Annotated in this window: 94 protein-coding genes, 4 pseudogenes and 1 riboswitch (1 of these 99 running past the window's edge); of the genes and pseudogenes, 36 read left to right on the top strand and 62 right to left on the bottom strand. The window is 68.7% G+C overall.

Going from position 1 to position 114,923, the window contains the following annotated elements:
• From RZ1_RS14660 to RZ1_RS30045, 6 genes are all read right to left on the bottom strand, one after another.
• On the bottom strand, positions 1-1,894 hold the 5' portion of the coding sequence (locus RZ1_RS14660) for a caspase family protein (protein ID WP_072812918.1). 182 nt of this gene lie to the left of the window's left edge; the window shows 1,894 of its 2,076 coding nt (coding positions 1-1,894); its start codon is at positions 1,892-1,894; its stop codon lies off the left edge, out of view.
• Positions 1,891-3,831, bottom strand: coding sequence for a CHAT domain-containing protein (locus RZ1_RS14655; RefSeq protein ID WP_072812916.1), 1,941 nt, complete (start codon positions 3,829-3,831; stop codon positions 1,891-1,893). Before RZ1_RS14655 ends, RZ1_RS14660 begins: the two co-directional genes overlap by 4 nt.
• 197 nt (positions 3,832-4,028) lie before the next feature.
• Complete coding sequence (locus RZ1_RS14650) at positions 4,029-5,738, bottom strand: CHAT domain-containing protein (RefSeq protein WP_072812914.1); 1,710 nt, start codon at positions 5,736-5,738, stop codon at positions 4,029-4,031.
• Positions 5,739-5,766: 28 nt separating this feature from the next.
• The gene (locus RZ1_RS14645) at positions 5,767-6,456 is read right to left on the bottom strand and encodes a matrixin family metalloprotease (RefSeq protein ID WP_072812913.1); all 690 of its coding nucleotides are present in this window, start codon (positions 6,454-6,456) and stop codon (positions 5,767-5,769) included.
• Between the two features lie 75 nt (positions 6,457-6,531).
• A complete protein-coding gene (locus RZ1_RS14640; RefSeq protein ID WP_072812911.1) occupies positions 6,532-6,876 on the bottom strand; it encodes a DUF1036 domain-containing protein in 345 nt (114 codons plus the stop codon).
• A gap of 6 nt (positions 6,877-6,882) precedes the next feature.
• Entirely contained in the window at positions 6,883-7,110 is a 228-nt protein-coding gene (locus tag RZ1_RS30045) for a hypothetical protein (RefSeq protein WP_139281845.1), read from the bottom strand.
• A 232-nt stretch (positions 7,111-7,342) separates the two neighbouring features.
• Between RZ1_RS30045 and RZ1_RS31360 the strand changes: the two are divergent.
• Positions 7,343-7,717 (top strand): annotated as a pseudogene (locus tag RZ1_RS31360) (FAD-dependent oxidoreductase); the annotation flags it as partial.
• 86 nt (positions 7,718-7,803) lie between these two features.
• Here the strand turns inward: RZ1_RS31360 and RZ1_RS14635 are convergent.
• The gene (locus RZ1_RS14635) at positions 7,804-9,132 is read right to left on the bottom strand and encodes an NtaA/DmoA family FMN-dependent monooxygenase (protein WP_238071663.1); all 1,329 of its coding nucleotides are present in this window, start codon (positions 9,130-9,132) and stop codon (positions 7,804-7,806) included.
• Positions 9,133-9,408: 276 nt separating this feature from the next.
• On the opposite strand from RZ1_RS14635, the gene RZ1_RS14630 reads away from it, so the two are divergent.
• The 6 genes from RZ1_RS14630 to RZ1_RS14605 all read left to right on the top strand — a co-directional run bounded on the left by RZ1_RS14630 (position 9,409) and on the right by RZ1_RS14605 (position 16,858).
• On the top strand, positions 9,409-10,386 hold the full coding sequence (locus RZ1_RS14630; protein ID WP_072812907.1) for an LLM class flavin-dependent oxidoreductase: 978 nt from the start codon (positions 9,409-9,411) through the stop codon (positions 10,384-10,386).
• Positions 10,387-10,411: 25 nt separating this feature from the next.
• Positions 10,412-11,644 carry an acyl-CoA dehydrogenase family protein gene (locus RZ1_RS14625; RefSeq protein ID WP_072812906.1) on the top strand — a complete coding sequence of 411 codons (1,233 nt, stop codon included), beginning with the start codon at positions 10,412-10,414 and terminating at the stop codon, positions 11,642-11,644.
• A gap of 26 nt (positions 11,645-11,670) precedes the next feature.
• On the top strand, positions 11,671-12,960 hold the full coding sequence (locus RZ1_RS14620; protein WP_072812905.1) for an LLM class flavin-dependent oxidoreductase: 1,290 nt from the start codon (positions 11,671-11,673) through the stop codon (positions 12,958-12,960).
• A 91-nt stretch (positions 12,961-13,051) separates the two neighbouring features.
• Entirely contained in the window at positions 13,052-14,434 is a 1,383-nt protein-coding gene (locus RZ1_RS14615; RefSeq protein WP_072812903.1) for an NAD(P)-binding domain-containing protein, read from the top strand.
• Positions 14,435-14,439: 5 nt separating this feature from the next.
• Positions 14,440-15,183, top strand: coding sequence for a YcnI family copper-binding membrane protein (locus RZ1_RS14610; RefSeq protein WP_072813003.1), 744 nt, complete (start codon positions 14,440-14,442; stop codon positions 15,181-15,183).
• 79 nt (positions 15,184-15,262) lie between these two features.
• Positions 15,263-16,858, top strand: coding sequence for a copper resistance CopC/CopD family protein (locus RZ1_RS14605; protein ID WP_072812901.1), 1,596 nt, complete (start codon positions 15,263-15,265; stop codon positions 16,856-16,858).
• Positions 16,859-16,877: 19 nt separating this feature from the next.
• On the opposite strand, the gene RZ1_RS14600 is transcribed toward RZ1_RS14605, so the two are convergent.
• The 4 genes from RZ1_RS14600 to RZ1_RS14585 all read right to left on the bottom strand — a co-directional run bounded on the left by RZ1_RS14600 (position 16,878) and on the right by RZ1_RS14585 (position 21,305).
• The gene (locus RZ1_RS14600) at positions 16,878-17,825 is read right to left on the bottom strand and encodes a MetQ/NlpA family ABC transporter substrate-binding protein (RefSeq protein ID WP_083583703.1); all 948 of its coding nucleotides are present in this window, start codon (positions 17,823-17,825) and stop codon (positions 16,878-16,880) included.
• A gap of 141 nt (positions 17,826-17,966) precedes the next feature.
• Positions 17,967-18,818 (bottom strand): ABC transporter permease, encoded by an 852-nt coding sequence (locus tag RZ1_RS14595; RefSeq protein WP_238071664.1) that lies wholly within the window; start codon positions 18,816-18,818, stop codon positions 17,967-17,969.
• A complete protein-coding gene (locus RZ1_RS14590; RefSeq protein WP_083583702.1) occupies positions 18,802-19,662 on the bottom strand; it encodes an ABC transporter ATP-binding protein in 861 nt (286 codons plus the stop codon). The genes RZ1_RS14595 and RZ1_RS14590 overlap by 17 nt, the downstream gene beginning before the upstream one ends.
• Before the next feature lie 110 nt (positions 19,663-19,772).
• Entirely contained in the window at positions 19,773-21,305 is a 1,533-nt protein-coding gene (locus RZ1_RS14585; RefSeq protein ID WP_238071665.1) for an ABC transporter substrate-binding protein, read from the bottom strand.
• 159 nt (positions 21,306-21,464) lie between these two features.
• Here RZ1_RS14585 and RZ1_RS14580 point away from each other — a divergent pair, with 159 nt between their 5' ends.
• Both RZ1_RS14580 and RZ1_RS14575 read left to right on the top strand, forming a co-directional pair.
• Complete coding sequence (locus tag RZ1_RS14580; RefSeq protein WP_072812899.1) at positions 21,465-22,625, top strand: acid phosphatase; 1,161 nt, start codon at positions 21,465-21,467, stop codon at positions 22,623-22,625.
• Between the two features lie 162 nt (positions 22,626-22,787).
• Positions 22,788-23,705 carry a TauD/TfdA dioxygenase family protein gene (locus tag RZ1_RS14575; protein ID WP_072812898.1) on the top strand — a complete coding sequence of 306 codons (918 nt, stop codon included), beginning with the start codon at positions 22,788-22,790 and terminating at the stop codon, positions 23,703-23,705.
• A gap of 5 nt (positions 23,706-23,710) precedes the next feature.
• On the opposite strand, the gene RZ1_RS14570 is transcribed toward RZ1_RS14575, so the two are convergent.
• Complete coding sequence (locus RZ1_RS14570) at positions 23,711-24,871, bottom strand: serine hydrolase domain-containing protein (RefSeq protein ID WP_072812896.1); 1,161 nt, start codon at positions 24,869-24,871, stop codon at positions 23,711-23,713.
• A gap of 139 nt (positions 24,872-25,010) precedes the next feature.
• Here RZ1_RS14570 and RZ1_RS31355 point away from each other — a divergent pair, with 139 nt between their 5' ends.
• On the top strand, positions 25,011-25,928 hold the full coding sequence (locus RZ1_RS31355) for a pseudouridine-5'-phosphate glycosidase (protein ID WP_072812995.1): 918 nt from the start codon (positions 25,011-25,013) through the stop codon (positions 25,926-25,928).
• Entirely contained in the window at positions 25,925-26,992 is a 1,068-nt protein-coding gene (locus RZ1_RS14560) for a DNA polymerase IV (protein WP_238071666.1), read from the top strand. Before RZ1_RS31355 ends, RZ1_RS14560 begins: the two co-directional genes overlap by 4 nt.
• Here the strand turns inward: RZ1_RS14560 and RZ1_RS14555 are convergent.
• Both RZ1_RS14555 and RZ1_RS14550 read right to left on the bottom strand, forming a co-directional pair.
• Positions 26,982-27,407 (bottom strand): PPOX class F420-dependent oxidoreductase, encoded by a 426-nt coding sequence (locus RZ1_RS14555; protein ID WP_072812895.1) that lies wholly within the window; start codon positions 27,405-27,407, stop codon positions 26,982-26,984. The two genes, RZ1_RS14560 and RZ1_RS14555, sit on opposite strands and share 11 nt — an antisense overlap.
• 50 nt (positions 27,408-27,457) lie before the next feature.
• On the bottom strand, positions 27,458-28,159 hold the full coding sequence (locus RZ1_RS14550) for an alpha/beta fold hydrolase (protein ID WP_072812893.1): 702 nt from the start codon (positions 28,157-28,159) through the stop codon (positions 27,458-27,460).
• A 219-nt stretch (positions 28,160-28,378) separates the two neighbouring features.
• Between RZ1_RS14550 and RZ1_RS14545 the strand changes: the two genes are divergently transcribed.
• Both RZ1_RS14545 and RZ1_RS14540 read left to right on the top strand, forming a co-directional pair.
• A complete protein-coding gene (locus RZ1_RS14545) occupies positions 28,379-29,047 on the top strand; it encodes an ArsR/SmtB family transcription factor (protein WP_072812892.1) in 669 nt (222 codons plus the stop codon).
• Complete coding sequence (locus tag RZ1_RS14540; protein ID WP_238071667.1) at positions 29,037-30,320, top strand: MFS transporter; 1,284 nt, start codon at positions 29,037-29,039, stop codon at positions 30,318-30,320. The genes RZ1_RS14545 and RZ1_RS14540 overlap by 11 nt, the downstream gene beginning before the upstream one ends.
• A 9-nt stretch (positions 30,321-30,329) precedes the next feature.
• Here RZ1_RS14540 and RZ1_RS14535 read toward each other — a convergent pair whose 3' ends face one another.
• From RZ1_RS14535 to RZ1_RS14525, 3 genes are all read right to left on the bottom strand, one after another.
• Positions 30,330-32,393 (bottom strand): elongation factor G-like protein EF-G2, encoded by a 2,064-nt coding sequence (locus tag RZ1_RS14535; RefSeq protein ID WP_072812890.1) that lies wholly within the window; start codon positions 32,391-32,393, stop codon positions 30,330-30,332.
• Between the two features lie 231 nt (positions 32,394-32,624).
• Positions 32,625-34,367 (bottom strand): sulfite reductase subunit alpha, encoded by a 1,743-nt coding sequence (locus tag RZ1_RS14530; protein ID WP_072812889.1) that lies wholly within the window; start codon positions 34,365-34,367, stop codon positions 32,625-32,627.
• Positions 34,364-39,874: a glutamate synthase-related protein gene (locus RZ1_RS14525; protein ID WP_072812887.1), complete on the bottom strand. Its 5,511-nt coding sequence runs from the start codon at positions 39,872-39,874 to the stop codon at positions 34,364-34,366. The genes RZ1_RS14530 and RZ1_RS14525 overlap by 4 nt, the downstream gene beginning before the upstream one ends.
• 275 nt (positions 39,875-40,149) lie before the next feature.
• Between RZ1_RS14525 and RZ1_RS14520 the strand changes: the two genes are divergently transcribed.
• Positions 40,150-41,574, top strand: coding sequence for an aldehyde dehydrogenase family protein (locus tag RZ1_RS14520; RefSeq protein WP_072812886.1), 1,425 nt, complete (start codon positions 40,150-40,152; stop codon positions 41,572-41,574).
• A 111-nt stretch (positions 41,575-41,685) separates the two neighbouring features.
• Positions 41,686-42,264 carry a hypothetical protein gene (locus RZ1_RS14515; RefSeq protein WP_238072083.1) on the top strand — a complete coding sequence of 193 codons (579 nt, stop codon included), beginning with the start codon at positions 41,686-41,688 and terminating at the stop codon, positions 42,262-42,264.
• Here the strand turns inward: RZ1_RS14515 and RZ1_RS14510 are convergent.
• Entirely contained in the window at positions 42,245-42,811 is a 567-nt protein-coding gene (locus tag RZ1_RS14510) for an NADPH-dependent FMN reductase (protein WP_072812884.1), read from the bottom strand. The two genes, RZ1_RS14515 and RZ1_RS14510, sit on opposite strands and share 20 nt — an antisense overlap.
• Before the next feature lie 187 nt (positions 42,812-42,998).
• Between RZ1_RS14510 and RZ1_RS14505 the strand changes: the two genes are divergently transcribed.
• Entirely contained in the window at positions 42,999-43,796 is a 798-nt protein-coding gene (locus RZ1_RS14505) for an SDR family NAD(P)-dependent oxidoreductase (protein WP_072812882.1), read from the top strand.
• A gap of 84 nt (positions 43,797-43,880) precedes the next feature.
• On the opposite strand, the gene RZ1_RS14500 is transcribed toward RZ1_RS14505, so the two are convergent.
• Positions 43,881-44,201 (bottom strand): chorismate mutase, encoded by a 321-nt coding sequence (locus RZ1_RS14500; protein ID WP_072812880.1) that lies wholly within the window; start codon positions 44,199-44,201, stop codon positions 43,881-43,883.
• Between the two features lie 365 nt (positions 44,202-44,566).
• On the opposite strand from RZ1_RS14500, the gene RZ1_RS14495 reads away from it, so the two are divergent.
• Both RZ1_RS14495 and RZ1_RS14490 read left to right on the top strand, forming a co-directional pair.
• A complete protein-coding gene (locus RZ1_RS14495; RefSeq protein ID WP_244899333.1) occupies positions 44,567-45,436 on the top strand; it encodes a hypothetical protein in 870 nt (289 codons plus the stop codon).
• 133 nt (positions 45,437-45,569) lie between these two features.
• The gene (locus RZ1_RS14490) at positions 45,570-46,754 is read left to right on the top strand and encodes a thiolase family protein (RefSeq protein WP_072812878.1); all 1,185 of its coding nucleotides are present in this window, start codon (positions 45,570-45,572) and stop codon (positions 46,752-46,754) included.
• A gap of 43 nt (positions 46,755-46,797) precedes the next feature.
• Here RZ1_RS14490 and RZ1_RS14485 read toward each other — a convergent pair whose 3' ends face one another.
• The 6 genes from RZ1_RS14485 to RZ1_RS14460 all read right to left on the bottom strand — a co-directional run bounded on the left by RZ1_RS14485 (position 46,798) and on the right by RZ1_RS14460 (position 57,541).
• Positions 46,798-48,351: a long-chain-fatty-acid--CoA ligase gene (locus tag RZ1_RS14485; protein ID WP_072812876.1), complete on the bottom strand. Its 1,554-nt coding sequence runs from the start codon at positions 48,349-48,351 to the stop codon at positions 46,798-46,800.
• A 132-nt stretch (positions 48,352-48,483) separates the two neighbouring features.
• Positions 48,484-52,626: a TIGR02680 family protein gene (locus RZ1_RS14480; protein ID WP_072812874.1), complete on the bottom strand. Its 4,143-nt coding sequence runs from the start codon at positions 52,624-52,626 to the stop codon at positions 48,484-48,486.
• The gene (locus RZ1_RS14475) at positions 52,623-53,768 is read right to left on the bottom strand and encodes a TIGR02678 family protein (RefSeq protein ID WP_072812873.1); all 1,146 of its coding nucleotides are present in this window, start codon (positions 53,766-53,768) and stop codon (positions 52,623-52,625) included. Before RZ1_RS14475 ends, RZ1_RS14480 begins: the two co-directional genes overlap by 4 nt.
• Positions 53,765-55,207, bottom strand: coding sequence for a DUF2397 domain-containing protein (locus tag RZ1_RS14470; protein ID WP_072812871.1), 1,443 nt, complete (start codon positions 55,205-55,207; stop codon positions 53,765-53,767). The genes RZ1_RS14475 and RZ1_RS14470 overlap by 4 nt, the downstream gene beginning before the upstream one ends.
• Positions 55,208-55,808: 601 nt before the next feature.
• Positions 55,809-56,612, bottom strand: a complete 804-nt coding sequence (locus RZ1_RS14465) for an ABC transporter permease (RefSeq protein WP_072812869.1) — start codon at positions 56,610-56,612, stop codon at positions 55,809-55,811.
• Positions 56,609-57,541 carry an ATP-binding cassette domain-containing protein gene (locus RZ1_RS14460; protein ID WP_072812867.1) on the bottom strand — a complete coding sequence of 311 codons (933 nt, stop codon included), beginning with the start codon at positions 57,539-57,541 and terminating at the stop codon, positions 56,609-56,611. Before RZ1_RS14460 ends, RZ1_RS14465 begins: the two co-directional genes overlap by 4 nt.
• A gap of 326 nt (positions 57,542-57,867) precedes the next feature.
• Between RZ1_RS14460 and RZ1_RS14455 the strand changes: the two genes are divergently transcribed.
• From RZ1_RS14455 to RZ1_RS14445, 3 genes are read left to right on the top strand one after another with little or no spacing between them, the layout of a single operon-like run.
• Complete coding sequence (locus RZ1_RS14455; RefSeq protein WP_072812985.1) at positions 57,868-58,320, top strand: MaoC/PaaZ C-terminal domain-containing protein; 453 nt, start codon at positions 57,868-57,870, stop codon at positions 58,318-58,320.
• Between the two features lie 42 nt (positions 58,321-58,362).
• A complete protein-coding gene (locus tag RZ1_RS14450) occupies positions 58,363-58,878 on the top strand; it encodes a MarR family winged helix-turn-helix transcriptional regulator (protein ID WP_238072152.1) in 516 nt (171 codons plus the stop codon).
• Positions 58,871-60,664 (top strand): AMP-dependent synthetase/ligase, encoded by a 1,794-nt coding sequence (locus RZ1_RS14445; protein ID WP_072812983.1) that lies wholly within the window; start codon positions 58,871-58,873, stop codon positions 60,662-60,664. Before RZ1_RS14450 ends, RZ1_RS14445 begins: the two co-directional genes overlap by 8 nt.
• Positions 60,665-60,767: 103 nt before the next feature.
• Here RZ1_RS14445 and malQ read toward each other — a convergent pair whose 3' ends face one another.
• Positions 60,768-62,897, bottom strand: coding sequence for a 4-alpha-glucanotransferase (gene malQ / locus RZ1_RS14440; RefSeq protein ID WP_072812866.1), 2,130 nt, complete (start codon positions 62,895-62,897; stop codon positions 60,768-60,770).
• Between the two features lie 54 nt (positions 62,898-62,951).
• Between malQ and RZ1_RS14435 the strand changes: the two genes are divergently transcribed.
• Positions 62,952-63,473, top strand: coding sequence for an O-acetyl-ADP-ribose deacetylase (locus RZ1_RS14435; protein ID WP_072812980.1), 522 nt, complete (start codon positions 62,952-62,954; stop codon positions 63,471-63,473).
• On the opposite strand, the gene RZ1_RS14430 is transcribed toward RZ1_RS14435, so the two are convergent.
• On the bottom strand, positions 63,470-64,870 hold the full coding sequence (locus RZ1_RS14430) for a T3SS (YopN, CesT) and YbjN peptide-binding chaperone 1 (RefSeq protein WP_072812864.1): 1,401 nt from the start codon (positions 64,868-64,870) through the stop codon (positions 63,470-63,472). The two genes, RZ1_RS14435 and RZ1_RS14430, sit on opposite strands and share 4 nt — an antisense overlap.
• A gap of 149 nt (positions 64,871-65,019) precedes the next feature.
• Here RZ1_RS14430 and RZ1_RS31675 point away from each other — a divergent pair, with 149 nt between their 5' ends.
• The gene (locus tag RZ1_RS31675; RefSeq protein ID WP_280522827.1) at positions 65,020-65,142 is read left to right on the top strand and encodes a hypothetical protein; all 123 of its coding nucleotides are present in this window, start codon (positions 65,020-65,022) and stop codon (positions 65,140-65,142) included.
• Positions 65,143-65,391: 249 nt separating this feature from the next.
• Here RZ1_RS31675 and RZ1_RS14425 read toward each other — a convergent pair whose 3' ends face one another.
• Entirely contained in the window at positions 65,392-65,952 is a 561-nt protein-coding gene (locus RZ1_RS14425; RefSeq protein WP_072812863.1) for a LysM peptidoglycan-binding domain-containing protein, read from the bottom strand.
• Between the two features lie 130 nt (positions 65,953-66,082).
• The gene (locus RZ1_RS14420) at positions 66,083-67,177 is read right to left on the bottom strand and encodes an alpha/beta hydrolase (protein ID WP_072812861.1); all 1,095 of its coding nucleotides are present in this window, start codon (positions 67,175-67,177) and stop codon (positions 66,083-66,085) included.
• 154 nt (positions 67,178-67,331) lie between these two features.
• Between RZ1_RS14420 and RZ1_RS14415 the strand changes: the two genes are divergently transcribed.
• Entirely contained in the window at positions 67,332-68,684 is a 1,353-nt protein-coding gene (locus RZ1_RS14415; protein ID WP_072812979.1) for a WS/DGAT/MGAT family O-acyltransferase, read from the top strand.
• A 61-nt stretch (positions 68,685-68,745) separates the two neighbouring features.
• On the opposite strand, the gene RZ1_RS14410 is transcribed toward RZ1_RS14415, so the two are convergent.
• Together RZ1_RS14410 and RZ1_RS30035 are read right to left on the bottom strand one after the other, a co-directional pair.
• Positions 68,746-69,063 (bottom strand): hypothetical protein, encoded by a 318-nt coding sequence (locus RZ1_RS14410; RefSeq protein WP_083583708.1) that lies wholly within the window; start codon positions 69,061-69,063, stop codon positions 68,746-68,748.
• Between the two features lie 11 nt (positions 69,064-69,074).
• Complete coding sequence (locus RZ1_RS30035; RefSeq protein ID WP_139281844.1) at positions 69,075-69,302, bottom strand: hypothetical protein; 228 nt, start codon at positions 69,300-69,302, stop codon at positions 69,075-69,077.
• A gap of 196 nt (positions 69,303-69,498) precedes the next feature.
• Between RZ1_RS30035 and RZ1_RS29655 the strand changes: the two are divergent.
• Positions 69,499-69,924, top strand: a pseudogene (locus tag RZ1_RS29655) (helix-turn-helix domain-containing protein); the annotation flags it as partial.
• Between the two features lie 1,392 nt (positions 69,925-71,316).
• Here the strand turns inward: RZ1_RS29655 and RZ1_RS29650 are convergent.
• The 4 genes from RZ1_RS29650 to RZ1_RS14385 form a co-directional block, all read right to left on the bottom strand.
• Entirely contained in the window at positions 71,317-71,583 is a 267-nt protein-coding gene (locus tag RZ1_RS29650) for a hypothetical protein (RefSeq protein WP_139281843.1), read from the bottom strand.
• A gap of 352 nt (positions 71,584-71,935) precedes the next feature.
• A complete protein-coding gene (locus RZ1_RS14395) occupies positions 71,936-72,799 on the bottom strand; it encodes a DUF1206 domain-containing protein (RefSeq protein ID WP_072812856.1) in 864 nt (287 codons plus the stop codon).
• Complete coding sequence (locus RZ1_RS14390) at positions 72,792-74,048, bottom strand: fatty acid desaturase family protein (RefSeq protein ID WP_072812855.1); 1,257 nt, start codon at positions 74,046-74,048, stop codon at positions 72,792-72,794. The genes RZ1_RS14395 and RZ1_RS14390 overlap by 8 nt, the downstream gene beginning before the upstream one ends.
• 83 nt (positions 74,049-74,131) lie before the next feature.
• Entirely contained in the window at positions 74,132-74,596 is a 465-nt protein-coding gene (locus RZ1_RS14385; RefSeq protein WP_072812853.1) for a hypothetical protein, read from the bottom strand.
• A 133-nt stretch (positions 74,597-74,729) separates the two neighbouring features.
• Here RZ1_RS14385 and RZ1_RS14380 point away from each other — a divergent pair, with 133 nt between their 5' ends.
• From RZ1_RS14380 to RZ1_RS14370, 3 genes and pseudogenes are all read left to right on the top strand, one after another.
• Positions 74,730-75,461, top strand: a complete 732-nt coding sequence (locus RZ1_RS14380) for a TetR/AcrR family transcriptional regulator C-terminal domain-containing protein (RefSeq protein WP_072812852.1) — start codon at positions 74,730-74,732, stop codon at positions 75,459-75,461.
• Between the two features lie 355 nt (positions 75,462-75,816).
• Positions 75,817-76,306 (top strand): annotated as a pseudogene (locus RZ1_RS30030) (hypothetical protein); the annotation flags it as partial.
• A gap of 112 nt (positions 76,307-76,418) precedes the next feature.
• Complete coding sequence (locus RZ1_RS14370; protein ID WP_072812850.1) at positions 76,419-76,718, top strand: hypothetical protein; 300 nt, start codon at positions 76,419-76,421, stop codon at positions 76,716-76,718.
• A gap of 165 nt (positions 76,719-76,883) precedes the next feature.
• Here RZ1_RS14370 and RZ1_RS31775 read toward each other — a convergent pair.
• From RZ1_RS31775 to RZ1_RS14350, 5 genes and pseudogenes are all read right to left on the bottom strand, one after another.
• Positions 76,884-77,031: pseudogene (locus RZ1_RS31775) on the bottom strand (phosphatidylinositol mannoside acyltransferase); the annotation flags it as partial.
• A gap of 378 nt (positions 77,032-77,409) precedes the next feature.
• The gene (locus RZ1_RS14365) at positions 77,410-78,150 is read right to left on the bottom strand and encodes an ABC transporter ATP-binding protein (RefSeq protein ID WP_072812849.1); all 741 of its coding nucleotides are present in this window, start codon (positions 78,148-78,150) and stop codon (positions 77,410-77,412) included.
• Positions 78,147-78,941 carry an ABC transporter permease gene (locus tag RZ1_RS14360; protein WP_072812847.1) on the bottom strand — a complete coding sequence of 265 codons (795 nt, stop codon included), beginning with the start codon at positions 78,939-78,941 and terminating at the stop codon, positions 78,147-78,149. The genes RZ1_RS14365 and RZ1_RS14360 overlap by 4 nt, the downstream gene beginning before the upstream one ends.
• Positions 78,922-79,941 carry an ABC transporter substrate-binding protein gene (locus RZ1_RS14355; protein ID WP_072812845.1) on the bottom strand — a complete coding sequence of 340 codons (1,020 nt, stop codon included), beginning with the start codon at positions 79,939-79,941 and terminating at the stop codon, positions 78,922-78,924. The genes RZ1_RS14360 and RZ1_RS14355 overlap by 20 nt, the downstream gene beginning before the upstream one ends.
• Positions 79,926-80,645, bottom strand: a complete 720-nt coding sequence (locus RZ1_RS14350; RefSeq protein ID WP_072812844.1) for a TenA family protein — start codon at positions 80,643-80,645, stop codon at positions 79,926-79,928. The genes RZ1_RS14355 and RZ1_RS14350 overlap by 16 nt, the downstream gene beginning before the upstream one ends.
• A riboswitch (TPP riboswitch) is annotated at positions 80,638-80,734 on the bottom strand. Its footprint overlaps the gene before it by 8 nt.
• Positions 80,735-81,017: 283 nt before the next feature.
• Here RZ1_RS14350 and RZ1_RS14345 point away from each other — a divergent pair.
• Positions 81,018-90,821, top strand: coding sequence for a non-ribosomal peptide synthetase (locus tag RZ1_RS14345; RefSeq protein ID WP_072812843.1), 9,804 nt, complete (start codon positions 81,018-81,020; stop codon positions 90,819-90,821).
• A gap of 81 nt (positions 90,822-90,902) precedes the next feature.
• Positions 90,903-92,444, top strand: coding sequence for a carboxylesterase/lipase family protein (locus RZ1_RS14340; RefSeq protein ID WP_072812841.1), 1,542 nt, complete (start codon positions 90,903-90,905; stop codon positions 92,442-92,444).
• A gap of 33 nt (positions 92,445-92,477) precedes the next feature.
• Here the strand turns inward: RZ1_RS14340 and RZ1_RS14335 are convergent, their stop codons facing one another.
• The 4 genes from RZ1_RS14335 to RZ1_RS14320 form a co-directional block, all read right to left on the bottom strand.
• On the bottom strand, positions 92,478-92,666 hold the full coding sequence (locus RZ1_RS14335) for a rubredoxin (RefSeq protein ID WP_072812840.1): 189 nt from the start codon (positions 92,664-92,666) through the stop codon (positions 92,478-92,480).
• Between the two features lies 1 nt (position 92,667).
• Positions 92,668-92,835 carry a rubredoxin gene (locus RZ1_RS14330; protein ID WP_072812838.1) on the bottom strand — a complete coding sequence of 56 codons (168 nt, stop codon included), beginning with the start codon at positions 92,833-92,835 and terminating at the stop codon, positions 92,668-92,670.
• Positions 92,835-94,061, bottom strand: coding sequence for an alkane 1-monooxygenase (locus RZ1_RS14325; RefSeq protein WP_072812836.1), 1,227 nt, complete (start codon positions 94,059-94,061; stop codon positions 92,835-92,837). The genes RZ1_RS14330 and RZ1_RS14325 overlap by 1 nt, the downstream gene beginning before the upstream one ends.
• A 174-nt stretch (positions 94,062-94,235) precedes the next feature.
• Positions 94,236-94,649, bottom strand: a complete 414-nt coding sequence (locus tag RZ1_RS14320) for a RidA family protein (RefSeq protein WP_072812835.1) — start codon at positions 94,647-94,649, stop codon at positions 94,236-94,238.
• 74 nt (positions 94,650-94,723) lie between these two features.
• Between RZ1_RS14320 and RZ1_RS14315 the strand changes: the two genes are divergently transcribed.
• The gene (locus RZ1_RS14315) at positions 94,724-95,344 is read left to right on the top strand and encodes a TetR/AcrR family transcriptional regulator (RefSeq protein ID WP_072812834.1); all 621 of its coding nucleotides are present in this window, start codon (positions 94,724-94,726) and stop codon (positions 95,342-95,344) included.
• Positions 95,345-95,413: 69 nt separating this feature from the next.
• Here RZ1_RS14315 and RZ1_RS14310 read toward each other — a convergent pair whose 3' ends face one another.
• The 10 genes from RZ1_RS14310 to RZ1_RS14270 form a co-directional block, all read right to left on the bottom strand.
• Entirely contained in the window at positions 95,414-95,698 is a 285-nt protein-coding gene (locus RZ1_RS14310; RefSeq protein WP_072812832.1) for a GNAT family N-acetyltransferase, read from the bottom strand.
• The gene (locus RZ1_RS14305) at positions 95,695-96,342 is read right to left on the bottom strand and encodes a CG0192-related protein (RefSeq protein ID WP_072812831.1); all 648 of its coding nucleotides are present in this window, start codon (positions 96,340-96,342) and stop codon (positions 95,695-95,697) included. Before RZ1_RS14305 ends, RZ1_RS14310 begins: the two co-directional genes overlap by 4 nt.
• Before the next feature lie 20 nt (positions 96,343-96,362).
• Entirely contained in the window at positions 96,363-97,613 is a 1,251-nt protein-coding gene (locus RZ1_RS14300; RefSeq protein ID WP_083583697.1) for a glycoside hydrolase family 183 protein, read from the bottom strand.
• Positions 97,614-97,720: 107 nt separating this feature from the next.
• Entirely contained in the window at positions 97,721-98,236 is a 516-nt protein-coding gene (locus RZ1_RS14295; RefSeq protein ID WP_072812829.1) for a hypothetical protein, read from the bottom strand.
• A 9-nt stretch (positions 98,237-98,245) separates the two neighbouring features.
• Complete coding sequence (locus tag RZ1_RS14290) at positions 98,246-98,893, bottom strand: Type 1 glutamine amidotransferase-like domain-containing protein (RefSeq protein ID WP_072812828.1); 648 nt, start codon at positions 98,891-98,893, stop codon at positions 98,246-98,248.
• A 10-nt stretch (positions 98,894-98,903) separates the two neighbouring features.
• Positions 98,904-99,737 carry a maleylpyruvate isomerase family mycothiol-dependent enzyme gene (locus tag RZ1_RS30025; RefSeq protein ID WP_072812826.1) on the bottom strand — a complete coding sequence of 278 codons (834 nt, stop codon included), beginning with the start codon at positions 99,735-99,737 and terminating at the stop codon, positions 98,904-98,906.
• Entirely contained in the window at positions 99,734-100,174 is a 441-nt protein-coding gene (locus RZ1_RS30870; protein WP_072812974.1) for an HIT family protein, read from the bottom strand. Before RZ1_RS30870 ends, RZ1_RS30025 begins: the two co-directional genes overlap by 4 nt.
• 5 nt (positions 100,175-100,179) lie before the next feature.
• Complete coding sequence (locus RZ1_RS30865) at positions 100,180-100,923, bottom strand: SIR2 family NAD-dependent protein deacylase (RefSeq protein WP_072812825.1); 744 nt, start codon at positions 100,921-100,923, stop codon at positions 100,180-100,182.
• Entirely contained in the window at positions 100,920-101,081 is a 162-nt protein-coding gene (locus RZ1_RS30545; protein WP_169917963.1) for a hypothetical protein, read from the bottom strand. The genes RZ1_RS30865 and RZ1_RS30545 overlap by 4 nt, the downstream gene beginning before the upstream one ends.
• A complete protein-coding gene (locus RZ1_RS14270) occupies positions 101,078-101,443 on the bottom strand; it encodes a DUF488 domain-containing protein (RefSeq protein WP_072812823.1) in 366 nt (121 codons plus the stop codon). Before RZ1_RS14270 ends, RZ1_RS30545 begins: the two co-directional genes overlap by 4 nt.
• Before the next feature lie 243 nt (positions 101,444-101,686).
• Between RZ1_RS14270 and RZ1_RS14265 the strand changes: the two genes are divergently transcribed.
• The 3 genes from RZ1_RS14265 to RZ1_RS14255 are packed head-to-tail and all read left to right on the top strand — an operon-like array spanning position 101,687 to position 104,580.
• On the top strand, positions 101,687-102,814 hold the full coding sequence (locus tag RZ1_RS14265) for a Re/Si-specific NAD(P)(+) transhydrogenase subunit alpha (protein ID WP_072812822.1): 1,128 nt from the start codon (positions 101,687-101,689) through the stop codon (positions 102,812-102,814).
• Positions 102,815-103,150 carry an NAD(P) transhydrogenase subunit alpha part 2 gene (locus tag RZ1_RS14260; RefSeq protein ID WP_072812820.1) on the top strand — a complete coding sequence of 112 codons (336 nt, stop codon included), beginning with the start codon at positions 102,815-102,817 and terminating at the stop codon, positions 103,148-103,150.
• Complete coding sequence (locus tag RZ1_RS14255; protein ID WP_072812817.1) at positions 103,150-104,580, top strand: NAD(P)(+) transhydrogenase (Re/Si-specific) subunit beta; 1,431 nt, start codon at positions 103,150-103,152, stop codon at positions 104,578-104,580. Before RZ1_RS14260 ends, RZ1_RS14255 begins: the two co-directional genes overlap by 1 nt.
• A 13-nt stretch (positions 104,581-104,593) precedes the next feature.
• Here RZ1_RS14255 and RZ1_RS14250 read toward each other — a convergent pair whose 3' ends face one another.
• The 4 genes from RZ1_RS14250 to pdhA are packed head-to-tail and all read right to left on the bottom strand — an operon-like array spanning position 104,594 to position 109,181.
• On the bottom strand, positions 104,594-105,766 hold the full coding sequence (locus RZ1_RS14250) for an MFS transporter (RefSeq protein WP_169917959.1): 1,173 nt from the start codon (positions 105,764-105,766) through the stop codon (positions 104,594-104,596).
• A gap of 47 nt (positions 105,767-105,813) precedes the next feature.
• On the bottom strand, positions 105,814-107,085 hold the full coding sequence (locus RZ1_RS14245) for a dihydrolipoamide acetyltransferase family protein (protein WP_072812816.1): 1,272 nt from the start codon (positions 107,083-107,085) through the stop codon (positions 105,814-105,816).
• Between the two features lie 12 nt (positions 107,086-107,097).
• Complete coding sequence (locus tag RZ1_RS14240; protein ID WP_072812814.1) at positions 107,098-108,081, bottom strand: alpha-ketoacid dehydrogenase subunit beta; 984 nt, start codon at positions 108,079-108,081, stop codon at positions 107,098-107,100.
• Positions 108,078-109,181, bottom strand: a complete 1,104-nt coding sequence (gene pdhA / locus RZ1_RS14235) for a pyruvate dehydrogenase (acetyl-transferring) E1 component subunit alpha (RefSeq protein ID WP_072812970.1) — start codon at positions 109,179-109,181, stop codon at positions 108,078-108,080. The genes RZ1_RS14240 and pdhA overlap by 4 nt, the downstream gene beginning before the upstream one ends.
• 168 nt (positions 109,182-109,349) lie before the next feature.
• Here pdhA and RZ1_RS14230 point away from each other — a divergent pair, with 168 nt between their 5' ends.
• On the top strand, positions 109,350-109,841 hold the full coding sequence (locus tag RZ1_RS14230; RefSeq protein ID WP_072812812.1) for an Lrp/AsnC family transcriptional regulator: 492 nt from the start codon (positions 109,350-109,352) through the stop codon (positions 109,839-109,841).
• 71 nt (positions 109,842-109,912) lie between these two features.
• On the opposite strand, the gene RZ1_RS14225 is transcribed toward RZ1_RS14230, so the two are convergent.
• Together RZ1_RS14225 and RZ1_RS14220 are read right to left on the bottom strand one after the other, a co-directional pair.
• Positions 109,913-111,085, bottom strand: a complete 1,173-nt coding sequence (locus RZ1_RS14225) for a thiolase family protein (RefSeq protein WP_072812810.1) — start codon at positions 111,083-111,085, stop codon at positions 109,913-109,915.
• Positions 111,086-111,187: 102 nt separating this feature from the next.
• Complete coding sequence (locus RZ1_RS14220; RefSeq protein ID WP_072812808.1) at positions 111,188-111,673, bottom strand: acyl-CoA thioesterase; 486 nt, start codon at positions 111,671-111,673, stop codon at positions 111,188-111,190.
• 403 nt (positions 111,674-112,076) lie between these two features.
• On the opposite strand from RZ1_RS14220, the gene RZ1_RS14215 reads away from it, so the two are divergent.
• A complete protein-coding gene (locus tag RZ1_RS14215) occupies positions 112,077-112,916 on the top strand; it encodes a DUF5995 family protein (protein WP_072812806.1) in 840 nt (279 codons plus the stop codon).
• Between the two features lie 120 nt (positions 112,917-113,036).
• Here RZ1_RS14215 and RZ1_RS14210 read toward each other — a convergent pair whose 3' ends face one another.
• Together RZ1_RS14210 and lppU are read right to left on the bottom strand one after the other, a co-directional pair.
• Positions 113,037-113,855, bottom strand: coding sequence for a shikimate 5-dehydrogenase (locus RZ1_RS14210; protein ID WP_072812968.1), 819 nt, complete (start codon positions 113,853-113,855; stop codon positions 113,037-113,039).
• 195 nt (positions 113,856-114,050) lie between these two features.
• Positions 114,051-114,659, bottom strand: coding sequence for an LppU family putative lipoprotein (lppU, locus tag RZ1_RS14205; protein ID WP_072812804.1), 609 nt, complete (start codon positions 114,657-114,659; stop codon positions 114,051-114,053).
• Between the last annotated feature and the right edge of the window lie 264 nt (positions 114,660-114,923).

Below are 114,923 nucleotides of genomic sequence, written 5' to 3'. Positions count from 1 at the left end.
GATGTTGACGCGGATTGAACCCGTCCCGCACCCGGGCGAGGAACTCGGCATTGGTCACGAACCCCGCCGCGGTAGCGACCAGCGGCGCAGCCTTGCGGGTGAAATCGCCGTGGCCTGCCGTCTCGTACGCGACCTCGACGGCGCTGCACGCGCTGAACAAGAGTTCGCGGTCCGTGCGGGTCTCCGCCGGAACCGAGGAACCGCGAATCTCCCGGTATTTCCGCACGGTCTCGTCGTCGAGCACCCGATACCGCGGCAGCGAATCGGTGTCCTTGCGGATCTGTTCCAGTTCCGCGGAATTGAGGCCGCGGTTGGCGGAGCCGGAGTGACACGAATCGAAGACCAGTGTGAGTCCGACCCCGACCGGAAGCAGATCCCAGACCTGCCCCAGGTCATCGTCGATGAGCAATTCGCCCCCGCGGAAATCCACCGGGCACAGGGCCTCGTCCTGCTTGTCGGCCGAGTCGCCGGCCCCGCTCTCGTCGCCGTTCAGATCGGGCACATGGGTGCCGTGCCCGGAATACTGGACGACCAGTACATCGCCGGGTGACGCGCCGGACACGAGTTCGACCATCACACGCAGGATCGACGTGCGGTCGGCCCGATCGTCGTGCAGGCTTTCGACGTCGAAACCGACGCGGTGCAGCGCATCGGCCCACTCGCAGGCGTCGGCGACGCATCCGCCGAGCCGGTCCGGAACGTCCGGATACCGGTCGATCCCGATGCACAGGGCCTTGCGGGGCGATGTGCTCGGCCATCGCGGCACTGCGACCGGTGCGGTGCGGAGCACCTCGGGTGCGGACGCGCGGGCGCGGACCTCGGGAAACTCGACGATGTTGTCGCGAGCGAGGATGCGGCGGGCGACGCTGTTCATCGTGGGCGCGTCCTCGTCGAACCCGCCGTGAGTGAGGGAGGTACTCGAGTCGTGTGGGCCTGCCGTCACCGGGGACCAGACGGCGTCGGTGGACGCGGTGCCGTCGAGGAACAACCGGGCGAGCCGGTCGTTGTCCCGAACCGATTCCTGAAGCCCGAGGATCGGAGCGCCGATCTCCGGCTCGAACGATCTGCTCACCAGGTACAGCAGCGACTTGCCGTAGACACCCCCGCACGTATCGTCCAGTTCCGCCTGCTGGGTCATCGAGTACATCGTGAGGTGGCCCACCTTCCCCGAATCGAGCTGTGGCAGCACCTTCTGTTCGAACAGGTCGGTGCGTGCGGCCGGGGCGAGCAACGAGATCGTGTCCACACGCTCGACGCCGGCGTGGAGGAGGTTGGGCAGCAGATGCGCGTGGAAGATCGATCCGGCGCTGTGGCCGACCGCGTGCACGGTGATCGCGCCGGGATGATCGGTGACGTAGGTGCCGAGAAGTTCCGCCACCCGCCGTGCGCCGCCACCGGAAGCGCTGGCCGTCACCGCATCATCCTTCATCGCGTCCCACAGCCGTTTGCCCTGTGCGAGCCGCGCGAACGTTTCGAGCACGCGATCGCGGAAGTCGCCGAGCAGTCCGCGGGCGCTCGGGGCGAGGACGCCCGCCAGCGCATCGGTTACGGCGTCGACCAGCCCTGTCTCCCAGACGAAATGCAGGGGATAAGCGCCGTTGTCGAGCCACCAACGGATCTGCCGGTGCGCGATCCGCAGGCCGTTGGCCTCCGCCGTCACGCCGCCGTGGGCGTAGAGCACGAGCGGGACCGGGCCGTCGCGGTGCTCGGAGACGTACTGCGGCAGATGCGTTTCGAAGATCGCTTCGACATCGGCGTCGGTGGTGAAGAACTCACCCTCGCCGCCGGCTTCCGTCGCGAGCTTGCCGTCGCGCAGATCCACGACGTGGGGGCGCAGTGCGGTGACCTGGTCCGGGGTGAGTCCGGACGAGGCCCGGGTGATGCGTTGTGTCATGGTATTTCCTCCGGTGGGACGGTGAGGTCGATGGTGGCGAACGGATGTGCGTAGAGGGTGTACGCGAGCCATGCCGGGGTGCCCATCGCGCGCGCCGCGGTGCGCGCGATGGTCAACGCCTCCGACACGGTCTCCTTGTTGCGTAGTGCCTCGTAGAACATGTGGACGAACTCGGCGGCGGACTCGTCGTCGACGTTCCACAGGCAGCACAGCACCGCGCCCGCGCCGCCGGAAAGGAACGCGGGAGCGAACGCGTCGGTGCCGGTACGCGCGCGGCCGGCACGGCAGGCATTGAGGACCACGAGCGGTCCCGGTGACGACCTGTCCTGGGGATGTGGATAGTCGCGGGCGAGACGATCGGCCGGGTAGACGCTGCCCGCATCGGGTGGGAGCTGACCGGTGAAGCCGCTCAGCAACAGTTTCGGCAGCCCATTGTCGGAGTCGATGTCGCCGTGCCCTCCGAAATGCAGCAGATCGACCTTGCGCTCGAACAGCAGGTTGCCGAGTACGTCCGCGGAGCCCGGCACGATGTCGCGCGCACCGAGCTTGGTGCGCAGGTAGTTCCGCTCGGACGTCAGGTGCGGAAGCTGAAGTCCGATCGGGTAGTCGTCCGGGCACAGGACCCAGCGACGGTCGCGCAGCGGCGACAACGCCCCGGGGTGCACGCCGCCGCAGAACCAGCGGATCAGGCCCTTCTCGCCGAGGAACAGGCGCTTGGGGCCAGGGCCGCTGTCCACTTCGACGGTCAGGAGCTCCCACGAGATGTCGGTTTCGGTGGTGACGACAGCCAGCCCGTCGAGCAGTGTCCACCGCGCGGCCAGATCGTCACGAAGTGCCTCGGGCAGAAGATCGTCGGCGAGTTCGCTGCCGTAGTGCTCGAGCGCCGTGTCGAAGGCGCGTCGTCGCCCGTCGTGGGTCGGTGCGTCCTTGTGGAGGTCCCACAGCTCCTCGAGGCGGTCGTACAGACGCGCCAGGTAGCCGCGCTTGTCGACGAGCGACAGACCCGAGTACGTGCGATGGAACCCGTCCGGTAGCGACAGGTCGAACGTGAGGGTCGCGGTGCCGGCGACGAGATCTTCGCCGACGGCGAGGACCGGGAGATCGCCCAGTCGTGGATCCAGCTGTTCGACCGGGGCAGTGCCGATGCTCGGGGGAAGGCCGGCCGGTACCGGGCCCGAGGTGACCGTGACGGTCAGGACCAGTGCGGAGTGTGGAAAGGCGTTGTTGCCTTGTCGCACCGTGATCGTCGCAACGGCCTCCCCGGGCACTTCGCCCACCACGTGGAACTCACCGGTCGTGACGTCTCCCGGCGCAGGACACGCGAGTTCGAGGACGTCTCGGGTGCCGGGAGCGACGCGCAGGTTGTCTCGCCACAACTTGACCATCAGGGGTAGGTCCGGCCGGATCCGCAGCGGCATCTGGGCATCGCGACGGTCCGGGAGGTCGTCGAGCTCCTCGCGGGCGAGACGGACCGTCAGCACCGTCGAGACCCCGGCCTGCAGCACCGGCGGGAGATCGGCCGCGAGGAACGCGTCGATCTGTGGCGTGTCGCCGGGACCGGCGGATTCGAGGATGCCGCCGTCCATCGCAGCGGTTTCGGGACGGCGGACCCAGACGACGATCAGGCGCGTCAGGACCGTCACGTCGACGTCGATGCTCCCGTCGGTGGCGTCGTGGCCGTCGACCGTGACGATCACCTGCGCGTCCTCGTCGAAGACCAGGGCAATTCCGCCACGGGGGAAGCCGATCGCGAGGGTGACCGGTATCGGAGCCTGATCGGTGCGCGACGGGAGGGTCACCGCGACGGCGTACTCGGCGTCGAGCGGAAGGTCCGGCAGCAGCAGCCGCAGTGCCGTCGGTTCGAGCGCATCGACACGGGGCTGTGCACCCCGGGGTGCGATCACCGAGATGCGCGCGTTCTGGTTCGAGTTCGACATCGATCGCTCCGCAGTGGGGGAGTGGACGACTTCGAGGTTCCATCGTCGCACGAGCGAGTGAGCGTAGTCCCTCGATTCACGAGGATCCGTGGAATCGGGTAGTCCACCAGTCGGGGGGCCGCAGACGCGTGCCGCCGTGTCACCTGCGAATCCTTTTTGGGAACAATGGAATCGAGGATCACGTGCGCGCCACCCACTCAGGGAACGATTCCGGCGGGCGCGGTCGACTCCGCGCCGCACCGATCACCGGCGGACTTCCAGTTCACCGTCAAGAGTGGATGACCGAAGTAGACATAGGCGAGGGAGGTTGCAGCTGGACTGGATTCCACTGACCGGCAGCGGATCTCGCGCAGAATCGATGCGGGGGAGCGGATGCCGGTGAACAGCGTCGGGTAGAACCCCCCGACGAGCTCACGCGCCGCCCCGTCGTCCACCTTCCAGAGTGGCGCGACCACCGCCTCTGCGCCGATATTCAACAGCGCGAACGCAATACCCGCGTACACGCCGAACACTTCGCGGCCCTGCGCGAGCTGGCAGGCGTTGAGGAACGCCAACCGGACCGGACTTGCCTCGACTCCTTCGACCGACACCGGGCTCAGATAGTTCCCGTCGACGAGGTAGATACCGTCGCGCAAACCGGTCGGGTCGAAGTTGCCGTGCACCGCGAGATGCAGCACATCCGCGCGGGGGGTGCCGTCGAGGCAGCGCAGGATGTCGCTCATCCGGGCATCGACGGGCTGCGCCGCATAACGCGCGCACAGCTGGGCGGCTTCCTGCGCTGCCTCCTCGAGGTTCTCCTTGTCCGAGTACTTCCCGAAGACGACGGCCATCGAGTCCAGTTCGAGGTCGGGAGCGGGAGCCGGACTCCGGCCGTGTGCCAGGTACGGCCAGCGTCCGATCACGGTCTGCGCGCCGAGCAGGGGCGGGTCGCCGTCGCACCACGGTTGCGGGACGCGGGCGAGCTCCCACGGAATGTACGGGTCGGCGGTCGCGAGCAGCACACTCGGCGGGCCCTCCACCGCGTCCGCTGCGGCTTTCAGCGCGCGCCACACCTGATCGGGAATCGCGTCGGCGATGCGCCGACCGACGCCGCGCAGATAGTACGGCAGATCCACTCCGGACGAGCGGTCCTCGACACCGGTCATCAGTTGCCGGACGGTCGTCGCGACCGTCACCGGGAGGTCCGCGGCGACGAATCTGCCGTCGCCGACCGTCGCATGCGGGGACCGGAAGTACCAGAACAGACGCCGCGGTCCGTCGGCGTCGTTGCCGGGCGCGACCACCAGTTCCAGATCGGGCCGCGTTCCCGGGTCCGTCGGCAGTACCCAGTCCGCGTCCGGGCGGACCGGCTCGGCGGGGGCGGGACCGTCGCCGACCAGCACGGACCGGGTGGCGATCCCGATCGTGCGGCCTTCGATTGCAAATACCGCGAGGATGCTGCGGGCCGGTGCCAGAGCTGCGTCGTCGACCGCGCGGAGCCGGATCACATCGTAGGCGCAGGGATCGTCGGGGCCCACGGCGATCGTGCGGATCGGTGAGCCGCCGAGCACCTCGAAGCCATCCGCGGATACCGTCACCGTCAGCGTGAATTCGGTGTCCGGCACCGACAGGGGATTCGGGCTCGTGACGCCGTGGCCGGAGGATTCCGCAAGACCCACGCGCAGTTCGAACACGCCGCCGGGAGGAACCCGGTCGGGTGCGTCCAGGCGTGCATAGGCCGTGCGGGTTCCGGCCGTCGGCTCGGGTACCGCGGATTCCAGAACACGTCCGTCCCTGCGAGCCTCGGCCGACGACGGTTCCGGAACACGTCGGCGCCTCACGGTCACCGAGCCGAGGCGGACCATGTCGAGAACGCGGGCCAGAATGTTCACGACCGTCCGCACGACTCGGGCCAGGAGGCCGGTCACGGAACGACCGGCCTCCTTCGCTCGATGCTCACCACGGGTAGGCATCACGGATGAACTCCTTGTCCGGGTCGGACAGTTCCGAATTGAGATCGGCCGAGAAACCGTCGGTGGTCCACCGGGCGGGAATCGGATACATCATGATCGAGTCCGCATCGGTGGGAGTTGCCGAAACAGACCGCGGGTCATACCGTTTGAAGATGTTGTGCTCGATCGTCGCGGGATCCCATCTGTTGGGCGGACCCGAAAGATCGGCGATGACGGCGCGCCGATTCCAGGCGATCGGACGGTTCGGATTCTGATGCTCGTGGATGAGGCCGAGCGCATGCCCGAACTCGTGGAGCACGACGCGGCGCAACTCGTCGTCGGACGACGAGGGCGTGAGCCAGCCGTAGTTCATCGTGCGTTCCGCCGGTGGGATCTGCCGACACTGTGTGCCCAGGTACGACCAGGAGCCGTCGCCCTGTTCGAAGCCGATCCGGATGTCCGCCGGTCCGGAATCGACAAAGTGGAAGGCGAGATTCGCCATCTTCTCTCCGGTCCATTCCTCCGCGACGCTGCGCACCCGCCGTCGCAGGTCCGGATCGCCCTCGAGGAACCGGACGGTCACCCGGTCCCCGACGCCCCATTTCGATTCCTTCAGCAGCGCGGCCCGGGTCTTCTCGGTGTCCTGCGGCGGCAGCACCAGCGAACAGTAATGTCGGGCATTGTTTTCGGTCATGGTTCTTCCTCGTGAGGTTCTCCGGCGGGACGGACGGCCCCGGCGGTTCGGGTCGGGATTCAGGGGTTCAGGGGTTCAGGGGTTCAGGTTGACGATCGTGTTCTTCCCTCCGGTATCGACCTGCCGTGTTCCCACGCGCCCGATCGCGGCGGTCGACCCGAGATTGAGGCACGAATCGAAACTGTTCCGGTAGACGTACATCGGACCGAAGTTTCCGACCCACCGGGCGCCGTCGCCGGCCTCGGCGTAGTAGCACATGAACCGGTTTTCCGTGTTGAGTACGTGTGCCATCTGACCAGGCGCGATGTTCCACCAGCCGCGTGTTCCCCAATTGCCATGCTGGCCACAAGTTCCGGGGCTGTAGAACATCACCGCCACCGATACCGTGGCGGGATAGTTGTTGCGAAAGCGGATTTCCATCGTCGATCACCCTTCCGGTGAGTGCTGGCGGATCAGGTCGGCGACGGATGCCGTGGGGATGTCACCTTCGCTGCGAGGCGCGAGTGTGTGCGCGCCCTCCTCGGACGGGTCTCCTGCGGCACCGGTCGAGTCGTCGAAACCGACACTCTGGTCGACTTCCGTGCCGGCGAACACGGGGGCGCCGAAAGCGGCGGTGGGTTCCGGTTCGCGAGAAGAACTTCGGGAATCCGTCATGGTTCCTCCTCGTAGGGGCTGTGCGGAATCCCAGTCTGTGTCGCCCGGTGTCGGGGGTCACGAGTAGCGCGCTACCTGTCTGTGCGGGACTCGGCCCGTCGGTGCCCACGGCGGTGCCCTGGGGCATGCGTAGTCGGTCGGGGCGAGTTCACATCACCCTGATTCTGGTGATGGCGTCCCCGGAGCAAATGCGGAATCCTCGCGGAAGACCCCGCGCGACAGGAACCTGCCCGTGACCGAACCACTGGACCCGAGTACCGACGTTCTCGTCATCGGCGGTGGACCCGCCGGGACGGGGGCAGCGCTGCGTGCGCGCCGGGCTGGGGGCCGATGTGGAGCTCGTCGACAAGGGGTACTGCGGAGCCAGCGGTACGACCGCGCCGTCCGGCACGGGTGTCCGGTACGTCGCGCCCGGACGGTCCGCGCGGGAGCAGGCCAAGGCGAGCCGCGAAGCGCTCGGCGGCTATCTGGCCGATCATCGCTGGATGGATCGGGTACTCGATCAGACGTACGGATCCTCGACCACTCGCCGGCGCTGGAGCTCGTCGATGGCGACGGGGAGGTGCGCGTCGCCGCGGGATACCAGCGCCGGATCGACCGCGACCATTGCCGCCGCGTCTGCCCGCAGAGGTGCTCGGCGGGCAGACGTGATCGATCTGCATCGCGAACTCGGTGTGGCACAGGCGAGCGTCCTCAGCGCACGGCGAGATGACGATTCCGATCGAGTCCCGGCGTAGTTCCGAGGCGTTGACGGAGTGTCGCTGCCCGATCGGGTTCGGCGGCCGGGTCGCGGAAGATCCCGCGCCGGCGCAGCAGCGGAACGAGATCGCGTCGTATCCGCTCGAAGCTCGACCCGCCCAGCAGGATGAACCCGTCCGCGGCGCGCTCGTCGATCCATTCCTCGATCGTCGCGGCCGCGGACTCCGCAGTGCCCACGATCTGGAAGTGGCCGAACGATGTCGCGTATCGGAGCATGAGATCACGGAGGTTCACGTACTCACCGGACTCGACCCATGTCCGATAGATGAGCGCCCGGCTCACCCGGCGGCCGCGACGCTCGATGTCGTCCAGCGTCGGGAAGCGTTCGAGGGGAACAGGATCGTCGAACCCGAGGTCGGAGAGGTCGAGTTCCGGGATCTCGTAGCGGATCGCCTCCCGCGCCCGCGCAAGATCGAGATCGGTCAGCTCGGCGCGATACGCGGCCTGTGCATCTTCGACGGTGTCCCCCAGATGGATCCGGATTCCGGGAAGTACCGCCAGATCGTCCGGCTGCCGCCCGCTCGCCACCATCGCGGACTTCAGCTTCTCGTAGTACCGCTGTCCCGAAGGCAGGTCGGGACTCGCGACGAAAACGACCTCGGCCGATTCGGCGGCGAACTCGATTCCCAACTCTGACGCACCCGCCTGTGCAATCACCGGGAACCTCTGCGGTGACGGTGGTAGGTCGAGCGCCTGCCGAACACGGAAGTTCTCACCCTTCCACTCGCTGTCACGGACCCTGTCGGTGTCGACGTACACTTCGGTGTCCCGGTCCGACACGATCGCATCGGGATCCCACGACGTCCACAGCGCCATGGTCACATCGAGAAACTCTCGTGCCCGCCGGTAGCGGTCCGCGGGAGTGGGTAGGGCACTGTATCCGTAGTTGGACTCGCCGTTGAACGACGTCACGACGTTCCAGCCGGCGCGGCCGGCCGACAGTCGATCAAGCGAATTGAGTTCTCTGGCCACGGTGTACGGTTCGCTGAACTGGGTGGACAGCGTGATGACGAGACCGATCCTGTCGGTATGCGCGGCGAGGAACGCGGCCAGGGTCAGTGGCTCGAACGAGCGTGGACCGTTGTGCCTGATCTGATTCCGGTTCAAACCCGCGAAGTCGGCCGCGAAGACTGCATCGAATCCGAGTTCCTCCAGTTCGCGCGCGAACTCGGCTTTCGACCGATGGTTGCCGTCCGGTCCGGCATACCCGGAATCGGCATTCCATCGTGGGAACCGATCCGTGAAGTGGAACTCGGAGGACACGAAGAATATCGACGGTTTCGGGTGGGGCACACATACCTCGCTCGGCCGGGAGTCTCGCCGCGTAGTGGGAGAGTCGTTTGCGGGGTCATCATCCGCTGCTCATGCACCGCTTGAAAGTGTTTCCCTCCCGCCGGAGGTAATCCAGACAGGTCGGTCATCCGGGGTATGCCGGGGGAATTGCTGTTGAAATCAATTCGAGCGGAAGGGTTCTGGAACCTGTTTGGAGAGCCATAGCCTGAATCCGCTTTGGCGCCGCGAATCTGGACGGAGAACACAATGAGCGCAGCTGCACGGCGAATCGAACCGGATCGGGCAGGACGCACACCGATCGTCGGATTGGCAGTCGACTCGGTGTTTGCCACGGATCTGCTCGATCACCGAACCCGCGGCACTGCAGCGGAGTTCGGGCGGGCGGTCGAGGAGGCCGGAGTCGACTTCCTCGTGTTCGGCCGAGACCGGCTGTCTGCCTCCCATCCGGACACGCCCACTCTCGACCCGACCGTCGCCGCCGTCGTACTGGCTCGACACACCACGGATGTCGGGATCGTGGTGGCCGCCGCCGTGGGGCGTGAACATCCGTACAACGTCGCCCGGCGGCTCGCTTCCGTGGATCACGGTTCGCGGGGTCGGGTGGGCTGGCTGGTGGGGACCGTCGACCGAACCGAACCGCATGCCGATGCGGTCTGGGTCGACGCCGACCCGCTCGACGCCACAGCAGACGCCGTCACCGTCGTTCGCTCGTTGTGGGGCAGCTGGCCGGCCACCAGCATTGTGCGAGACCGAAGCCGGGGTGTGTTCGTGGACTCCGGCCGTATTGTCCATATCGACCACGACGGGGTCTATCGAGTGGCGGGACCGCTCAACGTCCCCGAGCCCCCGCAGGTCCGGCCTCCGGTGTTCTGGTCACCTCGCGACGAAGGGGAAGAACAGGTGGCCGGCCGCGTCGCCGACGTGGTTGTAGTCGCCGATGCGGAGGCGGCCGCCCGCTATCGTGCGTCGTTGGGCTCCGTGGTGCGGAGCCAAGTTCTGCTCGCCGACGTGACCTGGGCAGAGGGTCGCGAGCCCGTCGACGCCTCGCTCACGGACGGGGTACTCGTGCACGGGGGCACATCCGACACATGGTCACGTGTTATTGATGCCGTCGCACGTCCGCCGCAGCCAGACAGACGTCGGGTCACGCTGCGAGAGCGGCTGGGGCTCGCCGTCCCCGAACCGGAGACGGTCGGTGTCCGCCTCGCCTTCCCGGTCGCTTGACAACCCACTACGACAGGAGAAAGTCATGACAGCCGTTGTTTCCGTGAGCCTTCCGGCCGAGACGGTTCGCCCTCCGGCGCCCGGATCGCCCGAGCTGGCCTCTGTGATCGAGGAAATCCGTGCGGATGCCGTGGCGCGGCGTGCCGCAGGAGGGACAGAAGGTCCGCACCGTGCAGCCGCATTGCTCCGGAAGCATCGGCTCGGCGCCGTCCGCGTGCCCCGTGAACAGGGCGGCGGCGGCTACAGCCTGCAGCAGCTGTTCGATCTCGTCGTCGATCTTGCCGAGGCAGATCCGGACGTTCCGCACATCGTGCGCGTCCACTACGGATTCGTGGAGGAGGTCCTCCGGCAGCCGCGGACGGATCGCAAGTCGGCATGGTTGCCCGAGATCCTCGACGGAAAGCTGTTCGGTGGCGCGTCGTCCGAACTGGGCAGCCGTCCTGTCGGCACCTACAAGTACGACTCCACCCTCGTGCCCGATGGGGACGGGTACCGGCTCGACGGCGTCAAGTTCTACAGCACCGGATCCCTCTACTCCGACTACATCCGGGTTTCGGCGAAGCTGCCCGGCGGCAAGTTGCTCAGTGCGATCGTCCCGGTCGATCGCACTGGGATCGAGCACAAGGACGACTGGGACGGGATCGGCCAGCGGCATACCGGCAGCGGAACGACCGTCTTCGAGAACGTGTGGGTCGCTGTGAACGAGACCCTGCCGTTCCGGGGCGAGGACCTTCCGGTCCGTCCCCGTCAGGCCTTGCCGCAGCTGTTCCTCCACGCGATCACCGCGGGCATACTGCGGGCAGTGACCTCCGACGCGTCGGAACTCGTGCGGTCCCGCAAACGCAGCTTCGTCTTCGCCACCACCGAGGAACCTCGCCACGACCCGCAGTTGCTGGAGGTCATCGGTACCCTGTCGGCCACCGCGTATGCCGCGGAGGCGCTGGTCCGCGCGGCGGCAGGGGCCCAGGACGTTGCCGCCGACGCGGCCCGCACGGCCGGTGTCGACGCCGATCTCGAGCGCGCCGCCGCAGTGGCGGCGGCGAAGGTGAAGGTTGCGATCGAGGAAGTGGCGCTGCGCGCCGCGGGCCGACTGTTCGAGGTGGGTGGGGCGTCGGCCACCCGGCAATCCGCGCACCTCGACCGGCACTGGCGCAATCTGCGAACCCTCTTCTCGCACAACCCGACAACGTACAAGGCGCGCGTTCTCGGTGACCTCGTCGTCAACGACACACCGCTGCCCGACACCGGATTCTTCTGATCCGCGGAACCGAAACGGAGATTGGCATGAGCAGCTCGCAACGACGCGTGATCCTGAACGTGAATGTGCTCGACGTGGGCATTGCCCCCGGAGCCTGGATGCTCGACGACGTGCATGCGCGATCGTTCGTCGATCTCGATCACTACGTGAAGGTTGCCCGTATCGCCGAGCGCGGAACACTGGACGCGTTCTTCCTCGCGGACAGTCCGGGCTTCTGGGAGAGCCCCAGCATCAAGCCGTCTCGGGCGCTCGAGCCGACGGTGGTCCTCGCGGCGGTCGCGGCGGAAACGGAGCACATCGGGCTGATCGGCACCGCTTCCACTACCTTCAACGACCCGTACGATCTTGCCGAGCGGTTTCTCTCTCTCGATCATGTCAGCGGCGGGCGTGTGGCCTGGAACGTAGTCACGACGTACTCCCCGAGTGTGGCAGCGAACTTCGGGCTCGACCGGATCCCGGGCCGCGATGACCGTTACCGCCGAGCGGAGGAGTTCGTGTCGCTGATGGACGCGTTGTGGGACAGTGCAGGCACCGGTCGTCCGGTCTCGCACCACGGCGAGTTCTTCGACGTCGAGGCGCAGTTGCGAGTACTCCCGTCGGCCCAGGGCCACCCGCCTCTGATCCAGGCAGGCGGATCTCCTGCGGGGCGGGATCTGGCTGGACGCACCGCACACGGAGTGTTCTCGGCGGAACTGACACTGGATGCGGCTCGCCGGCACTATCGGCACGTCAAGGACGTCGCCCGTGCATCCGGCCGAAATCCCGATGATGTGAAGATCCTGCCTGGGCTGATCACCGTCATCGGATCGACCGAGCAGGAGGCCATCGACCGTCACGAGGCGTTGCGTGCGCACGTGCCTGCACGCTTCGGGTGGGAACGCCTGGGACTGACCCTCGGGGTGTGTCTCGACGAACTCGACCTCGACCGGCCGCTACCCTCGTCTCTGCTGGACGGGCCACCGGACCCGAACAACTACGCCGGCTCCCTGGGCTTCCGCGAATCGGTTGTCGGCTTGGCTCGGGAGCGCGATCTGACGGTGGCACAGCTGCTTCGGGAGTTGAACGGCGGTGGCGGTCATCGTGCGGTGATCGGCACGCCGGAACAGGTCGCCGACACTATCGAGCATTGGTTCGAGACCGCGGCAGCCGACGGTTTCAACCTCATGCCCGATGCCCTTCCGTCAGGATTGGAAGACTTCGTCGACCAGGTCGTGCCGATCCTGCGCCGACGCGGCTTGTTCCGTGACGAGTACACGGAATCCACGCTCCGGGACAGGTTCCGTGCATCCGCGCCGGCACTCGAATCGGTGCCCTAGTGGGCGAACGGATTTCGGGTCGCCCCCACACCGCCGGTGGGCCAGCCCCATCACACCGCTGATCCTAGGACGAACAAACGATGAGGTCGCAATGACTGACAGCAATCACCATCCCGCGCACGACGCCGCGGTGCAGGAATCGTTCCGCTTGCTCGACTACAGCGGGGTCAATCTGATCACCCCGGTCGAAGACGTCGACCACGATGTCGCCATTGTCGGGGGCGGCCAGAGCGGTGTGGCAATCGCTCATGCGCTGCGCCGATCCGGCATCACGAACATCACCGTGGTCGACGAGGCTGTCGACGAGTCGGCGCTCGCGTGGCGGTCTCGGGCCCGAATGCGCACCCTGCGCACGCCGAAGACCATCTCCGGGCCGGAGCTCGGCAACGCCACGCTCACCTTCCGCGCCTGGTACGAAGGCGTTCACGGTGCCGGTACGTTCGAGTCGATCGACAAGATCGCGACACCGGACTGGGCGGACTATCTCACCTGGTACCGGCAGCAGGTCGGGGTCGAGGTCCGCCGAGGAATCCGCGTGACGGACATCGAACCCCTCGGAACCGGCCGGTTGCGTCTGCATCTCGCCGCGGCGGGCAGGACCTGGACCGAAGATGCCCGCAAGATCGTTCTCGCGACCGGTGTTTCGGGCACCGGCACTCCGAACATCCCGGCGGTTCTGTCGGCGCTGCCGAGACACTTGTACGCCCACACCGCGGATCCGATCGATTTCGCTTCGCTGCAGGGTAGATCCGTTGCGGTCCTGGGCGCTGCCTCGTCCGCGTTCGATGCGGCCGCGACGGCACTGGAAGCGAACGCTGCGGAGGTCCACGTCTACACACGGCGCCCGGAACCGGTCGTCGCGCCGGAAGCCGGAGCGCGCCCGAACCCGTTGGTACAGGACATGTTCCCACTGCTCGATGACGGTGAGCGCTGGCGCCAGCGGTGGCACTCGTCGGCGCGAGGGGCCAACGTCCCCTCGGAGTCCGTCGCACGCGCGGCGGCATTCGCGAACTACCATCTCCATGTTGCTGCCGATTGGAAATCGGTCGTGGAGCGGAACGGGCAGGTCGTCGTCGACAGCGCGGACGGAATCCGTGCCTTCGACTTCGTAATCGCCGGGACCGGATATCAGCAGGATCCCGACACCCGAGCGGAATTGGCGTCGATTGCGGAGCACATTGCGCTCTGGTCCGATGTGTATACCCCGCCCGAGGACCTCACGTCGGACCTGCTCGGATCCGCACCGTACCTCGGCCAGGGATACGAATTCACCGAGAAAGTTCCGGGAGCTGCGCCGTGGCTCGCGAACATCCACGTGTTCAGCATCGGCGCCAGCACCAGTTTCGGACTTCCTGTGGGTGATGTGCCGAGCCTGCGTACCGGCGTTCCCCGTCTGGTGGGAGCGATCGCACGGGACTTGGTCCTGGCTGATCTGGACCGGGCGCGCTCGGTGCCGGCCGGGGCCGGACGGTGAGCGGCATGGTGCATCGGTCGATGTGGAGTCTTGTGGCCGGGACGGTGCTTGCAGGCGCGGCGTCGACGGTCCTGGCGGTACCTGCCACGGCGCATGTTCGGGTCGACAGCGGTGGGGAGTTGTCGAAGGGCGGTTACGGACTGGTGCGGCTCGTCGTTCCCACCGAGTCCGACACGGCGTCCACAGTCGGAGTGACCGTGACGATCCCCGAAGGAGTCGATCTGACCTCCGCCCGGACCCTCCCGATTCCGGGATGGACGGCAACGGTCGAACGTGAACAGTCCGGCGACGGGCAGCGGGTGTCACGAATCATCTGGCAGGCGGCGGATCCCGCCCAGGGTGTGAAGACCGGGGAGTTCGGTGTGTTCACCCTGTCTGCGGGACCGTGGCCAGAGGACGTCGATTCCGTGCCCTTGCCCAGCGATCAGACCTACAGCGACGGATCGGCGGTGTCCTGGAACGAAGTGGTCGTCAACGATGGGATCGATCCCGAGTATCCGGCTCCCGTCGTGACGCTGGTCGACGGAAGTGGGCACGGTGACGGACACGGGGCGACGACAACGGGTTCGCCATCGGCAGTTGCTGCATCCGATTCGGGCAGTGACGACCATGCGGCCGCAACCGCGTCCGGGAGTGCATCCGCCGAGTGGTTGTGGCAGACCGCCGCGGCGCTCGCACTGGTGCTTTCGATCGCCTCGACTGCCGCGGTGATCGTTCTCCTGCGGCGAGGTCATGTCGCAGAGTCGTAGCGGCTTGTCGACGGATCAGCCCTGGGGTGACACCCGAATCCATGGACCCCGGGGTGTTGTCACCAGGATCGTTGTGGTCATGGGGATCCTGGCGGTCGTCGCGTCGGCGGCCGTGTGGGGAGCTCCTGCTGCCTCGGCCCATGCCACCATCGTTTCGACAACGCCCGCGGACGGATCTCACGCCGATGTCGCACCGAGGGTTGTGTCGTTCGATCTGAGCGAGCCGGTCACACTGGTCGACGGCTCGGTTCAGCTGATCGACAGCGAGGGAACGCGGCACGCGTGGGCGGGCAACCGAGTCGAGGGCGGCGGCCATCGGATCGTCGTCGTCATCGATGGAGAACTCCCCGGCGGCGCGTATCTCGCGACCGCGCAGGTGATTTCGGCGGATACCCATGTGGTGTCACTGTCGAGCAGATTCACGGTCGGCTCCGTCACCCGGATCGGCGACGGGCTCGAAGCCGGTGCATCGACGCCCGGAGCCGAGCGGTACCTGCGGTACCCGAGCAAGGCCGCGGTGTACCTCGGTGTGATCCTGTCTGCGGGACTGCTGATCGCCGGCCGGTGGGTCTGGCCCGAAGCACTGAGCGGTCGCCGCTTCCGCATCGTCTACCGTGCTGGGGCGGCGCTGGTGATTGTCGGACTGCTGGGCCGGTTCATCGTGCAGGTAGCGCAGCAGGCGGGCGGCCTCGCCGGTGTATCGGGGTCGGCCGTCGGGGCGGTGCTGGGCAGCCGACTGGGCATTGCGGTCGTTGTTGCAGTGGCGCTGAGCACCGTCGCGTTCGCGTTTCCGCCAGGTACGCGCCCGGCAGCGGGGATCGTCGGGTATCTGCAGGCCGTTTCGGCGATCGTCGCGGTCACGCTCGGCGGTCACGGGGGATCGACGGAGACATGGCCGCTTTCGTTCGCCGGGACCGCGATCCACCTGTACGCCGCGGCGGTGTGGCTCGGCGGGGTGTCCTTCCTGATTGTGGTTCTGCCGAAGATCACCCGGCTCGATCGTTGGCATCGGGTCGCAGGGGCTCATGTGCTCCTCGTCATTGCCGCCGGGGCGATCCTCGCGATGATCCAGGTTCGCCCGATCCAAGCGCTGGTCACCACGGTCTACGGCGTGGTGCTGCTCGGCAAGATCGCGCTGGTCGTCTCGGTTGTGGCGGCCGGGTACCTGACCTACCGCAGGTATCCCGACCGCAGAATCTCCGGGCACGACGAGGGCGGAGACGCCACGGTGTGCAGACCCGGCGTACTGATTGTGGAGGCGGGTCTTGCGGTCGCGGTCCTGGCGGCCACGTCGGTGTTGTCGTCGGTCACGCCGGCCGAGGACAGCTACACGACCGATGTGCGGACCGAACTCGCCTTCGGCGCGTCCGAGATCCTGGAGGTGGAGATCGACTCGATTCGTCGTGGTCCGCAGTCACTCACCGTTCGATTCGCGATCCCGGCAGGCTACGACCCGAGTGCGGAGCTTCCGGGTGTCGAGGTCAACTTGTCGTCGGTCGAGGCGAATGTGACACGGATGGTCGTCGACCTCACGCGGACAGGTGCCGATGATGACCAGATCACTTGGGAAAGTGATGGATTGATCGTTCCGGCAGTGGGGGAGTGGACGGTCACGGTTCGCTTCGAGAGCCGCGGTGGTCCCAAGCTGGCGTCGTTCGACTACACGGTGCTGTAGCCGCAGGCGAGCCTTCGCGTCACCTGCTCTCCGCAGATGCCACAGGAATGTTCGTTCCGCGAAATTCGGATTCCAGGAACTGCGCTGTCCGGGGGCTCTCCAGCGCGTGCGCCAATTCGAGCACACGATGGTCACCGGCCAAACGGGAAGGGGCGACGAGCACGTGCGCGTACGGATTGTCCGGCCCCGGCTCGATCGCGAGTGCATCCTTTGCCGGCTCAAGTCCGATCGTCTCCGCATCCCTCGGGTTGAGGACCACCGCGTCGTAGTTCTCGTAGATCGACCGGAGATAGTTGTCGTAGCTGAGGCCCACCAGCGACAGATGACGCTGCGAATCGAGAACGTTCGCCTGCGAGATTGTCAGATCGGCCCTAGAGGTACCGCCGAACGGGCGATCGAGCGTCACAAGATCCGCGCTCTGCAGCAGATAGAGGCCCCGTGCGAAACCCGTTGGAGACGAGGGTAGTACGACTTGCGATCCGTGTGGCAGGTCCGATCCGGTGACGCTGTCCTCCACCAGCCCGGAGTTCACCTGATCCTCGGTATCCGCGATGCCCGTCCACCTCGACGAGTAGAGGGCATACGGTACGACATTGGCCTTGGAGACAACGTTCAGATTGTCGTAGGAGTGCTCCGCGACGTCGGCGTCGAACGCGGGAATATGCTGGAAATAGGCGAGATCGCCCTCCCCGGAGGCGATCTTCGCGTTGGAATTGTCGGTGGCCTCGACGAGTTCGACGTCGATCGAGTCCGGCAGCAGGTTCTCGACGACGTACTCCAGGATCTTCCGGTCGTCCCCGACGCCGACGTGGACGACGAGCGTGTCGTCGCCCGACGACTCGGACTCGTAGTTCACCTCGGTGCCCGAACTGCAACCGGCAAGCGCGATCGCGGTTGCGAGAACGAACGCGAGGGGCGCGCGGACGCTCCTACCTCTGGTCGTGTTGTTGCCGTCGGTCCACTTCATCTGACTGCTGCTCCACTCTTGTGCAATAGAGAACCGGATGGCACGAACCGGCACCCGGTCACTCTCCGTCGAGTTCCCGGGTGCCGGCTCACTGTGAACTGTGCCGTTCCCGAGCGGTATCGGCACGGATCCGAGGTTCCGTCACTTGTTCGTCAACCCGCGTTGCCACGCGGTCACGCGCCATTCGACAGCGGTCATCACTGCGTTGGTGAGGATTCCGATCAGGCCCAGTGTCAATATGCCGGCATACATCTGAGGGGTCTGGTACCGCAGTGCGGCGTTGTTGATGTAGATGCCGAGTCCCTGAGCGCCGCCCACGAGTTCCGCCGCAACGAGTGCGGTGAACGTGTTCGACGCCGCGAGTCGGATACCCGGGAAGATGGACGGGATCGCTGCCGGAAGGACGACACGAGTGAAGATGTATACCCGTCCTGCCCCGAGGGTGCGTGCCGCATTCAGCAGGATCCGCTCCACACCGCCGACCGCGCCGACCGTTGTGATGAAGATCGGCCAGAAGCAGGCCCACACCACGATGGCGACCTTCGATTCCTCACCGATTCCCAAGAACACCACGAACACTGGCAGCAATGCGAGCAGTGAGAGGTTGCGGAAGAAGAGCAGAACCGGTTCCGCGAGCTTCTGGAAGAGCGGGACGGAACCGACAACGACACCGAGTGCAATACCCACGACGAGCGCGATGGCGAAGCCGATCAGCCCGCGTTGAACACTCGGCCAGATCTCCGACCGGAGCGTGCCGTCCACGAGGCCCTCGACGAACGCCTTGGCGGTGTCCTGCGGCGTGGCGAGGTACAGGTCGCTGACGAATCCGGACGCGACCACGTACCACCAGACGACCAGGAACGCGGCCAGGCCGATGGCGCCGTAGGCGAGCCGGTCGTATTTGTCGAACCACCGGGGCGATTTCAGGGGCTCGAGGTCGTCCTCGTCCGGCCGGCCCTGCCCGCGTGTCGGTTCTTCAGTGAGCGTTGCCAAGGTTCACCTCCTCCTCGAGGATCCGTGCCACCCGCGACCGAATGTGCACGAAGTCTTCCGAGCTCCGTACAGTGCTGTCGCGGGGCCGCGGCAGATCGACGTCGAAGATCGTCTTCACTTTGCCGGGGGCTTTGGTCATGACTGCGATCCGATCGGAGAGGAAGATGGCTTCGTCGATCGAGTGGGTGACGAACAGGATCGTCTTCTTCGTCTGTCCGGCTTCCCAGATGCGGAGAAGCTCGGCCTGGAGGAACTCGCGGGTCTGTGCGTCCAGTGCCGCGAACGGTTCGTCGAAGACGAGGATCTCCGGCTCGTAGGCGAGCACACGGGCGATGGCGACGCGCTGACGCATACCGCCCGAGAGCTGATGAGGCAGCCGATTTGCGGAGTGCTCGAGACCCACCGTCTTCAGTACCTCGGCTGCGCGCTCGCGACGTTCGGCTTTGGGGATGCCGCGAACCTCGAGGCCGACCTCGACGTTCTTCTGCGCAGTGAGCCAGGGGAACAGAGCGTATCCCTGGAATACGACTCCGACGTTCTTGTTGACCCCGGAGACACGCTTGCCGTCGACGAGTACAGCACCGCCGTTGTATGTCTCGAGGCCGGCGAGGATGTTCAGGAATGTGGACTTGCCGCAACCGCTGGGACCGAGAAGCGAGAGGAACTCACCCTTCTCGATCCGGAGGTCGAAGCCGTCGAGGACCGCGGTGGGCTCCTTTCTCGATCCGGGCTTCGGATAGAGCTTGGTGACTCGTTTCGCCTCGATCTGCCATTCCGGGGCGGTGGCCTCTGCAGCGATCGGCTGCGTGTGCTGTTCGGGCTGCTCGATTAGCAGTTGACTCATGTCGATCGACTTTCGTGTGAGGAATGCGGGGGGTTGCCAGGTCTTCTGCTGTTATCGGGTGGGGCGGATAGTCCAGGTCACACGACGCGTTCGGTGGGCGTCGTTCCGGATCACTCTTCGATATCCACGAGATGCGTCTCGAAGACGCCGTTGTTCTGCTCATCGGTGATGATGGTCGTGTTCTGCTCCTGGCTTTCCAGAAGGTCCGCGGACGTCGCGTACGGGTTGAAGGCGTTGGTCGCGATGTCCTCGGGCTTCAGGTTCTCCGAGCCGGGAAGTGGGTCGCCCACCTCCGCCACGAGATCCCACCACAGCTGCAGGCTCGCCTTGTCGAGGAGTGCGTTGGGCGCGTAGTGCCAGTTGGTGGTCTGTTCTACGGGGTATCCGGTTGTCTTGCCTGCGATTTCGGCGGACTCCTGGGGGTGGGCGTTCGCCCAGTTCGCCGTTTTCGCAATGATTCCGACGAATTCGCGTGCTGCGTCCGGGTATTTCTGGAGCCACGCGTTGCTCGCGACGTACGGTGCCTGACCCCCGAGGGGACCCCAATCGTCGAACGAGGTGAATGCCTGCGTGAATCTGTCCGGCTGGCTCAGCAGCACACCCACGAGAGGCGGGTGGAAGACGCCGAGGTCTACCTCGCCGCGCTCGATCGCAGGGGCGATCAGCTCGGCCTTGAGTTCGAGGAAGTTCACCTTGTCGAGATCCACACCGTTGTTCTTCAGGTAGCGCTTGATGACCAGGTCGGTGCAGCTGTTGAATCCGGACAGACCGACGGTCTTGCCCTCGATGGCCTTCAGGTTGTCCTTCGTGATGTCCGAACCTGCTCCGGTGAAGTAGGCCATGTGCGGCTCTTCGGGTAGGTCGAGCATGCTGGACGCGATAGCGGTGAACTCGAATCCCTTCACCTTGCCGTCGATGTCGTTGTTGAACATCCCCGTCGCGATGTCGATCGCGCCCTGGTCGAGCAGCTGGACCGCCGGCACAGCCGTCGCCGGGCCGACGTATTCGGGCCGGACGCCGGCGTCGTCCCAGTAACCCAGCTCGTCGGCGATCCGGACCAGAGACAGAGCAGTGGGTGAGTTCGCGAAGCGGAAGACCACCACGTCTTCGTCATCAGCGTTGCTGCATCCGGTCAGGATCACCGGCGCTGCAACCAGTAACGCCGACCATGCGGAGAACTTCTTGATCATGCTCTTGCTGCCGAACATGCTCATGTTTGCGCCTCCATGCGTGTTGTGCCGCCGCTCACAGAATGCCCTTTCGTACAGTGATTTTCGTTGCGGATTTCCAGTCGCCTGGTCGTCCTCGGGAAAGATCTCGATTGAAAGATAGGCGCGACTGCCGACTTCACATACGAAAAAACTCACCCTGAGGAGTTTCTGCGATGTTGCTCCGTGCGCGAGCGGTTCGAGGGCGTGTGAAGGCATGGGCAGGGCCCGAAACGATCCGACGACCGGGCAAGACGAACCGTTGTCGACGCGTATCACCCGGTCGCGATGCAGGATTTCGAACCCAGGTTTCCGACGAAATCCGTTCTGGCGCGTAAGGGTGCAGTTGCCGCGGTCGTGACGGTGTAACGAGCGTTGATCGAGTACGGCAGGGCGGGCCGGCCGGACGATGGTGTCGTGCGGTCCCGCGTACACGAGCGTGGCGTGGTCGGAGTGTTTCGCAAGAGCCGAGCAGGTGTCAGCTTCTCCTTCCAGTGCACGGCGAGGAGATTCGAATTCACCAGACTGTTGCCGGTTGGGTGGTTTGCAGGTTTAACTTCACGGAGGTCCCGTCCCGATGAAGAAGGAACGCCTATGGAATACCGCAGGATTGCCGGTGTAGCGGCGACGATCGTTGCGGTGACGGTGACAGTCTCGGTGCCGTTTGCCTCCGCAGATCCCGCCGTGCCGGCCGTGCCGGTGATCGAGGCCTTTACTCTTCCCGAACTGCTCGGGCCGTATCCGTCGGACATCCCTGCACGGGGCACCTACATCGGCGTGCTGGACGGATTCACCGAGATCCGCGACACGCGCCCCGACCTGATGCAGCGCAACCTCGACCGGGGAGTTGAGATCAACAACGCGGCGGTCCCGGTCGAGCAGCAGCGCGCTCTGTTCGACCACAACCACGACCGCCTGTTGTCGCTGTCCGACGGACTCGGGGGCGGACTCGGCGAAGTCTTCCGGACCGCGCTCGCCGAGCATCGGCTGCCGAAGGTCGAGGCGTTGCTCGCCGGGGACCTCGCCCGCGCCGGCGGCATCCTGAACTCGACGCTCCTGGAGAAGGGGCACTGGAGCAATCCGCGGCCCTTCGAAGTCGTGCCCGAACGCATCGTCGCCTACCGCGGTGACGGCGTCAGCGGCGCCGCGGACCCGTTCACCGAGGTGTACGGCACCGATTCGTACCCGTCCGGACATGCGGCGCAGGCGTACTGGAAGGGCATCCTGCTCGCCGGGATGCTGCCCGAACTGGCACCGCAGATCCTGACCCGCGCCTCCGAGATCGGCCACGGGCGCATCGTGCTCGGCGTGCACTATCCACTCGATGTCATGGGCGGCCGCATCATGGGGCAGGCGGCCGCGGCGGACCGGCTCGGCGATCCGGCATTCGTGCGGCTCATCGACGAGGCCGGTGCGGAACTGCGGACCGTGCTCGAGGCCGCGGCCGGGATGCCGCTGGGCGCCTACATCGCCGCGGACACGCCGTACCGCACCGCGGAGGCCGCCGGCGCCGAGTTCCGCGCGCGGCTCACCTACGGATTCGAGCGGATCCGCCCGGACATCACGAACGACATTCCCGCCGAGGCCGCGGCGTTGCTGCGCGCGGTCGCGCCGAACCTGACAGACGAACAGCGTCTGGACGTGCTGCGGCAGACGGCGATCCCGGCCGGTTATCCGCTGGATCGGACCGGTCCCGAGGGCGGTTGGCTGCGTATCGATCTCGTCGCCGCTTACGAGTCTCTCGGCGTGCACTGATTCCGGTTCGACACCGGACACCGGTGGCCGATCGGTACTCACCGATCGGCCACCGTCCGTTCCGGTCACAGGGATTTCAACGCTTCAGCGGGACCGATCCGTGGATCTAGCGTCGTGGGCACGACATTCACAGCTCGTCCACGCGGCCCGAGGAGGCGTGACATGACCACGACCGAACAGCGACTCGTTGTCGAACCACTGTCCGGCTGGACCGGCGCATCGATCCACGGAGTGGATCTGTCGCGGCCGCTGTCCGACGAAGAGATCGCTGCGATTCGTGACGCGCTTCTGCGTTGGAAGGTCGTGTTCTTCCGCGACCAGGATCTCGACCACGACCAGCACCTGCGATTTGCACGCTATTTCGGGGCACCGACCCCCGCGCACCCACTTTTCGATTCGATCCCGGACCCGGACTATCCGACGATCTACCCGATCTTCCGTGACCGCTTCAAGGCTCGGGTCGCGAGCACGTCCGGCTACGACCGGCCCGGCTGGCACGCCGACGTCACCGCCGCGGTGAATCCTCCGGCAGCGTCGATCCTGCGTGCGGAAGTGCTGCCGCCGTACGGCGGCGACACCCAGTGGTCGAATGCCGTCGCCGCGTACGAGGGATTGTCGGCGCCGGTCAGGGCCCTCGCCGACGGCCTGCGCGCCGTGCACCGGTTCAGCCCCGGCGCGGGCACCACCCCCACCGACGACTACCTGCGGCGCGTCGAGAAGCGTCCGCTGCTCACCGAACATCCGGTCGTGCGGGTGCACCCGGAGACGGGGGAGAAGGCGCTGTACGTGAACCCGGGCTTCACGACGCATCTCGTCGGGGTGTCGCCGCACGAGAGCCGCAGGTTGCTGGAACTGTTCTACGACGAGCTGACGCGCCCCGAGTACACGGTGCGGTTCCGGTGGGAACCCGGTTCGATTGCGTTCTGGGACAACCGTTCCACGGTGCACCTCGCGCCGCGCGACCTCACCACCGACGACGATCGCCGCCTGTACCGCGTCACCCTCGTCGGCGACATTCCGGTCGGGCCGGACGGACGGGAATCGGTAGCGCTGGAAGGGGAGCCGTTCGAGGCGATCTGAGCCGGCTACCCGAGGTCCTGCTTCAGGGCGTCGACGACGACGGTGACGGGGCCGGTGCCGTCGGGGCTGGGGATGTCGCTGTTGACCGTAGCCACCAGGATCGTGCCGGATGCCGGCAGATAACCGGCGTAGGTGTTGTATCCGGGCAGTTCGCCGGTGTGCTCGAGCCATCCCCGGTCGACGCCCCAGCCGAAGCCGTAGGCCCGTTCGGGGGTGGCCGGGGGCAGGTCGTAGTTGAACGACTCGAGCCGGTACTGCTGGGTCGCGGGGGAGAGGATGACCTCGCCGGTGCCGAGTGCCTTCGCCCACAGCTGCAGATCGTCGATGGTGGAGACGACGGCGCCGGCCGCCCATCCCCACGACGGGTTCCAGTTCGTGGCGTCGGCGGTCTCCCCGTCCGGCTGCCCCTGCTCGGTGATGCCGGACAGGTGCGGCTCGGGGAACGCCGCGTCGGCCGGAAGGAAGGTGTCGCTCATGCCGAGCGGATCGAACAGGAACTCCTGGAAGTAGTCCGCGAGGCTCTGCCCGCCGACCTGTTCGACGACGAGCCCGAGCGCGACATAGTTCGAGTTGGAGTATTCGAACTTCTCGCCGGGCGCGAAGTTCGGCGGGTCGCCGCGCACCACGTCGAGGAGTTGTTCCGGCGTCCACGGGGTGTCGGGGTCCGCGAACAGCTTCTGCTGGAATCCCTGGTCGAACGTGTAGCTGGGAATTCCGCTGGACATCGTGGCGAGTTGCTCCAGCGTCGCGATGTCACCGTTCGGGAGGCCCGGCACGTATTTACCGATCGGGTCGGTGAGCTCGAGCCGGCCGTCCTCCCACAGTTGCAGGATCGCGGTGGCGGTCATCGTCTTGGTCAGACTGCCGATGCGGGTACGGTCCTTCGGTGTCGGGGGCCGCTGGTCGTCGACACCGGCGACCCCCGCGGTCCCGGTCCATTCCCCCTCGGGACCGATCACCCGCGCAACGATGCCGGGAAACCCGATCTCGCCGTGCAGGCTGTCGATGGATTCCTGCAGCCGGTCCGCCATCGCGGAATCGGCGCTCTCCCGGGCTTCCGTGCCGGTCGCGCTCGTCGTCGACGACGAGCCCGTTTCGTTGTCGCTGGTGCAGGCGGGGACCAAGGCGACTGCGGCGGCGGTCAGGAGGATCGGGAGTCTGCGCATGGGGGCTCCGAGGGTGGGCTGGGTGGACGTTTCGTCCGGATCAGTATGCGGCCGTTCGGTCGGACTTACCGGTCGATCACCGAATCCGCCCGCGCCGCCGCGGCTCCGTCCTACCGTGGGGCGACGGATCGGAGAATCGATGAAGCCGCTCATCCAGGTGTCGCAGCAGGTGCATGACGCTGTCGCCGGCGGGCGACCGGTCGTCGCGCTCGAATCCACGATCTTCACGCACGGGCTCACCCCGCCGCGCAATCTCGAGGTCGCGTTCGAGGTCGAACGGAACCTGCGCGACGCCGGGGTCGTGCCGGCAACCGTCGGAGTCGTCGGCGGCATCCCGACGGTCGGATTGTCGGACGGTCAGATCGCCGCGCTCGGAACGGAGCCGGGCGTCGAGAAACTCGGTGTCCGCGACCTTCCGGTCGCCGCGGCGAAAGGCATTTCGGGTGGAACGACCGTGGCCTCGACCGCGGTTCTCGCCCACCACGCCGGGGTGCGGGTCTTCGCGACCGGCGGCCTGGGTGGGGTGCATCGCGGTGCGGCGTCGACGTTCGACGAATCCGCCGACCTGACCACGTTGGCGTCGGTGCCTGTCCTCGTCGTCAGTGCAGGGGTGAAATCGATCCTCGACATTCCGGCGTCTCTCGAACGTCTCGAAACCCTGGGCGTGCCCGTCGTCGGATACCGGACACGGCGGTTCCCGGGCTTCTATGTGCGCGACAGCGGTTGCACGATCGACTATTCCGTGGAGTCGCCCGCCGAAGCCGCGGCGATTGTCGATGCCCGCGACCGGCTCGGCTCGAAATGTGCTGTGCTGCTGGTCAATCCGGTGACCGAACGTGCCCAACTCGATCCGGAGTTGCACGATCGGGTGCTGCACGAGGCCGAGCAGGCGGCCGCCGCCGCCGGGGTCACCGGCAAGGCGACGACGCCGTTCCTGCTCGACCACCTGCATCGCGCCTCCGGCGGCCGCAGCCTCGACGTGAACGTCGCGGTCTACCGCGCGAACGTCGCCCTCGGCGGCGCCGTGGCCGTGGAACTGGCGGCGCGTCCGACGTGAGCGCGCACTGGGTGCTGCACGTCGACCTCGACCAGTTCATCGCTGCGGTCGAGGTCCTGCGCAATCCCGCACTGGCGGGGCGACCTGTGATCGTCGGCGGTCGCGGCGACCCCACCGAACGGGGCGTGGTGTCCACCGCGTCCTACGAGGCCCGCGAGTACGGTGTCGGGTCCGGAATGCCGTTGCGGGTCGCGGCCCGCAAGGTCCCCGACGCGGTGTTCCTGCCCGTCGACGCGGACGCCTACACCCAGGTGTCGGACGTCGTGATGGACACTCTGCGCGGGCTCGGTGTCGTCGTGGAGGTCCTCGGCTGGGACGAGGCATTTCTCGGCGTGGACACCGACGATCCGGAGGCGGTCGCGCGGGGTGTGCAGACCGCGGTGTTCGACGCGACGGGACTGCACTGCTCGGTGGGCATCGGAGACAACAAGCTCCGCGCCAAGATCGCCACCGGATTCGGCAAGCCGCGCGGGATGTTCCGGCTCACCCGTGACAACTGGTTCGCGGTGATGGGCGACCGCGGTACCGACGCTCTGTGGGGCATCGGGTCGCGCACCGCGAAGAAGCTCGACGCGCTCGGTATCCGCACCGTGCGGGATCTCGCGGCGGTGTCGGAACCGGACCTGGCGGCGCGGTTCGGGCCGAAGACCGGGCCGTGGCTCGTCGGACTCGGCCGCGGTGCCGGCGGCACGACCGTGACAGCCGAACCGTGGGTGGCTCGGTCGCACGGTCGGGAGGTGACATTCCAGCAGGACGTGCGCGACTGGGCGCAGGTCGCCGAGCATGCGCGCCGGCTCGCCGCGCGCGTCACCGACGACATTCTCGCCGAGCGGCGACCCGGCGTCCGGGTCGAGGTCAAGATCCGGTACGCGCCGTTCACCACCCACACCACCGCCCGGGCACTGCCCGAACCGACGCTGGACCCGCGGGTCGTCGCGGACACGGCGGTCGCGCTGCTGGACCGGTTCGATCACGACCGGCGGGTGCGGCTGATCGGGGTGCGGGTCGTGATGACCGAACCGGGATCGGGCCGTGACGACGGAACGGTGCCGGTCAGCGGGTGACGCCGTAGAACCGTTCGACGCGCACCCGCAGCAGCAGCCGTCGGTCGGTGACCATCGCCGCGCGGAACTCGTCCCAATCCGGATGCTCGCCCTGGACCTGCCGATACAGTTCGATCAGCTGCTCGACGGTCTCGTCGTGTGGGAGCTTCGAGACCGGGGACAACTCGGCGTATCCCTCCGCGACCGCGTAGGACCAGCCGTCGGCGGAGTCGACGAACATGCTCACCCGTGGGTCCCGTCGCAGGTTGCGCGTCTTGGCGCGATCGTCGGTCACCGAGACCGAGAACGTGCGGGTGCGGGTGTTGTAGTGGTGGACGATGTTGGACAGCTGCGGCCGGCCGTCCCGTTTGAGGGTGACGAGCGTCGCGAGTTTCGTGGTGGTGAACAGCGCTTCGAGAGGATCGGTCGATGCCATGCGCCCAGACTAGTGCCGCATCGAGGATCGGTGCAGGAAGATCCTGCGTATCAGGCGGTTTCGAGAGACGAACCGATGATCTCGGCGAGTTCGCGTGGAGCATCGCGGTGCACGGCATGGCCGGCCCGCGGCACCGCGAGGATCCGCGCGGCGGGATTGCGACGCCGTACCTCGTCGGCGTCGGCATCGGGCACGAAATCCGATGCACCACCACGGATCAGGGTCAGGGGAACCCCGATGCCGGCGAGATCGTCCCACAGGGGAGAAAGATCGTGGTCGTCGGTGAGCCGCGTCGAGGGCGTCACATCGAGGACGATCGCGCGGCGCACCAGTTCCGGAACGATAGCGGCGAGACGGATGGTCGCGAGACCGCCGAGGGAGGCACCCACCACGGCTTCGGCGTCGGGGGCCCATCGGCGGACGGCGTGCGCGACCGCGTCGGCCGCATGCCAGGGGGAGTGGTCGGGAGCGTCGAAGGGCGTCGAATGCCCGTGCCCGGGCAGGTCGACGGCGAGCGCGGGCAGTCCCAGCGCGAGGTTGAGTGCATCCCAGGCGTGGGCGCCCTGCCCGTTGTCGTGCAGGAACACGACGCGAGGAGGTGCGGTGGCCCAGAGCAGTGAGCTGACATGCACGCCCTCACGGATATCGGTGCCGACACGTTGCACCACCGGTGGGGCATCGAGTTTCAACCCGAGCGCGGCGGCGTTCTCGGGAAGCAGGGCGAATTCGTCGTCCGAGGGATACGAGACCATGGGGTCCTTTCCGCGCTCGAAACCTGCGCGCCGGGGTGACGGCAGGCCTATATCTTATTTCTCGGCGGCGTCCCGTCGCGGTAGTTGTGAACGAGCACATCCAGAGAAGTCTTGGCGCGGGATGCTGGTTGGGTGCACCGAAATCTCGGTACACCCAACCAGCATTGCGGGCATTGCCGGGACCGGACACATCTCGAGCGGATGCTATGTTCCTATTCCATGGAACCCGGGAATAGCGAGGAAATGGACAAGTCGTCCGTCTTCGAGGCTCTCGCAAAGGTTGTCAAAGCGGTGGCGAACGGGCGCCGACTGGAGTTGATCGAGCTGCTCGCGCAGGGCGAGCATGCGGTCGACGCACTGGCTCGGATGTCCGGGATGGGCGTCACGACAACCTCGGCGCATCTGCAGACGATGAAACAGGCGGGGCTGGTCAAGACACGACGGGAGCGGACCACGATCTATTACCGGCTCGCGGGCGACGACGTCGCCGAGCTGTACCTGGCTGCGAAACGCGTCGGCCTGCAGCGGTATCCGGTTCTGCGCCAGTCTCTCGTCGAGTACATGGGCGAGGCAGACGGGTCGTGCACACCGACGATCGACCCGTCGGCGGTGACCCCGGACATGACCGTCGTCGACGTGCGCCCCCGCGCGGAGTTCGACGCCGGGCACTTCCCCGGCGCCGTGTCGATCCCGCTGGCTGAACTCGAAGCCCGGTTCCACGAAATCCCGCCCGGCGCAGAGGTTGTCCTGTACTGCCGGGGTGAGCTCTGCCGTTTGGCACGTGACGCGGCGCGTTGGCTGTGCGAACGCGGCGTCGATGCAAAGGCCATGGATGAAGGCGTCGTCGAGTGGCGCGCGAGCAAGGAGGTCGACCTCGGTGTCGCGTAGTGACGCACGGACCGCGGACGTGACCGTGCCCGACGAAGCGGAGCGGCGCAGGGTGCAGAAGCGCACCCTGATCGTCGTCGTCGTCAGCCAGGTCCTCGGTGGCGCCGGCCTGGCAGCGGGAATCACGGTCGGTGCTCTCCTGGCACAGCAAATGCTCGGATCGGACAGCCTGGCAGGTTTGCCCACCGCGTTGTTCACCCTCGGATCCGCGTTGGCGGCGCTCCTCGTCGGTCGTATCACGCAGGCACGCGGTCGAAGAATAGGGCTCGGGCTCGGATTCGGTGCCGGCGGTGTCGGCGCCATCGGCGTCGTCCTGGCAGCGATGAGCGACAGCGTGCCCCTGTTGTTCATTTCGCTGTTCGTGTACGGCGCCGGGACCGCAACCAACCTGCAGGCACGCTATGCCGGAACCGATCTCGCGCCTGCGGCACGGCGCGGCACCGCGATCAGCGTCGCGATGGTCTCCACAACCCTCGGCGCTGTCGCGGGTCCGAATCTCGTCGAACCGCTCGGCGACTTCGCGACGCAGCTCGGGCTGCCCGCGTTGTCAGGACCGTTCCTCCTCGCTGCCATCGCCTATCTGGCTGCCGGCGCAGCGTTGTTCACCCTCCTGCGACCGGACCCGTTCCTACTGGCCCGCCGGATCGAACTCGCCACCGCGACAACGACCTCCGCGGACGCCGTCACCGCGAGAGTCGGAGTGGGCGCCTACGTCGGTGCCACCGTCATGGTCCTCACACAGGTTGCGATGATCGCAATCATGACGATGACCCCGGTGCACATGCGCGCCCACCACCACGGTCTCGGTGACGTCGGACTGGTGATCGGCATCCATGTCGGGGCGATGTATCTGCCGTCGTTGGTGACCGGGGTCCTGGTCGACAAGGTCGGACGGCTTCCGATGGCTGCCGCCTCGGGCGTGACCCTTCTGCTTGCCGGTGTGACTGCGGCGCTCGCGCCCGGTGACTCGCTCACTCTGCTGATCGTGGCATTGGCCCTTCTGGGCATCGGCTGGAACTTCGGATTGATCTCCGGAACCGCGCTGGTCGTCGACGCCACGGTTCCGGAGAACCGGCCGCGGACCCAGGGCAGGATCGACGTGCTGATTGCGCTGGCGGGTGCCGGCGGCGGCGCCCTCTCGGGTGTGGTGATGTCTGCGACCGACTTCGCCACGCTGTCGCTCGGTGGCGGGATCTTGGCGTTGATCCTGATCCCCGTGCTTTTCTGGGCCCGGCGCGACCGGAGAGCGACCCTCGAGCCGGCACCTCACTGACGAAGATCCTCAATGCCCGTTGCCGCTGCCGGCCTGCGTGTGTTGCGCGGCGAGGGCCTCGGGCATCGGCTCGTGCCGCAGGTAGCCGCGCGCGAACTCGGCGGTGCCCTGCGTCAGTGCGCGCAGGTCGACGGGATAGCGTGCCAGTTCGAGTTCGGGGACCTCGGCGCGCAGCAGCGTCGTGCCCGGACCGGCGTTCTCGGTGCCCAGAACCCGGCCCCGCCGGGCCGAGAGGTCGCCGAGGACCGCGCCGAGATAGTCGTCGGGCAGCACGATCTTGACCGCGTCGACGGGTTCGAGCACACGCATCGTCGTGTGGGTGGCGGCGTCGCGCAACGCGAGCCCCGCCGCGGCCTGGAACGCCGCGTCCGACGAATCGACCGAGTGGGCCTTGCCGTCGACGAGCGTGACCTTCACGTCGACGAGGGGATGCCCGGTGGCCACGCCCTTGGCGGTGGCCGTGCGCACACCCTTCTCGACGGACGGGATGAACTGGCGGGGCACGGCACCGCCGACGACGTGTTCCTCGAACAGGACACCGCTGCCGACAGGTAGCGGCTCGACCTCGATGTCGCACACCGCGTACTGGCCGTGTCCACCGGACTGTTTCACCAACCGGCCGTGGCCCTTCGCCGAGCCCGCGAACGTCTCGCGCAACGCGACCCGGTAGTCGACGAGGTCGACGTTCACGCCGTGCCGATTGCGGAGTCGGTCGAGGACGACCTCCGCGTGCGCCTCGCCGGTGCACCACAACACCAACTGGTGTGTGTCGGGATTGTTCTCGAGTCGCACCGCGGGGTCCTCGGCGGTCAGCCGGGCGAGGGCCTGTGCGAGCTTGTCGTCGTCGCTGCGGGTGTGACCCTCGACGGCGACGGGCAGCAGCGCCTCCGGCAGCGGCCACGGATCGAGCACGACGGGGTTCTCCGGGTCGCACAGGGTGTCGCCGGGTACGGCGTTGGTGAGTTTGCCGATGCACACCAGATCCCCGGCGACCGCGTCCGGCACGGGACGCTGTTGTTTGCCGAACGGGCTGGTCAGCGTCGGGATCCGTTCCGTGGCGTCGTCGGTGTGGCCGGGTCCGCTCAACCGCACGAAAGTGTCGGGGCGCAGTGTGCCGGCGTAGACGCGCACGAGGCTGATCCGCCCCACGTACGCGTCGCCGGTGACACGCACGACCTGCGCGGTCACCGGGGCGTCCGCGTCGGCGGCCGGGGCACCGGGGCGGCGGTGCGTCGGATCGGGGAACACCGCGGCGATCAGGTCGAGAAGTTCGGCGGCACCGACGCCGTAGTCGGTTGCCGCGGACGCGGGATGGAGTGCGCACGAGATCATTTCGCGTCGTATCCCGTCGGCGAGGGAATCCGTGTCGAGGGTTTCACCCGCCAGGTAGCGCTCCATCAGGGAGTCGTCCTGACCGGAGATCGCCTCGACCAGGCTTTCCCGGATCTGCGCCAGATCCGGAGTGTCGCCGGGGTCGCCGTAGGTGCGGCCGAGCAGCACGTCCACCGATCCGCAGGGCCGGGAGCCGTCGTAGGCCGGCACGAACACCGGGCGCAGCGTATCGGGCCCGAGCCCGAACGCGTCGTGACATTCGGTGAGCATCTCCTCGTACCCGCTGCGCGCGATGTCGAGTTTGGTGACGACGATGCCGCGGGGAAGTCCGGCGTCGGCGCATTCGCGCCACAGTGCTCGGGTCGCGGCGCTGATCGGATCGGTCGCCGAGACGACGAACACCGCGGAGTCCGCGGCGCGCAGGGCGGCGCGGACCTCGGCGTCGAAATCGGGGTGGCCCGGGGTGTCGATCACGTTGATCTTGGCGCCGTTCCATTCCAGCGGAATCACGGCGAGCTGCACCGACCGCCGGTGCTGTTGTTCGATCGGTTCGAAGTCCGAGATGGTGGTGCCGTCCACGGTGCGGCCCGCGCGCCCGACAGCACCCGCCGCCAGCGCGAGCGATTCGGCGAGGGTGGTCTTGCCGACCCCGCTGCACCCGATCAGAACGACGTTGCGTAGCTGGTCCGGGCGTTCGACGACGGGCGCCCGTTCGGTTCGCGCCGAGGTTCGATCGGGCATCGGAGTCTCCTCCCGTGGCATCCGTGCCACCGCTCGACACGGCCTTCGCCCAGGGTAGCCGTCTTGACCTGCACCTGAGCCCGGTTTCGCCGCCCTGCAACGCTCGACGAGGTCGGCGAAGGGCGGCGGCGCTCACCGAGACGCGGTGAATGCCAATCCGCTCACGCTGCAGGACGGGCGGATTCCGAATCGGCGAGCGAGTCCGGAGCCAGGTGACAATCTCTCATGACGTCAGTACACGTCGCGCACGTACCGCTTCTCGCGCTTGAGGCCGGTGACGTACGCGGCGGCGGCGTCTTCGGACAGACCGCCGTGCTCGGCGATGATCTTGTGCAGCGCCCGGTCGACGTCCTTCGCCATCCGGGAGGCGTCACCACAGATGTAGAAGTGGCCGCCGTCCTCGAGCCACGCGAACAGCTCGGCGCCGTGCTCCTTCATGCGGGTCTGCACGTAGATCTTCTCGGCCTGGTCGCGGGAGAACGCCAGGTCCAGGCGGGTCAGCACACCCGATTCCACGAACTCGGTCAGCTCGTCCTCGTACACGTAGTCGCACGCGCGCCGCTGGTCGCCGAAGAAGAGCCAGTTCCGGCCCGTCGCGCCCCGCGCGCGGCGTTCCTGCAGGAAACCTCGGAACGGGGCGATCCCGGTGCCGGGACCGACCATGATCATCGGTGCGGTGTCGTCGACGGGCACCCGGAACGCCTTGTTCTTCGTCACGAAGACGCCGGCGGTGCCGTTCTCGCCGACCCGGTCGGCCAGGAACGTCGAACACACGCCGCGGCGTTCGCGACCGTCGGTGCCGTAGCGCACCGCCGCGACCGTCAGGTGCACGCTCTGTTCCGTCGCGTACGGGCTCGACGAGATCGAGTAGGCGCGGTGCTGCAGCGGCTTGAGCAGCGACAGGAACTCCTCGGCGGCCAGCTCCGGGGTCGGTTCCAGGCGCAGCACGTCGAGAATGTCACGGCCCCACAGCCAGTCGTCGAGTGCGGACTTGTCGCCGTGCCGCAACACGTACGTCAATTCCTCGTTGCGGGTGCGCTTCTCGACCTCCTCGAGCAGGTCGATGTTCGGTGCGGTGATCTCGTAGCTGTAGGTGAGCAGCTCGGTCAGGGTGCGTTCGTGCCCGGCCGGGACGACCGTGCCGTCCAGGCCGAGCGTGTCGAGCAGTGCCCGCACGAGCTCGGAGTCGTTGACCGGCACCACGTTCAACGCATCGCCGGCCTCGTACTCGAGGCCCGACCCGGCGAGGTCGAACTCGTAGTGGCGGATCTCCTTGCCGGACCCGTCACCCGACAGCAGCCGGTTGACCGTCACCGTCGCGGGGAACGGATTCTTGCGGTTCCACTGCGACTTCGCGCGGGCCGGGGCCGGGGCCGCGGTGGCGTCGCCGTGGATGCCTTCGACGGCCGCGACCAGCGGCAGGGTCTCGGCGATCCAGGTGGCGGCGACGTCCTCGTAGTCGGCGTCGCAGTCCACGCGCGGCACGATGCGCTGCGCGCCGAGTTGCTCGAGCCGCATGTCGATGAGCTTGCCGGCCTGACAGAACCCGTCGTAGCCGGTGTCGCCGAGCGCGAGCACCGCGAAGTCCATGCCTTCGAGTCGCGGGGCGGACTCGGCCGACAGCGCGTCCCAGAACAGTTCGGCGTTGTCGGGCATCTCGCCCTCGCCGTAGGTGGACGTCACGATGAGCACGCGGCCCAATGCCGGGAACCGGTCGAGGTCGACGTCGTCGAGCGCGTACACCGTCGGCGTGAATCCGTGGCCGCGGGCCGCGGCCGCGGTGTCCTCGGCGACGGATTCGGCGTTGCCGGTCTGCGACCCGTACAGGATGTGCAGCGCGGGCGCCGAACCGGCAACGGCGGTGGTGTCGGGGCCGGTCGCGAGCAGGCGGGTCTGCATGCCGGCGAGGAACCCGGCGAGCCAGGACCGCTGGTCGGTGGTGAACGGGGCGTCGGTGGGGATGAACGGGGTCATGCGGAAGCCACCTCCGTGGACAGGGCGGGCGACGGGGTGAGCAGATCCGGGACCGCGTGTCGCGCGAACAGCTCCTCGTAGCCGGGCAGGCGGCCGATGGAATTTCGGTTCTTCCTGTCCTGCAACAGAATCCACCCGTAGGTGCCGGGCGTGTGCACGGAACGGACGTTGCGCAGCGCCAGCGACCGCTTGTAGTCGGTGAGGCGCTTGTCGGCGACGAGCACGGCGAGTTCCTCGTCGGTGCGCTCCGAGATCGCCTCGAGCGCGTACCGCTGCAGCTTCTTGACGAGGAAGAAATCCTCGGTCAGCAGCAGGTTGCGCACCGCCTTCTGCACGGCCGGGTCCGCGGCGTCGGTGGCGCCGGGGATGCGCTGCAGCGCCATCGACTGTGCGGCGGCGAGCACCGTGTAGTTGTTGAGCAGCGCGAACATCGCCTCGCTGTCGGTACCGTCCGGGGTGACGCCCCCGGCGACGGGCGTGCCCTGCTGGTAGTCGGTCTTGAACTTGCGGACCTGATGTTCGACGAGGGCCGCGGCGACCTCCTCGGCGAGGTCCTTGCGGGACTTCGCGGCGAGGATCTCCCCGGCGTCCTGGTACTGCAGCAACGCCCGCGGCATGCCGTACACGAAGTGCGCCTGCTGGGCCTGCCAGTTGTCGAGCAGGAAGCGGGCCTTGACGGAGCCGGTGGCCTCGACGTGACGGTGCAGCAGTTCGAGCACGGCCGCGTTGTGCACGGCCGCCTGCGGGTCGTCGCCGGTGATCGCACCGAGCACGATCGAGTCGGCGCTGGCCTTGCCGGGCGCCAGCCCTTCGGGGTCGTACTGATAGACGAACCCGCCGGACATGCCGTTGCCCAGGCCCTTGCCGAACCCGCCGAGGTTGAGCACGACACCGTTGGTCATGTACTCGCAGGCGAATTCGCCGACCCCCTCGACGACCGCGGCGGCACCGGAGTTACGGACCGCGAACCGGTCGCCGGCCTGCCCCTGCACGAACAACCGGCCGCCGGTCGCGCCGAACAACGCGAAGTTGCCGATGAGCACGTTGCCGCCGTGATCGGCGGACCCGCCACCGGGGGAGAGCACGACGATCTCGCCGCCACACTGGCCCTTGCCGACACCGTCGTTCGCGGTTCCGGTGTGCACCAACGCCATTCCGTCGTTGCAGAATGCACCGAACGACAGGCCCGCCGAGCCGGTCGTCGTGACGGTGACGGCGCCGTCGCGCAGCCAGCGGCGGCCGCGCTCGTCGCGCAGCGCCGCGGGGATCTCGCCGAGCTCCTCGTGGCCGAGCATCCGCTCGATGTCGATCGCGAGTTGCGCGCCGACGCTCTTGTTGCGGTTGGTCAGCGCGATCCCGTCGCCGAGTGCGACCGCGGTCTCGCCCGCGTCGACCAGCGCCGCGCGCAACTCACCGATCCAGCGGTCGTCGAGTCCGTAGTCCTTCTCCAGGTACGCCGGGTTCTCGACGTGCACCTCCGGTACGACGGTCAGCATGGCGCGCAGGTCCAGCTTCCCGACGGACGACGGGTGGTCGAGCAGGTGCAGCAGATCCGCTCGGCCGCGGGCATCGCGCAGCGACCGCAGGCCCAGCCGGGCCAGCAGCTCGCGGGTCTCGTGCGCGACGTTGAGCAGGTACTGCGCCATCGCGCGCGGATCACCGTCGAACACCTCGGGATTGGTGGTCAGGCCGGCCGGGCACTTGACGTTGCAGTTCTTGGCCATCACGCACTTGAGCATCATCAGCGCGGTGGTGCCGAACTCGAAGCTGTCGGCGCCGAGCAGCGCCGAGGTGATCACGTCGGACGCGGTCTGATGCGCGCCGGAGCAGCGCAGCACGACCTTCTCGCGCAGGCCGTTCGCGCACAGCGCCTGGTGCACCTCGGCGACGCCGATCTCCGCGGAGCGGCCCGCGTACTTGAGCGAGGTGACGGATGCGGCACCGGTGCCGCCGGTATTGCCCGCGACGTTGATGACGTCCGCGCCGGCCTTCGCGACACCGACGGCGATGGTGCCGATGCCCTCGGAGGACACGAGCTTGACGACGACCCGGACGCGGGCGGCCTTGCAGTCGTGGATCAGCTGCGCGAGGTCCTCGATCGAGTAGGTGTCGTGGTGCGGCGGCGGCGACACCAGTTCCACGCCGGGCGTCGCCCCGCGCGCGGCGGCGATCTCCACGGTCACCTTCGCCGCGGGCAGCTGACCGCCCTCGCCGGGCTTGGCGCCCTGGGCGATCTTGATCTCGATTTCCTCGAGCATCGGGTCGGCGAGGTAGCCGGCCCACACCCCGAAGCGGCCCGACGCGAACTGCTTGATCCGCGAACCGCGGATCGTGCCGTAGCGGGAGATGTGCTCGCCGCCCTCACCGCAGTTCGACATGCCGCCGACCATGTTGGTGCCGTGCGCAACGGCCTCGTGCGCGTTGGAGTTCAGTGCGCCGTGGCTCATCGCGCCGGAAGCGAGGGTGCGGGTGATCTCGTGGGCGGGCTGCACCCGGTCCAGCGGCACGCTGTCCGGTGCCTTGCGGACCAGCGCGAGGTAGTCGCGGGCCTGCCCGGAGGCCTGCACGGTGACCGTGTCGCCGTAGCAGCGGTAGCCGATGATCTCGTCACCGAACCGGGCGAGCAGCGACTCGGCGAGCGCATCGAGACGCTCGGCGTCGTCGGCGCGCGGGCCGGTCAGGCGCAGCACGAACTCCTCGTCGCCGACCCGGGCCGCGGAGATGCCGCGCACCAGCATGGAGTTGTTGCCGTAGCGGGCGAACCGGCCCATCTCGCGGCGGAACTCGTCGGCGGTCGTGGCGTAGGTGACGTCGGCGGGGGTGGCCAGGACGTCGCGCAGCGCGGCGGGACGCTGCGCACGCTCGTCGGCCATGGTGCGTGCGAACGCCCGGTAGCCGGGGGTGATCGTGAACCGGTCGATCTCGTCGGCGGTCAGCGCCCGGAATCCGCCGTAGCGGTAGGCGTCGTCGTCGAGGCCGTGGGCGTCGCCGAGCCGGTGCAGCGGCAGCAGCCGCAGCGCGTCGGTGAGGTCGGGTTCGCCGTCGCGGTCGCCGGCGGGCAGCGTGATGGGTTCCTCGGTCATGTCGACGAAACCGCGCACCGCGGTGGTGCCGTAGGAGTGCCCGGCGCCCTCGGCGCGTTCCTTGAACAGGCCGAGCAGCGGCAGGTCCTTCTCGGTCGTGACCGTCAGGGCACGCTGATGCCAGTCGGCGACCGCCTGCGCGATCGTCGCGAAGCCGACACCACCGACCGGTGTCCTGACGTTCGGGAACCAGCGGCGCAGCGCGTCGTCGTCGGTGTCGAGATAGCTGGGCTCGAAGAACTCGCCGCCGATGTAGGACTCGACGGTGCACAGCCCGACGCGGCCCATCGTCTTCATCAGCGACTTCTCGGCGGCCTTGCGGAACTTCAGGAATGCGGCATCGGCCTCGTCGCCGTACTTCTCCTCCGCGCGCATCTGCACCGTCAGCGGGTACACGGCGGCGGCCCCGAAGCCGAGGCTCGCGGCGATGTGGTGCGAGGAGATCAGCTGGCCGGACTCGACGATCACCGACACCCGCAGCCGCAGACCCTCGTCGATGAGCCGCTGGTTGACGGCGGAGGTGGCCAGGATCATCGGCAGCGCGGCCCGATCGGTCGCGATGTGCCGGTCGGTGAGTACCGCGATGCCGCCGGATTCGCGGGCGAACGCGACGATCTCGTCGGCGACGGCCTCGACGGCCGCCTCGAGGGCAGCGGCATTGGCGGCCGGATCACCGAACACCGGCGTGTACAGCATCGGGAACCGTCGCACCGGGGTGTCGGCCTGCTCGCGGATCCGCAGCATGTCCAGGTGGGTGAGGATCGGCGACGGCACCACGATCTGCCGGGCCTGGGCGGCACCGGACCCGGGGCGCGCACCGAGCGCGACCCGCAGTGTCATGCCGTCGGCCTCTCGGATCGAGTCCAGCGACGGGTTGGTGACCTGCGCGAATCGCTGTGAAAAGTACTTGGCGACCCCGCCCTCCTGGTCGGACAGGGCATTGATGGCGTTGCCGTATCCCATCGCGGAGATCTTCTCGGTTCCCGACGCGAGCATCGGGTCGAGCATGAACCTGAACGACTCCTGGTTCAGCGAGTACGACACGTACCGCTGGTAGCGGTCGAGATCGCCGTTGTAGCGCAGCGGCGATCCGGCCTTCTCTGCGGGGATCTCGGGCAGCGACGCGAGTTCGGCGCGGGCGTCGGCGACGAGAGCGGGGTAGTCGCGGCGCGCGGCGAGCAGCTCGAGCGCTTCGACGCTGCCGAACGAGCGGCCCTGCTCGTGATCGAAGTACAACATGCCGCCGGCTTCGATGCGGCCGCGGCGCAGCACGGTCTCGGGTGCGAAGCCGAACTGGCCGGCCTCGGAGGTCACGCACAGGTATTCGGTGGTCTCGACGGTGCGCAGCGGACGCAGACCGAGCCGGTCCAGGCGGGCGCCGACGACGCTGCCGTTGCCGAAGATCAACGCGGCCGGGCCGTCGTTCTTCTCCTCGTACAGCGAGAAGAACTCGAGCATCGCGCGCACCCGGGGCGGCAGGGTGGTGTCGTTCTCCCATGCGGGCGGCATCATCTGCACGACCGCGGTCACCAGATCGAGATCGTCGTACACCAGCCGCGACGCGAGGGTCTGATCGAAGCGGCAGCTGTCGGACTGTCCGGGCGGACGGATGATGTTGCGGCCCAGCGCACGAGCGAGTGCACCCTCGAACAGCCGGTTCTTGCGGTCGGTGTTCAGTTCGCCGTTGTGCGCCATGAGCCGGAACGGCTGCGCCATCGTCGGATGCGGGTCCGTGTTGGTGGAGAACCGCGTGTGGAAGAAGAGGGTGTGCACCGCATGTGCCGGATCGGCGAGATCGGCGAAGTAGGGGATGACCTCGTGAGAGTTCAAGCGGCCCTTGAGAACCTGGGTGCGTGCGCTGAGCGACAGCGGGTACAGCCCGGCCAGTGCCGGATCGGTGTACGCTTGCGCTTCGACCGCGAGCAGCGTCGTGTGCAGAACCCGATCGAATTCCTTTGCCGTAGGAACGGATTCGGGACGCGCGAAGATCCACTGCCGGATCGGCAGCTGGTACGCGACGGCGGCCGGCCGCAGCACGCTGTCGTCGACCGGCACGTCCCGGACCGCGAGGACCTCGATGTCCTGCGCCGCGAGGGCCGCGCCGATCAGTTCCTCCGCGGCGGGCCTCGATGCCGGGTCGGTGGGGAGGAAGAAGTTGCCGACGCCGAATTCGCCTGCCCAAAGGGTCGTTTCGGTGATCTTGGAGAAGAACGCGACCGACAGGTCGACGTTGACGCCGGCGCCGTCGCCGACACCCTCGGCGGACATGCCGCCGCGGTGCGGGACCACGCACAGGGCCTCGTGACCGCGGGTGAGGACCTCGTGCGTCTGCACGCCGTCCTTGCGTGTGATGAATCCGACGCCGCAGCTGCTCTTGTCGAGAGTGCTGTCGTACAGGCCGGTGCCGCCGGCGTGCGTAAGCAACGGACGTCCTCCTCGATGGATCGTGCCGGCAGCCGCCACAGTGGAGTCCGGTGCGCGGACTCGGTTGATTCGGATGCCGACGTCTGAAATGAGGTAGACGTCGTTGTCTGGCAACCCGCGCGTAGCAAGTTGGAAACCCGCGAGTGCGTTGCCAGCGTACCGCACGAGCCGCCGCGGCCGGGCGCAGTGTTCGTCACAGTGCCGAGCGATCGCTCGGCTAGGCTGCGGTTCGAGAGTGCTCCACGACACACCCCGCCCGCAGAGAGGGAACTGGCATGACCGACGTACTCGACCGCTCCAAGATCTACATCGACGGCACCTGGGTGGACTCCGACGGAACCGGGCGCATCGATGTGATCGACCCGGCGAGCGAGGAGATCATCGCCGTCGTCGCGGAAGGCACCGCCTCCGACGTCGACCGCGCCACCGCCGCCGCCCGCGCCGCATTCCCCGCCTGGTCGGCGCTGACCGGCGCCGAACGCAGCGCCTACCTCGGCAAGGTCGCCGCACTCGCCGCCGACCGCGCCGGGGAACTGACCCAACTCGTCTCCCGCGACATGGGCATGCCGCTCAAACTCGCGGCCGCCGTGCAGATCGGGATGCCGCTGAGCAACATCGCCGCCTACGCCACCCTGGCCGGCGAATACGACTTCGACGACCGGGAGATCGGCAACGCCCTCGTCGTGCGTGAACCCGTCGGTGTCGTCGGCGCCATCACCCCGTGGAACTACCCGCTGCACCAGGTGGTGCTCAAGGTGTTCGCCGCGCTCGCCGCCGGCTGCACCGTCGTCCTCAAGCCCACCGAGGTCGCGCCCCTCGTCACATACGCGCTCGTCGACATCTGCGACGACGCCGGGCTGCCCGCGGGCGTGTTCAACCTCGTCAGCGGATACGGACCGGTCGTCGGCGAAGCCATCGCCGCACACCCCGACATCGACATGGTCTCGTTCACCGGCTCCACCCGCGCGGGCAAACGCGTCGCCGCGGTCGCCGCCGAAACCGTCAAGAAGGTCGCGCTGGAACTCGGCGGCAAATCCGCGAACATCATCCTCGACGACGCCGACCTCGCCGCCGCCGTCACCGAGGGCGTCTCCAAGTGTTTTCTCAACTCGGGGCAGACCTGCACCGCCCTGACCCGCATGCTCGTGCCCGCCGACCGCCTCGCCGAGGCCGCCGAACTCGCCGCGAAGGTCGCGCAGGCCTACACCGTCGGGCACCCCTCGGATCCGGCGTCCAAGCTCGGGCCGCTCGTCAACGCCACCCAGCTCGCCCGGGTCCGGTCCTACATCGACAAGGGAGCGGAGGAAGGCGCCGACCTGGTTCTCGACGGTCGCGACACCGGGCTCGCCACCGGCTACTTCGTCGGCCCCACCGTATTCGGGAACGTCACCGAGGACATGACCATCGCGCGCGAGGAGATCTTCGGGCCGGTCCTGTCGATCCTCGGCTACCGCGACGAGGACGACGCCGTGCGCATCGCCAACGACAGCGAATACGGGCTGTCCGGCGGCGTGTGGTCCGGCGACCGTGACCGCGCCGAGCGGGTCGCCCGCCGGATGCGTACCGGCCAGGTCTACATCAACGGCGGCGCGTTCAACACCGAAGCACCGTTCGGTGGCTACAAGCAGTCCGGACTGGGCCGGGAAGCCGGCGTGTTCGGCCTCGAGGAGTTCCTCGAGATCAAGTCCATCCTGCGCTGATCCGCACAGGACGCACGAGATGACGGCCGGTGTACTGAAACATCCCGCGCCGGCCGTCATCCGGGGCGCTTCCACGTAGTGGCCGCTTGCGACACGCGTAGACCGCTACGCGTGACATTCCTCACGCTCGGGACGATGGTCGGAGTAGAGACGCGAGGAAAGAAGCGGACCATGTACCAGCCGGCAGTAGAGACGACGATCTCGAGCAGCAGCGGCGAACGCGCGCGAAGCATCGGCACGGACGAGGTACGGACCCCGGCCGTGGACGGGCAACGGCTCGCCGGGTTGCGCGAAGTCCTCGAAGGAAAACTCCCCGATCTCGCGCCGTGCGCGCGGCTCCTCGCCGGGGATGCGGAACCGGAGATCCTCGACCGGGCGGTCGCGCGGGCCGTGGCCACGTGGCGCGGACCCGTCGGACCCGAACTGTGCGCGTACGTGCTGTGCTGGTTCGTCTACCTGCGGCGGCCTCGGCAGGCGCATGTCGGCCTGGTCGCCGACGACTGCCCGCACGGCGCGGTGCTGTTCGCGACGCTGCCGCCGACCGAGCAACTGGCGATCGTGCTGGCCGGGTATGCAGAACTGCCCGCCCATCGGATTGCCGCCGTCGCCGGCCGGGTTCTCGCCGAGATCGAGCTGGAATCGGCGGTCCCGATGATCGGGCCGGTCCGTCCTACCGCGGAAGCACGGTGAGGACCCGGACGATGTGGTCCCGGAACTCGGACATGTAGTTGCGCAGGAACGTTTCCGTCGATTCGGTGTGGACGGTGCCGTCGTCGCCGAACACCTCCGGCGTGTAATGGATGTACGCCTCGGGGGCGGTCATCAGCCGGGCATTGCAGAACGCCATGACTCCGCGCAGGCTCTGCTGGCCGACGGCGGTACCGATGGCACCGATGGACGCGCCGATCAGCGCGGTCGGCACATGATCGAACGAATTCTGACCCCACGGCCGCGACGCCCAGTCGATGGCGTTCTTCAGGGCGCCCGGAATGGACCGGTTGTACTCGGGAGAGACGAACAGCGCCGCGTCCACCGCGGCGATCGCCTCCTTCAGCGCCGTGCCCTCCGGCGGATAGTCCGCGTCGTAGTCGGGGCTGTAGAGGGGCAGATCCTTGATGGGGATCTCGACGAACTCGAGATCGTCCGGTGCCAACCGGATCAGGGCCTTCGACAGCGTCCGGTTGATGGACCGCGACGAGAGGCTACCGACGAAGTATCCGACCGTGTAGGTGGTCATGAAGACGAGTCCTTCCAGGCGCGGGAAACCTGAGGGGGAACTTCGCTCGAGTATCCGCCGATCGTGGCGTCGCCACCCTGCTTTCGGCCGACCGCGACTTTCGGTCATCCTGACGGCAAACGGTGGCGACGACCGGGCCGCGGGCTAGCGTCGGCGGTGAACCAACCGGCATTTCGTGAGGAGCACCATGGATCTCGGCCTCGAAGGCAAGCGCGCGATCGTCACCGGAGGCAGCCGCGGCATCGGCCACGCGATTGCCCGGGCGCTGGCGACCGAAGGAGCCGACGTCGTGATCGCCGCCCGTACCGCGCACGACCTCGAACTCGCCGCGAAGACGCTCGCCGACGAGACCGGACGTCGCATCGTCCCGGTGCCCACCGACACCGGCGACCAGGATTCGGTGGATGCGCTCGTGGCGCGGACCGTCGCCGAGTTCGGGGGCGTGGACATCCTGGTGAACTCGGCGGCCACGCCGTGGAGCGCGAACGCCCCGACCGATTTCGCCGCGACCACCGACGATGTGGTGCGCCACGAGATCGAGATCAAGGTACTCGGCTACCTGCGCACCGCGCGTGCCGTCGCGCCGTACTTCGTCGAGCAGGGCTGGGGTCGCATCATCAACATCAGCGGTCTCGGGGCGCGCGCCGCCAACTCGATCGCGCAGACCGTCCGCAACGTCAGTGTGTCCGCGCTGACGAAGAACCTGGCCGACGAACTCGGACCGCACGGCATCAACGTGACGGTCGTGCATCCGGGTCGAACCCGGACCGAGCGGCTCGCCGCACAGGTTGCCGCCCGGTCCGCGGAGACCGGCGTCCCGGTCGGCGAACTCGAACGGGAGCTGGCACGGAACTCGCTGCACCGGCTGATCGACGCGCGCGAGGTCGCCGACGTCGTCGCGTTCCTGGCGTCGCCGCGCAGCGTCGGCATTACCGGCGATGCCGTCGCGGTCGGCGGTGGCGTGCCGGGCGCGGTCTACTACTGATCGGACCGCCCGGGCACGGGAGTGGAGAACGGCGAAGCCCCCGCACCGCAGTGGTGCGGGGGCTTCGTGGCCCGGGGCCAGCGGTCAGGATGCGAGGCGCGTGCGGCCGAGACGCAGCAGCGTCAGCGCGAGGGTGTTGCCGTCCTTGCCGAGCTCGGTGAAGCGGTCCAGGACCTGCATCTCGTGGTTCTGGGCCTCGCGGGAATGGCCGGTGGCCTTCGCCGCAACCCCGATCAGCTGAGACAGCTCGCAGCGCCGCTTGATCACCTCGAGAATCTGGGCGTCGAGTTCCTGGATCTCGTCGAACAGATGTGCGAGTTCGACGTCGGCCGACACAAGCTCGACCTCGGTCGAAACAGCCTGCTCGGCGGTTTCGATGCCAGGCGAATCAAGCTGGACAGTCATGCAGATTCCTCCGGTCTCGTCTGAATCGTCACAGATTGTGTCGTGTCGATCGCCGAAGGTGTTACTCATCCGTACACAGAAATCTGCGTGTCTTCTCCCAGCCATGTGATTCCCCCCGGTGAAACGCCGTCTGAACAGCGCAAATATTCGAACTGACTCTTGAGTATGGTGATGATCACACTGGTGCTGGAGATGTTTGTGTGCCTTCTCCAGGCCAATGTGACCACTTTCCCGACATTTCGGTCGAATGTCCAGCTCCGGGCGTGTCTGCCCGATCCGGAGGCTCCGCTGCGGTAGCGTTCGCGCCCAAACCGGCACCGGTCGGGGGCAGCGGGGTCCCCCGGCGCTCCGGAAGGGGAACCGCAGTGGGACGGGCGTTCACAGGGCGTGACGACGAACCGGAATCCGCACCGTCCGCGACCGCACTGCACCGGCCCCCGGAATGGCCGGCAGGCTCGCGGAACCCGCGAGTCACGATTGCGATCGTGCTCGCCGCCGTCGGTTTCGTCCTGGCGTTGTGGCGCGCGGGTACGGGGGTCGCCGACTCGGGCGCGGTGACCCGCTTCTTCCTCATCCTCGCGGCGCTCATGGGGCTGACCGCGCTGTTCGGTTACGTCTACTGGCGACCGCAGCGCGGCGAGCCCGGCGTGCGATACGTGCCGTTCGGCGCCGGCGGCGCTACCGAGCTGCGGTCGCGAACATGGGTGTTCGGGCTGCTCGTCGCGATGGTGGGCTGCGGCGCAGCGCTCGCCGTCGGCGCCGCCGTCGAAGTGTTCGTGTTCAGCGGTGGGTTCCCGTGGGTGAGCCCCGTGCTCGCGCTGCTGGGCGTGCCGTGCGTGGCGTTCGTCGTCGAGGTCCTGCTCGGCCGCATCCGCGGTGGCTCCCTGCTTCTGGGACCCGACGGGATCCGGCAGCGAGGCTGGACCGTCGAGTCGTATCTGCCGTGGGTGTCGGTGGCCGGGGTGCGCGCCGACCACCACGGCTACCCGGAAACCTGGGTGCTCGGCACACCCACCGCGGCGTGGGCCAAGCGTCGTACCAGCCGCATCTTCCGCCTGGATCGGATGCCGGTGGAACCGATGATCGAAGTGGACTCGCGGCGATTCGACATCGACCCGGTGCTGCTGCATCGGGTGCTCGAGTTCTACGCCCGCTTTCCCGAGATGCGCCGCGAGCTGGGCTCACCGCGAGCGACGGAACGGATCCTGCGCCAGGACCTGACGGATCCCCGCTAGCGCCGATCCGTGCCGGCGCCGAGAACACGAGGGGCCGGGGGTATTCCGATTGCGCCCGCGCAGGTAACTTTGATTATCAACAGTCCTGGCACTCGGTGCCAGACTCGAACGTTTCGAGCAGATTGGACAGGACATGACCACACCGGAACCGATCGTCGTCGTCGACGGAGCACGGACCCCCGTCGGCAGCTTCGGCGGCGTCTTCAAGGACGTGCCGGCGCACGAACTGGGCGCCACCGCCGTCAAGGCTGCCCTCGAACGGTCGGGCGTGGCCGCCGACGACATCGACGAGGTCGTCATGGGCTGCATCGGCCAGGTCGGCCCCGACGCCTACAACGCCCGCCGGGTGTCCCTCGGCGCCGGAATCCCCGACTCGGTTCCCGCCTACACCGTCAACCGCCTGTGCGGCTCCGGTCTGCAGGCCGTGTGGTCGGCCGCGATGCAGATGCGGTGGGGCGGCGTCGACCTGGCCGTTGCCGGCGGCGACGAGAACATGTCGCGCATGCCGTTCTACGACTACTCCGCGCGGACCGGTTACAAGCTGGGTAACCGCACCCTCGTCGACGGCACCGTCGGCATGTTGACCGACCCGTTCCACAACATCCACATGGGTGTGACCGCCGAGAACGTGGCCCGCAAGTACGGCATCACCCGCGAGCAGCAGGACGAGTTCGCCGTCGAGTCGCAGCGCCGCGCCGCGACCGCCGCCGCGCAGGCCGCGTTCGCCGAGGAGATCACCGCCGTCGAGATCGGCGGCCGCCGCCCGGTCACCGTCACCACCGACGAGCACCCGAAGCCGGACACCACTCTCGAAACGCTCGGCAAGCTGCGCGCGGCGTTCGAGAAGGACGGCACCGTCACCGCCGGCAATGCGTCGGGCATCAACGACGGCGCCGGTGCGGTCGTGCTGGCCCGCCAGTCCGTTGCCGAGGAGAAGGGCCTGACCGGCCTGGTCACCCTCGAGTCCGTCGCGACCGCCGCGATGGAGCCGGAGCTGATGGGTTACGCCCCGGTTCTGGCGCTGCAGAAGCTGTTCGAGCAGACCGGCACCACGGCATCCGACATCGACACGATCGAGCTGAACGAGGCGTTCGCGTCGCAGGCCGTCGCCGTGATCCGCGACGCCGGACTCGACCCCGAGAAGACGAACCCGTACGGCGGGGCGATCGCGCTCGGACACGCGGTGGGCGCGACGGGTGGGATCCTCACCGTCCGCGTCGCCAAGGACCTGGTGCGCCGCGACCTCGAGCTCGGCATCGTCACGATGTGCATCGGTGGCGGCCAGGCCCTCGCCGCGCTCTTCCGTCGCATCCGCTGATGCGGCGCGCGGTGGGGGTGCGGCTGCGCCCCCACCGCGCGGCTCAGATGCCGCGCGCCCGATCCGCCCAGTAGGGTGCGCGCAGCGACCGCTTGAGGATCTTGCCGGTCGGATTGCGCGGCAACACATCGACGATGTCGATGCTGGTGGGGCACTTGAACTTCGCGAGATGCTCGCGAGTGTAGTCGATGAGCTCGCTCTCCTTGACGGAGCTGTCGGCCACCGGCACCACCACGGCTTTCACGGTTTCGCCCCACTTGGGGTCCGGCACACCGATCACCGCGACCTCGGCGACATCCGGGTGTTCGACGAGCACCCGCTCCACCTCGGGGCAGTACACGTTCTCCCCACCGGTGATGACCATGTCCTTGAGCCGGTCCTCGATGTAGACGAAACCGCCGTCGTCGGCGCGACCCATGTCGCCGCTGCGCAACCAGCCGTCGACGATCGCGTCGTTCGTGGCGTCGGGACGGTGCCAGTAGCCCGGCGTGGTCTGCTCCGACCGCCACCACAGTTCCCCGACGGCGCCGGGTTCCACATCGGTGAGGGTCGCCGGGTCGACGATGCGCATCTCCACACCCGGGAGCGGGGTGCCGGCCGATGCCATCCGCGCGACCTGTGATTCGTCGCGGTGCACGTCCGGCAGCAGCGCGGTGATCACCCCGGCGAGTTCTGTCATTCCGTAGACCTGCACGAACTCGGTGTCCGGCCACGCCGCCAGCGCTGCGCGCAGCAGCGGCAGCGGCATGGGGGCGGCGCCGTAGGTGATCCGTTTGAGCCCGGCGAACGCCGCGATGGCCTGCTCGCCCGCTGCGAGTACCCCGGCGATGACCGGCGGCACCAGGAACGCGATGTTCGCCCCCGCCGCGAGTCCGCCGAACAGCGATGCCGCGTCCGCCTCACGGGTGAACACGCAGCGCCGGCCGTCGTGGATGCCCATCGCCGCGTAGCAGGTGCCGCCCACATGGAACAGAGGCATCGCCACCAACAGGCAGTCCCCGTCGGCGAACGGCAGCACCGACATCACCGCCTCGGCGTGCGCGGCCAGGTTCCGGTGGGTGAGCTGCACGCCCTTCGGGTGACCGGTGGTGCCGGAACTGTAGAGCAGCAGCGCCGTGGTGTCCGCCGCGACCTGCGGCGGCGTCGCCGGCTCGGACCGCGCGACCAGCGGTTCGAACTCGTCGTTGTCGCCGCCGACCACCAGAATCTGCGGGACGGTGCTCAATCGGTCGCGGATGGCGTCGATCGTCTCGGCGAATTCGTCGCCCACGAACAGAATTCGAGGTTTCGCATCGTCGAGTACGTAGACGAGTTCGTCGCCGGCGAGCCGGAAGTTGGGGATCGCGGTGGCCGCACCGAGCGCGGACGCGGCGTAGGTGACCTCGATGCATGCAAGGTTGTTCTTGTCCACGAACGCCACGGTGTCGCCGGGACCCACGCCCGCATCGGCGAGGGCTGCGGCGAGACGCAGCAGTCGCTCGTGCCACTGCGACCAGCTGTGGCTGCGGCCGAGATATCGCACAGCCTCGGCATCCGGTGTCGTGCGCGCCCAGTGTGCGACACGCTCGATCAAGGTGGGACGGATCGACTCGGACATCCGGAGAACTCCTTCTCGGCGGCGCGGCGCCGCGGCCGGTCGAGCACCGCGACGTGGCACAGAGGCTATAGCGGGCGGGTGCCGCCGTCCCGGGATTCGCCGGACCCGATCGACCCGAGGAGGCGGGCGCACTCAGCTCGTGGGGCGCAGGTGCCGGTTGTGGCCGTCCCAGTGCACGTGCGTGGTCACCGCGGAACTGTCCTCGATTCGGCGCACTTCGTAGATGTCGAGGGCGGGAACCTGGGGCACGCAACCCCACAGGGCGTGCCCGGTCATGACGAAGTCGATGTCGAGCCGGACCAGCAGGCCCATCAGCTCGCCGATGGTCGGGTCGTCGATCTTGGCGAAGGCGTCGTCGAGCAGCACCAACCGCAGCGCCCGGTCCACGTCCGGCAGGCTCGAGAGATAGCCGTCGGCCGCGGCGAACAACGTCACGTACGACACGAACCGCGTCTCGCCCTGGGAGATCTTGGCGCGCTTGGAGATCCGACGCTCCTGATCGGGTTCCGGACCGAGGATCGTCACGTCGACGGTGTGCCAGTTCCGGTAGTCCAGCGCCTGCGCGAGGTGCGCGGCGTACCCGGCGGACGGATCCGTCGTGTGCGCCGCCTCGACGCGCCGGCGCAGCATGTCGATCAGTTCCGCGCCGTTGCCCGTGCCGGCCGGATCCGCCAGCAGCGCCGTGATGCGGGCGATCTCGTCGTCGCCGCGGTTGGGCACCCACCCGATACGCACCCCGATGCCGTGGCTGGTGCGGCTGCCCGACAGGCTCACGTTCATCGCGTCGACCAGCTCGCCGGCCCGCTCGATGCGGCGACGCAACTCGTCGGCGACACCACCGAGCACGAACCCGGTGAACACGTCCCGCTCCCGCTGGGTGAGCGCGCGCCTGCCCTCGTCGACCCGTGCGGTCACGTGCTCGAGAACCTCGGTCGGCGTTCCGTCGGCCCCTGCCCCGGCGATCCGGACCACGTGCACGCCGTCGTCGACCGTGTGCTCGACGTCGAGCTGCCCGGACACGGCCCGCCCGAACTGCTGCAACGCCGCCAGGACCCGGTTCTGCCCGGCCGTCTTACCGGACGGCAGGGCCGCGCGCACCGCATCGGCGACCGCACGCACCGTGTCCGGGTCGTCGGTGTGGGCCACCGGATCGACCTGCACGTCCGTGGCAGCGGCGATCGGCGGGAGCTGTAGCCGCGCGGACAGAGTGGCGCCCGCGGCGACCAGTTCCTCCCGGTCGCGGACCAGACGCTCGCGGATCGCCGAGCAGCGCTCACGCACCTGCGCGACGTCCTTGCCGAGCTGCTCCCGGTGCGCCTGTGTGCGGCGGCACTGCTCCTCGGTACGTGCCTGCTCGGTGGTGGAGTTCGACAGTTCGGCCTCGAGCTCCGCCACGCTCATCGCGACGGCCTCGTGTTGCGCCGCCACCACGGCGGCCTTGCCGTGCCATTCGTGCCAGCGGGTCTCGGCAACCGCCTCGGCCTCGATGCGCCGCGCAGCGCTGCCCGCGAGACGGCGAATCGCGCGGTCGTGGCGGTCGCGGCTCGCGCGCACGTCGTCGAGACCCCGGGCGAGGTCGACGCAGGCGCGCCCGGCGTCGGTGCAGGTGGCGACGACCGTGTCGAGGGCCGCGACGGCGGACGGCATCTCGAAATGCGCGCATGTGGCGCGGTGGGTGTCGAGGTCGGCGGACCAGTGGGCGCGCAGCTCGGCGGCACGGTCGCGTGCTGCGGCCGCCGCCTCGGCGCTGCGCACCGCGCGGGCCTCGTGCTCGCGGGTGCGGACGCGCGCCTCCCGCAGTGCGATCGACCGCGGCGCGGTCGGCAGGTGGGCATCGAGTTCGCGTCGATCCCGTTCGAGGGTGCGGCGGCGCTCGGCGCGCTGCGCGGCCGCGGTGTCGACGGCGGCGAGTTCCGCGGCGAGTTCCTCGAGTCGTGCGGCGTGGCGACCGGAGTCGTCGGAGGTGTGTGCGCCGATGAACCGGGCCTCGTCGGCGGTGTGGCGTCCGCGCAGCACGCCGTTGTGCCAGCGTCCGTCCCGGGAGACCGACGCGACCGCGCCGGCGTCCTCGAAACCGATGGCGGCGAGCACCGTCGCGATCGCCGTCGCCGGCACCGGGGCGGTGGACGAGGGGACGAGCACCGTGGACAGCGGGTGCCGCGGCGGTTCGTTGCGGGGTGAGACGAGGACCTGACCGGACTGGGCGCGCAGGCGGCCGTCCCCGTCGACGGTGGCGGTGAGGAACCCGGCCGCGAGTAGTGCCGCCTCCACTCCCGCCCGGTCGTCCGTACCGAGACTGTCGTCGAATTCGACTACGCGCCAAAGGGGTACACCGTCGTTTTTGCGCCGCCACGGCGCGTCCTCGGGCCCGGGCCGCCGGTCGGCTTCGAGGGTCTTGCGTTCCTCGAGCAGGGCCGTGCGGATCCCGGCGGCGTCCTGGTCGGCGAGCTCGAGCGCGGCGAGCTCGGCGGCGATGTCGTCGCGCGCGGTGCGAGCGGCGCTCTCGGGCAGCCGGTCGAGTTCGCTCAGAGCGGAGTCGGAGTCGGCGTCGTCGCCACCGGTGCCGGTGAGGGCCTCGAGGTCGGTGGAGAGCGCCTGCAGGAGATCGGGTCCGGACTGTTCGACCGCCGGCAGCAGCCGCATGGTGCGGGCATCGGTGATCCATGCCCGCCACCGGCGGTTGAGATCGATGGCGGCATCGTCGCGGAACCGGGTCGACTCCGCGAGGTCGGCGCGGTCGCGTTCGGCCTCACCGGCGGTGCGTTCGGCGTCCGCCTCGGCGGCGCGGACGGCGCGTTCGGCGGCCTCCAGGCGGCGGGCCTCCTCCAGTCGCCGGCCGGCGCGGTCGCCGCGGCGCTGGGCGGCGGTCGCCGCGGCGTGGGCGGCGTCGCGCGCCGAATCGAGGTTGTCGGGCCGCAGCCGCAGATCCGCGACGGCGGGACGTACCTGCGCGGTCGGCACGGTGTCGCGGTCGGTGCGGACCGGTTCCATGCGCAGCGGGGCGGTGTCGATGTGCAACAGCAGTTCGGTCGGCAGCGCGGTGTGCGGCACCGCTGCCGCGGCCAGGTGCGCTTTCGCCTCGGCGAGCAGTTCGGCGGACCGGGACACCGCGGCGGTGAGCTCGTCGACGTACTCGGCTGCGACGTCGGCGTCGGCCTGTTCGTGGTGCCGAGCACGACCGGCGCTGTCGAGCGCCTGGTCCGCGGCGTCCGCGAGGGCGGCGACGGTCGCGCGGCGCTGGGCGAGATCGTCCGCGTCCCGGAACAACGGGCGTGACTCGAGTCCGCGGACGGCGCGTTCGAGTTCGTCGAGTTGGTCGCGACGTTCGCGCAGCCGGGTGTCTGCGGCGGCGGACTGTGTTTCCAGGTCCGCGGCATCGGCGTCGGCGTCGGCGAGTTCGGTGATCGTCGCCGATACCCGATCGGCGGCGCGCGCCGCGGCGTCCGCGGCCTCGCGCAGCACGTTCGTCGCGTATCGGCGGTACACCTCGTGAAACTGTTCGAGTTGTTCCCGCGCTCCTTCGAGATGTTCCTGGGCGGAACGGGTTTCGGTGAGTCCGTCGAGACGGTCGCCCGCGGTGGTGAGCAGGTTCTCGCTCAGTGGCGGCAGCGCGTCGGACAGGATCTGCGGCAGCCGTCCCTCGTCGATGCGGTTGCCCACGTCGGGGGAGCGCAGCGTGTGCAGCAACTGCAGCAGGCCGGTGTACCGGTCGCGTCCGGATTCGCCGCGCAGACCGAAGACGTCTGCGCGGACGGTGTCGCGGTGTTCCTCGGGGTTGCGGGTGACGCGGTCGGCGCCGACGGCGGCGATCAAGTCGTCGCGGGAGAGCGGCATCCGATGCTCGTCCACCAACGTCAGTTCGTGACCGACACGCAGCCCGGTGGTGAAGAGGTGCACCTCGCTGCGATGCGCGGCGGTGCTGTAGCGGATGTGCGCGCCGATCGTGAAATATTCGTCCGGGCGAGCGAGTTCGAGCCACAGATAACCGACACGGTTGTCCTGATCGCCGGCGCCGGTCCGCATGAGCTCGTCCAGGTTCACCTTGCCGGCACCGGTCGCGTCCATCCGTTTGCGGTCGCCGTCGAGCAGGTACGGCAACAGCATCTCGAGCGCGCGGGACTTGCCGGACCCGTTGGTGCCGCGCAGGATCAGCCGGCCACCCGACAGTGTGAACTCGGTGTCCAGGTAGTGCCAGACATTGACGATGCCGGCACGTGAGAGCCGCCACCGCCGGGCGGGGTGGGGCGCGGCGAGCGGATCGGGGGATCGGGTCATGGTGCGGGTCTTTCGGTGGCAGTGTCTCTTTCGGCGGCCGCGAGCCTTTCGGAGGCGGTCGGGCGATAGCGCGCGGTAGGGGCGTGCAGCACGAGTCCGTCGTCGTCGTGGTGGGCCAGGTGCAGCTCGACGAGTAGATCCGTGATCTCGCGGCGCAGGCTGCCGGGGTCGCGCACGTACCGGGCCCGCCAGCTGCGTGCGTGGGTGGACACCAGGTGCGCTATCGCGAGGTCCACCGCGGATGCGGGAATCGCCAGGTTCGCCCCCGGGGTCGGTTCGTGTTCCTCGATCAGGGATGAGATGAGAAGCAGCGCAGCCTGTTTCAGAGTTCCGGCTCCGGGGAACGACAGGTCGGTGAGAGTGCCGTCCGCGTCGTAGGCAAGGGCGCCTTCGGTGCGGACCTCGAGGGTGAGTCCGAAGTCCTCGTCGAGCCGGTGCGCCAGTTCGACCCGGTCGCGATGCAACTCCTCGAGTTCGTCCGGGTCGAGGTCGTCGCGGGCGACGACCGGATCCTCGACGAGCCTGCGGTACAGCCGCACCCGCGCCGGCACCTGCGGACCGGGTACGGATGCGGGCGGTGCGAGCACGTGGGCCAGCAGTGGCCGGTGCACGTCCAGCACACCGTCGCCGCCCCCGGTGGCCCACCCGTCGACGATCCCGGCGTCGTCGGTCAGCACACCCCACTCCTGCAGGGCCCGCAGCGCCGCTACCAGCTGCCGCCGGTCCGCGACCGGATCGGAGCCGGCGATACCGAGTGCGGTGGCATCCCCGTGGACCTGCTCCGCCAGCGCCGAGACCAGCACGTGATCGCCCATGCCCGGGGCGAGCAGCGCCGCACAGACCAGCGTCAGATGGGCATAGGTTGCGGCTCCGAACGGTTCGCCGCCGTCGCGCAGCAGCGGCCGCGGCGGTGAGGCCGCGGCCGGAGCAGCCTTGACCAGACGCGCGAATGTCGATTCCACGACCAGGTTGTAGCCGAGGCGTGTCGAGAACATCGTGCGCAACGCGGTCGCGTGCCGCCGGATCGATGCCAGGGCTTCCGGGTCGCGGCCCGCGGTGACAATCGGCTGCTGCAGCAGGATGCGCGCCGCGTCGCGGCGTCCCGTCGCGTCCTGCGCGGCGGTACCGGTACCGGTCGTCACTGCGCACCCACCTGCCACGGATCCACGACGGTTGCGCGCAGCAGGACCGCGTGTACCGTCAGATCCCCGTCTGGGCCGTGCACCACGGTGTCCGGTCCCGGCGCGGCGTGCAGGCACAACCCGAGGTCGCTGTCGTGGACCCGGACCGCGGTGTCCAGGGTGCGGTGCTGGGCGAGCAGCGCCGCGAGCCGGTCGAGCAGCAGTTCGCGCGCCGCGGCGGACACGGTCGCACCGTGCAGGTCTCCGGCAGCGGCGAGTTCGGCCGCGGCGGCACGACGCGCAGCGGTGTCGGCGCGGGCGAGCGCGGCGATCCGACGACGGTCCGGAGTCGGGTCCGGGACGCGCGCACTGTGCCCGCGCGGAGACCGGTCCCCCCGTTCCCGTAGCGAGATCGGTACCGGCACGGGATCGGCGTCCCACCACGACGTGCCCGCCCCGATCCGCGGGTCGGGCTCGTCCGGCCCGAGAAGCAGGTGCCGGCTCGGGTACGCAGCGAAGCTCGCGGCGAACAACCGATGTGCCTGCGCGTCCGAGGATTCCGCGAACCGGCCCGCCAGCGCCAGCAGATCGGAGCGCCGCGACCCGCCCGCGCCCGCGGGCGCGAGGCGTCTCCGGGTGTGACCGAGTAGCCGTCCCAGCGCCTGACCCGCCGCCTCCCTCAGCTGCTTCGGCCCGGCATCCGCGGCGTACCACGCGGCGAGCTCCTCCCAGTCGCTGCGGCTGCGGCCCGCAGGCAGGACAACCGGGATGCCGTCGGGAAGGGGCGGGCCGGGCAGCGCCGCCAGCAGCGGATCGAGCCGGGGGATCAGGTCGTCGAGCCGTGCCGCGATGACGGGGGTGTGCCGGGTGACATCGCCGTCGAGCAGATCGACGTATTCGAGCAACAGTGTCTTGAGCCGGCCGAACTCGTCCCCCGACAGGTCGAGCCGGGCCAGCAGGTCCCCGAGATACGCGTAGAAGTCGGCGATGCTGTCGGTGAACGTCCGATGATGCGTGAACACGCTGGTGACGAGGCCGGCCACCGTATCCGGATCGGCGCGGGCGCTCTCGAGCGTGCCCGCGAGGCGGGCGAGATCCGCGGAGATCACGCCGAGTACCTCGCGGGCCACCTCGCGGGCACCGCCGCGTGCGGTCAGGATCGCGGTGGCCTCGCGATGCACGCGCCCGCCGAACACGGACACCCGGAACCGGTCGCGGGCGGTGTCCGTGTCGACACCCGCTGGGCGGGTCGCGGTCAGATTGCCCCACTCGACGAGGCGGCGGCAGCGTTGCTCGACGATCTCCGCGGTCAACGGCCTGCCCGGGATGCGGTCGGCGATGTCGGCGGCGGACAGATCGGAGGCGAGCGTGCCGGACAGGCAGGCCACGACCGCGAGATAGTCGTCGGCGTGGTCGTCGGTGAGGTGGCGGAACAGATCGCGGCGGCGGTGATCGCCCATTGCCGTGCCTACCTCCCCACCCGAATTTCAAGGTACGGACAGGCTAGCCGGGGTCCGCGGACCGGGACCATCCGGTGCGGAAAACCACGGCCCGCGGTCGCGGCCCCGGAGATGGTGCGCACCGGGCGGGTCCGGTCGCGTCGAGGCGACCGGACCCGCATGACCCGAGGCGGGATGCCGGCTCGCGCGCGGGGCGTGAATCTCTGCGTCCGAATCGCACGTGTTTCGTCTGTAGGGGTGTCGATGTCGATCGCGGGTCCCCGGATTCGACGTACCGGTGGAAGCACGGCGAGGAGGTGAGAGCGATGTTGACCACGCATCTGTTGTCGGGTCTGACCAGCGAAGAGGTGGATCTGATCGTGGCGGAGGAACTGTATCTGCTCGACGCCACCGAATGAGCGCCGTCGATGCCCGCACGGGGCGTATCCGCCGAACCCGGCACATTCGGCCGCCCCCCAATTTCCTTGTGGAATTGGGGGTTTGGTCGCGCGCTACGCCGGGTGGAGCTCACGCACCGGAAGTCGCTCACGCAGTGGGGAAACGCCTTGCCCGTCCCCGCGACATGGCAGGGCGGGAACGGGACAGGACGGGAACCTGGTGCTCAGCGGGCCCGGGACGGCCGAACCCGGCGGATCAGGGTGGGGACGGCGACGACCATCAGCCACAACCCGATCGCCGCGATCAGGGCGGTGGCGGTGTCACCGCCGGTCGCGGTGCCGAGCACGTGCCCGCGCAGGGCGTCGGTGGCATGCGCGACCGGATTCAGCGTCGCCGTCGCCCGCATCCAGCCGGGCATGGTCTCGAGCGGCGCGAACGCACTCGAGACGAACATCAGCGGCATCATCACCATCATTCCGGCGAACTGCACCACGTCGGGGCGGCGGAGCCGATCCCCGATCAGTCCGAACAGTGCACTCATCGCTCCGGCGAGCACCACCAGTACCGATACCGCGGCGACGGCGTCAGCGGGGGTGCCGTGGAACTCGAAACCCATTGCTATGGCAGCGATCCCGAGTAGCATTGCGCGGGCCAGGGTGAACACCGCTTCGTTGAGGGTGCGGGCCACCCCCGGCAACCCCGAACGCATGGGCAGGGCCGCGAACCGATCATGAAGACCGTTGGTGTGATCGATCGCCGCGGACACCCCGGCGTTGGTGCCGGCCATCACGGTGGAGACGGCGAGCATGGCGGGGGTGAGAAAGTCGATGTAGCTGACCCCGGCCGGGAATCCCGGTCCGGCGGCGACGCTGCGGAACACCTGGCTGAACAGCACCAGCATCGCCATCGGCATGGTCAGCGAGAACATCAGCAGTTGCGGGACGCGGGCGCTGGTGCGCAGGTTGCGGACCGTCAAGGCGGCGAGCTGGCTCCCGAACGGGGAGGCGGTGACACGGATGGTGGTCATCGGTGGGCTCCAGTGCTGTGAGCGAGGTGGGCGAAGACATCGTCGAGGCTCGGCGAGGTCACGTCGAGGTCGGTGACGGCGGTGCCGGTCCGGTGCAGATCGGCGACCAGTGCGGTGGCTGCGGGGGCGTCGTCGACGGTGACCGACACCCGGGTCCGGGCGCCGCCGTCGACCGGGTGTTCGGTGGTCGGGGCGAACGGCAGCCCGCCCAGCCGATCGGTCGGGACGGTGGCGGTCAGGACCTTGCCGCCGACGATCCGTTTCAGCTCCGTCGGGGTGCCGCGGGCGGCGATCCGGCCGCGGCGCAGGACCACGATGTGATCGGCGAGCCGGTCGGCTTCTTCGAGGTACTGGGTGGTGAGCACCACGGTGGTGCCCGCGTCGGTGAGTTCCTCGACGACGTCCCACAGCCCGGCGCGGGCGAGCGGATCCAGTCCGGTGGTCGGCTCGTCCAGGAACAGCACCGACGGGGAACCGACGAGGCTGGCGGCCAGGTCGATCCTCCGGCTCGATCCTCCGGACAGTTCCCCGACCCGGCGGGTCGCGTACTCGTGCAGCCCGAGCTTCTCGATCAGGGCATCGGCCCGGGGGCGCGCGGTGCGGCGCAGTCCGGTCAGTCGGCCGATCAACTCCAGATTCTCCCGCGCGGTGAGGAATTCGTCGAGGCCGGCGTACTGGCCGGTCACCCCGATGCGGCGGCGAACCGTGGTGGCGTCGGCGACGACGTCGAGGCCGTCGATTCGTGCGCGCCCGATGGTCGGGGGCACGAGGGTGGTCAGCGTGCGGATCAGGGTGGTCTTCCCGGCGCCGTTGTGCCCGAGCACTCCGATCGTGGTTCCGGCAGCGGCCTCCAGGTCTACGCCGTCGAGGGCCCACATTCTGCCGTAGGCGACGTGCAGATCCTCGACCAGGACGGCCGGGGCGGTCATCGCGCACCCCCGGCCGGGTCGGCGGCGGGACGGGCGGACATTCGGGTGGTCATCACGGGTTCCTTTCGGGGCTGACAGTGCCCCCAACCCGATCGGGGGGCCGCTTCCTCAGACGAACGACCCGTGTCACGGACGCACACCCACCGGCGGGACCTCGGGCCGAGGGACTGCGCCGCATCGGACCTTTCCGCCGGAGTGGACCGGACAGGCAGTCGCTTCGCGCTGCCGGTCGGCGGGCGGACCCGGCGGCGCGCGGCCTGGGAGTGATCCAATGGCGGGACCGGATCGTCGTCACCGGATCCGCACCCGACCGAGGAGAAACCCACGTGAGTGCACCGCAGACCGTGTTGTATGCCGAAGACCTGGTCGTCGGCGACCGGATCGGATTGGGGACCCACACGGTCGGGGAGGACGAACTGGTCGACTTCGCCCGATCCTGGGATCCGCAGTGGTTCCACACCGACCGTGATGCCGCGGAGTCGGGGCCGTTCGGCGGCCTGATCGCCAGCGGAATCCACACTCTCGCGGTCGCGCAGCGGCTCACGGTCGAGGCTGCCTACGCCCGGTGGGCGGTGATCGCCGGAAGGCAACTGCGTCAGGTCCGGTTTCTCGGTCCGGTGCTGCCGGGAACCGTCCTGACCGGGACCTATGTGATCGACGACGTGACCATCGACGATCGCGGTCGCGGGTTGGTCACGGCCACGGTCACCCTCGTCGACGACGAGGGAAGGGCCGTGCTCGACGGGACCGTCGAGTCGTTCGTGCGGTGCCGCGGATAGGCCGATTCGTGGTCCGCGCCACCCGAGGCTTACAGTTGCGCTGTGCAACAGAACCACTCCGCGGTCGGAGATGTCGCCGGCACCGAGCGCCGGCTCGCTTCGGCTGCCGCGGGTGAGGTGTACGACGAATTCGTGAACCTCGTCCGCTTCCTGACCGCGGGGGAACGTGCGCACGACGGTGCGCTCAGTCTGGCGCAGCACTCCCTGCTCGGGTACGTCGACCGGCACCCCGGGTGTCGCGCGACCGACGTCTCGGACGCCTTCGGTGTCAACCGATCCACCGTGTCCCGTCAGCTTCGCAGTTGCATCGAAGCCGGCTGGGTCGCGGCGGAACCGGGACCGACCCGGCTCGGACACCCGTTGAACCTGACCGATCGCGGCCGGACCGTCCTGTCGGACACGGTCGCACGCCGGCACGACGAAGTTCGTGCAGGACTTGCCGGTTGGGGCCAGGATGAACTCGACCGGTTCGTCCACCTGCTGCGCCGCTTCCGTCACGGTGTGGACACCACGTCCGCCGCGACGACCGACCCGAACGATGGAGATGCCCGTGCGTGAGTACTCGACCCCCGCCCAGTTCACCGTCGGTGACGACGAGTCCGTCGTCCGCACGGTCTTCGTGCACGCGGAGAAGACCCCGCACAGGGTGATGTTCTCGCGTCCCGAGGGTGAGAACGATTGGGTCGCGGTGACCGCGAGCCAGTTCGCCGAGCAGGTCTCGGGTGTCGCGAAGGGCCTGATCGCCAACGGTGTGCAGCCCGGGGACCGCGTCGCGCTGCTCTCGGCGACCCGCTACGAGTGGTCGCTGTTCGACTACGCGATCTGGGCTGCGGGCGCGGTGTCGGTGCCGATCTACGATTCCTCGTCCACCGATCAGATCCACTGGATCCTGCAGGACTCCGAGGCCGCGTTGGCCGTGGTCGAGACTGCCCGCCACGAGGCGCTGTTCGTCGGCATGCCCGAGACGCTGCGCCGCATCGTGCAGATCGACGGAGGCGCCGTGGACACGTTGATCGCCGAGGGCGCCGGCGTCGACGACGCCGAGCTGCAGGCCCGCCTCGAGGGCATCCGCGCCGACGACCTGGCCTCACTGGTCTACACCTCCGGCACCACGGGCCGGCCCAAGGGCTGCATCCTCACCCACCGCAACTTCCTGTCCGAGGTCCGCGCGATCCTCACCTCCGCGGTCGGAGCGGTCGCCAAACCCGGCAACCGCGGTCTGACCTTCCTTCCGCTCGCGCACGTGCTGGCCCGTGCGGTCGCATTGGCGCTGTTCGAATCCGGCACCGCCCAGTCGCACTGGTCGGATTTCTCGAGCGTGTCCGCTCAGTTCGAGCGGTACTCGCCGAACATCATCCTCGGCGTGCCGCGCGTGTTCGAGAAGGTGCGCGATGCCGCCGCCGGCAAGGCGGCCGCGGGGGGCAAGCTCACAGCATCCATCTTCCGGTTCGCGGAGGAAACCGCCGTCGCCTACAGCGAGTCCCTCGATCAGGGTGGTCCGTCGCTGTCGCTCAAGGCCAAGCGCACCATGGCCGACAAGCTCGTCTACGCGAAGCTGCGGGCCGCGATGGGCAACGACTGCTGGTACGCGATCTCCGGCGGCGGTGCGCTCAGCCCGAAGCTCGGCCACTTCTTCCGTGGCGTCGGCGTGCCGATCTACGAGGGTTACGGCCTCACCGAGTCCACCGCGGCGCACAGCGTCAACACGCCCGGCGCGCAGAAGATCGGTTCGGTCGGCCAGCCGATGGGCGGCAACAGCACCCGCATCGCCGAGGACGGCGAGATCGAGCTGCGCGGCGGCGTGATCTTCCGGGGCTACTGGCGCAACGAGAAGGCCACCGAGGAGGTCTTCCGCGACGGCTGGTTCCGCACCGGCGACCTCGGTGAGATCGACGAGGACGGCTACGTGTACATCACCGGCCGTAAGAAGGACCTCATCGTCACCGCCGGCGGCAAGAACGTCTCGCCCGGCCAGCTCGAGGACCGCATGCGCTCGCACACGCTGGTCTCGCAGGCCGTGGTGATCGGCGACGGTCGCGCCTACATCACCGCGCTGCTCACCGTCGACCCCGACGTGTTCGACAACTGGAAGGCCGAGAACGGCAAGCCCGCGACCGCCACGATCGCTCAGCTGCGACACGATCCGTCGCTGCGCGACGCGATGCAGAGCATCGTCGACGACGCCAACTCGACCGTCTCGCACGCCGAGGCGATCAAGAAGTTCGTGATCCTCGACCGCGACCTGACGGAGGCGACGGGTGAGCTGACTCCGACGCTGAAGATCAAGCGAAACGTCGTCACCGAACGCTTCGCCGAGGACATCGAGAGCATGTACGCCCGCTGACCCGCACGAACCGACGCGGACCCACCCGAATCCGGATGGGTCCGCGTCGTCGTTGTCGGGTGTCGTTGTCGGGTGTCGTCGTATCGGATGTGTGCGGGGAATGTCAGCCGCGGACGGCGGCGGCGAGCGCGGCGAACCGGTCGTTGCCGGCAAGGTCGTCGAGCAGCACCGCCCGGCCGTTCCCGTCGGCGAGCGGGATCCGCCAGTTCGGGTACTCGTCGTCGGTCCCCGGCTGATTCTGGCTGCGCCGTTCACCGACCGCATCGACGAGCGAAACAGCCAGCAGCGCCGACGGGCTCGCCGCGATCAGCCGGTGCAGCGCCTCGACGGTCTGCTGGTCGTCGACGTTGCCCCCGGTGTCGTCGGGGTCGACCGGAGGGAGCAGACCACGGTCGCGGGCGAGCCGCAGCACCGCATCGCGTTCCTGTGCGGCGTCGGCGAGCTCGTCGTCCAATGCGCGTTCGAGCAGACCGAGTTCCGAGCGCAACCGCACGTGGTCGCCGGCGAGATAGCCCGCGGTGGGCGGCAAGTCGTGCGTGGTCACCGACGTCAGGCACAGCTGCCGGTAGCTTTCGGGCGGGCGCGGATCGTGCCCGTCCTTCTCGAACCAGAGGATCGACGTACCCGCGATACCGCGACCGGCGAGGTACTGCTGCACCCAGCCCTCGAACACACCCAGATCCTCGCCGATCACCGCGGCCCCGGCGCGCTGCGCCTCGAGCACCAGGATGCCGACGAGCGCCTCGTGGTCGTACCGCACATAGGTGCCCTCGTCGGGGGAGCAGCCGTCGGGAACCCACCAGGTGCGGAACAACCCGAGGATGTGGTCGACGCGGAGCCCCCCGCCGTGCCGCAACGCCGCCCGCAGCACATCCCGGAACGGCCGGTATCCGAGTTCGGCAAGCCGATCCGGACGCCACGGCGGCTGATTCCAGTCCTGACCACGCTTGTTGAAATCGTCGGGTGGGGCACCCACCGTCACTCCGTTGGCCAGCGCATCGCCGAGTGTCCACGCGTCGGCGCCGTTGCGGCGCACCCCGACCGCCAGATCGTGCACGATGCCGAGGTCCATACCCGCAGTCCGCGCGGCCTGCTGGGCCGCCGCGAGCTGCTCGTCGCACACCCACTGCAGCCAGCAGTGGAAGTCGATGCGGTCGGCCAGTTTCGCGCGCAGCCGCTCGGTGTCCGGATGATCCGGGGACGGTGCGCGCTGCGCCCAGCGTTCGGGGCGGTCTCCGAACTTCTCGGTCAGCGCGCACCACAACGCGAAATCGGCCAGCGGCCGGCCACCGTCGGTGCGGAACGCCTCGAAACCCACCTGTCGGGCCGCCGAGCGCGGCACCCGGTAGACGTGTTCGAGCACATCGAGCTTCGCGCGCAACGTCGTGTCGCGGTCGAGCCGCTTACCCTTGCGGTTTGCGCGTGCGAAGCGAGCCGCGTACTCGGTGAGTCGCTTGTGGTGCTTGGCGGGCAGATAGGCCGTCTCGGGGATGGTCTCGACCCGCAGATACAGCGGATCGGCGAAGCGCCGCGACGACGGCAGATAGGGCGACGGCTCGACCGGGGGGCGGGGATCCCCGGCGTGCACCGGATTGACCAGCAGGAAATCGCCTCCGTACCGTGCGCCGGTCACCGCGGCCAGATCCGCGAGGTCCGCGAAATCGCCCAGGCCCCACGACCGGCTCGACCGCACCGAATACACCTGTGCGGCAACACCCCACCGGCGTTTCTGCAGCAGCCGGTCCGCGCCCGCGAGGCGAGCGGGTGTCACCACGAGCGTCGAGGCGGCCTCGACATCGTTGCTGCGCGCGTGGAGCGTGTGCCAGCCCGGCGGAAGGTCCGGTATCGCGAAGGTCGCCCGGCCCACCAGCCGGCCGTCGACCGAGCGCGGATCGACCCACACGTCGAGCTGCTCCGCGTCGATCTCGGTGCCGTCCTCGGCGACCACCCACACCTCGACGGGATCACCGTGCGGCACGTGCACCGGAAAGGTCCGGTGCACGCCCTCGACCACGACGAGCGACGGCGGCACCATCTGACGCCACGGCCGGTTCGGGATGTCGTCGAGGGAGGCAGCGATCTCCTCGTCCGAGCCGGCGGGGACGTCGAGCGCCGCGAGGACCGCTTGCAGCGTGGTGTCGCCGACGTAGTGTTCCTGCCCGTCCCAGCCCCGGTACGAGCAGGAGACGCCGGAACGATCGGCCAGTTCGCGAAGCTTCACCGTCGCCGTCACGAAATGCGATCATGCCAGGAAAAGATCCGTCCGTCAGTGCGGAAGGAGCGGATCATGCCTGTCGTCGACATCGTCTCCGGAGACATCACCCGGATCGCGGCGGACGCCATCGTCAACGCGGCGAACTCGTCGCTGCTCGGCGGGGGCGGGGTGGACGGCGCGATTCACCGTGTCGGTGGCTCCGACGTCCACGCGGCCTGCCGGAACCTGCGCGCCACCACGCTCCCGGACGGGTTGCCCGCGGGCGACGCCGTCGCCACCACCGCGGGCCTGCTGCCGGCCCGGTGGGTCATCCACGCGGTCGGGCCGGTGTACTCCGGCACCGAGGACCGGTCGGCGATCCTGCGTTCGGCGTACACACGCGCTCTCGTCGTCGCCGACGGGCTCGGCGCCCACACCGTGACGTTTCCGCTCATCTCGTCCGGGATCTACGGGTGGCCGGTGGACGATGCCGCCCGGCAGGCGGTCGCCGCGATCCGTGAGTCGGTTACCGGAGTGGAGCGAGCCGTGATGGTCGCGTTCGACGCGGTCGCGGAGGACGCGCTGCGCCGGGCGGCGACGAGCACCGACCGCTAGTCGAAGAGCGTCGGCTCGTCCGGGTCGTCGAACAACGCCGGCTGTTCCGGTGCCACACGACGCGCGGGCTTGTCGCGCCTGGTGGATGCAGCGCGCGGTGATTCCTCGGCCGGACCGTCGAGGAACTGCAGTGCCGCGGTGAGGGATCGGCCCGTCAGTTCCCACTCGAGCGCACGGGCGTCGGCGGCCTCCACACCCTCGTCGTCGCCGGCCGCGGCGCGCTCGAGCGCTTCGCACTCCCAGCCGACCTGCTGCTCGACCGTCATCGCCAGGAACCGTTGAAGCTCGGTGGGCTCGTTGGCGCCGATCGCCGCGACCGTCTTCACCTGGATCTCCACCGCTCCGTGCTGGTGAAAGTCGCGCAGCGCCAGCAGCGCGAGCGGCAGGTCGTCCTCCGACTCGGGGGTCCACAGCGGGTCCTCGTCGTCGTCCGGCCCGCAGACATGGTCGGGTTCGCGAAGCAGCTCGCCGCCGAGATGTGTGGCGAACTCCACGTCCAGTGTCTCGAGGAACTCGGCCATCCGGTCCAGCGCGGACAACAGATGCGCGGGCACGAACGGCGCGCTCGGCAGGTGCAGCGCGACCGCGACCCGATCCTCGACCAGCACGAACTTCAGGTGCGGCCAGCGGCGGTTGAGGTCGGCGACGACCTCCGCGGCACGTGTGCGACCCGTGATCGTGTGCACGATCGGTGCGAACAGATCCACCGTCCCCGAACCCTGCCCGATACCGACGAACAACAGCACCCCGGCCACACGCAGCACGATGTCGCCGTCGTCGTCCCACGGCGGCGCCGACCCGATCCGCTGCTGCACGGTCGACTCGACCAGTTCGCGCAGGTGCTCCTCGCCGGTCGATTCGACGGCCACCGGCAACGGCGGGGCCTGAGGAGTCTCGTCGACGACCAGGATCGGTTCGAAGGTCCGGCCGGGATCGGGACCGAACGTCTCGATGCGCAGGAAGAGCGGGTGCGGGACCCCCCAGATCTCGCGTAGCGCCCGAACGGACACGGCCGCCAGCTCGTCCGACCAGCCCGTGAGCCGGTCCATCCAGTACGCGGGGGAGCCGCCGTCCTCCGGGTCGTCGGGGCCGCGGGTCGGTTCCTGCAGACCGAGATCGGTCAACAGCGCGCGATCGCCAGTGCTCAGCTGACGGTCGCCGGCGAGGTGCGCATCCGAGGGCACCTCGCAGCGCACCTGCCCGCCGTCCCACGCATAGAACTGCACGCACGGCCCCGCGGGGCCTGCGGACTCCTCCGTCAACGGTTCGAGCACCAGTCCGTCGCCGTCGCGCATCGCCGCCACGTAGTCGCCCAGGCGCACCCGGAACTCCCTCCAGGCCCGCTCGACGTCGCGATCGAACCGGGTGTCGGCCGTCTCCCATGGCGTACCCGGCATGATCCGCCTCCCATCCCGCTGTGTCCCGAACGATGTGCCGGAAAGACTAGCGGGGGACACCGACAAACGACGGGTGTCGCAGGTCGCGGTTGTGATCGGACTGATCGGAACGGTTCCGCAGCATCGGTGCGGCGCGTCATCATCGCCACATGATCGGATCTGCCGTGCTCGCCCGTGCCGTCGCCGCCGTCCGCGAACTCGTGGACGCCACCGGTGTGTCCGAGTGTGCCGGCGACGCCGTCGCAACCGCGGCGATCACGCTGACGTTGTGAGCGAGTTCGCCGCCGATGTCCTCGTCCTCGGTGGCGGACCCGCTGTTGCGGGGCGGCCGCAGCAGAATCATCAAAAACATTTGTGGTACAGCCATTCCTGGCCGTATCCGGCGGGGATCCGGCGATCCGGGAACTGATCGCTGCCGGCTGTGCGGCAGACCCGGCGCCGAGCGGGTCCATCGGCGACGCCTCGACGCAGACGCCCCCGCCACCTCACAGGTAGCGGGGGCGTCGTGTGCCCGTGGGTGATTACGGAAGGGTGAGCACCTGGCCCGGGTGGATCAGATCCGGGTTCGCGATGCCGTTCGCGTCGGCGATGCGCTGGTACTGGTTGCCGTCGCCGTAGATGCGCTCGGCGATGGCCCACAGGCTGTCGCCGGGTGCGACGGTGTGGGTGCGCGGCGCCGGCGGGGCCGGGGGCGCGGGCTCGGCCGGGGCGGGAGCCGGCTCGGCGGGTGCAGCGGGGGCCTCGGTCTGCGCGACCGCGGTGTCGGTGGCCCACACGGCACGATCACCGGCGTACAGCACGACGTTGCGGTCGTCCTGCACGGTCAGGCGCACGCCGGAGTTGCCGCTGGTCTGCGACGCCCACACCGGCTCGTTGTTCTCCTTGTAGACGACGAAGTTGCCGTCTTCCTGAACATCGGCGCGCACCGCGCCGGAGCCGTTCGTCATGGCTGCCCAGACGGCCTTGCCGCCTTCGTTCAGCACGAGGTTGCCGTCCTGCTGCAGCGTCAGGCTGTAGGCACCGTTGTCGGACTTCAATTCCTGGCCGACGCCGAGGCTCTGGCCTGCGTTGAGAGAGCTCACCGCTGTCCCTTTCGGATCGATGTAACACGGTCGGCGCGCGCCCGGAGGCGACGGCCGGAACGAACAGTACAGACGTGTCGGGTCGTGCCGGGGTATTGGACATACAGCCCGCGTGTTTTGATCGGTTGCGTCACATTCCCGGGCCACGCACCGCTTCTGCCACTGCCGCGTGACCGGCCGCGATCCCCGAGGTGAATCGTCCGAGACCCCGTACGAAGGCGCCGATTTCGGCGAGCGCGTGCGCACCCTCGGGCACCACGGCCGCGGCCGCCTGGAACACGTGCAGCTGACGTTCCCAGACCTGCAGTTCGCACGGGACCCCGGCCGCCCCGAGGCGCTGCGCCATGAGTTCGGCATCGGCGAATGTCATCTCGTGGGAGCCGGTCTGGATCAGGGCCGGTGGCATCCCGGCGAGCTCGGCGTCGACGGGGGAGCCGACGGGATCGTGCCCGCCACCGCGCGCGGCGTCCACCCGTTCGATGAGCGTGCTCAGCGCGGGCACGGCCCGACGCGGAAACAGCGCACAGTGCCGCGAATTCGGATGATCGAGCTTGCCGCGCGGATCCAGGTCGGTCAGCGGCGAGAGCGTGACGACCCCGGCGGGCCGGCCGAGACCCGACCGCAGCGCCTCGAGTGCCACCGCGAACGCGAGGAACCCGCCCGCGGAATCACCGGCCAGCACGATCCGCTCGATCGGCCGACCGCGGGCGAGGAGCCAGCGCAGACCGGCGACGCCGTCCTCGACCGCGTGGCGGATCGGGTGGCGGGGCAGCATCCGGTAGCCCACATTGAGGACCGGAGCCCCGGTGGCCGCGGAGATCCGCGACACCATCTGGCGATGGGTGGCCAGGCCGCAGCACAGGAACGCGCCGCCGTGCAGATACAGGATCGTGGTCGCAGAGCCCCGGCCGTGTTGTTCGCCGTCGGCTGCGGGAGCAACGAGGTACTCGGCGGGGCAGGACGGCAACCGCACGGACCGTCGCAGGGTTCCCCGCACCGGGGACATCGGAAACGCGAGCCGTTCGACGAGCGCGGTCGGCCACGGAAGGCTCGGGCTCAGCGCCCACGCGTCGATGACCGGACGGACGCTGCGTCGCACCGACAAGGTCAGGGCCTGGGACGGGAGACTGACGCCGGAGAACTCGCGGACTCGCACCGGGGCGGTCACGAGGGCGGTCGTGGAAGCGGCGGTCGACAGGGCTGTTCGTGCCAGTGCGGTGTTCATGCGCGGACCTCCTCGTTGTGCTCTCGCTCGCCCCTTCCCCAGCGGAGATGCATGCTCAACTTCCGGTTTCCCGACGGTACGCCGGACGTAACATGGTCGACAGGTTCGTAACGGGATAGAAATCCTCGCAAAGGGGGTACCGCAGGTGGGAATCATGCCCGTTACGGATTCGATATTCCTGTTCGCCGAGTCCCGCGAACACCCCATTCACGTCGGATCTGTCCAGCTGTTCACCCCGCCGGCGGACGCCGGCCCCGACTACGTCGCCGACCTGTACCACCGCCTGCTCGGCATCACCGACGTCGACCCCTTGTTCCGCAGGCGCCCGGGCAATCCGCTCTCGAGCGTCGGGTACCTGTGGTGGACCGAGGACGCCGACGTCGACCTCGAATATCACGTGCGGCACTCCGCGCTCCCCGCACCCGGCCGGATCCGGGAACTGTTCGCGCTCGTCTCCCGCTTGCACGGCGCCCTGCTGGACCGGAACCGGCCGCTGTGGGAGATGTACCTGATCGAAGGGCTCGAGGACGGCAGGTTCGCGTGGTATTCGAAGATGCACCATGCCCTTCTCGACGGGGTGTCCGGGCTGCGGTTGCTGCAGCGCACCCTCAGCCCCGATCCGGAAGCCGAACCCCGTGCCCTGTGGCATCCCGAGGGGCCCGGCAGCAAGGAATCTGCGTCGTCCACGTCGTTGCTCGGGACGGCGCGGTCGCTGGCCGGTGATCTCGTCGGTGCGGTCCCGGCCGCGGCGCGGATCGGGCGGCTCGCCGTCGGGGCGCACAAGGTTGCACTGCCGTACGAGGCGCCTCGTACGATGTTCAACGTGCCGATCGGCGGTGCGCGGCGGTTCGCCGCGCAGTCCTGGGACCGGGAGCGGCTCGACCGTGTGCGGCGCGCCGCAGGGATATCCGGCAACGATCTCGTGCTGGCGATGTGCGCCGGTGCGCTGCGGGCCTACCTGCTCGAACACGATGCCCTGCCGGACGATCCGCTGATCGCGATGGTGCCGGTGTCGTTGCGCCCCAAGGACCGGCCGGGGGACAGCGGCAACAGCGTCGGCGTGACGTTGTGCGACCTGGGCACCGACCGCGCCGACCCGCTCGATCGGCTCGGCGTGATCACCGGGTCGATGGACCAGGGCAAAGCACTGTTCGGTGGCATGACGCCCCTGCAGGCGTTGGTGTGGTCCGGAGTGACGATCTCACCGCTCGGTCTGGCTCCGGTCCCCGGTTTCGTGCGCCTGACCCCGCCGCCGTTCAACATCATCATCTCCAACGTGCCCGGTCCGCGAAAACCGTTGTACTGGAATGGTGCCCATCTCGACGGGATCTATCCGGCCTCGGTGGTGATGAACGGCCAGGCGTTGAACATCACGGTCACGAACACCGCGACGACCGTCGACTTCGGTGTGGTGGGCGGTCGCCGCGCGGTTCCGAGCCTGCAGCGGATCCTGGTGCACCTGGACGAATCGCTCGTGGAACTGGAAGCGGCACTGCAACTGTCGTGACGGGAAATACCCCGAGCGCCGGGAGCGCTCGGGGCCTTCGAACGACGGGTCGGGGGGCGACTCAGTCCTGCGAGAACCGGGTCTCCATCAGTTCGATCATCCGGTCGTCGTAGGACTTCTCGCCGATGTGCTCGGCCTCGAAGCCCTCTTCAGAACTTTCGCCCGCGATGGAACGTTGTGCCAGTTCGATGATTCGCGCATTCCATTCGGGATTGCTCATCGCCTGTTCCATCTTCTCGACGAGCAGTGCCCTCACCGCCTCTTTCGATTCGGCGGTTACGGACCAGTCTTCGCCGCCGTATCGACCGGTCCACACCCCGTTGTCGTCGGTGAGTATCGCGTGCTGGGTCACATGCAGTTTCGTCGGTTTCTCGTTCAACTGCGTCTCCCTCATGCGAAGAACGACTCGACTATCATCCCGCCGTCGGTCAATACGCTGCACCGATGTGTATAGACACCCGGATTGGGATTGTAGTCGCCGGGCTGGATCGGAAGACAGTTGATGGACGTCGTGTTTGCTACCGCCGTCCCGGCCCCGCCACCGACGCCGATCGCCATCGCACCGAATGCCAAGGCGCAACCCGCCGCTACCCGTCCGATTGCCGACTTCAAACGCATGAATCCTCCTGTTTCGTGTGTGTAGTTGCGACAGTCCTTGCAGCCCATGCAGATCTGCTTGTCTGTCGAAACGTTGGATGAGACGGCGGGTCGGAAAGTTCCCGCAGCCCGACGGGAGTATCGCGACCGGATCGAACACACCGGTGGATCGGGGACCGGCGCTCGGTGGTGTCGCGCGCCGGAGGGCTGTGCGTGAGCCGGCAAATGTATAGCGCGCTACCGCGAACACGACGAGCTCGGCCTGCTCGACCGCCCAGCGTTGCTCGATCGCCCCAGCGTCCCAGACCACCGACCCATCGCCGCGCCTGCCGAGACCGTGACGCGGATCGAGACCCTGCGCCGGACCCACGAGTGGTCCGTCGCCCGCATCGTCCATGAACTCGCCGCCGACGGCCTCTCCATCTCGGTGCGCACCGTCAGCCGGCACCGCTCCGGGTAGGTGTACCTGCATTCGGCGGTCGATGGGTTCTCCCGCCTCGCCTACACCGAGGCTCTGTCCGCGGAGAAAGCCTCGACGGCAATCGGGTTCATGAACCGGGCCCGGGCGTGCTTCGCTGCGCACGGATCGGGCACATCCATCAGTGTGGTCACCGCCAACGGGTCGCGTTATCGAGCGATGGACTCGCGAATGTGCTGCATCCACCCGGGCGAGGGATCTCCAGTGTTCGTCGGCGTGTACAGGTTGTTCGGATCATCTGGTGCCGTAGACATCGGTCCGCTCGCCGCATTGGGACCGGAGCCCCGCCACGTGGCTGCCGGCGTAGGCCACCGGGCGCATGCCGACTACATGATCACCAACCTGGACTGGCATGTTTCGTATCGCGCGCCTAGCCTTGGGGTAGGGCTCCATCCGGAAACCCTTTCGGCGGCCCGGCTCAGCTCAGTAGCCGTACTCGGTAGACCGCTGTGAACGCTCCGATTTCGGGGTTCCAAGAGGGCTCGACACTGTTCTACAACGAATTCCGGTCCTGTGCTCGTGGACCGGATCGTTACCCGGGTTCTCTGCCTGCAGTCGAACCTCGGCGTGGGACCCGAGCCAGGGAAACGAGCGATCCCGGGTGAGAGGAGAGCGGCATGAGCGACTGGACCTGTAGGGTGAGCAGTCCGGCCAGCCGGGAGTTGGTCTTGGCGCAACTGTCGTTGGTGTTGGCCGACGGGATGAGCACGCCCGACGTGCAGGCTCGGGCCCTCGAGATCGCCCGCGATCATTATGGCCCCGGCGCCCACATCAACGAAGTCACTCCCGAAGACTGGATATCGGTCCGTCCCCGACCGAATTCGCCGAAAAGGATCGACCGGGTTCGCGTGGGCACGAGAGTGACCCGCGCTGCTCCGGGTGGTCGCCCGCGGCCCAGTCAGGAGCGTCTCCTTGACGCTGCACCATGACCGATCCGTTCGATCGACCCATCCTCTCCACCACCCCGCCGCACATCCGTGACTCCGGGACGGTTGGCGTCGGCACCCGTACACCGAACTCCCCGAACTCGAAACGCTGCTGGCAGACCGAGCCGGGACACTCGAGAGCCGGGACACTCGAGAGATTGCTGATCATCGCGCCCACACCCGACGCCGACAGTGCTCGACGCCGACCGTGCATGCGAGGACAACAAGTCGTGGCACTGGATCTTGGAAAAGGCTGAGCGAGTTCACTATTCGGATATCGATCGACCCTTCGCGGTGTGTTCGCGGTCGCGTCGAGGGCGAGATCCGCAGGGAGCGGCGTTCGTACCTGACCTCACCCCGAAACACCCACGAGGCGGGGACTTCCACCCGGCCGAGAACGGGATGTCACGATGGCCGTTGACAAACCCTCCGCCCACACCATGATCGAGGCGCCCAGCACCTCGACGGTGCGCCACCGTCTGCCAACCGGGGATCGCACCCAAGCGGCGAAGACTCCGCACTCACACCGTGGAACCGAACCCACGACGAGAACACATCCGCCTCGGACCCACTCGAGCAGCCAAACGAAAGGCGGCGGAAGATGCCGATTCCCTCGATGATCCAAGCGATGCTACGGCCTCAGTACCGTCTCGTTCGAACACCGCTGGCGGTGTTCGAACAGCATCTGCCGATCCTCCTCGACCAAGCCGCGCCGTTCCATTCGGCCTGCCGACGAATACTGATCACATGTGACCGCATCGCCGCACACGCGCTCCGCGACGGGTCTGCCGCCCGCGCAGCCGACTATCTCGAGCATCACCAGACCACCCACCGTGACGCCCTCGCCCAGCAACAACGCGACCAAGACCGGCAACGCGCGGCCGTTCTCGACGACCATCGCCGTCGATTCCTCGACCGTCAACACCGGTCGGGCGCCACCTCACCTCCGATGAAAGGCACCGGCCCGTAGCCGTCGGGATGGGTCGTGCATGAAGGGTCCGGCTGAACGAGCGGTCGTGGACGGCAAGGTGCTACGTCGTGTTACGTCGCGATCCGACCCGGCGGCAGCAACGACGTCCGCCGTCCGATCGGCACCTCAGCATGGCGTCGATGAACGTGATCGCGTCGCGATGCCACACGTACCGCCGGACGCACCAGTCGCACCGCGCTCCCCGTTACCCCTTCTTCGTAGCCCTGCAACGCAGGGCGGCATGGAGGAGTTCTGCACGGCTGCTCGAAGCTGCGCCCGACTACATCTTGGCGTACCGGGCCATGGCAAAGCTGTAGAGGCCGTAGGTGATGATGCCGACGCCGGCCGCGATGAGTAGGGCCACTCCGTAGGGTTGTGCGCCGACGGTCTTGAAGGCGCCGTCGAGCCCGGAGGCTTTGTCGGGCTCCGAGCGACTGACGGCGAGAATCACCAGTAACCCGATGGAGACGATGGCCAGACCTTTCGCGATGTATCCGACCATGCCCAGTCGTCGCACGAGAGGACCTGTGGTTCCTTCGAGGTCGTCGAGAAAGCTGCGACTGGCACCCTTGTAGACGTGGTATCCGCCGACCGCGATGATGACCAGCGCCCCCGCGACGAGGACGATCGTACCGGCGGTGGTCTGCATCAGCCGGGCCGTGACCCCCGCACTCTGCTCACTGCTGGACTTGCCGCTGCCGCGCGCGAAACCGAACGCGGAGAAAGCGAAAGCGAAGTAGACCACCGCCAGGGCAAAGGCCTTGAGACGATCGATCACTTCCGATTTCTTGCTGTCGGCGTCCGGTCTGGACGAACTGCCGAGTGCCGCTTCGGCGAGCCGCCACAGTCCCATGATTGCGAACGCGACAACGCCCACCCACAGTGCTGCGATGCCGCCCGGCTTTGCAGCCAACTCCGTCATGGCGCCGGATTGGTCGGCGGTGCCGGCCGCACCGCCGAGAGCGAGCCGGATGGCGATGTAGCCGATGATCAGGTGCACGATGCCGCTCACGACGAACCCCGCGCGGGCGAATCGCTCGAAGATACTGTTCTGGGCCAGACGGCCCGCGGTGGAGGACGAGTTGCCGTACGACGTCGGCGAACAGCTCGCGGCGGGTGCCGAGGAAGGGGTGGTGTCAGGCATGGCGATCGTCCCGTGTTGGTGGTGAAATTCTCCGTCGGAGGGTGTGACGGTTCCTGGGCAGGGTTCGTAGGGCTGTCCGTAGCCCGATGCGGGAAGCCGGAGCCTCCCCGCCCGACTCACGCAAGGCACGGAATTTCAGTTCGGAGGCCGTCTCGGGGGCGTCGTCGGCCGTCGCTCGCAGGAACCGGTCGGGCAGTGCGAGTTTGTGGATGGTGCGCAGCGTCAGCAGGTACTGCCGTGTAAGGGGGCCCGTGGCGTAGGGCAGGTCGTACTTTTCGCACAGCGCTTCCACCTTGGTGGAGATTTCCGCATAGCGGTTGCTGGGGAGATCGGGGAACAGGTGATGCTCGATCTGGTAACAGAGGTTGCCGCTCAGGAATGCCATCACCGGGCCGGCCCGAAAGTTGGCCGCGCCGAGCATCTGCCGCAGGTACCATTCGGCCCTCGTCTCGTTCTCGAGTTCGGCGAGGGTGAACTTCTCGGCGCCGTCAGGGAAGTGCCCGCAGAAGATCACCACGTACGCCCACACGTTCCGCAGCAGATTCGCGGTCAGGTTCGCCGTCAGCGTTCGGCGCCAGCGGCGTCCGCTGAGGACGGGAAAGAGCAGGTAGTCCTTGCCCGTCTGACGGGTGATCTTCCCGATCAGCGCTCGGGAGTGGGCGGATTTCTCGGCGGCGGTGCCGACGCGGCCCTGTTCGGAGTACAGGTCGTGCAGAGCGATGCCCCATTCGAACGTGCCCGCCAACAACAGATTCCGCAGCGGCTGCAGGAGATGTTCGGGCTTCCAAGGCTGGTCACGAGTGATGCGGAGGACACCGTAGCCGAGGTCGTCGTCCATTCCGACGACGTTGCTGAACACGTGGTGGCGGTAGTTGTGGGAGTAGCGCCACTGCGACGAGAGGCCCGCCATGTCCCATTCCCAGTTGCTGGAGTGGATTTCCGGGTCGTTCATCCAGTCCCACTGACCGTGGGAGACGTTGTGGCCGATCTCCATGTTTTCCACACTCTTGGCGACACCGAGCGCTGTCGTCCCGAGGACCCAACCCACCAGACTCCTACTGCCGTAGATCACCAGCCGCGCAGCGGCATCCAATAGCCGCTGGAAGCTGATGGTGCGGCGGATGTAGGCGGCGTCGGCGGCGCCGAGCGATTCGATGACACCGCGGCGAATGCTGGTGAGCTCGTCGCTGAGTGCCTCGACGTCCTCGTCGGTGAGGCGGGCGTACTCCTTGATGTCGGAGATGGCCATGGTGTGCTCCAGGTTCCGGCGATCCCCATCCGCAACGCTGGGAGTGGGCGGTGTCCGGTGCGGCCTCGGGGGCAAGTCAGTAGTCAGTGTGTGACGCCGTGGCGCATGGTGGCTCGACCTGTTCGGTGACCGAACGGGTGTCGCCAGTCACGTCGCTCGGCGCGGTGGTCGCGATGGTTTGCCCCGTGCGGTGCCCTGTCTACTGTGTCCGGGTTCGCGTCGGCCATCTCGCGCTGTTCGGCGAGGTGGTCCCGGTCCTGGTACGCATCCGCTGTCTCACGGCGGGATTCCCTCAGATCGTGACGGGCGACGCGGCCGCGCCGGGAGGTCCGCCGGGCTCCGGCCAATAGCAGGCCGAGCCCGATGAGCCCCACCGCGCCGACGACGATGCCGTAGAGGAACAGCGTGCCGGTGGAACCGGTGACGTGATAGCCGAACACGGCGAAACTGTCGGTTAAGGCGTGCCCGGCGCCGCTGTTGCTCAGCACTCCGGTGAGTCCGACGATCACGGCGGCGAGAAGGACGACGAGCCCGAAGATGATGATCATGACGGCCTCCCGAGGCCCACGTTGTAGGACCTAGTCAACGCCGCCATCGATGGGGTGTCAACACTGTAGGCCTACACCCGAGCCCTACAGTAGAGGCCTACGGTGGTAGCAGAGAGTGAAAGAAAGTGTTCTGATGACCAAATCTCCCGTTGGTCGCCCGCGCCGCTCCGACAGTGAGCAGGTCCCGGAACGTGGCCCGATCACCCCGCAGCGAATCCTGGCTGCTGCACTCGAGATCGTCGACCGCAACGGAATCGATGCGTTGTCCATGCGCCGACTCGGCAAAGTCCTCGGCCGCGACCCGATGACCCTTTACCGTCACGCCCCGAACAAGGCCGCTCTCCTCGACGGCGTCGCAGAAAGTGTCTTCGAACAACTCGACGTCGACACCGATGACGGCGATTGGACAATTCAACTCCGGGAGGTCGCCCGCAACTTCCGGCGGTTGGCGCTCGACCATCCCCATGTGGTCCCACTGATGGTCACCCGGCCCCTGGAGACACCCCTCGGACTGCGGCCCCGGGGGACACTGCGCCCGCTCGAAGACATCCTCACCTTGCTGACCCGGGCCGGTTTCACAGCGACCGACGCCCTGTACATCTACCGGGCTCTTTTCGGCTTCCTTTACGGTCACGTCCTCAACGAACTCCAGGAACTCGTCGAACGACCCGACGAGAACGAAGACCTGCTGCGCCTGGGATTGCATCGCCTACCGATCGGCGAGTTCCCGCTCCTGCGCAGCCTCGCACACGTACTGGCGTCGTACGACGGTGCCGCGGAACTCGAACGCGGCCTGGACATTCTGATCGCCGGCCTCACCGCAACACTGCCTGACCCCGACAGCCCAGCCCCTGCGGCGAGCTGAACCCGAGAGTCGGTTGTCCCAGCCGTCCCGAACACGGTTCCGCTGCCCACAGCGATATGGCGAAGATGGCCGAGGCACACCAGAAATGGACGGATCAGGTCGAGCCGGCAATTCCACCGCAAGCAACCGAACTGAACCCGGCGGCCATACGGGGCTTTCGTCGACCAGACACTGGATCGAGCGGCCAAGGTCGACGTGGCCACGCGGCCCGGCACCCGGCATCGACGGGGACCGCATTTCGCACGCACACCTCGTCGCGACACTCGAGCATCTCGGATGGGTACGACCCCGTCCAGGTCGAGCATCGCCGCGGCAGGTCCGGTTCCCTGGTCCGGGGACCTGGTGATCTGTGGGGCAGATCGAGCATCACCTCTTCCCCGACCTGCCCGGCAACCGGTACGCCGAGATCGCCGAACACGTCAGAGTTCTCTGCGACCGGTACGACTTCCCCTGCACCACGGGGAACTGCCCAAGCAGTTCCTCCTGATCCTGCGCAGCATTCACAAGCTCGCGCTCCCGGACTGCCTACCGCGCGCGCCGCTGCGGACGACGTACCCGAGACCGCATCCGAACTCCGATTCCGCACCAATGGATTTCGGATCCAGCCGGATCTGGGGTATCGCCCGCGCTGCGGGTACAAGGTACTGCGCAGTCGCTGTGGACGAGTGCGCGTTGAGGGCCTCGAAGCTCAGGGCCTCGGTGATATTCCCCTCGCGGTGTTATTTCCCTCGGCTCGGGCTTCGCCGGCGTGGCTTCAGGAAGGGCGCCGCTACGGTGCGTGCCGGGAGCCGCCGAGGGGCCGTGCGGGCGATGTCGGAACCGGTGCTTCCAGTCACGGCCCGTGACACCGAGTGCAGGCCTACCGCACCGTCCGCGAGTAGAGTCGCTGTGAAAGCCACCATGCGGGGTGCAGTGTCAGGCCCTCGATTGCTCAGATTGAAGGGAAGGACGGCCGCCATGTCTTCTGCCATCCAGCCAGCGCCCACCAGTATTGTAACCGCCTCCATCAAAGCGGCAGACCTGCCGGGGTTCGCCAGCGAGGGGCCGATCCTCGTTGAGGTGGACACCTGGGAGCAGGCGGGGCGAATGTACCGGCGAAGCTATTTGGTCGAAACAACTGTCGAGCGACAACAAGACGATGCACCTCGTGATCGGGAAATCCGTGTCACCTTCGCGGAATCGGGAATCGACGCGATCACGTTCGCGCCGGCGGACGATGTCGTCGTTCTCCGTCCGTTCCTTGTCAAGCATCATTGATTCCTCACGGGCGGGCAAGAGTCCGACTGGCGCACTTCGGTATTCATTCGAGCCGGTCTATCGGTCGCCAGTCGGCGCTCATGTCTTCGGTCCAGACCGGTTGCGGTATGTGCCAGCGGGCGGGGTGCGCGGCGATCCGCCCCTGCCGCAGCCGCGTGACGGTTGTTCGAACGGCGGTGTCGCACCGCCTGTGAGGGGGATGATCTCCAAACCCAGACCTTCCCGGAACCGCACGAATCGCCGGAACAGGCTTTCAGGTCTGAGCCGTTTCGACTCCCACCAGGTCCCAGTTCCCGCTGTGTGTCAACGTGAGCCGTCTCGGGTTCGATGCTGCCTCCCTTTTTTCGAGGAGGATGCGCATCATGTCCGAACGCTATCCAGCCGAGCAGCGTGAGCGAGCGGTGAGGCTGGTCCTCGACCATCTCGACGAGTACCCGTCGGCGTTCGCGGCGTGCGAAGGGATCGTCCGAAGCTCGGTGTCGAGGTGCTGCGCCCCTCGACCCGCCAGGCCCTGATCGACGCCGACGAGACGCCCGGCGTGACCACCGCTGAACAGCAGCGAGTCAAAGACCTCGAACGCGAAGCTCGACGTTCACCGACCTCAGGCTGCGGCATCCACCTAGTCATCCTCGACAACCAGTCCGAACCTCGAGCCCTCACGACCCGATGTGGCAAACATGGCAAAGTCCCACTATGCGTTGGCGTGCAGGACGTCGACGAGTTCGCGTTCCAGCGCCACGAAGTCCGGATCGGTCAGCGTCTCGAGAGTCCGCGGCCTGGGCAGCGGGACCCGTACCTCGTGCCGGATCCGGGCCGGGCGCGGCGAGAGCACGAGCACCCGATCCGAGAGCAGCACCGCCTCCCGCACGTCGTGCGTGATCATCAGCACGGTCCATCGGTCCCGCATCCACACGTCCTGCAACCACAACTGCATGTCGGTGCGGGTCAGCGAATCGAGCGCCCCGAACGGCTCGTCGAGCAACAGCACGTCGCGGCCCTGCACGACCGTGCGTGCCAGTGCCGCCCGCTGACGCATTCCACCTGACAGTTCGGCGGGTCGAGCATCCTCGAACCCGGCGAGCCCGAAGGCGGGGAACAGCGTCGCCGCCCGCGCCCGCGCGTCTGCGCGCGGCATCCCCTGTACCTCGAGGCCGAGGGCGCAGTTGTCGACGACGCTGCGCCACGGGAACAGCAGGTCCTTCTGCGGCATCAGTGCGGCCCGGCCCGGCGCGGCCGGTGCACCACCGACGGTGATGCTGCCGCTGTCCGGGACATCGAGGCCGGCGATCAACCCGAACAGAGTGGACTTGCCGGAGCCGCTCGGTCCGATGACCGAGACGAATTCGCCTCCGGCGACGTCGAAGTCGATGCCGCCGAGAACCGGGCGGTCGGCGAAGGAACGGTGCAACGCGGAAACGGTCACGGCGGTCATGCGCGACTCCCGGCGGTCAGGGCCCAGGGCGCGACGATCCGCTCGACCAGAAAGGTGAGCAGATACAGGGCCAGCGAGAGGGTAGCGGTGACGAGCACCGCGGCGAGCACCAGATCGGTGCGGAACGAATTCTTCTGGATGCTCATGTAGATGCCCAGTCCCGACGTGGCCCCGACGTACTCGGCGAAGACCGCGCCGACCACCGCGTACGTGATGCCGATGCGCAGCGCCGTGAAGAACCGCGGCAGCGCCGACGGCAGGCGCACGTACCGGAACACCTGGCGCCGGGACGCACCCATGCTGCGCAGCAATGCCCCCGCCTCCCGGTCCGCGGCGGCGAACCCCTCGATCAGCCCGATCGCCATGGGGAAGAACGTCGCCAGCGCGATCACCAGGATCTTCGGCAGCAACCCGAAACCGAACCAGATGATCATCAGCGGCGCGATCGCGATGATCGGCAAGGTCTGGGACACCACGAACAACGGCACCAGCGCCCGGCGCAGCCACGGCGAGAAGTCCACCACGATCGCCAGTGCCCACGCGACCACGAGCGACACCGCGAATCCGACGACCGTCACCTGCAACGTCGACCACGTGTGCGCGGCCAGGTCGTCGCGGTGCGCCCACCCCTGCCCGAGCACCCGGGCGGGGGACGGCAGCACCTGCGGGCGGATCCCCGAGACCGTCACGTACGCCTGCCAGAGCGCGATGAGGGCGAGCACCACCACCGCGGCCGGGGCGGCGGTGCGGACCCAGCGTCGCGGCGACGGATCAGGGCGTGAGGTAGTCATTCGTGAAGTACGTCGACCAGTCCGGTTCCTCGGTCAGCGGCCGGCCGTCGGGTCCGGCGAGCAGACCCTTCTCGTAGAGGAACCGCGAGTAGCCCGTCCAGCGTTCGAGGGTCTGGGCACCGACGTTCCCGTTCTCGTCGCGCAGCTGGTTCGACGAGAGCATGCGCTGGCTCTCGAAGACGAGTGCTTCGTCTTCGAACGCGCCCGGGTTGGCGTCGAGGAGGTCCTGGGCGGCGCGGTCGGGATCGTCGGCCGCGATTTCGTAACCGCGCTGCACGGCCTGCACGAAGGCGCGTGCCTGATCCGGATGCGCGGCCAGCCAATCCTCGTTGCCGCTGATCACGATGGCGTAGGCGTCGGGGAAGCCGTAGTCGGTGTAGGTGAAGTAGCGCATGGGCAGACCGCGGTGCTCGGCCTCGATCCCCTCCCACGCCAGGTAGGACGCGGTGAAGTCGGCGGTTCCCGAATACACCGCCTCGTAGGCGGACGTACCGAGGACGACGGAGGTGAACTCGCCGGTGCCGCCGTCGTCCCGGATGACCTGCCGCAGGGTCTCCTCGTCACCGGGATCACCGAATCCGGCGTAGGTGTGACCGTCGAGGTCTCTGGGGCTCGCGAGATCGGTGCGGTCCGCCCGGACGGCGATACCGGTCGCCCAGTGCTGCAGCGGGGCCAGCACCGAGACGGTCCGCGAGCCGGCGGCGCGGGCGAACGTGGTCATCCCCTGGGTGGAGATGCCGAACTCGGCGTTGCCCGCGTCGACGAGGGTGTCCGGGGTCGTGTTGTTGTACGGCAGGATCTCCACGTCGAGACCGGCGTCGGCGAACAATCCCTCCTGCATCGCCACGTACAGGCCGGTGTGGTTGGTGTTCGGGGTCCAGTCCAGGGCGAATCGGATCGTGTCGTCCGAGGCGTCGGAGGAGCAGGCCGGGACCAGCGCGAGCGCGGTGACCGCGACCAGCAGGGCGGTGAGGCGGCGCAGAGTCACGAGGCCGGCCATTCGTGGCGGTGCAGCGCGGTGTCCCAGAACAGGAGCTCGTAGCGGGTCGCGACGGTGAACGCGTCGACCATCGCGGCGCGGACCGGGTCGGTGGCGGCGACCGCCGCGGCGTCGACGAGCTCGCGGGCGGTGGCGACCGCAGCGTGGAACTCGGGGGCGTCGTAGGTGGTCACCCACCGTGCATACGGGTGCTGCGGGTCGGCGGCGAGGACCCCGGAGGCGCGGGCCGCGAGGTCGCGGCCCACCTCGGCGTAGATCCAGAAGCACGGCAGCACGGCGGCGGCGCCGACCGCGTACGGCTCGGTGGCGACGGTCGCTGTCAGATACGACACATACCCGAGGCATGCGGGGGAGTGGGCGGGCGGAGCGTCGCCGGCCGGGAGAACCCCGCCGGTCAGCAGGCTTCTGTGCAGCGCCGACTCCTCGGTCGCTGCGGTGGCGGCGCTCGTCGCCCAGAACGCAGCGGTCGCCGGGTCGGGTGACTTGGCCGACAGCAGAGCGAGGGCCTTGGCGTATCCGGCCAGGTACAGCGCGTCCTGCTCGATGTAGAAGCGGAACGCGTCGAGAGGCAACGTTCCGTCGCCCAGTCGGCTGAGGAACTCGAGGTCGTCGATCGACCGGCGCAACGTGTCGGTGTGTTGCCACATCCGATCGGTGAAGCGCGCGGTGGTCACGGCCGGTGAAACGTCAACGGGCACAGCCATGCCGGGACATCCCTTCGTCAGCATTACCTGATCAGGTTCGACGGGTGTGATCTCAGCCCCGCTCGTGCGGAGCACCCCGTGTCGGACGAACGCGACTCTAGCAGGCGTTCCGGGCTGGTCCGCCGCCGGGTCGGGGGCCAGCGGAAGGGTCGTGCCCCCGCCCAGGGATGTAGCGGCAATCAGTACCGTCGATAGAAAACAAGCTGTATGTTTGGCGATCGTCAGCACGGTCGCCGCCAGTGTGAAGTTCCCCGACGATTCCGTGCGACGACCATGCTGCGAGACCCCCTGTGCTCGCGCTCGGGCGGTCGCGGGACGGTGTCGACGGCGACTCCGCCTGCGCACAGCGATGTGGGAAAGGTGGAAGACGGGATGCGGGACGTCGAGGACTCCGGACGGTCGGATCTCGAGAATCTGCCGCGACTGATCGCGAACGTTGTCTCGCGAGACCCCGAACGGGTGGCTCTGGTGCGGGACGGTGCTGTCGTCACCTACGCCGGCCTCAACGCGGAACTGGCCGCCCTCGGCGCCGCCATGGGCGACGCGATCGGCCCCGACGCACTCGTTCCCGTCGTCCTCACCGGCCTGCTGCCCGGACTCGCCGGTACCGGCCCCGACGACGTCGCCGCCGCCCTCGCCGAACTGTCCGACGACCTGGCCGCATTCGAGGTGGAGGAGCAGGCGCCGGACGCGGTGCGACCGGACACACTGCCGGCCGCCTTCGCCGCGCAGGCCGCCGCAACGCCCGACGCCGTGGCCGTGGAGTTCGACGGCGTCGAGTACACCTACGGTGACCTCGCGGACCGGTCCCGCCGGCTCGCCCGCCGCCTCGTCGCGTCCGGCGTCGGGCCGGACGTCACCGTCGCCGTCGCGCTGCGCCGATCCTTCGATCTGCTCGTGGCCGTGTACGCGGTGCTCGAGGCCGGCGGCGCGTACGTGCCGCTCGATCCGGACCACCCCGCCGAGCGGCTGACGTACATCCTCGAGGTCGCGGAGCCCGCGGTCCTGCTCACCGGGGCCACTGCGCCGGTGCCCGTGGGGGAGGGGATCGAGGTGCTCGACGTGTCGGCACTCGATCTCGAGTCGACCTCGGCGGCGCCGCTCACCGACACCGATCGCCACCGCCCGCTGCACACCGCCGACACCGCCTACGTCATCTTCACCTCGGGATCCACCGGCCGGCCGAAGGGTGTCGCCGTCACCCACGAGGCGATCGTCGCGAACCTGCGCTGGCGGCAGGAGCAGTATCGGCTCGGGCCCGCCGACGTGGTGCTGCACAAGACGCCCGTCACGTTCGATGTGTCCGTGTGGGAGTTGTTCTGGCCGTTGCAAACCGGGGCACGGCTCGTCGTCGCCGCACCCGAGGGGCACCGGGACCCGCGCTACCTCGTGGACCTCATGCGCGTACGCGGGATCACCGTCGCGCATTTCGTGCCGTCGATGCTCTCGGTGTTCGTCGCCGAGGCCGAACTCGACTCGCTCACCTCCCTCCGGTACCTGTTCGCGTCCGGCGAAGCGTTGCCGGCGCGCATCGCAGTCCTGGTCCGGGAGCTGCTTCCCGCGGTGGCGGTCCACAACCTGTACGGCCCCACCGAAGCGGCCGTCGACGTGACCCACCACGAGGTCACCGATGACGACACCGATTCGGTGCCGATCGGCGCGCCCATCGCCGACACCGACCTGCTGATCCTCGACAGCGGATTGAACTGGGTGCCGGCCGGTGCGCAGGGCGAGCTGTATCTCGCAGGCACGCAGCTGGCCCGCGGATACGTCGCCCGGCCGGAACTGACCGCCGAACGGTTCGTCGCCAACCCGTACGGAGCTCCCGGCGAACGCATGTACAGGACCGGCGACCTCGTGGTGCGTTCCCGCGCGGACGAGCTGGAGTACCTGGGGCGCAGTGACTTCCAGGTCAAGATCCGGGGACTGCGCATCGAGCTGGGCGAGATCGAGGAGACTCTTGCGCGGCAGGACGGCATCGCACAGGCCGCCGTGCGTGTGCACGGTGACGACGCGCTGGGCGATCGTCTCGTCGCGTACGTGCGGCTGCGGCCGGCCGCCTCGTGGGACGAGGGCGCGGTGGTCGCCGCGCTGTCCGCGTCCCTGCCGGATTACATGGTCCCCACCGCCTACTGCGTGCTCGACGAGTTCCCGCTGACCACGAGCGGCAAGCTCGACCGCGCGGCGCTGCCGGCACCCGAGGCCCCCGCGCCGACCGGTGACGACCGCCTGCCGGAAACGGCGACCGAAACGGTGGTGGCCGCGGTGTTCGCGGAGATGCTCGGGCGGGATCGGGTGGGCGTCGACGACAACTTCTTCGCGCTCGGCGGCAATTCGCTCGGCGCGGTCCGCGCGGTCTCCCGCATCTCGGCCCGGCTCGGCAAGCCGCTGTCCGTCCAGGACTTCTTCGACGCACCGACCGCCGGTGGTGTCGCGCGACTGGTGGACCGGGTGACGGGCAACGACCCGGCGGGAAGCCCATTGGTCGCCGGCCCGCGGCCGTATCCGGTGCCCCTGGCGCCGGCCCAGACCCGGCTGTGGATCCTCGACCGCCTCGATCCGGGCTCCGCGCTCTACAACATCCCGCTCGTGGTCCGCCTGACCGGCTCCCTCGACGTCGACGCGTTGCAGCAGGCCGTCGGCGATCTCGTGGAACGGCACGAGGTGTTGCGCACCGCCTACCCGGAGGTCGACGGTGCAGGCACTCAGCTGGTGCTTCCGGTCGGTGCCGCCCAGCGGGCCGTGCCGGTCGAGACCGTCGTCCCGGACGAGGTCCCGGCCCGGATCGACGCGCTGGTGTCGGAGGGATTCGACATCGCCGAGGCCGCCCCGGTGCGCACGCACCTGCTGCGGGTGGCGGACGACGAGCACATCCTCGTCGTCGTCGTCCATCACATTGCCGGGGACGGATTCTCGGCGGGACCACTCACCCGCGACCTGATGCGCGCCTACGGCGCGCGCACCGCGGGAGTCGCGCCCGAACGCCTGCCGCTCCCGGTGCAGTACGCGGATTACGCACTGTGGCAACGGGATCGGCTCGGGGATCCCGACGAGCCGGATTCGCTCATGGCGCAGCAGCTCGGTTACTGGAGCGAGGAACTGGCGGGGCTGCAGGACCGGCTGGAGCTACCCACGGATCGGCCACGGCCCGCGGTGGCGTCGCAGTCCGGTGCCGCGGTGCCCGTGGAGATTCCGGCGGACATCCACGGCGCGGTGGCCGAGCTGGCCCGGACGACCGGCACCACCGAATTCATGGTGGTGCATGCGGCGCTCGCCGTGCTCCTCGCGCGACTGTCCGGGACCCCGGACGTGGCGGTCGGCACCCCGTCCGCCGGTCGCGGTGACGCGGGGCTCGACGAACTCGTCGGCATGTTCGTCAACACGCTCGTGCTGCGCACCCCGATCGATGCAGCGGAGTCGTTCACGGAGCTGCTGACCCGCGTACGGGACATCGACCTCGGGGCGTTCGGTCACCAGGACGTGCCGTTCGACTGCATCGTCGACGATCTCGCGCCGGCTCGGTCGCAGGCATACCACCCGCTGTTCCAGGTGATGCTCGCCTTCCAGAACGTCGACGCGATGCAGCTCGAGCTTCCGTCGCTGACCGTCACCACGGTCGACGTCCCTACGCGGCAGGCGAAGTTCGACCTGCAGGTCACGCTCGCCGAGCGCTTCGGCGACGAACGGGAGCCGGCTGGCATCGTCGGCGAGGTCGCCTACTCGACGGACCTGTTCGACGCAGGAACGATCGAGGTGTTCGTGCGGCGTTTCGTGCGGATCCTCGCCGAGGCCACCGCCGCTCCCGACCGTGCCGTCGGCGACCACCGCCTCCTGGATCGGGCGGAGCTCGGCACTGTGCTCGGACGCTGGAACTCGACGGACCGGCCGGTGCCGCCGGCCACGGTGCCGCGACTGCTCGACGCGCAGGCCGCCCGTACCCCGCACCTGCAGGCCGTCATCGACGACGACGGGGCCCTGACCTACGCGGATTTCGCCGCACGGGTGCACCGGCTGGCCCGCCGGCTCATCGCTGCCGGGGTCGGTCCCGAGCGCACCGTTGCGGTCGTCGCACCACGCTCGGTCGAGTTGCTGATTGCGGTCCACGCTGTGCTGCACGCCGGCGGTGCGTACGTGCCCGTCGATCCCGATCAGCCCGTCGCGCGCACCGAGCGGGTGCTGGCCGCGGCGCGTCCCGTCGTGGTACTCGTCGGTTCGACGGTGGAGCGCAGCGACGGGGGGTTGTCGCAGGTGGAGCGCAGCGACGGGGGGTTGTCGCAGGTGGAGCGCAGCGACGGGGGATTGTGGCAGGTGGAGCGCGGGGACAGCGCTGTGCCCGTGTTGCGGATCGATGACGTCCCCGATCTCAGCGATGCACCGATCCGGGACGCGGAACGGCTTGCGCCGCTGCGTCCCGACAACACGGCGTACGTGCTGTTCACGTCGGGTTCGACCGGCGAGCCGAAGGGTGTCGCCGTACCGCATCGGGCGGTGGTCAACCAGTTGCTGTGGATCGCGGACCTGTTCCGGATCAGCGTCGCCGACACCGTCTTGTGGAAGACTCCGGCGACGTTCGACGTGTCGGTGTGGGAAATGTTCGCGCCCTTGGCATCCGGGGCTCGGATGGTGGTCGCTGCGCCGGAGGCGCATCGTGATGCGCGACAGCTCGCCGACATCATCGGGCGCCGCGCGGTCACCTTGACGTCGTTCGTGCCGTCGCTGCTGTCGGTGTTCGCGACGACCGTTCCCGATCCTGCGGCGCTGCGGACGCTGCGTGCGGTCGCGGTGGCGGGTGAGGCATTGCCGGCTGCCACCGTCGGGGCGTTCCGGGCGGTGTCGCGTGCGGCGGTGCACAACTTGTACGGTCCCACCGAGTTCACGGTCCACGCGACGTCGGCGTTGGTGCCGCCGATGCCGTACCTGGCTTCGCGTCCGGTGCCGATGGGACGGCCGGTGTGGAATACCCGTGCCGTGGTGTTGGACTCGCGTATGCATCCCGTCCCGGTGGGGGTGAGGGGTGAGTTGTATCTGTCCGGCGTGCAGGAGGCTCGGGGCTATCACGGCCGGCCGGATCTGACGGCCGAGCGGTTCGTCGCGGACCGGTTCGGGCCGGCCGGAGCACGTCTGTACCGCACCGGCGACTGCGTGCAGTGGACCGCGGAGGGCCAGCTGCTCTACCTGGGGCGCACCGACTCTCAGGTGAAGATCCGCGGTGTGCGGATCGAGCTGGGCGACATCGAGTCGGCGCTGCTGAACCGGTCGGAGGTTGCGCAGGCGGTCGCGACCGTTCATCACGCCGCCGCCGCCGCCGGCGATCGGCTCGTCGCCTATGTCGTTGCGGCTCCGGCGGAGGCGGCGAGCGGTGTGGACGCCGGTGCGCTGCGCAGCGCGCTCGTCCGCGTCCTGCCGGCTCACCTGGTGCCGGACGCGATCGTCGTCGTCGACGGTTTCCCGGTCACATCTTCGGGCAAGCTCGACCGCGCGGCCCTGCCCGACCCGGTGTTCGAGACCCGCGAATTCGTCTCGCCCGCCACGGATGCGGAGAGGATCGTCGCGGACGTGTTCGCCGCGGTTCTCGGCGTGGAGACGGTCGGTGCTCAGGACGACTTCTTCGCGCTCGGCGGGAACTCGTTGTCGGCCACGCAGGTCGCGGCGCGACTCGCCGACGAACTGGGCGCGGACGTGACCGTCCGGTCGCTGTTCGACACCCGGACCGTTGCCGAATTCGCCGCGCTGCTCGAGGATTCCGAGCTCGCCGGTGCTGTCGGCGGACCGGTTTCCGGTCCCAGGCCGGAACGGCTTCCGCTGTCGTGGTCGCAGTCGCGGATGTGGTTCCTCAACCGGTTCGACACCGGCTCGGGGCTGCACAACATTCCGCTGGTGGTCCGGCTGTCCGGGACTCTCGACGTCGATGCTCTGTGCGACGCGTTCGGTGATGTCGTGGCACGGCACGAGGTGCTGCGCACCGTCTATCCCGAAGCGGACGGCACCGGCCACCAGGTCGTGCTGACGGTCGAGCAGGCGCGGCCGCAGCTGCCGATCGCCGACGTGCCCGCAGGCCGACTCGACGAAGAGCTCGCCGGCCTCGTCGGCGCGGGATTCGATGTCACCGCCGAGGTTCCCGTGCGCGCCCGGCTGCTGCGCATCGGGGACGGCGAGTACGTGCTCGCGGTGGTCGTTCACCACATCGCCGCGGACGGTTTCTCGGTGGCCCCGCTGATCCGGGATCTTGCGGCGGCCTACACCGCTCGTGTCGCCGGACAGGCGCCCGATTGGGAACCGCTGCCCGTGCAGTACGCGGACTATGCGCTGTGGCAGCGCGAGATTCTCGGCGACGGAACCGATCCCGATTCGGGTCACAGCCGCAAGTTGGCCTACTGGCGGGAACACCTGGCGGGGCTGCCTGCCCAGCTCGACCTGCCGAGCGACCGTCGCAGGCCCGCAACGGGATCCGGTCGTGGCGGGCAGGTCCACGCGACGATCCCGGCCGCCACGCGCGCCGCGATCGACGCCACGGCCGAACGTTCCGGTGCGACACCGTTCATGGTGGTGCACGCCGCGCTGGCGCTGCTGCTGTCCCGGCTGTCCGGCTCCACCGACATCGCCGTCGGCACACCACTGGCAGGCCGGGGCCACCGGGTACTCGACGATCTCGTCGGCATGTTCGTCAACACGGTCGTGCTCCGCACCGAGATCGACCCCGCCGAGTCGTTCACCGCCTTCCTGTCCCGTGTCCGGGAAGTCGACCTGGCGGCGCACGCGAACTCCGAGATTCCGTTCGAGCGGCTCGTCGAGGCTCTCGATCCCGAGCGGTCGCCGGGGCGTCACCCCCTGTTCCAGGTTGCGTTGGCGTACCAGAACTTCGAGCGGCAGGAACTCACGCTGCCGGACCTGACCGTCGCCGAGTTCGCGGTCGAGACGCACCTGTCGAAGTTCGATCTGCAGTTCGCGATCGGTGAGGCTGCAGACACGGCCGGCGGACCGGGCGCGTTGTCCCTGGTGATCGGTTACGCCACCGACCTGTTCGATGCGGCGACCGTCGAGGTCCTGGCCGAGCGGCTCGTGCGGATCCTCGACGCCGTCACGGCCGTTCCGTACACGGCGGTCGGCGACGTCGAGATCCTGTCGCCCGACGAGCGGGCCGGTGTGCTGACGTCGGGCCGGCGGGTCGGGTTGCGGCCGCAGACGCTGCCGGCGTTGCTCGCCGCGGCCGCAGCCGACCCGACCGCGGTCGCGGTGGTGAGCGGCGACGCCGCGCTCACCTACGGTGACCTCGACGCGGCTGCGCGGCGGTGGGCGCGCGTCCTGCGTGAGCGGGGCGTCGGCCGAGGCGATCTCGTGCTCGTCGCGGTACCCCGGTCGGCCGAGTCGATCCTCGCGATGTGGGCGGTCGCGCGCTGCGGTGCCGGGTTCGTCCCCGTCGATGTCGACTACCCCGCGGACCGGCTCGCATATGTCGTCGCGGATTCCGGTGCGCGCGTGGGGCTGACCCTCGCCGAGCATCGTCCGGCGCTGCCTGCGGGCCCGCAGTGGCTCGCACTCGACGACGATGCCGAGACATTCTCTGTTGCAGCGGATTCCGATTCCGATCCAGCGGAGTTCCCGCCGGTGTATCCCGGTGAAGTCGCATACGTGATCTACACCTCCGGCTCGACCGGCACCCCGAAGGGCGTGACCGTCACCCACGCGGGCCTGTACAACCTGTGCGTGGAGGTGCGTGAACGGTACCGGCTCGATGCGCGGTCGCGGGTGCTGCACGTCGCCTCGCCGAGTTTCGACGCCTCCGTCCTCGAGCAGGTCTTCGCGGTCTCCGTCGGCGCGACCGTCGTCGTTGCGCCTGCTCACGCCTACGGCGGTTCCGCGCTCGCCGGGCTGATGCGGGACCGGGCCGTCACCCACGCGTTCCTCACCCCGTCGGTCGCCGCCACCGTCGACCCGGACGATCTCGGCGACTGCCGCGTCCTGGTCACCGGTGGAGAGGCGGTTACCGGTGACGTGGTCCGGCGATGGGCGGTCGGTGGCCGCGCCGTGTTCAACGCGTACGGACCGACCGAGGCGACGATCATGACCCACACCGCCGGGCCGCTGTCGCCGGGTGTGCCGGTGGCCCTCGGTCATCCGGTGCGCGGGGCCGGGCATCTGGTGCTCGATTCGCGGCTGCGGCCGGTGCCGGTCGGTGTCCCCGGTGAGCTCTATCTCGTCGGTGACGCGCTGGCCCGCGGCTATCACCGGCGGGTCGCGCTCACCGCGGCGCGGTTCGTCGCCAACCCCCTCGACGGTTGGGGCGAGCGCATGTACCGCACCGGTGATGTGGTGAGCCGCAACGTCACCGGGGAACTCGTCTATCACGGTCGCTCCGATTTCCAGGTCAAGATCCACGGGCTGCGCATCGAGCTCGGTGAGATCGACGCGGTACTCCTGGCTGACGACGCGGTCGCCGCGGCCGTGACGGTGGGTCGCGACACGGCACCGCGACTCGTCGCGTACGTGGTGCCTGCCGTCGACGGTGATCTCGACGAGCAGGAACTGCTCCGCGTCGCCGCATCCCGGCTGCCCGCGCACATGGTGCCGTCGGCGATCGTGGTGCTCGACGCGTTGCCGCTCACCCCGTCGGGCAAGCTGGATCGGCGGGCACTGCCGGAGCCGTCGGTCGTGTCGCGTCCGTTCCGCGCCCCGTCGACCCGGTACGAGCAGGGCGTCGCCGAGATCTACTCGCGCCTGCTCGACGTCGAGCAGGTCGGGGCGGACGACGATTTCTTCGATCTCGGCGGGCACTCGCTGCTCATCCTGTCCCTGGCCGCCGCCGTCACCGAGCGCTTCGGTGTGGAGGTCACGGTGCCGCAGTTGTTCGAACATGCACCGGTCTACAAGCTTGCCCGGCTCATCGAGGCCGGAACACCCGACGCATCGCCGGCCGCCGAGTGGGAGGGCGATCTCGAACTGGCCGCCGACATCGTCCCGGACGGGATCCCGGCGGCACGACCGGACGGTCGGCGTGTGCTGCTGACCGGAGCCACCGGCTTCCTCGGCCGGTACCTGCTGCGGGATCTGCTGGCGCACAGCGGCATGCGCGTGTGGTGTCTGGTTCGGACGACGTCCGAGGCCGAAGGCCTCGATCGCATCGAGGCGGGGCTCCGTGCGTTCGGATTGTGGCGCGAGTACTACCGCGGACGGATCGTGGTGGTACCGGGTGATCTGGGGCAGCCGCGACTCGGGTTGTCCGACACGGAGTTCGACGATCTCGCCCGCGGCGTGGATGTCATCGTGCACAACGGTGCCCGCGTCAATCACATCGAGCCGTACAGCAGGATGCGGGCGGCGAACGTGTCCGGCACCGAGGAGATCCTCCGGCTCGCCGTCACCGGGACGGTCAAACCCGTGCACTTCGTCTCCACCGGGTCGGTGCTCACCGACACTGCCGCGCCCGTACCCGCGGACGGTGCTCCGCGGCTGGTAGGTGAGGACGATCGGCTGCCCACGGAGCGGGTGATGGACTCCGGGTATGTCCGCAGCAAGTGGGTGGCGGAGGAACTCGTCGCCGCCGCGCGGCGCCGCGGCATCCCGGTCTCGATCTATCGTCCGGGCCTGATCAGCGGCGACACCGTGTCCGGGGCGGCCGGCACCGACGACGCGTTCTGGAACGTCGTCCGGGCGATGGTGGCGCTGCGGATGGTGCCGGAGTCCGCGGTCGGTTCGGTCGCGCTCGTCCCCGTCACGTACGTGGCGGCGGCGCTGGTCGCGCTCGCCCTCGATCCGTCGACGATCGGCGGAAACTTCCACCTCGTCAACCGGCGCCGCGTCGCCGCGGACGATCTCGTCGCGCGGTTGCGGGCCCACGGATTCGAGCTGCGGCCGGTGAGCGACGAGGTGTTCGCGACCGCGCTGATCGAGGCCTCGCAGACATTGTCCGAGCGCGGCGACGACCGGCTGACCCGCGCGATGCTGGTCGCCGGCGAGTTTGCGCAGGGCCTGTCCGAGGCGGAGGACTTCGACGACGAGAACGCGCGCCGCGCGCTCGTGGACTCGGCTCTCGAGTGCCCGGTGGTCGACGACGAGGTGCTGGCCTGGTACGTGACGTACTTCGCGCACATCGGCTTTCTCGAACCGCTCGCGGACGGGCTGGTGCCGGCCGAGCAGGCCGATGCCGAGGCGGTGGTGGACGGGTCCGACGACCGGTAGGTCCACCGGGTGCCCGGACATTGCATCGCGCGTGCAGATTGTTGGTACCTTGACGTCAGATCGTCGGGAACGGGAGGTCACGTGGAATCCGAGACACTCACGATCGACTGCAAATACGGTTCGGCGCGCGGGTATCGGGACGGATCGGTGTTCGTGTGGAAGGGGCTTCCGTATGCGGCTCCGGCCGGTGGGGACCTCCGTTTCCGTGCCCCGGAGCCGCCGGAGCCGTGGACCGGCGTGCGCGACTGTCGCGACTTCGGGCCCATCGCGCCGCAGGGTCGCGACAACCCGATCCCGGTCGATCCCGGCCTGACGATCGGGGAGGACTGCCTCTCCCTGAACATCTGGGCGCCCGAGCCGGACGGGGAACCGCGCCCGGTGATGGTGTGGATCCACGGTGGCGCCTACGTGCTCGGCTATTCGGGCCAGAAGATCTACGACGGCCGGCAGCTGTGCGAGTCCGGCGATGTCGTGGTCGTGACCGTCAACTACCGACTGGGTGCTCTCGGGTTCCTCGACCTGTCGTCGTTCTCGACGGCGGAGACGACGTTCGAATCGAATGTGGGGCTGCGCGATCAGATCGCGGCCCTGGAATGGGTGCGCGACTGCATCTCGGCGTTCGGTGGCGATCCGGCGCGCGTGATCGTCTTCGGGGAATCGTCGGGCGGCGGCTCGATCACGACGCTGATGACGGTGCCCCGCGCCGAGGGACTCTTCCACGCGGCCATCGCCCAGTCCCCACCCGCGACTTCGGCATACGGTCGCGAGCGTGCGGCGACCGTCGCCGAACGGTTCCTCGAGGTCCTCGACGTCTCGCGGTCGCGGGTGTCGACGCTCCGTGGCCTGCCGCACGAGCAGCTCACCGCGGCCGGGGACGTGCTGGCCCGGGAGATCCCGCTCGAGGTGCCGGGCACGCTGGCGTTGGCGCCGGTCGTCGACCGGGATCTCGTACCGAAGTACCCGGTGGCGGCGTTCCAGAAGGGTCTGTCGCACCGGATCCCGCTGATCATCGGATCGAACCGGGACGAACCGTCGATCTTCCGGTGGATGAAATCCCCGCTGATGCCGATCGACGACACCGCGGTGCAGGGCATGTTCGCGGCGCTGGCCGCGGACGGCGCCGATCTGCCGCCCGAGCGGATCGACGAGATCGTCGCGGCCTATCCGGCGGAGACGAAACCCAGTGGCGCCATGGCCCTGTCGCGGGACGCGGGCTTCCGGATGCCGGTGCTGTGGATCGCCGACGCGCACAGCGCGCACTCGCCGACCTGGGTGTACCGCTTCGACCATGCGACGCCGATTCTCCGGGCAGCACGGATCGGGGCGGGGCACGCCACCGAACTCCCCTATGTTTTCGGCAATTTCGGGACTCTCGGACACGACCCGACGTTCTGGCTCGGCGGGCGGAAGGCCGCGACCGAACTGTCGGGCCGGATCCGGCGCCGTTGGACGGCGTTCGCGCACCACGGCATGCCCGCGGCACTCGACGGGTCCCGGCACTGGGCGCCGTACACGGCCGACACCCGCATGACCCTCGTGCTCGACGCGACGGACACCGTCGTTCCGGATCCGGACGGGCACCTGCGTCGGATGTGGGGCGACCGGGTCATGGGTTTCAGCTAGCCGGGTCTGCTGGGTTGCCGGGACCGCGGGGGATCAGCCGGGGCGGACGATCTCGACCATCTCGAAGTCGGCCTTGGCGGCACCGCAGTCCGGGCACGACCAGTCGTCGGGAATGTCCTCCCAGCGGGTGCCCGGCTCGATGCCCTCGTCGGGCCAGCCGGCGGCCTCGTCGTATTCGAAACCGCAGACGAGGCAACGGAAGAGCCGGTAGTCGGTTGCCATGTCAGTTGCCTCTCGGTTCGAAGTCGATCTTCTCGCGGACACCGCAGTCGGGGCAGCACCAGTCCTCGGGTACCGCCGTCCACGCGGTGCCGGCCGGGAACCCTTCGTGCGGGGCGCCGGTGGCCTCGTCGTACACGTAATCGCACACCGGGCAGACGTAGGCGGCCATCACTGCGCCTCGCCGTATCGGGCGAGGATCTTCTCGCGTTTACTCGGCTGGATGTTCACGCGGGACAGATCGCCGTCGTAGTGGTCGAGTACCCGATGGTCCATCACCTTGCGCCACAACGGCGGGAAGTAGGTGAGGCCGACCATGCTCGCGTAGCCGCTGGGCAGATTCGGCGCGCCGTCCATGCTGCGCAGCGTCTGATAGCGGCGGGTCGGGTTCGCATGATGATCGCTGTGGCGCTGCAGGTGGTACAGGAAGATGTTGGTCACGATGTGATCGGAGTTCCAGCTGTGCTCCGGGGCGCACCGCTCGTAACGGCCGGATTCGGTTTTGCGGCGCAGCAGTCCGTAGTGCTCGAGGTAGTTCACTGATTCGAGCAGTGAGAAGCCGTATACCGCCTGGATGATCAGGAACGGCAGTACCACCGGGCCGAATACGGCAACGAGAACGGCGAACAGCGCCACCGACAGCAACCACGCGGAGAGAACATCGTTGCGGAAGGTCCACGGACCCTTACCGAGTCGTTCCAGCCGGGTCTTCTCGAGGTGCCACGACGACTTCAGCCCACCCCACACGCTGCGTGGCAGGAACGACCAGAACGATTCGCCGAAACGTGCGCTGGCCGGGTCCTCGGGAGTGGACACCCGGACGTGGTGGCCGCGGTTGTGCTCGATGTAGAAGTGGCCGTAGAAGGTCTGCGCGAGAGCGATCCGCGACAGCCGGCGTTCGAGTTGTTCCTTCTTGTGGCCGAGTTCGTGGGCGGTGTTGATGCCGACTCCGCCCATGACGCCGATGCTGATCGCCAGGCCGATCTTCGACACGAGCCCGAGGCCGTCGTCGAGTCCGAGCCACCCGAGGTGCTCGGCCGACCACAGATAGCACGCGAAGACGAGGCTGGCGAGCTGGAACGGGAGGTAGGCGTAGGTGCAGTACCGGTAGTAGCGGTCCGCGGCGAGGCGTTCCATCACGTCGTCGGGCGGGTTCTGGCCGTCCGGGCCGAAGAAGCGATCCAGGATCGGTAGCAGGACGTAGACCAGCAGCGGTCCGATCCACCACCACACGGGAGCCACCGCCGTCCAGCCGAGTCGGTCGAACGCCCACACCAGCGCGGTCGCGGCGAATACCGCCGTGGGCGGAACCAGCCCGAGCAGCCACAAGTAGCGCTTGCGGTCGTGCCACTGCTGCGCAGGCGTCGGCTGCGGCCGGTCGATGTCGCGCGTCGTCACCGTGTCCTCCTTGATATGACCTGAATCACCCTGTGATGGACGTTACGCGCGATGAGATCCAGTGTCTAGACATCAGTGGTGATTTGTAAATCAACCCGTCCTCGCGCGCGAAAACGTCAGCCGCCGGGTGCAGGAGGTGGGCGGCTGACGTTTTCGTCTGCGGGGTGGGCTCGATCAGTCGCCGACGACAGCGGTGGCTTCGACCTCCACGAGGAGGTCCGGCCCGGCCAGTGCCGCGACGCCGATGCCGGTGAGGGGGGCGGCCGGCGGCTCGACGCCGAGTCTCGTTGCGGCGCGGGCGATACCCTCGGCGAACAGCGGCATGTTGGCCGGATTCCAGTCGGGGATGTAGACGGTCAGTTTGGCGATGTCGTCGAACGAGGCGCCCGCGGCGGACAGGGCGGTGTGGAGATTGAGGTAGCACTGCTCGACCTGGGCGGTGAAGTCGCCGACGCCCACCGTGTTGCCGTCGGGGTCGACGGCGACCTGCCCGGCGACGAAGACCAGTCGTGAGCCGGTCGCGATCGAGACCTGCCGATAGAGATCGACTGCCGGGAGATTGTCGGGGTCGACGAGGGTGATGGTCATGGTGCCTCCAATTGGATCGGGAACCTGCACGCCCCGAATACTATAACAATGCAATGCTATGTAAACTCGGGGATGTGGCGAGGACGAAGGACCCGGCGGTTCGCACACTGCTCATCGAGCGAGCAGCGCACATGCTCCGCACCCGAGAACCCATCACGCTGCGGTCGCTGGTCGACGGGACCGGGGTGTCGACGATGGCCGTCTACACCTATTTCGGCAGCATGGACGGCATGTGGAAGGCCCTGCGGCAGGAGGGGTTCACGCGGCTCGCGGCCCGATTCGCGACGATGCCGACCTCCGCCGACCCGGTGCGGGACCTGGCCGCGCTCGTCGCGTCCTATCTCGGCAACGCGCTCGACCATCCCGATCTGTATCGCGTGATGTTCGACGCGAGCGTCGAACTCGAGGACCTCGCCGCCGCGGACGCGACCCTCGAGTATCTGGTGCAGGCGGCGTTGCGGGGACGCGAGGCGGGCAGATTCCGGTCCGACGTCGACCCGCTCGAGTTGGCCACCCAGAGCTGGGCTGTCGGCCACGGTCTGGTGTCGCTGGTGGCAGGCGGCCCGCTGCCGGCTTCGACGCTCGAGCACACGATCCCCATGCTGACCGCGCTGTTCGTCGCCGCGGGAGACGAACCGGAACGGTGTCGCGCCTCCGTCGAACAGGGGTGGAACGAGAACCCGCCGGCCGAATAGCACGACGCCGCCGCGACCTCGGTCGCGACGGCGTCGGATGTGCGGCGATCGGCCCCTCGGGGTGAACGATCAGTTGCGGTATTCGGGATGGTCGGCGACGAACTTCGCGACATACGAGCACGACGCGCCGATCTTCAGGCCCTCGGCGCGGGTCGCGTCCAGAGCCTGGCGCACGACGTCGCCGGCGACGCCCTGGCCGCGGAACTCCGGTTCGGTGACGGTGTGGTCGAAGTCGCGCACGCCGTCGACCTGCGTGTAGTCGGCGTAGCCGGCGAGTGCATCGCCGATGTAGAGGGCAAATCGCGACTGCTCGGGGAGATGCTCGACGCGACGGTTTTCATTGTTCTGGCTCATGATCGCACCCTACCGTCGTGGTGACGGACGACGGCGAGGAGTGCGGGGGAGCGGCGGCCGGGCCAGGTGCCGGTGAGCACTTCGGGTCCCGGCGGCAGCCCGAGGTGCTCACCGACCATCCGTGCCAGCTCGATCTCGACGCCGCCCGCCGACACGGTGGTCGTCGCCGCGTCGCTCGCGTGAGAGATCCGGCCGATGGCCGGTACCGGGGACTCGGGAGTTCCGCTGCCGGCGACCTGCACCGGTCCCGCGGTGGTCTCGCCCGTTTCGGCGTCGACGAGTTCGGCTGCGCCACCGCCGGTCGCGATCGCGGCGACCAGCGCGGTGAGGTACGCCGGGTCGGCGCACGCGTCGTAGACCCAACGGGTTCCGAGCACGGTGTGGTCCAACGTGGCGACCAGCGAGTCCTGGGCATCGTGGAGCGGGGCGCCGCGATAGGTCAACGGCACCTGCAGAATTCGCCCGTCCCCGGTGCGCAGCAGGTGTGTTTCGATGCCGACCTCGCCGTCGGGATCGTCGAACCGGAACGCACCGATCCGTTCGAGGTCGGTCGAGTCTCCGGACCACGGTTGCGACGGCACCCACGCCGCGAGGATCTCCGGCTTCGACGGTGACAACTGTGCGTTCTGGTGGATGATGGCCATGGGTCGGACGATACGTGCGACTACGCCGGCGGGCGCACCGGAGTCACCGGTTTCGGTAGCCGCGCGGCGTCGATGTCGGTGTGCAGCAGCATCACGTTGTAGTCGGACCATGTGCTGGCCAGGTAGTACAGGTTCTCACCCGACGACCACGGATGGATGAACGCGCCGTACACGCTCGGCACGTCCCGGCTGTCCACCAGCACCGTCGGTGCGCTCCAACCGGATTCGAGCGCGGCGGAGGTCCGCGCGACGATCGAGTTCGTCGCATCGGTGTACAGCGCTACGAACCCGCCGAGGTGCTCGTTGTAGGCGACGGACAGTTCGCTGACCGGGCCGGGGATCACGACGCCCGCGGCCTTCGGATCGCTCGGGGTCCAGGCCGCGATGCCGTCCCAGTACTCGTAGGCGATCGGGTCGAGCAGGGATTCCGGCCGAACCCGGGCCAGGTGGGCGGCGCCGTTGCGTCCGGACGGGGTGCCGAACCGGTATACCCAGCCGTCGTGTTCGATGAACGCGCCCATCTGGAAATTGGTGTTGCCGCTGAGCGGTTCGTTCAGCCGTGCCGTGAGCGGATGTACCGTCCAGGTCTCGCCGTTGTCCACCGACGAGGCGAGCGCAGAGAAGTTCGTGTGCCACTCGCCGGGTGCGCCCCAACTGCGGACCGACATGAAATCGAGGTACTGAACGCCGCCGACCGCGATGCCCGCGGTGGGGATCGTCGTCACCTCGACGCCGTTGACCTTGCGGCTCTCGATCAGTTCGCGGGCGTGATGCGGGCGATCCAGGGGGGCGCTGTCGATGCTCATGCCGTTGCCGAGGTTGCGGTCGCTGCTGCGGAACAGGATGTTGCTGCGCCAGTCTCCGACGAGTCCGCACAGCGGATTGCGGTTGAACCCGAACGTGTCTCCGAACGCCGCGAGCACCTGCCCGTTCCCGTTGTCCCACATGATGCCCAGATCGGTGCCGAGGACCGAGAACCGGGGCACGGTGTCGTTGGGGCCCATCAGCCCGGTCAGGTGCGATACCGCGGTGGTGGTGCCCTTCAGTCCGGGGAGCCGGCCGTCCTGCCCATTGAGCCAGGGGATCGGGGTCACGCCGGGTTCCGAGCTGCCGGGCAAGGCGCTGCCGGTGCCGGGCATCGCGCTTCCGGTGCCGCTGCCCGGCGGGCACGCGGCGTGCGCCGTCCCGGTCCCGCCGAGCACGAACGCGCAGGTCGCGGTCAGGGCCACGGGCAGTGCGAGAGCCAGACGCCGCCGCAGAGACGAGGGCATGGGACCTCCGGTGTGTGGAGCCACACATTCGATGCTGTGCCAACGTAACAGCAGTCACATCAGTCTCACGTGCCACTTCGGTAACGAGTAGGTCGCGGCTGGGGCGGTCAGGAACGCGACGTCGCCGGGGGATGGGCGGCCCGTACCGCGTCGACGAACCGGCGTTTCTCGGTGACATAGCGGTCCCGGAACCCGTCGAGGTCGTCGGTGCCGTCGCTCGACGCCGCGGTGAGAAAGCCGAATGTCGACTCCGCCGCGGCCAGCACCGGATCCGGCGCGGTCAACCGCATCTCGTTGACGATCGCGTCGAGATCGACGATGCCGCGCGCGATCGCCCGCAGATGCGGGTCCCCCGAGTGCAGTGCCTCGTCGAGTTCGACGTCGGCGAGCGCGGACCGGTCCAGTTCGAAGAGATGGTTGTGCACCGTGTCGGCGGTGTGCAGGAACCGCACATGCAGGGCGCGATCGGTCGCACGCAGCACCGGCGCGGGCGTCGGCTGACGGGCCGATCTCCGGCCGGCACGCGTGGCGAGCACCCCGAGCACCACGCCGACGACGAGCGCCGCCGGTGCCGCCCACCAGGGTGCGGTACCGGCGGTGAACAGATCCGACCACGACTCCATCGTCGGATGTTAGCAGCGGGAAGTACCCGTTCCGTCCGCTGTGTTCACGACGATCGCCTCATCGTCGGTCAGAGCCCGGAACTCGATGCCGTTGCGCGTCAGGTACTCGACGGCGCGGTCGCTGCCGCCGTCGTCGAGCGGTGACCCGCCGGAATGCGGCACGATCGTGAAATCCACCAGGCCCAGACCGTCCCACTGCGGTGGGATCCCGCATGTGGGCTCGACCTCGGCCGGGTCGTCGGAGAACTCGACACCGCGCAGCGTCGGCGTCACCACGCACGCCCCGGCGCTGTACCCGGCGTATGCGAGGGCCCCGGACCGGACGAGTTCGATGAGAACGGCGTCGCCGCCGGACCGCGCGAGCTGCGCCCGCAACACGAAGGTGTTGCCGCCGCGCACCCACACCGCCCCGAAGTCGGACAGCCTGGCGCGCAACGACTCCGGTGCACCGAAATGGTCGCGCAGATCCACCTCGACCGGTTCGAACCCGAGCGCGCGCAGCGGGCCGAACTCACTGATCACCGCCGACTGCCGGGCATGGGCGGGCCAGGCGTCGCCGGCGTTGGCGATCACCGCGATCGGGCCTGCCGGACCGGTCACACGGAGCAGCGCCGCCGGGTCGGCGCCGAATCGATAGGAGGACAGAAACAGGCGCATCGACGAACGGTCAGATGGTGAACGCGAGATTGTCGACGAGGCGCCGGCCGACCGTGGTGTCCCCACCGAGAGTGATCTCGTCGAGGTGATCGAACGCGCGAACGCGCCCGCCCGCCAGCCGCACGAACAGTCCCGAATCGAGGGCGATGGTGCTGGTCGCCTCGCCCGACAACTCGGGGACGAGCGCGGCCCGCCCGTGGACCTCCACGTGCAGGGTGCGGGCGAGCGGCCCCGTCAGCTCGAACGAGATTCGCGCCCCGTCCGGGGCCTTGCCCAGCTTGCCGACGACATACGCCAGCGACCCGAGGACCTCGGTGATCGCCAGTTCGGCCCGAGCGCCGCCCTCGTCGCCGGGGAGTCCGAGCGCGTCACGGAGGTCGAGTTCGTGCATCCAGCAATCGAATACGCGGATACGCATGAACCGTCCGTAGGTTGCCGGACCGACCGGAGTCTGTGCGGGGGCGTCGAACCATTCCTGCGTCATCGTCGCGAGCTGGTCGCGGCGGCGCGCAACGATCCGCCGGTATCGGTCGAGGACGTCGGCGCCGGGAGTGCCGCGCAGCGACTCCACCCACCGTTCGTTGAGTGCGCCGATCTCGTTGTGCACGTGTCCCAGGGCATGCACGTCGATGTCGACGTGCGGGGTCTGCTCACCCGCGAGGAGCGACTCGGTTCCGATCAGGTGCGCCACGATGTCCTTGACGGTCCAGCCCGGCAGCGTCGACGGGGTGAACCAGGAATCCGTGTCGAGGTCGGCGAGCAGATCGTCGATGACCGCGAACTGCTCGAACAGCAGCGAACGGATCGTCTCGACGGGGAATTCGGGGCTCGATTCGGTGGTCAACGTGGGTCCTCTGTTTCCAATCGGTCCAGTCCGGCGCGGATCAGGGCTGCGGTCGCGTCCGGGTCGTGGGGGCGGCGCCGGACGAGTCCGGTCGCCAGGCGCAGTTTGTCGCCGCTCCAGCGCGGCAGCACGTGCAGGTGGGCGTGGTCGACGGTCTGGAACGCGGCCCGGCCGTCGTTGAGCACCAGATGGGTGCCGTCGGGCGCGAGATCCGAACGGGTCAGCGCCCGCGACAGATGCTGTCCGATGCGGAACATCGCCGCGCCGTCGCCCGGGTCCAGGTCCTCGAGTCGCGCCGCGTGCGCGCGGGGCACCACGAGGACGTGGCCGCGCGAGATCGGCCGGATGTCGAGGAACGCGACGACCGTCCCGTCCTCGAACACCCGCCTCGCCGGTGCGGTGCCGGCCACTATGTCGCAGAACACGCACGCTCCCACGATCGTCACTGTAGCGCCGCGACCAGAGCGGGCAGTCCGATCGCCGCCGTCGTGCGCCACACATGGCTCGCCTGATCCGAGATCTCCGTCGGCTCGGGACCGATCTCGACGACCGGCACGCCGTGGCCGCGCGCGAGTGCCGGCAGCCCGGCCGCCGGATACACCACACCGGAGGTGCCGACGACGAGCAGCAGATCGGCGTCGGCGACAACGTCGGTCGCCGCCTGCCACGGTGCGCGGGGCAGAAGTTCGCCGAACCATACGACGCCCGGACGAACCGCACCCCCGCAGTGTGCGCACGCCGGCGGCGTCAGCTGCGCAACCGGTTCGGCCGGCGGGTCCGGGAGCTCGGCAGCGGACTCGCAGTCGGCGCAGCGCGGTGCGAACAAACTGCCGTGCAGGTGCGCGCGGACGACGCTGCCGGCCCGTTCGTGCAGATCGTCCACGTTCTGGGTGACGATGTGCACTTCGGCGGCGTGGGCCCACCGCGCCAGCGCGTGATGCCCGGCATTCGGTTCGACCTGCCGGACCAGCGCCACACGCCACTGGTACCACGCCCACACCGTCGCCGGATCGGCGTGCCACCCCTCGGGGGTCGCGAGGTAGGTGGCGTCGAACTCGGACCACAGGCCGGTCTGCGCGTCCCGGAACGTCGGGACGCCGCTCTCGGCGGACATGCCCGCACCGGTGAGGACGACGACGCGGCGCGCGGCGCGGGCCAGGTCGAGTATCTCGGACGGAACGCTCATTGCCGTGACGGTAGAGGATCGGTGCGTCCGGTGTCCCCGGTGCGACCGCAGCGCGGACACGGCTCGTCCGCGTCCTCGAGGAACAGTCCGCACTCCGGGCACACCCGGTCGAGCCAGCACACCGGGTCGCCGCCGGTGTCGTGGTCGCGCGCCGTCATCTCGCCTCCCGCAGGTGCTCGGCGAGGACCACGGCGCCGCTGTGGTCGAGGTCGTGGGTCGCGGTCAGCAGCACCAGGGGGCGTCCGTCGGCGAGGCGGTCCAGCCGGGCGACGGCGTCGCGTCCGGTTTCGGCGGTCAGCTCGCGGAGGTAGCGGGTGCGGAATTCCGAGAACAACGCGGCGTCGTGCGCGTACCACTTGCGCAGCTGCGCAGACGGCGCGAGATCCTTCGCCCACTCGTCGTAGTGGAACGCGTCCTTGCGCAGTCCGCGCGGCCACAGGCGGTCCACCAGGACACGGAATGCGTCCTCGTCCGCAGGGTGGTCGTAGACGCGTTCGACATCGACGGTGCGACGTGACATCCGGCTCCTCCTTCTTCTTGCATTCACGACCGATGGGAGAGAATTGTGAAGTGAGCTGCATCACAATTCTCGCACCGGTTCCTTGTTCGGACTCGATTCAGACAGAACCGGCCGGTTGCAGTGTTGTCGTCATCACGGTAGGTCTGGCTTGGCTCATCGGCCCGGCCCATCTCGCCGTGGCCTTGATGACGCAGCCCGCCGCTCTCGCGGTGCGGCCCTCATTCGAAGCAGGAGTCAGGGGAATTGGATACCGAAGGATTGAGCACGGGAAGTGAGGCACAGCGTCGTCCGACCGTCGGCGTCGTTCGCGAATCGAACGACGGCGAGCGTCGCGTCGCGCTGGTCCCGAAGATCGTTCCGTCTCTCATCGGCAAGGGTCTCGACGTCGTCGTCGAGCCCGGTGCCGGTGAGGCGGCGCTGATTCCCGACGAGGCCTATGCCGAAGTCGGCGCCACCCTCGGCGACGCCTGGGCTGCGGATGTCGTGGTCAAGGTGGCACCGCCGTCGGACGCCGAGGTCGCGCGGCTGCGGTCGGGACAGACCCTGGTCGGGTTCCTGGCGCCGCGCAACGCCGACAACCAGATCGGCGCGCTCACCGCGGCCGGCGTGCAGGCGTTCGCCGTCGAGTCGATCCCGCGCATCTCGCGTGCGCAGGTGATGGACGCGTTGTCGTCGCAGGCGAACGTGGCCGGTTACAAGTCGGTGCTGGTCGCCGCGTCGGAGTCGACGCGCTTCTTCCCGATGCTCACCACGGCCGCGGGCACCGTCAAGCCCGCGACCGTGCTGGTGCTCGGGGTCGGCGTCGCCGGTCTGCAGGCGCTGGCCACGGCCAAGCGTCTCGGTGGCCGCACCACGGGGTACGACGTGCGCCCCGAGGTCGCCGATCAGGTGCGGTCGGTCGGTGCGCAGTGGCTGGATCTGGGGATCGACGCGGCCGGTGAGGGTGGCTACGCCCGCGAACTCACCGACGCCGAGCGCGCCCAGCAGCAGCAGGCACTGGAGGAGGCCATCAAGGGCTTCGACGTGGTCATCACGACCGCGCTCGTCCCGGGTCGCCCCGCACCGCGTCTGGTCACCGCCGCCGCGGTCACCGGCATGAAGCCGGGCTCGGTGGTCGTCGACCTCGCCGGTGAGACCGGCGGCAACTGCGAGCTGACCGAACCCGGCCAGACCGTCGTCAAGCACGGCGTGACGATCTGCTCGCCGCTCAACCTGCCCGCGACGATGCCCGAGCACGCATCCGAGCTCTACTCGAAGAACGTCGCCGCCCTGCTCGAGCTGATGCTCGACGACAACGGCGCGCTGGCACCGGACTTCTCCGACGAGATCCTCGACGGCGCGTGCGTGACCCGCTCGAAGGAGAACGCGTAGATGTACACCGAACTGCTCGCGAACATCGCGATCCTGGTTCTTGCCGGGTTCGTCGGGTTCGCCGTCATCTCCAAGGTGCCGAACACACTGCACACGCCGCTGATGTCGGGCACCAATGCCATCCACGGCATCGTCGTGCTCGGTGCACTGGTGGTGCTCGGCCATCTGCCCGGGGACGCCCCGTGGAGCATCAAGATCATCCTGTTCGTCGCGCTGGTGTTCGGCACCCTGAACGTGGTCGGCGGCTTCGTCGTCACCGACCGCATGCTCGCGATGTTCAAGCCCAAGAAGGACGCGGTCAAGGTCTCGGCCGAGAAGAAGGGGGCTGACTCCTGATGACGTACCTCGTCACCATTCTGTACATCGTCGCGTTCGCGATGTTCATCTACGGTCTGTCGGGTCTGACGGGCCCGAAGACCGCGGTGCGCGGCAACTACATCGCCGCGGCCGGCATGGCCGTCGCCGTCGTCGCGGTGCTCATCGACATCCGGGACACCGACAACTGGGGTCTGATCGTCGGCGGCCTGGCCGTGGGCGTGATCCTCGGTGTGCCGCCGGCCCTGAAGACCAAGATGACCGCGATGCCGCAGCTGGTCGCGCTGTTCAACGGCGTGGGCGGTGGCACCGTCGCGCTGATCGCGTGGGCCGAGTTCCTCGACTCCGACGGCTTCACCACCGTCGACGCCGTGCCGTCCGTGCCGTTCATCGTCGGATCGCTGTTCGCCGCGATCATCGGTTCGGTCTCGTTCTGGGGCTCGCTCGTGGCGTTCTCCAAGCTGCAGGAACTGCTGAACAAGAACTTCGAGAAGAAGGTCGTCGCGTCCGCGAAGCTGTTCCAGCTCGCCAACATCGTCCTGGCCCTCGCGTCCATCGCGATCGCCGTGTACATCGGTGTGCAGGCCGACCCGGCCAACGACCCGACCCCGGCGATCTGGATCGTCGCGCTGCTCGTCGTCGCCGGCCTGATGGGCCTGTTCGTGGTGCTGCCGATCGGCGGCGCCGACATGCCCGTCGTCATCTCGCTGCTCAACGCCCTGACCGGTCTGTCCGCGGCCGCCGCAGGTCTGGCCCTGAACAATCAGGCGATGATCGTCGCCGGCATGATCGTCGGCGCGTCCGGTTCGATCCTGACCAACCTCATGGCCAAGGCCATGAACCGCTCCATCCCGGCGATCGTGTTCGGCTCGTTCGGTGGCGACGGCGGCTCCGGCGGCACAGTCTCCGCGACCGGCGGCACCGTCAAGGCCACCTCCGCCGCCGACGCGGCGATCCAGATGGCCTACGCCAACCAGGTCATCGTCGTCCCCGGCTACGGTCTGGCCGTCGCACAGGCACAGCACGCCGTCAAGGAGATGGCGGCAATGCTCGAGGAGCGCGGCGTCGAGGTCAAGTACGCGATCCACCCGGTCGCCGGCCGCATGCCCGGTCACATGAACGTCCTGCTCGCCGAGGCCGACGTCGCGTACGACGCGATGAAGGAGATGGACGACATCAACGGTGAGTTCTCGCGCACCGACGTCACCATCGTCATCGGCGCCAACGACGTCACCAACCCGGCCGCGCGTCAGGATTCGTCCAGCCCGATCTACGGCATGCCGATCCTCAACGTCGACCAGTCCAAGTCGGTGATCGTGCTCAAGCGGTCCATGTCCTCCGGTTACGCCGGTATCGACAACCCGCTGTTCACCGCCGACCAGACGTCGATGCTCTTCGGCGACGCGAAGAAGATGGTCTCCGAGGTCACCGAGGAACTGAAGGTCCTCTGACCCGCATCCACCGTCAGGGGCGCCCGCGCACATTCGCTGCGCGGGCGCCCTCGCGTACGTGCGGGGCCAGTGCCGCCGCACCCAGCACACACGCCAAGGGCACCGCCATCGCCGCCGTCAGCGACGTCGCCTCCGACAACCAGCCGATGCACACCGGGCCTGCCAGGAAGCCGATGTAGCCCATCCCGACGACCCGCGACATGTTCGCCCCCGGTGATCCGGTGGTCAGGTTCCCTGCGGCGGTGAACAATTGCGGAACCGCCCCGGCGAGCCCCGCACCGAACAACCCCCACCCGGCCAGGGTCAGCGGCAGCCACGGCGAGGCGATCACCGTGACCATGCCGACGGCGGCGACCAGCGCGCCGTACCGCACCAACGCCACCGGGCCGATCCGGGCGCCGATCCGGTCCGCGGTGAACCGGCCGATCGTCATCGTCGTCGAGAACACCCCGAACGCGAGGGCCGCCACCGAATCCGGGCTGCCCAGATGTTCCTTGACCTGCAGGGCACTCCAATCGTTGGCGACGCCCTCGCACAACATCAGCATGAACGCCAGCCCGCCGAGCAGCAGCACCCGTCGCGAATACCCGCCGCGCGGTGCCGCATCGCCGGGATGATGCCGCTGCGGCACCCGAACCAGCTGCCCGGCCGCGACCGCGACCACCGCCAGGCCCACCGCGCCCGCGAGCGCCAGTGACACCGCCGGAGCCCACCCGGCCGCGAGCGTTCCCGCCCCGGCCAGCGATCCGGCGACCCCGCCGACGGAGAACAGTCCGTGGAACGCCGCCATGATCGGCCGCCGGTAGCGCTGTTCGACGACGACCGCCTGCGAGTTCATCGACACGTCCAGGGCTCCGTTCGCGAACCCGAACAGCACCAGAGCGACCGCGAGCTGCCACGGCTGCGACGCCAGCCCGGGGCCGACCGTCGTGAGCGCCAGGGCGCTCGCGGCGATCGTGGTGGTGCGGTCGCTGCCGAACCGGTCGGCGAGCCGCCCGGTCGCCTGCATGCCACCGATCGCGCCGACGGCGAGCATCAACAGCAGGGTGCCCAGTGCCGCGTTGCCGATCCCGGCGCGCTGCTGCACCGCGGGAATGTGTACCACCCACATCGCGAGCAGGAACCCGTTGATCCCGAACACGGCGAAGACGGCGGCTCGAGCACGGCGGTGGGCAGGAGCGGTCACGGCACCCGACGCTACCGCCACCGGGACGGGTTCCTTCCCGTGCCGGGTCAGCGTCCGAGCAGGGCGGGCACCGGATCGCCGAGGACACCGCCGATCGCCGCGAGCGCCCGTCCGGCCTGCTCGCCGTCGACGAGCCGGTGGTCGAACGACATCGCCAGTGTGACCACGTCGCGCACCGCGAGCGCGTCGTCGACCACCCACGGCCGCGGCGCGATCGCCCCGACCGCGAGGATCGCCGCCTCGCCCGGCACGAGGATCGGGGTGCCGGTGTCCACACCGAACACCCCGACATTCGTGATCGAGATCGTGCCGCCGGTCAGGTCGGCGGGGGTCGCGCGCCCGGCGCGCGCGGTCGCGGTGACAGTGGCGATCGCCCCGGCCAGCTCCGGCAGCGACAGGATGTCCGCGTCCCGGATCACCGGAACCATCAAGCCCTCGCCGGTGGCGGTCGCAATGCCCAGGTTCACGTGGCCGGGGGTCACGATCTCCCCGGCATCCTGATCCCATGCCGCATGGAGAACCGGCTGGTCCGCGACCGCGTGCAGCAACGCCGCAGCCACGATCGTCAGGGCGGTCGGGTGCCGGTCCGCGAACGACGGATGCGCGCGCAGCCGCTCGACGAGGTCGACGGTCGCGGTGACGTCGCACGTGAGGAACACGGTCGCATGCGGCGCGGTGAACGCACTGCGCGTCACGGCCTCGGCGGTGCGCTTGCGCACCCCGGCGATCGGCACCCGCGTTTCGTGTCCGGGTTCGGTTCGTGCGCCGAGGTCGGCGGCGCGCCGGACATCCGAACGGGTGACGACCCCGCCGTTGCCGGTTCCGGCCACGGCGGTCAGGTCGATGCCGAGGCGTCTGGCCTCGCGCCGCGCCGACGGTTTCGCATCGGGGCGGTGCGGCTCGGTGTGCAGGTGCGGCGCGCTGTGCCCGCCCGTCGACGGCTCGGCCGGCGCCGGGGTCCGAGCAGCGCGTCTGCTCACCGGTGCGGCGCCGGGACCGTATCCGACGAGCACCGGGGTCGGCGGTGCGGTGGCGGTGTCGTGGAGGTCCGGGGTGCCGTGGGGGCCTTCGGTGGTCACCGCGATCCGGATGATCGGTGTCCCGACCGGCACCGTCGTGCCGGGCTCGGCGAGCAGTTCGGCCACCGTCCCGGCGAACGGTGACGGCAACTCCACCATCGCCTTCGCCGTTTCCACCTCCGCGACGACCTGGTTGAGCTCGACGCGGTCGCCGACGTCGACTCTCCAGGACACGAGGTCCGCCTCGGTCAAACCCTCACCGAGATCCGGCATACGGAATTCCTTGACGGACTGTCCCATTCGACGTTCCCTTCAGGCCGCGAGGCTGCGGTCGACGGCATCGAGGATGCGGTCGGGGTCCGGCAGGTGGTGCGCCTCCAGCTTCGCCGGCGGATACGGGATGTCGAATCCGCCGACCCGCAGCACCGGTGATTCCAGCTGATAGAAGCACCGTTCGGCGATCTGCGCGGCGATTTCGGCGCCGAGCCCGCAATTCACCGGGGCTTCCTGTGCGACCACGAGCCGGCCGGTGCGGCGCACCGACTCCTCGATCGTGTCGACGTCGAGGGGAGACAGCGATCGCAGATCGACCACCTCGAGCGAATGTCCTTCGCACGCAGCGATGTCCGCGGCCTGCAAGGCGGTCGTCAGCATTGAGCCGAACGTCACGAGCGTGACGTCGGTTCCCGGCCGGGTGATGCGCGCCCGGTCCAGGGGCAGCTCCGGCGGGGTGTCGAGATCGACCTCGCCGCGATCCCAGTACCGGTGTTTCGGCTCGAGGAAGATCACCGGATCGTCCAGCGCCACGGCCTGCTGGATCATCCAGTAGGCATCCGACGAGGTGCCCGGGCTCACCACCCGCAGGCCCGCGGTGTGTGCGAAATACACCTCAGGGGATTCCGAATGATGTTCGACGGCACCGATACCGCCGCCGTAGGGGATGCGGATCGTCAACGGCGCGGTCACCGCGCCCGCGGTGCGATAGTGGATCTTCGCTACCTGCGAGACGATCTGGTCGAACGCCGGATAGACGAATCCGTCGAACTGGATTTCGCACACCGGGCGGTATCCGCGCAGCGCCATGCCGAAAGCCGTTCCTACGATGCCGGATTCGGCGAGCGGGGTGTCGAAGACGCGGTTGTCGCCGAAGTCCTTCTGGAGCGTGTCGGTGACGCGGAAGACGCCGCCGAGCCGGCCGACGTCCTCACCCATGATCACGACCTTGCGGTCGTGTTCGAGCGCGCGGCGCAGTCCGGCATTGAGGGCAGCGCCCAGAGCCATCGTGGTGGTGGTCATGACCGAGCCTCCTCGTGCGATGCGGTGCCGAACCCGGCGAGATACTCGGCGTAGCGGGCGCGTTCGCCGGAGAGCACCGGGTGGTCGGTGGCGTAGACGTGATCGAACATCATGAGCGGATCGGGGTCGGGAGCGCTCAGGGCGCCGGTGCGCAGGCGGTCCGCAGCGTCGTCCGCGGCAGCCTGAACCGCGGCGAGATAGGGCTCGTCGGCGAGACCTTCGCGATCGAGCAGCCGCCGCACGCGGGTCAGCGGATCGCGGGCTTTCCATTCCTCCAGTTCGGCGGGGGTGCGGTAACGGGTGGGGTCGTCGGAGGTGGTGTGCGGGCCCATCCGGTAGGTGAGGGCCTCGACGAACGTCGGGCCGGCACCGTCGCGGGCGCGACGTGCGGCCTGCCGGGTCACCGCCAGGACCGCCAGGACGTCGTTGCCGTCGACCTGGACGGACGGCATGCCGAATCCGGCGGCGCGGTGGGCGAGTGCCACCGGGCTCTGCACCCGCACGGGTGCGCTGATCGCCCAGTGGTTGTTCTGGCAGAAGAACACCACCCCGGCGCTCCAGCTCACCGCGAATCCGAGGGCCTCGGAGATGTCGCCCTGGCTGGTGGCGCCGTCACCGAAGTAGGCGACCGTCGCGATCTCGGCCCCGTCGAGGTGGGCGCCCATCGCATATCCGGTGGCATGCAGGCCCTGCGAGCCGACGACGATCGCCGGGTTGGTGGTGTTGACGGTCGACGGATCCCAGCCGGAATGCGTGCAACCCCGCCACATCCGTGTCATGTCCGCCGGGTCGACGCCGCGGCACCAGGCGACGCCGTGCTCGCGGTAGCTGGTGAAGACGTAGTCGTCCGGTTCGAGCGCGTGCGCGGACCCGACCTGTGCGGCTTCCTGCCCGAGCAACGGAGCCCAGAGGCCGAGTTCGCCCTGGCGCTGCAGGGCGGTGGCTTCGGTGTCGATGCGGCGCACGACGACGAGGTCGCGGTAGAGGGTGCGCAGACGCTCGGGGCCGACATCGGCGACGAGCGCGGAATACTCCGGGTTGTGAACCCGTCGGCCGTCCGGCTGGATCAGCTGGACCGGATAGGCAATCTTGTCGACCACCGTGACCACCTCGTTCGGGTCGGCCCGGGCGCCCTTGTGGGACAACCCCCGGACATACCTGTGTTGTACTTCACATCATCCACGTCGGGGACAGCTGCGCAATCGAATCGAACGGGACTGTGCGGATCGCACGGTTCGTGGGGGCACGGCGGTGTCATACTGCGGAACATGACCAGTCTGGACGCGACCGACGCGCGGCTGCTACTCGAGCTGGCCCGCACGCCGCGGGCCACCGGGGTGGAGCTGGCGGCGAGGCTCGGCTTGTCGCGCAACACCGTGCAGGCGCGCCTCGCGCGCTGGGAGGCGGACGGTGTGCTCGCGTCGTTCGAGCGGCGCGTCGATCCGCGCGCGCTGGGTTACCCGCTCGCCGCGTACGTCGCGACGAAGGTCGATCAGCACCGGCTCGACAGCGTCGTCGCGGCGCTGGCGGAGATCCCGGAGGTCACCGAGGTCTACGGGATGACGGGGCAGACGGACCTGTCGGTGAAGGTGGTCGCGACCGACGCGGACGATCTGTATCGGCTGGCCGGGCAGATCCTCGAGATCCCCGGGGTCGAGCGCACCAACATGGCGCTGGTGATGAGGGAACTGGTGGCGCAGCGCACCGCGCCCCTGCTGCGGCTGTTGTCGCAGCAGGGGCGCGGCGTGCCGCAGCAGTGACGCGGTGTGCGGCGTGCCGCAGCAGTGACGCGGTGTGCGGCGTGCCGCAGCAGGGACGCGGTGCGGAGTGCTCAGAGGATCTCGTAGATGGTGGCGTTGGCGGTGCCGCCGCCCTCGCACATCGTCTGCAGGCCGTAGCGGCCACCGGTGCGGCGCAGGTGGTGGATCAGCGTCGCGGCGAGGCGGCCGCCGGAGCCGCCGAGCGGGTGACCGAGCGCAATCGCGCCGCCGAGCGGATTCAGCTTCTCGATCGAGGCACCGGTCTCGCGCAACCAGGACAGCGGCACCGACGCGAACGCCTCGTTGACCTCGAATGCGTCGATGTCGTCGATCGACAGGCCCGACTTCTTCAGGGCCAGGGCCGTCGCGGGGATGGGGCCGGTGAGCATCTTGACCGGGTCGTCGCCGGTGACGACGGCGGTGTGGACACGGGCGAGCGGGGTCAGGCCCAGGGCCTTCGCCTTCTCCGAGGTGGTCACGAGCAGGCCGGACGCGCCGTCGGAGATCTGCGAGGCGTTCCCTGCGGTGACGACACCGTTTTCGCGGAACGGGGCCTTGAGGCCGGCGAGCTTCTCGACGGAGGAGCCGCGGCGCACGCCTTCGTCGGTATCGATCACGGTGCCGTCGGCCAGGGTGACCGCGGCGATCTCGTCGGCGAACAGGCCCTCGTCCTGGGCGCGGGCGGCACGCTCGTGCGACTGCACGGAGTACTCGTCGAGCTCGGTTCGGGAGATACCCCACTGCTCGGCGATGATCTCGGCGCCAACGCCCTGGTTGAATCGGCCGTTGAAGCCGGGGGCGGTGAGCTCGTCGGCGTAGCGGTCGCGCGCGGGTCCGCCCATCTGGCCGGTGCCTTCGGGCGCGGAGGAGCCGAACGGGATGGCGGACATGATCTCGACGCCACCGGCGACGATGAGGTCGGCCTGGCCGGAGATCACGGCGGCGGCGGCGGTGGACACGGCCTGCTGCGACGAGCCGCACTGGCGGTCGAGGGTGAAGCCGGGGACGGATTCGGGCCAGCCGGCGCCGAGGACGGCCATGCGGCCGATGTTGCCGGACTGCATGCCCACCGACTGGACGGTGCCCCAGTGCACGTCGTCGACGAGGGCCGGGTCGATTCCGCTCCGCTCCGCGATCGTGCGCAGGATGTGGGCGGACAGCTCGACGGCGTGGACGCCGGACAATCCACCGCCACGCTTGCCGATGGGGGTGCGTACGGCCTCGACGATTACTGCGTCACGCATGTCTTCGGATCACTTCCTCTCGATGGAACTGCCAGTGCCGAGGAGTGTAATCCGTTAGATGAATATTCTGCCAAGCGGATGCTTGGTTACGGGATTCGGAGATCAGGGCCCCGGGCGCTCCGGAGCCCCTTTGACGAGCTGGATCACGGCTTTACGGATCTCGTCGGGGATCGGAACCGGCCGGCGGGTGCGCGCGTCGACGTAGACGTGTACGAAGCGACCGGTGGCCGCCGGGGTCAGCGTTCCGTCCGTCCCCTCACGGAAGATCGCCAGCTGATAGGTGATGCTGCGGGTACCCAGGCGGTCGACGGCGATGCCCACCTGCAACCGATCGGGAAACGACAGCTCCGCAAGGTAACGACAGGACGTCTCGGCAACGACACCGAGAGCCTCGAGCTCGCGGATGTCCACACCGGTCGTCGCCATGAGCCAGCCGTTGACCGCGGAGTCGAAGTACGAGTAGTAGGTGACGTTGTTGACGTGGCCGTAGTGGTCGTTGTCCGCCCAGCGCGTCTGCATCGGCCACAGTGCCGGGAAGCGGGCCGGGTCGGGCTGCGCGTCAGGGGTCGTCGGCTGGCGGTTGGTCACTAGATCATTGTGGCAGGAAGCACCGGACTTCACCTGAAGAAGAACGTCGAGGCTCGTCCGGGCCGAATCGTTACCGCTCCACAACCTTTCCCGCATCCCGATTCGACCGTCCGAACGACAGGACCACGCGGCCGCGAGACCCGCCACCGGCGCCGAGAAGGCGGGCACGCTGCCGCGACGAGGGACGTCACGATCGCGGCTTCGCGTCCGTCGGGGTCGCGCAACGACCATGCGGGCGCACGCGAGGGTTGCCTGGTGTGCGAGATCGGCGACCGTCTCGCGGACGCCGGCCGAGATCTTCGCCGGCGCGGCGCGGCGGCGGCAAACCGGCGCAGGATCGACCGGTGCAGCTCAATATTTTCTTAGACTGAGTAAATCTGTATTTTCTTAGGGTGAATAAATTATGGGGTTCGCAGCTCCAGCGGCAATTCTTGCGCTGGGTTGCGTCCTGGCTTCTCCCGGAACCGTCTCCGCGGATCCGGTTGCGCCGGTCGTGTCGCAGTGCGCGCTCGGCGCCTCCGGAACCGCGCAGCACCGTCTCGTCGAGCTCACCGACCCCGCCGGTATCGACTCGTACGGCACCGCCCGCGACCGCATCGCGCAACTGCGCGAGCTGCTCGTCCCCAGCGGCGACTATCGGGGCACGTTCGTGCTGGCGTTCGACGAAATCCTCGAACTGACAGGGCCGACGCTCACCGCCGGCATCTACGACGATCCGCAATGGGCGAGCGACCTGGCCGTCGAGGTCGTGCGCCTGTATATGGCGAACCTGCACGAGTACGTCACCGGTGGAACCCCGGCGCCGCACTGGGCCGACGCGTTCGCGCTGACCGAGCAGTGCGAGCGCAGTCCCGGCCGGGTGCTGACCGGGGCGATCGTCGCGCATCTGGTCACCGACTTCCCCGAAGCACTCGTCACCATCGGATCCGGCGTCGAGAACACCGCCGACTTCTACAGGTTCGGTGAGGCCCTCGTCGCCGCGGCACCACGTATCGCCGAGGAGTTCGAAGCCGTCTACGGAACCGATCTGGGACCGTTCTTCACCGGCTGGTTCGTCGGGGACCTGGTCGGCGCCGAGGAAACCACCACACTGATGTTCCAGTCCGCTCGAACGGTCGCGTGGGTCAACAACTTCGGTCTCCAGAATCCCGCGACCCGCGATGCGACGCGTGTCGAAATGCAGCTCGCCACTGCCGCAGCCGGCAAGGCGCTCGATCTGCTCGAGGCCGCCGGGACGATCTGAACCCGCCGATCGGTGGGCGTCTCCCGGGGATCCGGCTACGGCCGGCCGGAAGCGAGCGGGAACGAGCACGTCCTTGTGCCGAAGGCCCGGGCGCTCGGCGCACAACCGAAACCGGCCTCGTCAGGAGCGGGAGAACTCCGACGCCCGGCGCACCTGCTCGGGTGTCGGGGTCACGCCCGTATACAACGCGAACTGCAGCGCCGCCTGCAGCGCGATCACCTCGGCGCCGGTGATGACCGTGTGACCGTGGGCGCGTCCCGCCCGGATCAGCGGGGTTTCGGGCGGCGTCGCCACCGCGTCGAAGATCACCGTCGCCGCCTCGACCGCGGCGGGCGGGAACGGCAGCGCCTCGGCGTCGGGACCGCCCGCCATGCCGATCGGGGTCGCATTGATCAGCACGGCGGGGGAGGAGTCGGCGAGATCGGCGCGCCAGGCGAATCCGTACCGGTCGGCGAGCGCGCGGCCGGCGGGCTCGTTCCGGGCGAGCACGGTCGCGTCGGTGAAGCCGTGCGCGCGCACCGCCGCGACCACCGCCTTGGCCATCCCACCGCTGCCCGCGACCGCGACCGGTAGGGCCGGATCGACCGCGTGATCGCGGAGCAGATCCAGCACCGCCTGGAAGTCGGTGTTGTAGGCGTGCAGGACCCCGTCCTCGTTGACGACGGTGTTGACCGAATCGATCGCCCGCGCCGACCCGTGCATCACATCGACGAGCGGGATGACCTTCTCCTTGAACGGCATCGACACACCGGCACCCCGGATGCCGAGCCCGCGGATGCCCGCGACCGCGGCCTCGATGTCGGTGGGCGCGAACGCTTTGTACACGTAGTCCAGCCCGAGCTCGTCGTACAGGTAGTTGTGGAACCGGGTGCCGATGTTGCTGGGCCGGCCCGACAGCGAGATGCACAACCGGGTGTCCTTGGTGATCCGCGAAACCATGACCACCAACCTAATCTAGGGCTGGCGGTCTACTCCGGCACCTCGATACGTTGCGCGACATCGTCGGCGATCTGGGAAGCGGCGCCACGAGTGATCCGGTGGAGCAGCCGGCCGGGTGCTTCCACGGGCAGGGACCCGGGCCGGATGCCGCCGAAGCGGGGCCCGCTCCGGGCTGGAGGATCGCCCGGCCGGGGGTTATGTGGTGACCGATTCGGTGCACACGGTGAAGCGTCGCTCGGGGTAGGTGTAGCCGCCGTCGGAGCAGCCGGCGACGTCGGTGGTGTCTTCGAGGATGGCGGTGACGCGCTCGACGTTGGTCGCGGCCGGGTCGGTGCAGTCGACACGGTGTGGGTCGTCAGTGCCGGTGGGAATGCTCATGCATCCGTCGAGCACCCAGTCGATGTCCAGACACAGCGCGCCTTGTTCGGTGCCGTTGAGGCTTTCGTAGTACACCTGGTCGGCGTCGGTGGGGCATTGGGTGTTCTGTTCGGCCTTGGCGATCACCCGGTAGTTCGACTCGGGACTGCCGCACACCGCTTCGTCGATGGTGGCTGCGCTCATCGTCCCGCCGAGGGCGACGCAGTCGCCGACGGTGACGTCGATGTCGGTGGCACCTCCCTGGTCGATGCCCTGCTGCCCGGCGATGGTCGATGTCGCGGCCGCGCCGGTCGACGAGACCGGTGTCGCCTCGTCGGTGTCGCTCACGCATCCGGCGGCGAACAGCACCGCGGCACCGACGGCCGCGGCGGTTACCGTCTTCACCGCAGCGGCCCGGATCGCTCGGCATCGGAAGGTGTCGTGCATGTGGTGTCCTCACTGTGGGATCGGGGCGCGGGTGCTCCCGCCTCGGCCCCCGGCAGGAGGCCGCGGTGGATTCTGACCGAAATGGTCGAAAAGGGGAAATTGGGCACCTCGGTCCCGACGCCGGATACCTGAGACTGGACGGTGTGAGCGTGTCGTAGAACGCGAGAGCCCCTGCCGGGCAGGAGAATTTGAGTTGCCACTGTCCGCTGGAAGAGGCCATCGGAAGCCGGTCCGCCACCGCGAGCAGGTCGACACCAGTTTAGC

The sequence above is a fragment of the Rhodococcus zopfii NBRC 100606 = JCM 9919 genome (genome assembly GCF_001895025.1).
Taxonomy (GTDB): Bacteria; Actinomycetota; Actinomycetes; order Mycobacteriales; family Mycobacteriaceae; genus Rhodococcus; species Rhodococcus zopfii.
Note: the sequence above shows the minus strand (reverse complement) of the source record. Positions and strands in the feature narration are given on the sequence as shown.

What these genes read in the sequence shown, in the direction of transcription:
- RZ1_RS14655 (WP_072812916.1), bottom strand. Translation starts at nt 3,831, where the DNA reads ATGTCGAACTCGAACCAGAACGCGCGCATCTCGGTGATCGCACCCCGG.
- RZ1_RS14645 (WP_072812913.1), bottom strand. Translation starts at nt 6,456, where the DNA reads ATGACCGAAAACAATGCCCGACATTACTGTTCGCTGGTGCTGCCGCCG.
- RZ1_RS14640 (WP_072812911.1), bottom strand. Translation starts at nt 6,876, where the DNA reads ATGGAAATCCGCTTTCGCAACAACTATCCCGCCACGGTATCGGTGGCG.
- RZ1_RS30045 (WP_139281845.1), bottom strand. Translation starts at nt 7,110, where the DNA reads ATGACGGATTCCCGAAGTTCTTCTCGCGAACCGGAACCCACCGCCGCT.
- RZ1_RS14630 (WP_072812907.1), top strand. Translation starts at nt 9,409, where the DNA reads ATGAGCGCAGCTGCACGGCGAATCGAACCGGATCGGGCAGGACGCACA.
- RZ1_RS14625 (WP_072812906.1), top strand. Translation starts at nt 10,412, where the DNA reads ATGACAGCCGTTGTTTCCGTGAGCCTTCCGGCCGAGACGGTTCGCCCT.
- RZ1_RS14620 (WP_072812905.1), top strand. Translation starts at nt 11,671, where the DNA reads ATGAGCAGCTCGCAACGACGCGTGATCCTGAACGTGAATGTGCTCGAC.
- RZ1_RS14615 (WP_072812903.1), top strand. Translation starts at nt 13,052, where the DNA reads ATGACTGACAGCAATCACCATCCCGCGCACGACGCCGCGGTGCAGGAA.
- RZ1_RS14610 (WP_072813003.1), top strand. Translation starts at nt 14,440, where the DNA reads ATGGTGCATCGGTCGATGTGGAGTCTTGTGGCCGGGACGGTGCTTGCA.
- RZ1_RS14605 (WP_072812901.1), top strand. Translation starts at nt 15,263, where the DNA reads ATGGGGATCCTGGCGGTCGTCGCGTCGGCGGCCGTGTGGGGAGCTCCT.
- RZ1_RS14600 (WP_083583703.1), bottom strand. Translation starts at nt 17,825, where the DNA reads ATGAAGTGGACCGACGGCAACAACACGACCAGAGGTAGGAGCGTCCGC.
- RZ1_RS14590 (WP_083583702.1), bottom strand. Translation starts at nt 19,662, where the DNA reads ATGAGTCAACTGCTAATCGAGCAGCCCGAACAGCACACGCAGCCGATC.
- RZ1_RS14580 (WP_072812899.1), top strand. Translation starts at nt 21,465, where the DNA reads ATGGAATACCGCAGGATTGCCGGTGTAGCGGCGACGATCGTTGCGGTG.
- RZ1_RS14575 (WP_072812898.1), top strand. Translation starts at nt 22,788, where the DNA reads ATGACCACGACCGAACAGCGACTCGTTGTCGAACCACTGTCCGGCTGG.
- RZ1_RS14570 (WP_072812896.1), bottom strand. Translation starts at nt 24,871, where the DNA reads ATGCGCAGACTCCCGATCCTCCTGACCGCCGCCGCAGTCGCCTTGGTC.
- RZ1_RS31355 (WP_072812995.1), top strand. Translation starts at nt 25,011, where the DNA reads ATGAAGCCGCTCATCCAGGTGTCGCAGCAGGTGCATGACGCTGTCGCC.
- RZ1_RS14555 (WP_072812895.1), bottom strand. Translation starts at nt 27,407, where the DNA reads ATGGCATCGACCGATCCTCTCGAAGCGCTGTTCACCACCACGAAACTC.
- RZ1_RS14550 (WP_072812893.1), bottom strand. Translation starts at nt 28,159, where the DNA reads ATGGTCTCGTATCCCTCGGACGACGAATTCGCCCTGCTTCCCGAGAAC.
- RZ1_RS14545 (WP_072812892.1), top strand. Translation starts at nt 28,379, where the DNA reads ATGGAACCCGGGAATAGCGAGGAAATGGACAAGTCGTCCGTCTTCGAG.
- RZ1_RS14535 (WP_072812890.1), bottom strand. Translation starts at nt 32,393, where the DNA reads ATGCCCGATCGAACCTCGGCGCGAACCGAACGGGCGCCCGTCGTCGAA.
- RZ1_RS14530 (WP_072812889.1), bottom strand. Translation starts at nt 34,367, where the DNA reads ATGACCCCGTTCATCCCCACCGACGCCCCGTTCACCACCGACCAGCGG.
- RZ1_RS14520 (WP_072812886.1), top strand. Translation starts at nt 40,150, where the DNA reads ATGACCGACGTACTCGACCGCTCCAAGATCTACATCGACGGCACCTGG.
- RZ1_RS14510 (WP_072812884.1), bottom strand. Translation starts at nt 42,811, where the DNA reads ATGACCACCTACACGGTCGGATACTTCGTCGGTAGCCTCTCGTCGCGG.
- RZ1_RS14505 (WP_072812882.1), top strand. Translation starts at nt 42,999, where the DNA reads ATGGATCTCGGCCTCGAAGGCAAGCGCGCGATCGTCACCGGAGGCAGC.
- RZ1_RS14500 (WP_072812880.1), bottom strand. Translation starts at nt 44,201, where the DNA reads ATGACTGTCCAGCTTGATTCGCCTGGCATCGAAACCGCCGAGCAGGCT.
- RZ1_RS14490 (WP_072812878.1), top strand. Translation starts at nt 45,570, where the DNA reads ATGACCACACCGGAACCGATCGTCGTCGTCGACGGAGCACGGACCCCC.
- RZ1_RS14485 (WP_072812876.1), bottom strand. Translation starts at nt 48,351, where the DNA reads ATGTCCGAGTCGATCCGTCCCACCTTGATCGAGCGTGTCGCACACTGG.
- RZ1_RS14480 (WP_072812874.1), bottom strand. Translation starts at nt 52,626, where the DNA reads ATGACCCGATCCCCCGATCCGCTCGCCGCGCCCCACCCCGCCCGGCGG.
- RZ1_RS14470 (WP_072812871.1), bottom strand. Translation starts at nt 55,207, where the DNA reads ATGGGCGATCACCGCCGCCGCGATCTGTTCCGCCACCTCACCGACGAC.
- RZ1_RS14465 (WP_072812869.1), bottom strand. Translation starts at nt 56,612, where the DNA reads ATGACCACCATCCGTGTCACCGCCTCCCCGTTCGGGAGCCAGCTCGCC.
- RZ1_RS14460 (WP_072812867.1), bottom strand. Translation starts at nt 57,541, where the DNA reads ATGACCGCCCCGGCCGTCCTGGTCGAGGATCTGCACGTCGCCTACGGC.
- RZ1_RS14435 (WP_072812980.1), top strand. Translation starts at nt 62,952, where the DNA reads ATGCCTGTCGTCGACATCGTCTCCGGAGACATCACCCGGATCGCGGCG.
- RZ1_RS14430 (WP_072812864.1), bottom strand. Translation starts at nt 64,870, where the DNA reads ATGCCGGGTACGCCATGGGAGACGGCCGACACCCGGTTCGATCGCGAC.
- RZ1_RS31675 (WP_280522827.1), top strand. Translation starts at nt 65,020, where the DNA reads ATGATCGGATCTGCCGTGCTCGCCCGTGCCGTCGCCGCCGTCCGCGAA.
- RZ1_RS14420 (WP_072812861.1), bottom strand. Translation starts at nt 67,177, where the DNA reads ATGAACACCGCACTGGCACGAACAGCCCTGTCGACCGCCGCTTCCACG.
- RZ1_RS14415 (WP_072812979.1), top strand. Translation starts at nt 67,332, where the DNA reads ATGCCCGTTACGGATTCGATATTCCTGTTCGCCGAGTCCCGCGAACAC.
- RZ1_RS30035 (WP_139281844.1), bottom strand. Translation starts at nt 69,302, where the DNA reads ATGCGTTTGAAGTCGGCAATCGGACGGGTAGCGGCGGGTTGCGCCTTG.
- RZ1_RS29650 (WP_139281843.1), bottom strand. Translation starts at nt 71,583, where the DNA reads ATGGTCGTCGAGAACGGCCGCGCGTTGCCGGTCTTGGTCGCGTTGTTG.
- RZ1_RS14395 (WP_072812856.1), bottom strand. Translation starts at nt 72,799, where the DNA reads ATGCCTGACACCACCCCTTCCTCGGCACCCGCCGCGAGCTGTTCGCCG.
- RZ1_RS14390 (WP_072812855.1), bottom strand. Translation starts at nt 74,048, where the DNA reads ATGGCCATCTCCGACATCAAGGAGTACGCCCGCCTCACCGACGAGGAC.
- RZ1_RS14385 (WP_072812853.1), bottom strand. Translation starts at nt 74,596, where the DNA reads ATGATCATCATCTTCGGGCTCGTCGTCCTTCTCGCCGCCGTGATCGTC.
- RZ1_RS14380 (WP_072812852.1), top strand. Translation starts at nt 74,730, where the DNA reads ATGACCAAATCTCCCGTTGGTCGCCCGCGCCGCTCCGACAGTGAGCAG.
- RZ1_RS14370 (WP_072812850.1), top strand. Translation starts at nt 76,419, where the DNA reads ATGTCTTCTGCCATCCAGCCAGCGCCCACCAGTATTGTAACCGCCTCC.
- RZ1_RS14365 (WP_072812849.1), bottom strand. Translation starts at nt 78,150, where the DNA reads ATGACCGCCGTGACCGTTTCCGCGTTGCACCGTTCCTTCGCCGACCGC.
- RZ1_RS14360 (WP_072812847.1), bottom strand. Translation starts at nt 78,941, where the DNA reads ATGACTACCTCACGCCCTGATCCGTCGCCGCGACGCTGGGTCCGCACC.
- RZ1_RS14355 (WP_072812845.1), bottom strand. Translation starts at nt 79,941, where the DNA reads ATGGCCGGCCTCGTGACTCTGCGCCGCCTCACCGCCCTGCTGGTCGCG.
- RZ1_RS14350 (WP_072812844.1), bottom strand. Translation starts at nt 80,645, where the DNA reads ATGGCTGTGCCCGTTGACGTTTCACCGGCCGTGACCACCGCGCGCTTC.
- RZ1_RS14345 (WP_072812843.1), top strand. Translation starts at nt 81,018, where the DNA reads ATGCGGGACGTCGAGGACTCCGGACGGTCGGATCTCGAGAATCTGCCG.
- RZ1_RS14335 (WP_072812840.1), bottom strand. Translation starts at nt 92,666, where the DNA reads ATGGCAACCGACTACCGGCTCTTCCGTTGCCTCGTCTGCGGTTTCGAA.
- RZ1_RS14330 (WP_072812838.1), bottom strand. Translation starts at nt 92,835, where the DNA reads ATGGCCGCCTACGTCTGCCCGGTGTGCGATTACGTGTACGACGAGGCC.
- RZ1_RS14320 (WP_072812835.1), bottom strand. Translation starts at nt 94,649, where the DNA reads ATGACCATCACCCTCGTCGACCCCGACAATCTCCCGGCAGTCGATCTC.
- RZ1_RS14310 (WP_072812832.1), bottom strand. Translation starts at nt 95,698, where the DNA reads ATGAGCCAGAACAATGAAAACCGTCGCGTCGAGCATCTCCCCGAGCAG.
- RZ1_RS14305 (WP_072812831.1), bottom strand. Translation starts at nt 96,342, where the DNA reads ATGGCCATCATCCACCAGAACGCACAGTTGTCACCGTCGAAGCCGGAG.
- RZ1_RS14300 (WP_083583697.1), bottom strand. Translation starts at nt 97,613, where the DNA reads ATGCCCTCGTCTCTGCGGCGGCGTCTGGCTCTCGCACTGCCCGTGGCC.
- RZ1_RS14295 (WP_072812829.1), bottom strand. Translation starts at nt 98,236, where the DNA reads ATGGAGTCGTGGTCGGATCTGTTCACCGCCGGTACCGCACCCTGGTGG.
- RZ1_RS14290 (WP_072812828.1), bottom strand. Translation starts at nt 98,893, where the DNA reads ATGCGCCTGTTTCTGTCCTCCTATCGATTCGGCGCCGACCCGGCGGCG.
- RZ1_RS30865 (WP_072812825.1), bottom strand. Translation starts at nt 100,923, where the DNA reads ATGAGCGTTCCGTCCGAGATACTCGACCTGGCCCGCGCCGCGCGCCGC.
- RZ1_RS30545 (WP_169917963.1), bottom strand. Translation starts at nt 101,081, where the DNA reads ATGACGGCGCGCGACCACGACACCGGCGGCGACCCGGTGTGCTGGCTC.
- RZ1_RS14270 (WP_072812823.1), bottom strand. Translation starts at nt 101,443, where the DNA reads ATGTCACGTCGCACCGTCGATGTCGAACGCGTCTACGACCACCCTGCG.
- RZ1_RS14260 (WP_072812820.1), top strand. Translation starts at nt 102,815, where the DNA reads ATGTACACCGAACTGCTCGCGAACATCGCGATCCTGGTTCTTGCCGGG.
- RZ1_RS14255 (WP_072812817.1), top strand. Translation starts at nt 103,150, where the DNA reads ATGACGTACCTCGTCACCATTCTGTACATCGTCGCGTTCGCGATGTTC.
- RZ1_RS14245 (WP_072812816.1), bottom strand. Translation starts at nt 107,085, where the DNA reads ATGGGACAGTCCGTCAAGGAATTCCGTATGCCGGATCTCGGTGAGGGT.
- RZ1_RS14240 (WP_072812814.1), bottom strand. Translation starts at nt 108,081, where the DNA reads ATGACCACCACCACGATGGCTCTGGGCGCTGCCCTCAATGCCGGACTG.
- RZ1_RS14230 (WP_072812812.1), top strand. Translation starts at nt 109,350, where the DNA reads ATGACCAGTCTGGACGCGACCGACGCGCGGCTGCTACTCGAGCTGGCC.
- RZ1_RS14225 (WP_072812810.1), bottom strand. Translation starts at nt 111,085, where the DNA reads ATGCGTGACGCAGTAATCGTCGAGGCCGTACGCACCCCCATCGGCAAG.
- RZ1_RS14215 (WP_072812806.1), top strand. Translation starts at nt 112,077, where the DNA reads ATGGGGTTCGCAGCTCCAGCGGCAATTCTTGCGCTGGGTTGCGTCCTG.
- RZ1_RS14210 (WP_072812968.1), bottom strand. Translation starts at nt 113,855, where the DNA reads ATGGTTTCGCGGATCACCAAGGACACCCGGTTGTGCATCTCGCTGTCG.
- lppU (WP_072812804.1), bottom strand. Translation starts at nt 114,659, where the DNA reads ATGCACGACACCTTCCGATGCCGAGCGATCCGGGCCGCTGCGGTGAAG.